106 protein-coding genes and 2 tRNA genes (2 of these 108 running past the window's edge) are annotated in these 113,532 nt (G+C 63.4%); 34 read left to right on the top strand and 74 right to left on the bottom strand.

The window, feature by feature from the left end; translation table 11 throughout:
- The 3 genes in view from ACYHH6_RS31510 to ACYHH6_RS31500 are tightly spaced (each overlapping or abutting the next) and all read right to left on the bottom strand, a layout consistent with a single transcriptional unit that may run on beyond the window.
- A protein-coding gene (locus ACYHH6_RS31510) for an acyl CoA:acetate/3-ketoacid CoA transferase (protein ID WP_352586247.1) crosses the window boundary here: on the bottom strand, positions 1–168 show its 5' end (the start). The gene continues 1,434 nt to the left of window position 1, outside the view; 168 of the gene's 1,602 nt are visible here — the first part of the coding sequence; it begins with the start codon at positions 166–168; its stop codon lies beyond the left edge, outside the window.
- A complete protein-coding gene (locus ACYHH6_RS31505) occupies positions 165–1,181 on the bottom strand; it encodes a Gfo/Idh/MocA family protein (RefSeq protein WP_352586248.1) in 1,017 nt (338 codons plus the stop codon). Before ACYHH6_RS31505 ends, ACYHH6_RS31510 begins: the two co-directional genes overlap by 4 nt.
- Positions 1,178–2,236, bottom strand: a complete 1,059-nt coding sequence (locus ACYHH6_RS31500; protein ID WP_352586249.1) for a LacI family DNA-binding transcriptional regulator — start codon at positions 2,234–2,236, stop codon at positions 1,178–1,180. The genes ACYHH6_RS31505 and ACYHH6_RS31500 overlap by 4 nt, the downstream gene beginning before the upstream one ends.
- A gap of 229 nt (positions 2,237–2,465) precedes the next feature.
- Here ACYHH6_RS31500 and ACYHH6_RS31495 point away from each other — a divergent pair, with 229 nt between their 5' ends.
- From ACYHH6_RS31495 to ACYHH6_RS31480, 4 genes are all read left to right on the top strand, one after another.
- On the top strand, positions 2,466–3,620 hold the full coding sequence (locus ACYHH6_RS31495; protein ID WP_352586250.1) for a dihydrodipicolinate synthase family protein: 1,155 nt from the start codon (positions 2,466–2,468) through the stop codon (positions 3,618–3,620).
- A gap of 105 nt (positions 3,621–3,725) precedes the next feature.
- The gene (gmd, locus tag ACYHH6_RS31490; protein WP_352586251.1) at positions 3,726–4,796 is read left to right on the top strand and encodes a GDP-mannose 4,6-dehydratase; all 1,071 of its coding nucleotides are present in this window, start codon (positions 3,726–3,728) and stop codon (positions 4,794–4,796) included.
- Positions 4,797–4,805: 9 nt separating this feature from the next.
- Positions 4,806–5,774: a GDP-L-fucose synthase gene (fcl, locus tag ACYHH6_RS31485; RefSeq protein WP_352586252.1), complete on the top strand. Its 969-nt coding sequence runs from the start codon at positions 4,806–4,808 to the stop codon at positions 5,772–5,774.
- 22 nt (positions 5,775–5,796) lie between these two features.
- Positions 5,797–7,203, top strand: a complete 1,407-nt coding sequence (locus ACYHH6_RS31480; protein ID WP_352586253.1) for a hypothetical protein — start codon at positions 5,797–5,799, stop codon at positions 7,201–7,203.
- Between the two features lie 4 nt (positions 7,204–7,207).
- Here ACYHH6_RS31480 and ACYHH6_RS31475 read toward each other — a convergent pair whose 3' ends face one another.
- The 3 genes from ACYHH6_RS31475 to cpdR form a co-directional block, all read right to left on the bottom strand.
- Positions 7,208–9,247, bottom strand: coding sequence for an alginate lyase family protein (locus ACYHH6_RS31475; RefSeq protein WP_352586254.1), 2,040 nt, complete (start codon positions 9,245–9,247; stop codon positions 7,208–7,210).
- Positions 9,248–9,481: 234 nt separating this feature from the next.
- Positions 9,482–9,556 (bottom strand) — tRNA-Val (locus ACYHH6_RS31470).
- A gap of 115 nt (positions 9,557–9,671) precedes the next feature.
- The gene (gene cpdR / locus ACYHH6_RS31465) at positions 9,672–10,034 is read right to left on the bottom strand and encodes a cell cycle two-component system response regulator CpdR (RefSeq protein ID WP_006199474.1); all 363 of its coding nucleotides are present in this window, start codon (positions 10,032–10,034) and stop codon (positions 9,672–9,674) included.
- Between the two features lie 163 nt (positions 10,035–10,197).
- Between cpdR and ACYHH6_RS31460 the strand changes: the two genes are divergently transcribed.
- A complete protein-coding gene (locus ACYHH6_RS31460; RefSeq protein WP_181057444.1) occupies positions 10,198–11,139 on the top strand; it encodes an N-formylglutamate amidohydrolase in 942 nt (313 codons plus the stop codon).
- A gap of 336 nt (positions 11,140–11,475) precedes the next feature.
- The gene (hisN, locus tag ACYHH6_RS31455; RefSeq protein ID WP_352586255.1) at positions 11,476–12,249 is read left to right on the top strand and encodes a histidinol-phosphatase; all 774 of its coding nucleotides are present in this window, start codon (positions 11,476–11,478) and stop codon (positions 12,247–12,249) included.
- Between the two features lie 14 nt (positions 12,250–12,263).
- On the opposite strand, the gene ACYHH6_RS31450 is transcribed toward hisN, so the two are convergent.
- The 4 genes from ACYHH6_RS31450 to ACYHH6_RS31435 all read right to left on the bottom strand — a co-directional run bounded on the left by ACYHH6_RS31450 (position 12,264) and on the right by ACYHH6_RS31435 (position 14,751).
- The gene (locus ACYHH6_RS31450) at positions 12,264–13,094 is read right to left on the bottom strand and encodes a helix-turn-helix transcriptional regulator (RefSeq protein ID WP_352586256.1); all 831 of its coding nucleotides are present in this window, start codon (positions 13,092–13,094) and stop codon (positions 12,264–12,266) included.
- Between the two features lie 109 nt (positions 13,095–13,203).
- On the bottom strand, positions 13,204–13,443 hold the full coding sequence (locus ACYHH6_RS31445) for a DUF1127 domain-containing protein (protein ID WP_352586257.1): 240 nt from the start codon (positions 13,441–13,443) through the stop codon (positions 13,204–13,206).
- 3 nt (positions 13,444–13,446) lie between these two features.
- On the bottom strand, positions 13,447–13,617 hold the full coding sequence (locus ACYHH6_RS31440; protein ID WP_352586258.1) for a hypothetical protein: 171 nt from the start codon (positions 13,615–13,617) through the stop codon (positions 13,447–13,449).
- A gap of 174 nt (positions 13,618–13,791) precedes the next feature.
- A complete protein-coding gene (locus tag ACYHH6_RS31435) occupies positions 13,792–14,751 on the bottom strand; it encodes an alpha/beta fold hydrolase (RefSeq protein ID WP_352586259.1) in 960 nt (319 codons plus the stop codon).
- 465 nt (positions 14,752–15,216) lie between these two features.
- On the opposite strand from ACYHH6_RS31435, the gene ACYHH6_RS31430 reads away from it, so the two are divergent.
- On the top strand, positions 15,217–15,684 hold the full coding sequence (locus ACYHH6_RS31430; RefSeq protein WP_352586260.1) for an Hsp20 family protein: 468 nt from the start codon (positions 15,217–15,219) through the stop codon (positions 15,682–15,684).
- A gap of 180 nt (positions 15,685–15,864) precedes the next feature.
- On the top strand, positions 15,865–16,617 hold the full coding sequence (locus tag ACYHH6_RS31425) for a sulfite exporter TauE/SafE family protein (protein WP_352586261.1): 753 nt from the start codon (positions 15,865–15,867) through the stop codon (positions 16,615–16,617).
- On the opposite strand, the gene ACYHH6_RS31420 is transcribed toward ACYHH6_RS31425, so the two are convergent.
- Both ACYHH6_RS31420 and ACYHH6_RS31415 read right to left on the bottom strand, forming a co-directional pair.
- A complete protein-coding gene (locus tag ACYHH6_RS31420) occupies positions 16,614–17,504 on the bottom strand; it encodes an MBL fold metallo-hydrolase (protein WP_352586262.1) in 891 nt (296 codons plus the stop codon). The two genes, ACYHH6_RS31425 and ACYHH6_RS31420, sit on opposite strands and share 4 nt — an antisense overlap.
- Positions 17,505–17,513: 9 nt before the next feature.
- A complete protein-coding gene (locus tag ACYHH6_RS31415) occupies positions 17,514–18,563 on the bottom strand; it encodes a threonine aldolase family protein (protein ID WP_352586263.1) in 1,050 nt (349 codons plus the stop codon).
- A gap of 498 nt (positions 18,564–19,061) precedes the next feature.
- Here ACYHH6_RS31415 and gltB point away from each other — a divergent pair, with 498 nt between their 5' ends.
- Together gltB and ACYHH6_RS31405 are read left to right on the top strand one after the other, a co-directional pair.
- Positions 19,062–23,810: a glutamate synthase large subunit gene (gltB, locus tag ACYHH6_RS31410; RefSeq protein WP_352586264.1), complete on the top strand. Its 4,749-nt coding sequence runs from the start codon at positions 19,062–19,064 to the stop codon at positions 23,808–23,810.
- Positions 23,811–23,953: 143 nt separating this feature from the next.
- Positions 23,954–25,408, top strand: coding sequence for a glutamate synthase subunit beta (locus tag ACYHH6_RS31405; protein WP_352586265.1), 1,455 nt, complete (start codon positions 23,954–23,956; stop codon positions 25,406–25,408).
- Here ACYHH6_RS31405 and ACYHH6_RS31400 read toward each other — a convergent pair.
- Entirely contained in the window at positions 25,405–26,610 is a 1,206-nt protein-coding gene (locus ACYHH6_RS31400; protein WP_352586266.1) for an SGNH/GDSL hydrolase family protein, read from the bottom strand. The two genes, ACYHH6_RS31405 and ACYHH6_RS31400, sit on opposite strands and share 4 nt — an antisense overlap.
- A 103-nt stretch (positions 26,611–26,713) precedes the next feature.
- The gene (locus ACYHH6_RS31395; RefSeq protein WP_352586267.1) at positions 26,714–27,937 is read right to left on the bottom strand and encodes a lytic murein transglycosylase; all 1,224 of its coding nucleotides are present in this window, start codon (positions 27,935–27,937) and stop codon (positions 26,714–26,716) included.
- A 207-nt stretch (positions 27,938–28,144) separates the two neighbouring features.
- On the opposite strand from ACYHH6_RS31395, the gene galU reads away from it, so the two are divergent.
- Positions 28,145–29,050, top strand: coding sequence for a UTP--glucose-1-phosphate uridylyltransferase GalU (gene galU, locus ACYHH6_RS31390; RefSeq protein WP_192254541.1), 906 nt, complete (start codon positions 28,145–28,147; stop codon positions 29,048–29,050).
- Here the strand turns inward: galU and ACYHH6_RS31385 are convergent, their stop codons facing one another.
- Complete coding sequence (locus tag ACYHH6_RS31385) at positions 29,051–30,829, bottom strand: outer membrane beta-barrel protein (RefSeq protein ID WP_352586268.1); 1,779 nt, start codon at positions 30,827–30,829, stop codon at positions 29,051–29,053.
- Between the two features lie 150 nt (positions 30,830–30,979).
- Here ACYHH6_RS31385 and ACYHH6_RS31380 point away from each other — a divergent pair, with 150 nt between their 5' ends.
- On the top strand, positions 30,980–31,981 hold the full coding sequence (locus tag ACYHH6_RS31380) for a KpsF/GutQ family sugar-phosphate isomerase (protein ID WP_352586269.1): 1,002 nt from the start codon (positions 30,980–30,982) through the stop codon (positions 31,979–31,981).
- Positions 31,982–32,068: 87 nt separating this feature from the next.
- On the opposite strand, the gene ACYHH6_RS31375 is transcribed toward ACYHH6_RS31380, so the two are convergent.
- The 11 genes from ACYHH6_RS31375 to ACYHH6_RS31325 form a co-directional block, all read right to left on the bottom strand.
- The gene (locus ACYHH6_RS31375) at positions 32,069–32,533 is read right to left on the bottom strand and encodes an NfeD family protein (RefSeq protein ID WP_352586270.1); all 465 of its coding nucleotides are present in this window, start codon (positions 32,531–32,533) and stop codon (positions 32,069–32,071) included.
- A 101-nt stretch (positions 32,534–32,634) separates the two neighbouring features.
- Positions 32,635–33,585 carry an SPFH domain-containing protein gene (locus ACYHH6_RS31370; protein WP_352586271.1) on the bottom strand — a complete coding sequence of 317 codons (951 nt, stop codon included), beginning with the start codon at positions 33,583–33,585 and terminating at the stop codon, positions 32,635–32,637.
- A gap of 158 nt (positions 33,586–33,743) precedes the next feature.
- A complete protein-coding gene (gene hemH, locus ACYHH6_RS31365; protein WP_352586272.1) occupies positions 33,744–34,796 on the bottom strand; it encodes a ferrochelatase in 1,053 nt (350 codons plus the stop codon).
- 130 nt (positions 34,797–34,926) lie between these two features.
- Positions 34,927–36,957, bottom strand: coding sequence for a 5'-nucleotidase C-terminal domain-containing protein (locus ACYHH6_RS31360; RefSeq protein WP_352586273.1), 2,031 nt, complete (start codon positions 36,955–36,957; stop codon positions 34,927–34,929).
- Positions 36,958–37,155: 198 nt separating this feature from the next.
- Positions 37,156–37,533, bottom strand: coding sequence for an Omp10 family outer membrane lipoprotein (locus ACYHH6_RS31355; protein ID WP_352586274.1), 378 nt, complete (start codon positions 37,531–37,533; stop codon positions 37,156–37,158).
- A 187-nt stretch (positions 37,534–37,720) separates the two neighbouring features.
- Positions 37,721–39,166 carry a homospermidine synthase gene (locus ACYHH6_RS31350; RefSeq protein ID WP_352586275.1) on the bottom strand — a complete coding sequence of 482 codons (1,446 nt, stop codon included), beginning with the start codon at positions 39,164–39,166 and terminating at the stop codon, positions 37,721–37,723.
- A 131-nt stretch (positions 39,167–39,297) separates the two neighbouring features.
- Positions 39,298–40,224: a heme-dependent oxidative N-demethylase family protein gene (locus ACYHH6_RS31345; protein ID WP_352586276.1), complete on the bottom strand. Its 927-nt coding sequence runs from the start codon at positions 40,222–40,224 to the stop codon at positions 39,298–39,300.
- 52 nt (positions 40,225–40,276) lie between these two features.
- Positions 40,277–40,939 (bottom strand): aminotransferase class IV family protein, encoded by a 663-nt coding sequence (locus ACYHH6_RS31340; RefSeq protein WP_352586277.1) that lies wholly within the window; start codon positions 40,937–40,939, stop codon positions 40,277–40,279.
- Entirely contained in the window at positions 40,888–42,030 is a 1,143-nt protein-coding gene (locus ACYHH6_RS31335; RefSeq protein ID WP_352586278.1) for an aminodeoxychorismate synthase component I, read from the bottom strand. Before ACYHH6_RS31335 ends, ACYHH6_RS31340 begins: the two co-directional genes overlap by 52 nt.
- Positions 42,031–42,195: 165 nt before the next feature.
- Positions 42,196–42,921: a proton-conducting membrane transporter gene (locus ACYHH6_RS31330; protein ID WP_352586279.1), complete on the bottom strand. Its 726-nt coding sequence runs from the start codon at positions 42,919–42,921 to the stop codon at positions 42,196–42,198.
- A gap of 419 nt (positions 42,922–43,340) precedes the next feature.
- Positions 43,341–45,179, bottom strand: coding sequence for a M3 family oligoendopeptidase (locus ACYHH6_RS31325; protein ID WP_352586280.1), 1,839 nt, complete (start codon positions 45,177–45,179; stop codon positions 43,341–43,343).
- 145 nt (positions 45,180–45,324) lie between these two features.
- Here ACYHH6_RS31325 and ACYHH6_RS31320 point away from each other — a divergent pair, with 145 nt between their 5' ends.
- The 3 genes from ACYHH6_RS31320 (at position 45,325) to ACYHH6_RS31310 (ending at position 49,370) form a co-directional block, all read left to right on the top strand.
- Positions 45,325–46,863, top strand: a complete 1,539-nt coding sequence (locus tag ACYHH6_RS31320) for a sigma-54-dependent transcriptional regulator (protein WP_352586281.1) — start codon at positions 45,325–45,327, stop codon at positions 46,861–46,863.
- 490 nt (positions 46,864–47,353) lie between these two features.
- Positions 47,354–49,180, top strand: coding sequence for a peptidoglycan L,D-endopeptidase MepK (mepK, locus tag ACYHH6_RS31315; protein WP_352586402.1), 1,827 nt, complete (start codon positions 47,354–47,356; stop codon positions 49,178–49,180).
- Positions 49,181–49,296: 116 nt separating this feature from the next.
- Positions 49,297–49,370: transfer RNA gene (locus ACYHH6_RS31310), tRNA-Gln, on the top strand.
- 117 nt (positions 49,371–49,487) lie between these two features.
- Here the strand turns inward: ACYHH6_RS31310 and ACYHH6_RS31305 are convergent.
- On the bottom strand, positions 49,488–50,126 hold the full coding sequence (locus tag ACYHH6_RS31305; protein ID WP_352586282.1) for a 2-dehydro-3-deoxy-phosphogluconate aldolase: 639 nt from the start codon (positions 50,124–50,126) through the stop codon (positions 49,488–49,490).
- Between the two features lie 169 nt (positions 50,127–50,295).
- Here ACYHH6_RS31305 and trhO point away from each other — a divergent pair, with 169 nt between their 5' ends.
- Complete coding sequence (gene trhO, locus ACYHH6_RS31300; RefSeq protein WP_352586283.1) at positions 50,296–51,222, top strand: oxygen-dependent tRNA uridine(34) hydroxylase TrhO; 927 nt, start codon at positions 50,296–50,298, stop codon at positions 51,220–51,222.
- A gap of 34 nt (positions 51,223–51,256) precedes the next feature.
- Here trhO and ACYHH6_RS31295 read toward each other — a convergent pair whose 3' ends face one another.
- Positions 51,257–51,619, bottom strand: coding sequence for a YybH family protein (locus ACYHH6_RS31295; protein WP_352586284.1), 363 nt, complete (start codon positions 51,617–51,619; stop codon positions 51,257–51,259).
- 200 nt (positions 51,620–51,819) lie between these two features.
- On the opposite strand from ACYHH6_RS31295, the gene ACYHH6_RS31290 reads away from it, so the two are divergent.
- Positions 51,820–52,557: a tellurite resistance TerB family protein gene (locus ACYHH6_RS31290; protein WP_352586285.1), complete on the top strand. Its 738-nt coding sequence runs from the start codon at positions 51,820–51,822 to the stop codon at positions 52,555–52,557.
- A 248-nt stretch (positions 52,558–52,805) separates the two neighbouring features.
- On the top strand, positions 52,806–53,567 hold the full coding sequence (locus ACYHH6_RS31285) for an SDR family oxidoreductase (protein WP_352586286.1): 762 nt from the start codon (positions 52,806–52,808) through the stop codon (positions 53,565–53,567).
- A gap of 217 nt (positions 53,568–53,784) precedes the next feature.
- Here the strand turns inward: ACYHH6_RS31285 and ACYHH6_RS31280 are convergent, their stop codons facing one another.
- Positions 53,785–54,969, bottom strand: a complete 1,185-nt coding sequence (locus ACYHH6_RS31280) for a pyridoxal phosphate-dependent aminotransferase (RefSeq protein ID WP_352586287.1) — start codon at positions 54,967–54,969, stop codon at positions 53,785–53,787.
- Positions 54,970–55,052: 83 nt separating this feature from the next.
- Between ACYHH6_RS31280 and ACYHH6_RS31275 the strand changes: the two genes are divergently transcribed.
- The 4 genes from ACYHH6_RS31275 to denD are packed head-to-tail and all read left to right on the top strand — an operon-like array spanning position 55,053 to position 58,000.
- On the top strand, positions 55,053–55,739 hold the full coding sequence (locus ACYHH6_RS31275) for a GNAT family N-acetyltransferase (protein ID WP_352586288.1): 687 nt from the start codon (positions 55,053–55,055) through the stop codon (positions 55,737–55,739).
- A gap of 14 nt (positions 55,740–55,753) precedes the next feature.
- Entirely contained in the window at positions 55,754–56,737 is a 984-nt protein-coding gene (locus ACYHH6_RS31270) for a cation diffusion facilitator family transporter (RefSeq protein ID WP_352586289.1), read from the top strand.
- A gap of 59 nt (positions 56,738–56,796) precedes the next feature.
- Positions 56,797–57,003: a hypothetical protein gene (locus tag ACYHH6_RS31265; RefSeq protein ID WP_352586290.1), complete on the top strand. Its 207-nt coding sequence runs from the start codon at positions 56,797–56,799 to the stop codon at positions 57,001–57,003.
- A gap of 13 nt (positions 57,004–57,016) precedes the next feature.
- Entirely contained in the window at positions 57,017–58,000 is a 984-nt protein-coding gene (gene denD, locus ACYHH6_RS31260; protein WP_352586291.1) for a D-erythronate dehydrogenase, read from the top strand.
- A 10-nt stretch (positions 58,001–58,010) separates the two neighbouring features.
- Here the strand turns inward: denD and ACYHH6_RS31255 are convergent, their stop codons facing one another.
- The 4 genes from ACYHH6_RS31255 to ACYHH6_RS31240 form a co-directional block, all read right to left on the bottom strand.
- Complete coding sequence (locus ACYHH6_RS31255) at positions 58,011–59,192, bottom strand: nickel/cobalt transporter (RefSeq protein ID WP_435053319.1); 1,182 nt, start codon at positions 59,190–59,192, stop codon at positions 58,011–58,013.
- A gap of 8 nt (positions 59,193–59,200) precedes the next feature.
- Complete coding sequence (locus tag ACYHH6_RS31250; protein WP_352586292.1) at positions 59,201–59,869, bottom strand: DUF1007 family protein; 669 nt, start codon at positions 59,867–59,869, stop codon at positions 59,201–59,203.
- An 89-nt stretch (positions 59,870–59,958) separates the two neighbouring features.
- The gene (locus ACYHH6_RS31245; RefSeq protein ID WP_112559302.1) at positions 59,959–60,858 is read right to left on the bottom strand and encodes a LysR family transcriptional regulator; all 900 of its coding nucleotides are present in this window, start codon (positions 60,856–60,858) and stop codon (positions 59,959–59,961) included.
- Between the two features lie 3 nt (positions 60,859–60,861).
- Complete coding sequence (locus ACYHH6_RS31240) at positions 60,862–62,061, bottom strand: amidase (protein ID WP_352586293.1); 1,200 nt, start codon at positions 62,059–62,061, stop codon at positions 60,862–60,864.
- 539 nt (positions 62,062–62,600) lie between these two features.
- On the opposite strand from ACYHH6_RS31240, the gene odc2 reads away from it, so the two are divergent.
- Both odc2 and ACYHH6_RS31230 read left to right on the top strand, forming a co-directional pair.
- Positions 62,601–63,734 (top strand): ornithine/lysine decarboxylase, encoded by a 1,134-nt coding sequence (odc2, locus tag ACYHH6_RS31235; protein ID WP_352586294.1) that lies wholly within the window; start codon positions 62,601–62,603, stop codon positions 63,732–63,734.
- A 258-nt stretch (positions 63,735–63,992) separates the two neighbouring features.
- Positions 63,993–64,556: a GNAT family N-acetyltransferase gene (locus ACYHH6_RS31230; RefSeq protein WP_352586404.1), complete on the top strand. Its 564-nt coding sequence runs from the start codon at positions 63,993–63,995 to the stop codon at positions 64,554–64,556.
- Between the two features lie 86 nt (positions 64,557–64,642).
- On the opposite strand, the gene ACYHH6_RS31225 is transcribed toward ACYHH6_RS31230, so the two are convergent.
- The 4 genes from ACYHH6_RS31225 to ACYHH6_RS31210 all read right to left on the bottom strand — a co-directional run bounded on the left by ACYHH6_RS31225 (position 64,643) and on the right by ACYHH6_RS31210 (position 66,700).
- Complete coding sequence (locus ACYHH6_RS31225; protein WP_192254487.1) at positions 64,643–64,927, bottom strand: SCP2 sterol-binding domain-containing protein; 285 nt, start codon at positions 64,925–64,927, stop codon at positions 64,643–64,645.
- 193 nt (positions 64,928–65,120) lie between these two features.
- Positions 65,121–65,669 carry a hypothetical protein gene (locus ACYHH6_RS31220; RefSeq protein WP_352586296.1) on the bottom strand — a complete coding sequence of 183 codons (549 nt, stop codon included), beginning with the start codon at positions 65,667–65,669 and terminating at the stop codon, positions 65,121–65,123.
- Between the two features lie 28 nt (positions 65,670–65,697).
- Entirely contained in the window at positions 65,698–66,114 is a 417-nt protein-coding gene (locus tag ACYHH6_RS31215; RefSeq protein WP_352586297.1) for a hypothetical protein, read from the bottom strand.
- A 13-nt stretch (positions 66,115–66,127) separates the two neighbouring features.
- Positions 66,128–66,700 (bottom strand): rod-binding protein, encoded by a 573-nt coding sequence (locus ACYHH6_RS31210; protein WP_352586298.1) that lies wholly within the window; start codon positions 66,698–66,700, stop codon positions 66,128–66,130.
- Positions 66,701–66,946: 246 nt separating this feature from the next.
- Between ACYHH6_RS31210 and ACYHH6_RS31205 the strand changes: the two genes are divergently transcribed.
- From ACYHH6_RS31205 to ACYHH6_RS31195, 3 genes are all read left to right on the top strand, one after another.
- On the top strand, positions 66,947–67,525 hold the full coding sequence (locus tag ACYHH6_RS31205) for a TetR/AcrR family transcriptional regulator (RefSeq protein ID WP_352586405.1): 579 nt from the start codon (positions 66,947–66,949) through the stop codon (positions 67,523–67,525).
- 46 nt (positions 67,526–67,571) lie between these two features.
- Entirely contained in the window at positions 67,572–68,849 is a 1,278-nt protein-coding gene (fabF, locus tag ACYHH6_RS31200) for a beta-ketoacyl-ACP synthase II (RefSeq protein WP_352586299.1), read from the top strand.
- A gap of 94 nt (positions 68,850–68,943) precedes the next feature.
- The gene (locus ACYHH6_RS31195; RefSeq protein ID WP_352586300.1) at positions 68,944–69,759 is read left to right on the top strand and encodes an oxidoreductase; all 816 of its coding nucleotides are present in this window, start codon (positions 68,944–68,946) and stop codon (positions 69,757–69,759) included.
- Between the two features lie 94 nt (positions 69,760–69,853).
- Here the strand turns inward: ACYHH6_RS31195 and ACYHH6_RS31190 are convergent, their stop codons facing one another.
- The 3 genes from ACYHH6_RS31190 to flhA are packed head-to-tail and all read right to left on the bottom strand — an operon-like array spanning position 69,854 to position 73,075.
- Positions 69,854–70,237, bottom strand: a complete 384-nt coding sequence (locus ACYHH6_RS31190; RefSeq protein ID WP_112559309.1) for a hypothetical protein — start codon at positions 70,235–70,237, stop codon at positions 69,854–69,856.
- Position 70,238: 1 nt separating this feature from the next.
- Positions 70,239–70,991 (bottom strand): flagellar biosynthetic protein FliR, encoded by a 753-nt coding sequence (fliR, locus tag ACYHH6_RS31185; protein WP_203278554.1) that lies wholly within the window; start codon positions 70,989–70,991, stop codon positions 70,239–70,241.
- On the bottom strand, positions 70,988–73,075 hold the full coding sequence (gene flhA, locus ACYHH6_RS31180; protein ID WP_192254471.1) for a flagellar biosynthesis protein FlhA: 2,088 nt from the start codon (positions 73,073–73,075) through the stop codon (positions 70,988–70,990). The genes fliR and flhA overlap by 4 nt, the downstream gene beginning before the upstream one ends.
- Positions 73,076–73,198: 123 nt before the next feature.
- On the opposite strand from flhA, the gene ACYHH6_RS31175 reads away from it, so the two are divergent.
- Entirely contained in the window at positions 73,199–73,498 is a 300-nt protein-coding gene (locus tag ACYHH6_RS31175) for a putative quinol monooxygenase (RefSeq protein WP_352586301.1), read from the top strand.
- Between the two features lie 681 nt (positions 73,499–74,179).
- Positions 74,180–75,913, top strand: a complete 1,734-nt coding sequence (locus ACYHH6_RS31170) for a chloride channel protein (RefSeq protein WP_435053322.1) — start codon at positions 74,180–74,182, stop codon at positions 75,911–75,913.
- A 104-nt stretch (positions 75,914–76,017) separates the two neighbouring features.
- On the opposite strand, the gene ACYHH6_RS31165 is transcribed toward ACYHH6_RS31170, so the two are convergent.
- Together ACYHH6_RS31165 and ACYHH6_RS31160 are read right to left on the bottom strand one after the other, a co-directional pair.
- Positions 76,018–78,051 carry a putative bifunctional diguanylate cyclase/phosphodiesterase gene (locus ACYHH6_RS31165; RefSeq protein ID WP_352586303.1) on the bottom strand — a complete coding sequence of 678 codons (2,034 nt, stop codon included), beginning with the start codon at positions 78,049–78,051 and terminating at the stop codon, positions 76,018–76,020.
- Between the two features lie 16 nt (positions 78,052–78,067).
- The gene (locus ACYHH6_RS31160) at positions 78,068–78,598 is read right to left on the bottom strand and encodes a putative pterin-binding protein (protein ID WP_352586304.1); all 531 of its coding nucleotides are present in this window, start codon (positions 78,596–78,598) and stop codon (positions 78,068–78,070) included.
- A gap of 164 nt (positions 78,599–78,762) precedes the next feature.
- Between ACYHH6_RS31160 and ACYHH6_RS31155 the strand changes: the two genes are divergently transcribed.
- Positions 78,763–78,987 carry a hypothetical protein gene (locus tag ACYHH6_RS31155; RefSeq protein ID WP_435053313.1) on the top strand — a complete coding sequence of 75 codons (225 nt, stop codon included), beginning with the start codon at positions 78,763–78,765 and terminating at the stop codon, positions 78,985–78,987.
- A 152-nt stretch (positions 78,988–79,139) separates the two neighbouring features.
- Here ACYHH6_RS31155 and ACYHH6_RS31150 read toward each other — a convergent pair whose 3' ends face one another.
- The 32 genes from ACYHH6_RS31150 to ACYHH6_RS30995 all read right to left on the bottom strand — a co-directional run bounded on the left by ACYHH6_RS31150 (position 79,140) and on the right by ACYHH6_RS30995 (position 110,298).
- The gene (locus ACYHH6_RS31150) at positions 79,140–80,783 is read right to left on the bottom strand and encodes an MFS transporter (protein ID WP_352586305.1); all 1,644 of its coding nucleotides are present in this window, start codon (positions 80,781–80,783) and stop codon (positions 79,140–79,142) included.
- A gap of 222 nt (positions 80,784–81,005) precedes the next feature.
- Positions 81,006–82,874 (bottom strand): asparagine synthase (glutamine-hydrolyzing), encoded by a 1,869-nt coding sequence (asnB, locus tag ACYHH6_RS31145; RefSeq protein ID WP_352586306.1) that lies wholly within the window; start codon positions 82,872–82,874, stop codon positions 81,006–81,008.
- Between the two features lie 70 nt (positions 82,875–82,944).
- Positions 82,945–83,211, bottom strand: coding sequence for a flagellar biosynthesis protein FliQ (gene fliQ / locus ACYHH6_RS31140; RefSeq protein ID WP_127853917.1), 267 nt, complete (start codon positions 83,209–83,211; stop codon positions 82,945–82,947).
- Positions 83,212–83,236: 25 nt separating this feature from the next.
- The gene (gene flgD / locus ACYHH6_RS31135) at positions 83,237–83,644 is read right to left on the bottom strand and encodes a flagellar hook assembly protein FlgD (RefSeq protein WP_352586307.1); all 408 of its coding nucleotides are present in this window, start codon (positions 83,642–83,644) and stop codon (positions 83,237–83,239) included.
- A complete protein-coding gene (flbT, locus tag ACYHH6_RS31130; RefSeq protein WP_352586308.1) occupies positions 83,644–84,087 on the bottom strand; it encodes a flagellar biosynthesis repressor FlbT in 444 nt (147 codons plus the stop codon). The genes flgD and flbT overlap by 1 nt, the downstream gene beginning before the upstream one ends.
- Complete coding sequence (gene flaF / locus ACYHH6_RS31125) at positions 84,084–84,431, bottom strand: flagellar biosynthesis regulator FlaF (RefSeq protein WP_192254454.1); 348 nt, start codon at positions 84,429–84,431, stop codon at positions 84,084–84,086. The genes flbT and flaF overlap by 4 nt, the downstream gene beginning before the upstream one ends.
- A gap of 30 nt (positions 84,432–84,461) precedes the next feature.
- Positions 84,462–85,505 (bottom strand): flagellar hook-associated family protein, encoded by a 1,044-nt coding sequence (locus ACYHH6_RS31120; RefSeq protein WP_192254452.1) that lies wholly within the window; start codon positions 85,503–85,505, stop codon positions 84,462–84,464.
- Positions 85,506–85,508: 3 nt separating this feature from the next.
- Positions 85,509–86,963, bottom strand: coding sequence for a flagellar hook-associated protein FlgK (flgK, locus tag ACYHH6_RS31115; protein ID WP_352586309.1), 1,455 nt, complete (start codon positions 86,961–86,963; stop codon positions 85,509–85,511).
- 176 nt (positions 86,964–87,139) lie between these two features.
- Positions 87,140–88,393 carry a flagellar hook protein FlgE gene (locus ACYHH6_RS31110; RefSeq protein ID WP_352586310.1) on the bottom strand — a complete coding sequence of 418 codons (1,254 nt, stop codon included), beginning with the start codon at positions 88,391–88,393 and terminating at the stop codon, positions 87,140–87,142.
- A gap of 79 nt (positions 88,394–88,472) precedes the next feature.
- Positions 88,473–89,141, bottom strand: a complete 669-nt coding sequence (locus ACYHH6_RS31105) for a response regulator transcription factor (RefSeq protein ID WP_112559323.1) — start codon at positions 89,139–89,141, stop codon at positions 88,473–88,475.
- 222 nt (positions 89,142–89,363) lie between these two features.
- On the bottom strand, positions 89,364–89,951 hold the full coding sequence (locus ACYHH6_RS31100; protein WP_435053324.1) for a transglycosylase SLT domain-containing protein: 588 nt from the start codon (positions 89,949–89,951) through the stop codon (positions 89,364–89,366).
- Positions 89,884–91,281: a flagellar hook-length control protein FliK gene (gene fliK / locus ACYHH6_RS31095; protein ID WP_352586312.1), complete on the bottom strand. Its 1,398-nt coding sequence runs from the start codon at positions 91,279–91,281 to the stop codon at positions 89,884–89,886. The genes ACYHH6_RS31100 and fliK overlap by 68 nt, the downstream gene beginning before the upstream one ends.
- Positions 91,278–92,705 carry a chemotaxis protein MotC gene (locus ACYHH6_RS31090; protein WP_352586313.1) on the bottom strand — a complete coding sequence of 476 codons (1,428 nt, stop codon included), beginning with the start codon at positions 92,703–92,705 and terminating at the stop codon, positions 91,278–91,280. The genes fliK and ACYHH6_RS31090 overlap by 4 nt, the downstream gene beginning before the upstream one ends.
- The gene (locus ACYHH6_RS31085) at positions 92,702–94,057 is read right to left on the bottom strand and encodes a MotB family protein (RefSeq protein WP_352586314.1); all 1,356 of its coding nucleotides are present in this window, start codon (positions 94,055–94,057) and stop codon (positions 92,702–92,704) included. The genes ACYHH6_RS31090 and ACYHH6_RS31085 overlap by 4 nt, the downstream gene beginning before the upstream one ends.
- 13 nt (positions 94,058–94,070) lie before the next feature.
- On the bottom strand, positions 94,071–94,697 hold the full coding sequence (locus tag ACYHH6_RS31080; protein WP_352586315.1) for a hypothetical protein: 627 nt from the start codon (positions 94,695–94,697) through the stop codon (positions 94,071–94,073).
- 3 nt (positions 94,698–94,700) lie between these two features.
- Positions 94,701–96,344 carry a flagellar basal-body MS-ring/collar protein FliF gene (fliF, locus tag ACYHH6_RS31075; protein ID WP_352586316.1) on the bottom strand — a complete coding sequence of 548 codons (1,644 nt, stop codon included), beginning with the start codon at positions 96,342–96,344 and terminating at the stop codon, positions 94,701–94,703.
- A gap of 195 nt (positions 96,345–96,539) precedes the next feature.
- The gene (locus ACYHH6_RS31070; RefSeq protein WP_352586317.1) at positions 96,540–97,424 is read right to left on the bottom strand and encodes a flagellin N-terminal helical domain-containing protein; all 885 of its coding nucleotides are present in this window, start codon (positions 97,422–97,424) and stop codon (positions 96,540–96,542) included.
- A gap of 281 nt (positions 97,425–97,705) precedes the next feature.
- Positions 97,706–98,590 (bottom strand): flagellin N-terminal helical domain-containing protein, encoded by an 885-nt coding sequence (locus tag ACYHH6_RS31065; protein ID WP_352586318.1) that lies wholly within the window; start codon positions 98,588–98,590, stop codon positions 97,706–97,708.
- A 216-nt stretch (positions 98,591–98,806) separates the two neighbouring features.
- A complete protein-coding gene (fliP, locus tag ACYHH6_RS31060) occupies positions 98,807–99,538 on the bottom strand; it encodes a flagellar type III secretion system pore protein FliP (RefSeq protein ID WP_352556202.1) in 732 nt (243 codons plus the stop codon).
- Positions 99,535–100,035: a flagellar basal body-associated FliL family protein gene (locus ACYHH6_RS31055; RefSeq protein WP_352586319.1), complete on the bottom strand. Its 501-nt coding sequence runs from the start codon at positions 100,033–100,035 to the stop codon at positions 99,535–99,537. The genes fliP and ACYHH6_RS31055 overlap by 4 nt, the downstream gene beginning before the upstream one ends.
- 17 nt (positions 100,036–100,052) lie before the next feature.
- Complete coding sequence (gene flgH, locus ACYHH6_RS31050; RefSeq protein WP_112559332.1) at positions 100,053–100,757, bottom strand: flagellar basal body L-ring protein FlgH; 705 nt, start codon at positions 100,755–100,757, stop codon at positions 100,053–100,055.
- Positions 100,754–101,329, bottom strand: a complete 576-nt coding sequence (locus tag ACYHH6_RS31045; RefSeq protein WP_352586320.1) for a MotE family protein — start codon at positions 101,327–101,329, stop codon at positions 100,754–100,756. Before ACYHH6_RS31045 ends, flgH begins: the two co-directional genes overlap by 4 nt.
- Before the next feature lie 3 nt (positions 101,330–101,332).
- Entirely contained in the window at positions 101,333–102,574 is a 1,242-nt protein-coding gene (locus ACYHH6_RS31040) for a flagellar basal body P-ring protein FlgI (protein WP_352586321.1), read from the bottom strand.
- Positions 102,571–103,095 (bottom strand): flagellar basal body P-ring formation chaperone FlgA, encoded by a 525-nt coding sequence (gene flgA, locus ACYHH6_RS31035; RefSeq protein WP_352586322.1) that lies wholly within the window; start codon positions 103,093–103,095, stop codon positions 102,571–102,573. Before flgA ends, ACYHH6_RS31040 begins: the two co-directional genes overlap by 4 nt.
- 6 nt (positions 103,096–103,101) lie before the next feature.
- Positions 103,102–103,890: a flagellar basal-body rod protein FlgG gene (gene flgG, locus ACYHH6_RS31030; RefSeq protein WP_112559336.1), complete on the bottom strand. Its 789-nt coding sequence runs from the start codon at positions 103,888–103,890 to the stop codon at positions 103,102–103,104.
- A gap of 11 nt (positions 103,891–103,901) precedes the next feature.
- Positions 103,902–104,237: a flagellar hook-basal body complex protein FliE gene (gene fliE, locus ACYHH6_RS31025; protein ID WP_203278535.1), complete on the bottom strand. Its 336-nt coding sequence runs from the start codon at positions 104,235–104,237 to the stop codon at positions 103,902–103,904.
- Entirely contained in the window at positions 104,237–104,653 is a 417-nt protein-coding gene (gene flgC / locus ACYHH6_RS31020) for a flagellar basal body rod protein FlgC (RefSeq protein WP_142865957.1), read from the bottom strand. The genes fliE and flgC overlap by 1 nt, the downstream gene beginning before the upstream one ends.
- A gap of 2 nt (positions 104,654–104,655) precedes the next feature.
- Entirely contained in the window at positions 104,656–105,036 is a 381-nt protein-coding gene (gene flgB / locus ACYHH6_RS31015; RefSeq protein WP_112559338.1) for a flagellar basal body rod protein FlgB, read from the bottom strand.
- Positions 105,037–105,127: 91 nt separating this feature from the next.
- The gene (locus tag ACYHH6_RS31010; protein ID WP_352586323.1) at positions 105,128–106,342 is read right to left on the bottom strand and encodes a hypothetical protein; all 1,215 of its coding nucleotides are present in this window, start codon (positions 106,340–106,342) and stop codon (positions 105,128–105,130) included.
- Positions 106,329–107,750: a flagellar protein export ATPase FliI gene (gene fliI, locus ACYHH6_RS31005; RefSeq protein ID WP_488500505.1), complete on the bottom strand. Its 1,422-nt coding sequence runs from the start codon at positions 107,748–107,750 to the stop codon at positions 106,329–106,331. Before fliI ends, ACYHH6_RS31010 begins: the two co-directional genes overlap by 14 nt.
- A gap of 3 nt (positions 107,751–107,753) precedes the next feature.
- A complete protein-coding gene (gene flgF, locus ACYHH6_RS31000) occupies positions 107,754–108,479 on the bottom strand; it encodes a flagellar basal-body rod protein FlgF (RefSeq protein WP_112559340.1) in 726 nt (241 codons plus the stop codon).
- 7 nt (positions 108,480–108,486) lie between these two features.
- Positions 108,487–110,298 (bottom strand): DUF1217 domain-containing protein, encoded by a 1,812-nt coding sequence (locus ACYHH6_RS30995; RefSeq protein ID WP_352586325.1) that lies wholly within the window; start codon positions 110,296–110,298, stop codon positions 108,487–108,489.
- Between the two features lie 143 nt (positions 110,299–110,441).
- Here ACYHH6_RS30995 and motA point away from each other — a divergent pair, with 143 nt between their 5' ends.
- The 4 genes from motA to ACYHH6_RS30975 form a co-directional block, all read left to right on the top strand.
- Positions 110,442–111,317 (top strand): flagellar motor stator protein MotA, encoded by an 876-nt coding sequence (gene motA, locus ACYHH6_RS30990; RefSeq protein ID WP_112559342.1) that lies wholly within the window; start codon positions 110,442–110,444, stop codon positions 111,315–111,317.
- Between the two features lie 35 nt (positions 111,318–111,352).
- Positions 111,353–112,285 (top strand): FliM/FliN family flagellar motor switch protein, encoded by a 933-nt coding sequence (locus tag ACYHH6_RS30985; protein ID WP_352586326.1) that lies wholly within the window; start codon positions 111,353–111,355, stop codon positions 112,283–112,285.
- 33 nt (positions 112,286–112,318) lie between these two features.
- Positions 112,319–112,708, top strand: a complete 390-nt coding sequence (gene fliN, locus ACYHH6_RS30980) for a flagellar motor switch protein FliN (RefSeq protein WP_112559344.1) — start codon at positions 112,319–112,321, stop codon at positions 112,706–112,708.
- 108 nt (positions 112,709–112,816) lie between these two features.
- Positions 112,817–113,532: the 5' portion of a flagellar motor switch protein FliG gene (locus ACYHH6_RS30975; protein WP_352586327.1), read on the top strand. Its footprint extends 304 nt past the window's final position; the window shows 716 of its 1,020 coding nt (coding positions 1–716); its start codon is at positions 112,817–112,819; its stop codon lies off the right edge, out of view.

The following is a 113,532-nucleotide window of genomic DNA, read 5'->3' as shown; positions in this document are numbered from 1 at the left end:
CGGGTGCAGCGTGGTGATACCCTTGGGATGGCCTTCGGTGTCGAAGCGCTCGCCGATGGCGGCCAGCACCGCGTCCGGGCAGCCGAGGCCGCTCGATGACGAGACGGATACGGTCATGCCGTCCTTGATCAGGCCGGCGGCTTCCGCGGCGGAAACGAGTTTGCTCACTTGGCGCTCCCGAGCTTGGGATCGATTGCGACCGCCTTGCCGGATTTCTCCGACTGCAACGCCGCTTCGGCTGACGCAAGCGACCAGACGCCGTCCTCGCCGGTGGCGGAGGGCTGGCCTTTGCCGCTGATGGCGGCGTGGAATTGGCGCAGCGACCGGACGTAGAGGTCTTCGTGGTCGAAACTCAGTTCCTCCTCGCCCTTGGCTGTGCGCAGCAGCACCGTGCCGACCGGCTTTTGCGTCATCACATTTTTGCCGATCAACGAGCCTTCCGAACCATGCACCTCGAAGCCGGTGTCGGCGAACTTTGTGGTGAAGCCTTCATGCGACTGGGCAATGACGCCGGACTTGAAGCGCCAGATGCACATGGCGCCGTCTTCCAGCCCACTGCCGGCCATGCCGGCCGACTGGGTGAAGGCGGAAATCTCGATCGGGTCGTCGCCAAGCACGAAACGCAGCGTGTCGGCATCGTGCACGGTGATGTCGAGCACCACCCCGCCGCCGGCCTCAGGTTTGGTGATGCGCCAACCCTGCAGGTTCTCCGGCAGGTAGACGGAATGGAAGACACGCGCGGCGATCGGCTTGCCGATGCGGCCGGCTGATATAGCATCGCGCATGGTGCGGTGGGCGCCGGCATTGCGCAGATGATGGTTGGTGCCAAGCACGATTCCGGCTGCCTTGGCGGCGGCGACCATGGTGCGCGCATCGGCGCTGGTCAGCGCCAGCGGCTTTTCGCACAGAACATGCTTTCCCGCCTTGATCGCGGCCTGCGCCTGTTCGAGATGCAGTTCATTGGTGGTCGAGATGTAGACGGCGTCGATGCCGGCGCCGAGCAGGTCGTCGAGTGTCGAGACGGCGAGCGGAACGCTGTTTTCCGCGGCATAGGCCTTGGCCCGCTCCGGGCTGGAGCTCATCACCGCTGATATCTCGCCACCCTCTTGCGCACGGATGGCGTTGATCATGAACTGTTTGGCGATCGTGCTGGCGCCGATCAATCCCCATCTGACGCTCATGCGGCGTCTCCCATTCCTGCAGTCGTGTTCCGGGCACGGCGATCGGGACCGCAGCTTTCCCTGACGACCAGATTGACGGCGCCGATATGGTCCTCGGCACGCGTGGTGCGCGACTGGATCATCTTCAGCATGACATGCGCGGCGCGCTCGCCAAGGCCTGCCGTGTCCACCGAGACGCTTGTCAGCGCCGGCATGTAGTGCTCGGCCTCGACCACGTCGTCGAAACCGACAACGGCGAAATCCGCGCCGGGCTCCAGCCCGCGCTTGCGCAGCGCCAGCATAACGCCGAAGGCAACGGCGTCGTTGAAACACAGCGCCGCCGTCGGCGGCTCGGGCATGGCAAGGGCGGTTTCCAGGCAGGCGATGCCGCCCCTGCGGCTGGTCTCGCCTTCGACGACGAGCACGTCGCGCCTGGCAATGCCAAGCGCTTCGCATGCCTGGCGAAAACCGCCCAGGCGCTCCTGATAGACGACCAGATCGGAGGTGCCGCCGAAGAAAGCCAGCCGGCGATGGCCCTTGCCGATCAGATGGGCGGCGGCGAGATACGCGCCGCGATGATTGTCGGGCGCGATCACAGGGATGCGGCTGTCCGGCAGGCGGCGCATCGCGAAGACCACCGGCACGCCGGCCGTCTCGATGCGGCGGAAGGCGCCCGGCGTCGTGCCGCGCGCCGGCGAGACGATCAGGCCTGCGACGCCCTGTTCCATCAGCGACTTCAGCACTTCCTCCTGGCGCACCGGATTCTCCGCCGTATTCGCGATGAACGGCACGATGCCGGCTGACTGGAAGACACGCTCCATGCCGACCGCCAGCTCGGCGAAAAAGGGGTTGGTGAGATCGTTGATGACCATGCCGATGACGTTGGAGTGGGCCTTGCGCAGATTGGCGGCGCCGCGGTTGTAGACATAGCCGACATCCTCGATCGCCTTGCGAACCTTGAGCGCGGTTTCAGGCCGGATCAGCCCTGAGCCTTGCAGCACGAGCGACACCGTCGATTTGGACACACCGGCCTCGCGGGCGATGTCCAGGATCGTTGCCTTGGGCCGGCTGGCCATACGGGTGGGTTTCTCCGTTTGAATTGGAAAATCTATTGGAACGTTCTAATCGCTATGCCAAACGAAAGTCAATCGGGATTCTGGGGAAGATCGAAAAATTGATGGATGTGCTGCACAGCAAGGCTCTTAGTCTTTTTTTGGCAGTTGTACCGGTTCAACCTCCGGAATCATAACGGTTCTTGATTTATTGGAACGTTCCATTTATAGGATGCCGGAAACGGAGGTTGCCATGGACATCACCCTGCCTGCGGAGAATGGCGGCCGCGTCAGCTACAAGCTGGTGGGCGACCCGGTGGAGCCCAGAATAGGTGCTGCTTTCCCGCGCATCGCCTATGCCGCGGCGCATGTCGTCGCCGATCCTTTCGCCATGACCAATCCGTGGTCGAAGCCTGCGGTCGACTGGGACAGGACGATGGCGTTTCGCCACCATCTGTGGCGACTCGGCTTCCGCATCGCCGAAGCGATGGACACCTCGCAGCGCGGCATGGGGTTCGACTGGACAAATGCGCAGGAATTGATCCGGCGCTCGATCGCCGAGGCGCGCAGCGTCGAAGGCGCCGATTTGGCATCGGGCGCTGGCACCGATCATCTGATGCCGGCGGCTGCCAGGACGCTCGATGACGTGATCGCCGCCTATGAGGAACAGTTCACCTTCATCGAAGGGCAGGGTGGCAAGGCGATCATGATGGCCAGCCGGGCGCTGGCGGCGGTCGCCAAAGGCCCGGACGACTATATCAGGGTTTACGATCGCATCCTCAGCCAGGCCGCCGGCAAGGTCATCCTGCACTGGCTGGGCGACATGTTCGATCCGTCGTTGAAGGGCTATTGGGGCAACGGCAATTTCGAGGCTGCCCTCGACACCGTCGTTGCCATCATCGAGCGCCATGCCGGCAAGGTCGAGGGGATAAAGATTTCCCTGCTCGATGCCGGCAAGGAAGTCGCCCTGCGCAACCGGCTGCCTGACGGCGTCGTCATGTTCACCGGCGACGACTTCAACTACCCTGAACTGATCGCAGGCGACGGGAAACGTCACTCGCATGCCTTGCTCGGCATATTCGACGCCATCGCCCCGGTCGCCAATGCCGCCCTGTCGAAACTGGCTGACGGTGACCGCACCGGCTATGACGCGCTGATGGCGCCGACGGTGCCATTGTCGCGCAAAATCTTCGAGGCGCCGACCGAGTACTACAAGGCCGGCATTGTCTTCATGGCCTGGCTCAACGGCCATCAGGATCATTTCACAATGGTCGGCGGCATGCAGTCGGCGCGCGGCATCCTGCACTATGCCGATGTCTTCCGCCTTGCCGACCAGGCAGGCTTGCTCGCCGATCCCGTGCTTGCGTTGGCCAGGATGAAGCATTTCTGCGCGGTCGCGGGTGCCTGAGCACAACGCAATCATTGGCTGAAAAGTATCCCCCGTGTGGGGGATTTGCGTTCTCGCGTCAAATCTGTATTCCGTTGCCGGGATTAGATGCGGACGAATGCGGCAATGACGGAAAAAGTGGCGCTCATCACCGGTGTAACTGGGCAGGACGGGGCCTATCTTGCAGATTTGCTTCTGCGGAAGGGCTATATTGTCCATGGCGTCAAACGCCGCTCGTCCTCGTTCAACACCGAGCGCGTCGATGACATCTATGTCGATCCGCACGAGCGCGGTGCGCGCTTTTTCCTGCATTATGGCGACCTGACCGACGCAACCAATCTTATTCGCCTCGTGCAGGAGACGCGGCCGAGCGAGATCTACAATCTCGGCGCCCAGAGCCATGTCCAGGTGAGTTTCGAGACGCCCGAATACACCAGCAATGCCGATGCGTTGGGCACGCTCAGGCTGCTGGAGGCGATCCGCATCCTCGGCATGGAAAAATCGGTGCGTTTCTACCAGGCCTCGACCTCGGAGCTTTACGGCAAGGCGCGCGAGGTCCCGCAAAGCGAGACGACGCCGTTCCATCCGCGCTCGCCCTATGCCGCGGCCAAGCTCTACGCCTACTGGATCACGGTCAATTACCGCGAAGCCTACGGCATGTTCGCCGCCAATGGCATCCTGTTCAACCACGAAAGCCCGACGCGCGGCGAAACCTTCGTCACCCGCAAGATCACGCGAGCCGTCGCCTCGATCCAACACGGCCTGCAGGACACGCTCTATCTCGGCAATCTCGACGCCAGGCGTGACTGGGGCCATGCGCGCGACTACGTAGAAGGCATGTGGCGCATTCTGCAGCACAGCGAAGCCGACGATTTCGTGCTGGCGACCGGCGAGGCGCATTCGGTGCGCGAATTTGTCGAACTGGCCTTTGCCGAGACCGGACGGAGCATCCGCTGGCAAGGCGAGGGTGTCGACGAAGTTGGTGTCGATGCCGGCTCGGGCACGGTCCTGGTGCGTATCGATCCGCGCTATTTTCGGCCCACCGAGGTCGACTTTTTGCTCGGCGACCCCGCCAAGGCCAAGGCGAGACTTGGCTGGTCGCACACGACCGGGTTCAGGGATCTTGTGGCGGAAATGGTGCAGGCCGATCTGGCGCGCGCGGCCGGCGGCACGCGGCAGAACAGCCGCTCCGCGTGAGGCAGGCCGATGGACGTGACATTTGAGCTGAAAGGCAAGCGTGTCTTCGTCGCGGGGCATCGCGGCATGGTCGGTTCGGCCGTCGTGCGACGGCTGGCGGGCGAGGATTGCGAGGTGCTCACCGTATCGCGCGACAGGCTCGACCTGCTCGACCAGGCCGGCGTGCGGCGCTGGATGGCCGAGCACCGGCCGGACGCCGTGGTGATGGCGGCCGCCAAGGTTGGCGGCATCCTGGCCAATGACCGGTTCCCGGTCGATTTCCTGCAGGACAACCTGGTCATGCAGAGCAATGTCATCGACAGCGCCTTTCGCAGCGAGGTCGGCAAGCTTTTGTTTCTCGGCTCGTCCTGCATCTATCCCAAGCTCGCGCCACAGCCGATTCCGGAAGATGCACTGCTGACCGGCCCGCTCGAGCCCACCAATGAATGGTATGCGATCGCCAAGATCGCAGGGCTTAAACTGTGCCAGGCCTATCGGCGCCAGTATGGCGTCGATTACATCTCGGCGATGCCGGCCAACCTTTACGGCCCAGGCGACAATTTCGACCTTCAGAGCAGCCATGTGGTGCCGGCTCTGATGCGAAAGGCGCATGCGCTGGCGCTGAGCGGCGCCACCAGCCTCGAGGTTTGGGGCTCGGGCACGCCGAGGCGCGAATTCCTGCATGTCGACGACGCTGCCGATGCGCTGGTCTGGCTGTTGAAGAATTATGCCGGCGACGGCCACGTCAATGTCGGTTCGGGGGAGGATGTCACCATTGCCGAGCTTGCCCAAACCGTCGCATCCGTCGCCGGCGTCGAGGCTACGATCACCTTTGATACGACCAGGCCGGATGGCACGCCGCGCAAGCTGATGGATGTGTCGCGGCTGTTTGCAACGGGGTGGCGCCCGCGCTACGTGCTTCGCAGTGGATTGGAACAGACATATGCGTGGTTTCTCAGCCATGTTGAGAAGGGTGACGTCCGCCTCGGCGTGGCCTGATCCCAATCCTCAGCATGCAAAGTTGATTGCCGCGACCAGGGATGACGGGCTGGGCGGCCGGCTTCTGGCCATGGTCAATGCAAAGGCGCTTGCCGATGCGACAGGCCACCGCTTCGGATTCACCTGGAAGAGAGCCGTCTCGGACAAGACGTTTCACATTGTCGATACGGTCGACAAAATATTTAATCCTGAATTCATCGAGAAACACTGGCTGGGCGAAAAGATCAGAGAGACGGATCTCGAGGTTCTCAAGAAAGGGAAATTCACCCGCGCAAGCCTGAATGCGTCAGCCGGCCGAAGCTTCTTTCGGGGCTGGCTCTGCAACGATTTCAACGTTCTGGAGTCTTTTCGCGACAAGGGAAAGCGGATCGCGACATCCGAAACGATCAGGACTCTCGGCTTTGCCGAGCCGGTGAACCATGCGCTGCACGCGGCCCAGTCCTGTCAATTTCCGGGGCAAATGGCCGGGCTGCATCTTCGCAGCGGCGATATCGTTCGCGGCAAATACCGTTCGATGCTGAATTTCAACGGCAAGGTAATCCCTTCCGCGCTGGCCAAGGCGATTGTGGCCGAGCTCGCGTCACAGGATATTGCGACTCTGTTGGTCGGCCAGGATCGTGCGACGCTCGACTATCTGAGGTCGGAAACCGGCGCGTTGCTGACCGACGATTTCGGCGCCAACGAATTCGAGGATGAGACGCTTAGGGCATTTTTCGAGATGGGCCTTCTGGCGCGTTGCCAGCGGATCTACGCCGGCAGCAGCGTGTTCGCATCCGTGTCGTCGGTGATGAGCGGCATTCCACGCACCAGGACCACGGCGCTGTTCAGCCCGCCCCTGGCGGCGCAACTCATGCTCGAAGAGCTGGAGCGGCATCAGTCCGACTACCATCCATTCGAAGCGGCGTTCGGCTATCTGTCGGCGTTCCTGAACATTGAGGACGACATCAGCCCGGCGCAGGCAAGGGACATTCTCGGCAAAGGCTATGCGCTCGATCCTGAAAACGACGCGTATGCGCTGAAGATCGTGGCCTCCTATTTTCGCGAGAAGGACTACGCTTCAGGCGAAGCCATTTTGAAATCGCGCATGACGGCGCAATTCGAGGCGCGTCCCAAGGTACCGCTGCCAATGCTTTTGGCCTTGTCGCGCAAGACAGTGCACGGCCACGCCATGGGCAACGATTTCGCGTCCTATTTTGCCGCGGCGAAGGCCGGTCATCCCTATGCCACGGCCTGTGTCGCCCATATTCTGCATGACGGCTTTGGCGAACTGAAACAGGCGCTTGAGATGATCGCCAGATCGCAGGCTGCCGAACCGGCCAATGCATTGTTCAGGACGATCAGGCGTTACATCCGGCCGATCGCGACCCGTGAATCCAGCCCGCTGTTGAAAGCGAGGCTGCGGCTCTGGAAAGCCGGGATCAGGATCTAGTCTATCACTGCCTTCGCCAGACCCAGAACGGTGCGATGCCCTGGTCGGGATGGAAAAGCGATCTCCCCGGGCTGACATCAAGCGCTGGCGTCGCGGGGTCGTGGCATGCGAGATCCAACAGCAGTGGCCGAGCCAGATCCCGATCGATGGTCTCAATATCTTGCCTGCCGATATCGGCTGCAAACCGGCGCAGCGCCGTGACCAGGCCCTGTCCCTCGGCAGCCTGGTGCCGCCACAAATCGTCGTCCACCGCGGACAAGACCCGCGCCAGGGCTGTCCAGCCCTGCAAGGCGAACATGGCGTCGTGCCGGCTGGACGTTTCGTTCAAAAACGAGCCGCCGGGTGCGATCTCGGCTGCCAGCCTTTCGCGGGCGTGGAGGCGGACCCTGGCCAGCGTTGCGCCGTCGTTCAGAAACATTGCGATCGATGTACGCTGAAGATCACTGAGGACACCGTGCTTGCCAAACTCTGTCGCCGGTACGGTGGCCAGCCATTTGCCGTAGCCGCCAAGCCAGGTCCGGAAGTCCTCCCGGTCCCGCCCGGTCAGCGCCCCGGCCCGCTCGACAAGGCGGACGGCATCGAGAAAGAAGTGGAGACCACCGAGCTCGAAGACACCTTGCTTTGCGCGAGACGGGTTCATCCTTGTGTCGATGAAGCATGTGCGTATCCATTGCGCGGCATCGGCGGCAAAGCGCTGATCACCGAGCACGGCCGCCGCCAGCGCCAGCACGGTGACGTCGTGCAGGACATGGCGCAGGCGGGCAGGATCGCCCGCTTGATGGAGATCGGTGTGACGAGCGCGGGCGAGCACCTCGCTCGCGGCAGTTTCGAGATGGCGGCGAAGCTCGACGTCATTGCCTTGGGATACTGCTGCAAGAACAGCGTCGTCGTAAAAAACCAGGCGCGACGGGTCGAGTCTGGCGGCGGTCGCCAGGGCATCGCAGCGGTCGATCATATCGACGATGGCTTCGTCGCGGCTGCTCCAGCGGGCGACGAAACCGGCCTTGCCGATTTCCAGATGCGAGCGCCCGGAATCCAGGCGCGCCACCCAGCCGGCCTTGTGGAAAAGCCCGGCATCGGGGGCCAGCGACGGGCGTGGGAAATCCCACGGGTCGTCGCGGAAACGGTCCCATGGTCCGGGAACGCCGAGCCGCCACAGCATTTCGACCTTGGGCCGGCGGCCATAGGCATAATCTTCGTCGAACAGTTCGGTCGTATCGGCGCGAAAGATGATCTGGGGCTCTTCTCTGGCCGGCGGTTTGAAATTCTCGTCGAGCAGAGCCAGATTTTCGACAATGCGCGCCATCGGCACGATGACATAGGGCAGATACGGCCTTGCCTCGATTGCCCCGCGTATCTGCCGGAATGCCTGCTCGGTCAGATAGCAGTTTCCGTCCCACGGCATCAGCCACTTCGCCCGCGTGCGGGCGATCTCAAGCGCCTTGTTGCGGGCGCCGTTGTTGTTCATCAGGTAGCGGTTCTTGCTGTGCCTGATGAGCGTTTCGTAGCGCGCCGGCGTGAGTTCAGCTGATTGGCCGCTCTTGCCGGAAAACCGGAGTTGCTTTGCCGCCAGCCTGTCGATGTCCCACGCAATCCGGCCATAGGCCTCGAGGTCGAAAGGGATGCGCACAAAGCTCTGGCCGCGGCCCTCCAGCAGCCTGACGATGCGGGCCTCCTCATCCCGATCGGCTATCCGATTGACGATCCAGAACTTGTCGCAGTCAGGAAAGGCAGGCTCATTGTCGAGGATGAAGCTGGCATTGTCGAAGGACTGGCCTTTGCGGTGCCGCGGCTCGAGATCGTTGCCAATGATGCGGACGAGCATGAAGCTGTCCTTCGCCGGCGCAATCGGCAAGGCAGGGTATGCGTGACGCGCCGCCCTGATGCGAAGCCTGACATCGCGCCTGTGTTCGAGCGTTCGCTTTGCCGCAACCAGCACGCCGCCAAGGCTTGAACCTGGCGATTGGAGATATTTCCTCGCCCGTTTGAGCTCGAGGTAGATGCGTAGCCAGGTCGCCTTCTGCTGCACCCGAGTTGACGTCATGGCCACCCGCCGAAGCGAGCGCGCCCGTGGTCGGAGATCATCGATGTCGTCATTCGCATTGTTCCCCCCGAACATCGCGTCTGTCCCAAGCCTTAAAGCCATCGCGCCCGGGCGTCACGACTGAAAATTTGTCCCAGGCATTGTTGTGCCCGCTTGCCAGCCTGCGCCGCAAAGGGCGACGCGGCGGCAACAGCCGTTGGAGCTCGATCAGCTATGATGCGGCTTTGGTCTGGATGGTGGGCGTGACAGGGATTGAACCTGTGACCCCTGCAATGTCAATGCAGTGCTCTCCCGCTGAGCTACACGCCCATCCGAAGCCGCGCATACACCATTTTTGATCCAGCGCGTCAATAGCCGGAAAAGGGAAAGAAAGGCTCGTTTTGTCGCGCCGCCAGGCGAGCGGCGGCATCGCCCCCGAAATGCTTCAGGCGGCCTGCAGCATTTTTTCGACCTCGTTGACGAGATCGCGCAGATGGAACGGCTTCGACAGCACCTTGGCGTCTTTCGGCGCCTTGGAATCCGGGTTGAGCGCGACGGCCGCGAAACCGGTGATGAACATCACCTTGAGGTCGGGATCGATCTCGGTGGCGCGGCGGGCGAGCTCGATGCCGTCCATCTCCGGCATGACGATGTCGGTCAGCAGCAGGGAGAACGGTTCTTCTCGCAGCCGCTCATAGGCGCTGGCGCCATTGTCGAAGTCGCTGACTTGGTAGCCGGCCCGCTCCAGTGCCTTGACCAGGAACCGGCGCATGTCGTCGTCGTCTTCCGCCAGCAGAATGCGTGCCATCTTGTCCCGTCCGAATCACCCACCCAAGCCTGCCGTCCGGCAAACCCGTTAACCATCCTGTATATGAGGAGGTGACGGTAAACATCAAGTGAACACTGGCGGCATTAATCCTGATTTGACGGGGGTCCTGACATGCCGAAATGCTGGACATGCGGCCGATGAGGTGGCAGTTTCCCATCATGATGCATTGCTGTTTCCGGGTTCGTTCAAATTGACGACGGCAGCCGAGGATTTTTCGGTCGTTCCACCCTTCGAAATCCGATCGGGCGCCGAGCAGCGCGTTCCCTTCGTCTTCAACTCACCACATAGCGGCCGCTATTATCCCGACCGCTTCCTGGCCATGGCCAGGCTCGACCGCAACGCCATCCGCCGTTCCGAGGATTGCTATGTCGACGAGTTGTTCGGTGGCGCGGTGGCGCTCGGCGCGCCGATGCTGGCGGCGAATTTTCCGCGCGCCTATCTCGACGTCAATCGCGAACCGTGGGAACTCGACCCGCGCATGTTCGCCGAGCCGGTGCCGTCCTTCTGCAACATCCGCTCGGCCCGCGTCGCCGGCGGGCTCGGCACAGTGCCCAAGCTGGTGGGCGAGGGGCTCGACATCTATTCCGGCCGCCTGCCGCTGGCGGAGGCCGTGCAGCGCATCGAGGCCGTCTACAAACCCTATCACGAGACGCTGAAGCGGCTATTGACCAGGACCCATGCCAGGTTCGGCTATGCCGTGCTGATCGACTGCCATTCGATGCCGGCGAGCATCAGGGTGGGCGACAGCGGCCTGCGGCCGGACTTCATAGTCGGCGACCGTTTCGGCATCTCCGCCACGGCTGCATTGACCGAGACGGCGATCGGCCTGCTGATCGGCATGGGCTATACCGTCGCCCACAACAAACCCTATGCCGGCGGCTTCATCACCGAGCACTACGGCCGGCCCGCGCGCCATCTGCATGCGCTGCAGATCGAGGTCAATCGCGGGCTCTACATGAATGAGCGGACGTTCCAGAAATCGGCTGGTTTCGATGCGCTGGCCGACGATATGGCGCGCTTTTCGGCGGATCTGATGGCGATGCCCGACCACCATTTCATCGACCTGCCGCTGGCTGCCGAATGACGCCGGAGCGGCGCTATCCATGAGATCCCGCGCTAGCCATGCGGCGGCGTAAAAAAAGACCGCATCGTTTGCACGACACGGTCGAAGTCTAGGGAGGAAACGCCCAAGGAGGGCATGGACAGGAAAACCTGTCCGACAACAAAGTTATTGTGCGATGCACAAATGTCAACCGACTCCACCCTTTTTTAATTCACTCTGATGTGGAAATTGCGCTTCTGTGGCGCTTATGTGATATTTTGGCAACAGTTATCTCAGTGATAAATCGATAAACCGGCTTGTTTTGGCGCAAAAGTGCCGGCAGACCGGGTCGGGCACTCTGCAATGCGGGAGAATCAGGTGGACATCAGCATCGATTTCATGCGCCGGATCGCGCAAGCGGCGGCGGCTGAAACCTTGCCGCGGTTCCGCGCCCAGGGCGCGGTGGCCAACAAGGAAAAAGGCAGTTTCGATCCGGTCACGGAAGCCGACCGCGAGACGGAACGCGCCATCCGGGCGCTGATATCGGCCGAGTATCCCGATCACGGCATTTTGGGCGAAGAGCACGGCAGCGAGAACGTCTCCAGCCGGCATGTCTGGGTGATCGATCCCATCGACGGCACCCGCGCCTTCATTTCCGGCCTGCCGGTATGGGGGACGCTGGTCGGTCTCACGGTCGACGGTGACGCTGTCGCCGGCATGATGGCGCAGCCCTTCACCGGCGAGCTGTTCTACGCCAACGCTTCCGGCTCCCACTATGAAGGCCCGGGCGGCCCGCGCGAGCTGTCGACCCGCAAGACGACGAAGCTCGACGAGGCGACCTTGTTCACCACCACGCCGGCGCTGTTCAAGGGCGAGGCGCGTACACGTTTCGATAAATTCGAAAAAGAGGTCCAGCTCGTCCGCTATGGCGCCGATTGCTACGCCTTCGCCATGATCGCCTCGGGCAGCGTCGACATCGTCGCCGATCCCGGACTGAAGCCTTACGACATCGTGGCGCTGATCCCGATCATCGAAAAGGCAGGCGGCGTCGTCACCACATTCGAGGGTGGCCCGGCGGAAAAGGGCGGCGACATACTGGCCGCGGCGACGCCGGAACTTCACGCGGCGGCGATGGCGGCGCTGCGCGGCTGATTTTTTTTACCCTGTCAGCGCGGCTTGATCGAACGCTGGAATTCCGCTGGCGTTCGGCCATAGACCTGCCTGAACGCTGCGCTGAAATGGCTGTGGCTGGAGAAGCCGAGGTCCATGCCGAGCGTGGTCAGATTGTCGTAGCGGCCAAGCAGGTCGAGCGCGCGCGCCAGGCGCAGGCGCAGATGATAGCGGTAGAGCGGCATCGCCTCGACCTGCTGGAACACTTGCGTCAGATAAACCGGTGATACTCCGACTTCAGCGGCAATCTCCGCCAGTGTCCAGCGCCGCGACAGGTCCGAGGACAGGACGAGCTTGGCGCGGTCGACCAGCTTCTGCCGGCCGGCGCTGGCACCGGCGGCATGCGAAGTGCGCTCGCCGAGGGAGCGCCGCACCAGCGTCAGCGCCAGGGTTTCGGCCTCCAGCGTTTCGGCAATATTGCGGCTCAGGCTGTGGCGCAGCACTGCCACCAGTGCCTGAGCCCGCGGGTCGATGCGGCGGCGCTGACGGCGAAACGCCAACGCACTGCCCGAGCGCAGCTGCTCCTTCGGCGTCAGTTCCTGCAGTTGCGCCTCCTCGATGACGAGATCGAGGCAGGAATCGCCACCCTCGACGGGATGGCTGATCCGATAGGGCTCCGCCTCATTGAAGAACAGCAACTGGTTGGCTTCGGCGACGGCGTCATTGCGGCCGACATGGCGCACGAACACACCGCGATAGGGAAACACCAGATGGGTGGCGGCGGTGCATTCTTCTTCGCTCTTGTGCCGGCATTCGCCGCTGCAGACGACGTCCCGCACCCTGACGGTGCCGGTGTCCAGAAGTGTCTGTACTGCGAATTGCGACATGGCCGCTGCGTTCCCCTCTGCGCCGAAAGCTGTTCCGGCACTTTAGGCGATCGGCCTGTCCAGACCTGTCAGGAGACTTCACCTGTCAGGATCTTCGCATGGCCATGGCTCAATCCCACAAATGGCGCATGTATTCGCCATGGGCTTCGCTCCGCGACAGGCCAATGTCCTTGAGCTGCTCGTCCGTCATTTCCAGCAAGGCAAGACGGCTTCGGCGCCTCTCCAGCTGACGGCCGATCCAATTGGCGGCTGCAATGCCTTGTGTTCGTAAGGACCGCCAGAAGGTCGCGCTTTGATTTGTCGGCGCCTTTGGCAGGCATTGCGCCGTCGCTGTGTGATTTGAGCGCATCGCTCAGGCCTCCCCGTTGCTGACTATTGAGGCGCCGGCTACCGAGGCGCCGGCTTCGTTCAATGCAATCGCGCATTCCTCGCAGCAGACCTCGACGGTCTTGCCGCCGACCTTGACGCGGATCGGGTTCGCGTCCAGCTGGCAATCGCAGGCAGCGCAGGTTTTCTCGGTCATGATGTCATCTCCTTGGGGTTCAGTTCGACGCGGGGAGATGATCATTCCGGCGCGGCACCGGCTGTCAGAATCTTTAGCTCTTTGCGTGCTGCTGGCGCTGCCGGGCGGTCCTCCTGACAGAAGGCTGTCAGCAGGCGTAAGCTCTAGGCGCCACAACCTGCGGTGCTGGCGGCATCAGACCGTGGGGTCGTCGCTGCCGGGAATGAAGGCGTCGAAGGCGGCGAACAACTGCTCGCGGTAGACATCGGCCTCCTGCAGGATCTCGTGCTTGGCGCCATCGATCATCAGCAGCGAGCCGACGCGCAGACGCCTGGTGTAGGCTTCCACGGCCTTGGTCGAGACGACCTGATCGGCGCCGGCGGCGATCACGAGGAGGGGGACCTGAATCTTCGCCATGAAGTCCGGCTCGCTGATGGCTTCGCTTGCCTTGATGGCGGCCCGCAGCCAGCGGATCGTCGGGCCGCCGAGCGCCAATTGTGGATAGTCCTCGTAGATTTTCGTGTTGCGCTGATAGCGCTCAGGGTCCGATGTCACCTTGTTGACGGCAAAGGGCAGGGTCTGCCTGGGTCTAGGCCCCCAGGCGGCATAGAGCCGGCCAAGGCCGAGAAAGCACAAGAGCGAGCAGACGCGGCGCACCGTTTTTACAGACAGCGGAAAATCGGGCACCGTCAGGAATGGCGCGATCAGCACCATGCGGCGCACCCGGTTGACCATCGACGGCGCGGCGAGCAGCGCAATCACGGCTCCGGCCGAATGGGCGAGGATGTAGTACGGGCCGCGGCAGTCGGGCAGCACGATGTCCTCGAAGAACCGTTCGAGGTCGCCGGTGTAGTCGTAGAAGGAGCGGACATAGCCGCGTTGCCGGTCACGGATCAGCCGGTCCGAACCGCCCTGGCCGCGCCAGTCGAGCGTGGCGACGCCGAGGCCGCGATCGGTAAGGTCGCGGATGGTCTCGAAATATTTCTCGATGCACTCGTTGCGGCCGGGCAGCAGGACGACCGTGCCCTTCAGCGGCCGGGTGACCGCGGCAAAAAGGCCGTAGCGGATCTTCTTGCCGTCGCGCGTGGTGAAGAAGCCGCCGGCGACATTTTGCGGCGGCGGATTGCCTGGCGTGGGGTGGAAGAGGTCCGTCATTCGGCGCTTGCGTCTTCGTGGTGTCTCACCCCAGCAGGGCGTCGGCATGGTGATAGACGCCAATGGATGAAAAGCAAAGGGACGGGCGCTTAAGGGGGCGGACGAACAACGAGTAAGGCCGGAAGCAGCCTGCGGCGGCGTGCTTCCGGCCTCTGTCGATCCGGGAGGAAGGGACGTTACACCCGGTTCGGCCTCGTCGCGACGCCTTCATCCGGCGCCGCCTGGTTCTTTATCCTGGCTGCACTCTAGCGCCGGCCGGCTGAACGGGCGCCGAAGCGGCGGTTCATCTGCCGTTCATCGACACCTCGATTCACGGCTGTTCAAAAATCCTTGAAATGCGCTTTTGCGCTCCCCAAATGTCTGATGCAGCCGCCGATGTCGGGGCTGCTGGTCCACCCGAAACGCCTTTTTCAGGGTTTCGCACCGGCCACACGCAAACCATGTTGCTCAACAGGAGAACACCTCATGCGTCACGTTGATTTTTCCCCGCTCTATCGCTCGACCGTCGGCTTCGACCGCCTGTTCACCATGCTCGACTCGCTGGCCCAGCCCGAGAGCGCGCAGACCTATCCGCCCTACAACATCGAGCGCACCGGCGAGAATGCCTATCGCATCTCGATGGCGGTTGCCGGCTTCTCGGACGAAGAGATCTCGATCGAAGCCCACCGCAACGTGCTGACCGTCAAGGGTGAGCGCAAGGAAGAGGGCAATGGCGAAGGCTCCGAGCTGCTCTATCGCGGCATTGCCTCGCGCTCCTTCGAGCGCCGCTTCCAACTCGCCGACCATGTCGAGGTCGTCGGCGCCACGCTGAAGAACGGCCTGCTCTTCGTCGATCTCACGCGCAACATCCCGGAGGAGCTGAAGCCGCGCAAGATCGCGATTACCGCCAGCTCCGAGAAGGCCAAGCAGATCGAGGCCAAGAACGCCGCGTAATCAAGACGGCGGCGTGATATCGCCCAAAGGGACGTAGTAACGCCCAGAGACAAAAGCGTCTCCTCCCGAGACGAAAGCGGCGCCGCAAGGCGCCGCTTTTTTGTTGCGCCGAAGCCTCTGTCACCCAGAACCATGGGCTCTGGCTCTTTTGGTAGGGGCGCCGCCTTCCCATGAAGGGCGATGTCTGATTTCTCGCTGGCGTTGGCAGCCACCATTGCCGTCACCTTCCTGCTGGCCGGCATCGTCAAGGGCGTCACCGGCATGGGCCTGCCGACGCTGGCGATGGGCCTGCTCGGCACCGTCATGCCGCCGGTCGCGGCGGCTTCGCTGCTGATCGTGCCGTCCTTCGTCACCAACATCTGGCAGCTGTTTGCCGGACCGAGCTTTGCCTCGATCCTCAAGCGGCTGTGGCTGATGATGGTCGGCATCGTCGCCGGCACGCTGGCCGGCTCATGGCTCTTGGCCAGCGACAACGTCAAATGGACGACCGCCGGCCTTGGTGCTGCGCTGATCGTCTATGCCGTCTACACGCTGCTGGCGCGGCAATTGACGGTTCCCGCGTCAGCCGAGCGCTGGTCGTCACCTGTCGTCGGTTTTCTCACCGGCCTCGTCACCGGCGGCACCGGTGTGTTCGTCGTCCCTGCCGTGCCTTACATCCAGGCACTGGGGTTGAGCCGCGACGACCTGATCCAGGCGCTCGGCCTGTCCTTCACGGTGTCGACCATCGCGCTTGCCGCCGGCCTTGCTCCGCATGGCGCGTTCCAGGTCGAGCACATCGCCATGTCGTCGCTGGCGGTCCTGCCAGCGTTGCTCGGCATGTGGCTGGGACAATTGCTGCGGCGGCGGATCAGCCCGGCGACCTTCCGACGCTGGTTCCTGATCTTCCTGATCCTGCTTGGGCTGGAGCTTCTGCTGCGGCCATTCCTCGCCTAGGTGCCGGTCGCGAGAACGGCCTCGACGTTCTGCCGGTGAACGGGGTCGTATAGCGCGAAGTACTCGACCGCACCGGTGGCGAACATGTCGGCGCCAAAGGTTTTCAAATCCTGCTTCGCCAGATCGGGCTCATGCCGGCAACGGAGCAGTTTCTGGACATAGGCTTGCGTGGCGGCGATGAAGCTTTTGTCATAGCCGCCTCGTTCGATCGCTTCGAGCGAACCGTGATTGGGCAGGATGCGGTTGATCGGCCAGCCGGCCATGCGTTCGAGATCGACCAGATGTTCAGCCAGCCGATCCGCCTCGCTGACATAGGTGATCGGATCCTCGAGTGTGTCGCCTGCCAGAAGCAGGCTGGTTTCGGGCATGAACAGCACCGTGCCGTCATGGCTGTGGATTTCGACCTGGCGCAACTCGACGGCGATCGACCCAACCGTGAGGTCGAGGCTGCCTTCGAAGGTCCTGTTCGGCAGCACGAGCGGCTTGATCGGCGGAATGCCGCCTTCGATCTCGGCCCGGTTTTGCACCAGCGCCGAGGCGGTGAGCGTGTTGGCGATGATCTCGCAATTCTGAAACACCTCATTGCCGGCAATATGATCGTCATGCCAGTGGCTGAGCACGACCCGGATCGAGCTGACGCCCATGGCTTCGAGCGTCTGCCTGATATAGCGCGCGTGCGGTAGCGAAATATGGGTGTCGTAGACAAGCGCGTGCGGCCCGTCGACAACGGCATAGGTGCAGATGCCGAGGGCATAGGCACCGTCGTCCAGCCAGTTCGGCTCGTCCGACCAGGCGCGAACGCCGTCGATGCGACCATCGTAAAAGCCCAGCACGTTTGGCGCCGGGCGAACCAGCCGCATGGTTGAGCCGAGAGGTGGCTTGGTCATCGGAATAGCTCAGGCAATCATGTGGCCGAGGTGGTCGACCTCTTCAGCGGTCGTCGCGAAGCTGGCGACGAAGCGGTAGATCGCTTCATTGTCGCCGAGGTGGCCGTCGAAGCTTTGCGGCACGCCCCATTCGTAGAATTTGGCGCCGTCGCCTTGCATTTTTTCCGCCTTGCTGCGGTCGAGAATGGCGAACACTTCATTGGCCTGCGGCAGCCAGGCCAGCCGGCCGGACGGCGCGTCCTCGATCGCCGCGGCCAGCCTTGCGGCCATCGCATTGGCGTGGCGCGCCATCCTCAGCCACAGATCGTCGGCAAAATAGGCCTCGAACTGGGCCGAGATGAAGCGCGCCTTGGAGAAGGTTTGCCCGGCGCGCTGGCGAAGCAGGCGCAGGTCGCGCGCCACGTCGGGGTTGAGGACGACGACCGCGTCGGCCATCCAGCAGCCATTCTTGGTGCCACCGAAGGAGATGATGTCGACACCGCTCTTCCAGGTCATTTCGGCAGGGCTGATCTCTGTCGCCGCAACGGCGTTGGCGAAGCGCGCGCCGTCCATGTGCAGCGGCAGCTTGTGACGGCGAGCCACCTCCGAGACAGCTTTGACGTCGTCGACGGTGTAAACGGTGCCTACTTCGGTCGCCTGGGTGATTGTCACCGCCATCGGCTGGCCGGCAGGGACGAGATCCTGCGAATAGCGCTTGATGGCCCGGTCGAGCGCCTGCGGATTGATGCGCCCCAGAGGTCCCGGGACGGGCGACATACGCGCGCCGCCGGTGTAAAAACCCGCGGCGCCGAATTCATCGACATTCATATGCGCTTCCGCATGGCAGAAGGCGACGCCGCCGATCCGGTTCAACGACGCCATGGACAGCGCGTTGGCCGCCGTGCCGGTGGCAACGAAGAAGACCGCGACCTCGCGCTCGAAAATCTCGTTGAAGCGCTTGTAGAGGGCGCGGTCGAGGTCGCCATCGCCATAGGCGGTGGCGATGCCGGCAGCATGGCGGGTCAGGTTGGCCGAGATATCGGGATGGACGCCCGCCCAGTTGTCGGATGCAAAGAACATTCGGAAAGTCCATGTCTGATTGCGAAAAGGAGGGCGACCATGGCCGCTTCGGGGTTTGACGCGCAAGGGCCAAGGGCTGAAAAAGCGGTAAAGCCAGCGGCTGATCACGAAGGCGTGCGGGGGACCGAAGTTTTCGTTTCGACTGCGCGTCGCGTAATTTTCTGTCGCCAAACGTCCAAGATTTTTGTGAATCGGTCTTGTGTGTGCCCGGGATTTCTGTCATAAAAATTTAGGACAGTAGTGCTGTCTTATTTTGTCGCACAAGTCAGGCTGGATTGGCGTATCATTTGGGCCACTCCGGCCGTTGCCGCGAGCGACGGGTAGACGGCTCGGCTGTGGCCTGTACGATACCGGATACGAACCGGCGGCGCATCGCTCGGTTCGCCAAGGATTTCGCAAGACGTGCCGCAAGAATGAGAGCGGAAGCCAGTCGCTTCCCAAGGTAGACCAGCGCCCCAAACGCAAGAAGTGCCAGGGGCCGGAACGGAGGACAGGACGATGACGGAACTGACGCCATCTGCGATTACCGGCCAGGCCGCGCAGACGAAAGCGGCAGCCGTTAAAAATCCATCCATTACCACTGGCCTGACCAATGGCGGCCGAACCACCAACGGTATGGCCGCGCAGGGTCTCTATGATCCGCGCAACGAGCATGACGCCTGCGGCGTCGGCTTCATCGTCAACATGAAGAACGTCAAGTCGCACCAGATCGTCAAGGACGGGCTGTTCGTGCTCGAAAACCTGACGCATCGCGGCGCCGTCGGCGCCGATCCGCTGATGGGCGACGGCGCCGGCGTGCTGGTGCAGATCCCGGACCGTTTCTTCCGTGAGGAGATGGCGGCCCAGGGCGTTGAACTGCCGGCGGCCGGCCAATACGGCGTCGGCCACTGGTTCATGCCGCAGGACGCGGCGCTGCGCGCTCATGTCGAAGACATCATCGCCGAATCGGCGCAGTCCGAAGGGCTGCCTCTGCTCGGTTTCCGTGACGTGCCGGTCGACAATTCATCGCTGTCGAAGGCGCCCGATATCGCGGCCTCCGAACCGTTCCATCGCCAGGTCTTCATCGGCCGCACGGCCGACATTACCGACGACGAGGAATATGAGGCCAGGCTGTACCTGCTGCGCAAGGTCATTTCCGGCCGTATCTACGCCGAGAACGACAACAGGGATATCGGCGCCTACTGCGTGTCGCTGTCGGCGCGCACCATCGTCTACAAGGGCATGTTCCTGGCCTATCAGGTCGGCGCCTACTACAAGGATCTGTCGGATCCGCGTTTCGAGACGGCGCTGATCCTCGTCCACCAGCGCTTCTCGACCAACACCTTCCCGTCGTGGAAGCTGGCGCATCCCTACCGCATGGTCGCCCACAATGGCGAGATCAACACGGTGCGCGGCAACAACAACTGGATGGCGGCGCGCCAGGCCTCGGTCGATTCCGAGCTGTTCGGCAACAACATCTCGAAGCTGTGGCCGATCTCCTATGACGGCCAGTCCGACACTGCGTGCTTCGACAATGCGCTCGAATTCCTGTTCCAGGGCGGCTACAGCCTCAGCCACGCCATGATGATGCTGATCCCGGAAGCCTGGGCTGGCAACAAGCTCATGGATGCTGACCGCAAGGCTTTCTACGAATACCATGCAGCGCTGATGGAGCCGTGGGATGGGCCGGCCGCGGTCGCCTTTACCGATGGCCGCCAGATCGGCGCCACGCTCGACCGCAACGGCCTGCGCCCGGCGCGCTACATCGTCACCGACGACGACCGCGTCATCATGGCCTCGGAAGCCGGCGTGCTGCCGGTGCCGGAGGAGAAGATCGTCAAGAAGTGGCGGCTGCAGCCCGGCCGCATGCTCCTGATCGACCTCGCCAAGGGCCGCATCATTTCCGACGAGGAGATCAAGTCGGAGATCGCGACCAGGCACCCCTACAAGACCTGGCTCAACAACACGCAGCTGATCCTGGAGGATCTGAAGCCGGTTGAACCGCGCGCGCTGCGCAAGGATGTCAGCCTGCTCGATCGCCAGCAGGCGTTCGGCTACAGCCAGGAAGACACCAAGCTGTTGATGTCGCCGATGGCGACCACCGGCCAGGAAGCCGTGGGTTCGATGGGCACCGACACGCCGATCTCGGCGATGTCGGACAAGTCCAAGCTGCTCTACACCTATTTCAAGCAGAACTTCGCCCAGGTCACCAACCCGCCGATCGACCCGATCCGCGAGGAGTTGGTGATGAGCCTGGTGTCGTTCATCGGTCCGCGGCCGAACATCTTCGATCTGGTCGGCAATTCGCGCCGCAAGCGGCTCGAAGTGCGCCAGCCGATCCTGACCAATGGCGATCTGGAAAAGATCCGCTCCATCGGCCACACCGAGGACCGTTTCGACACCAAGACGATCGATATCACCTATGGGTCGAGCGAGGGCGCGGCCGGCATGCAGGGCGCCGTCGAACGTCTGTGCGAGCGGGCGGAAGCAGCTGTCGCCGGCGGCTACAACATCATCATCCTGTCCGACCGCCAGGTCGGTCCGGACCGCATCGCCATCCCGGCGCTGCTGGCGACGGCGGCGGTGCATCACCACCTGATCCGCAAGGGCCTGCGCACCGCGGTCGGTCTGGTCGTCGAATCCGGCGAGCCGCGCGAAGTGCATCATTTCTGCTGCCTCGCCGGCTATGGTGCCGAGGCGATCAATCCTTACCTCGCCTTCGACACGCTGCTCGACATGCACAAGCGCGGCGAACTGCCGGCGGAGGTCGACGCCTACGAAGTCGTCTCGCGCTACATCAAGTCGATCGGCAAGGGCATCCTCAAGGTGATGTCCAAGATGGGCATCTCGACCTACCAGTCCTATTGCGGCGCGCAGATCTTCGACGCCATCGGGCTTAAGTCGGATTTCGTGCAGCAGTATTTTACCGGCACCGCGACGCTGATCGAAGGCGTGGGCCTGGACGAGGTTGCGGCCGAGACGCTCAGCCGCCACACCGATGGTTTCGGCAACGACCCGGTGCTGCGCAACAGTCTTGAGGTCGGCGGCGAGTACATGTACCGCATGCGCGGCGAAGCCCATATGTGGTCGCCCGACGCCGTCGCCACCTTGCAGCACGCCGTGCGTCAGGGCTCGTGGGAGACGTTCAAGGAGTATTCGGCGCAGATCGACAGCGAGACGGCCCGTGCCCAGACCATTCGCGGCCTGTTCAGGATCAAGCTGGCGGAAGAGACCGGCCGCAAGAAAGTCGCGATAGAGGACGTGATGTCGGCGGCCGACATCGTCAAGCGCTTCTCGACCGGGGCTATGTCGTTCGGCTCCATCTCACGCGAAGCGCACACCACGCTGGCGCGCGCCATGAATCAGATCGGCGGCAAGTCGAACACCGGCGAGGGCGGCGAGGAAGCCGACCGTTATCTGCCGTTGCCCGGCGGCGGCAAGAACCCGGAACGCTCGGCGATCAAGCAGGTCGCCTCGGGGCGGTTCGGCGTGACGGCCGAATATCTCGTCAATTCCGATGTCATGCAGATCAAGGTCGCGCAGGGCGCGAAGCCAGGCGAGGGTGGTCAGTTGCCCGGCCACAAGGTCGACGCGACCATCGCCAAGGTCCGGCATTCGACGCCCGGCGTCGGCCTGATCTCGCCGCCGCCGCATCACGACATCTATTCGATCGAGGATCTGGCGCAGCTGATCTACGACCTGAAGAACGTCAACCCGGCGGCCGACGTCTCGGTCAAGCTGGTGTCGGAAGTCGGCGTCGGCACGGTTGCGGCCGGCGTCGCCAAGGCGCGCGCCGACCACATCACCATCTCGGGCTATGATGGCGGCACTGGTGCATCGCCGCTGACCTCGCTCAAGCACGCCGGCAGCCCGTGGGAAATGGGCCTTGCCGAGACGCACCAGACGCTGGTGCTGAACGGGCTGCGCTCGCGCGTTGCGCTGCAGGTTGACGGCGGCTTGCGTACCGGGCTCGACGTCATCATCGGTGCGCTGCTCGGCGCCGACGAGTTCGGCTTCTCGACCGCGCCGCTGATCGCGGCCGGCTGCATCATGATGCGAAAGTGCCATCTTAACACCTGCCCGGTCGGCGTCGCGACGCAGGACCCGGTGCTGCGCAAGCGCTTCAAGGGCACGCCCGAGCATGTCATCAACTTCTTCTTCTATGTGGCGGAAGAGGTGAGAGGGCTGCTCGCCGAGATGGGCTACACCCATATCGACCAGATCATCGGCGACAGCGACCTTCTGGAAAAGCGCGAGATGATCCAGCACTGGAAGGCGCGCGGGCTCGATTTCGGCAAGATGTTCTTCAAGCCGGACGCGCCGCATGAAGCGGTGCACTGGACCGAGCGGCAGAAGCACCCGATCGACGATGTGCTCGACCGCAAGCTGATCGAACTGGCCAAGCCCGCGCTCGAGGCCAAGCAGCCGGTCAAGATCGAGGTCGACATTCGCAATGTCGACCGTTCGACCGGTGCCATGCTGTCGGGCGAAGTGGCCAAGCGTTTCAGGCACAAGGGCCTGCGCGAAGACACGATCCAGGTGAAGCTGACCGGCACTGCCGGCCAATCCTTCGGCGCCTTCCTGGCGCGCGGCATCTCGTTCGATCTCGTCGGCGCCGCCAACGACTATGTCGGCAAGGGCCTGTCGGGCGGACGCATCGTCATCCGGCCGCCGGAAGAATCCAAGATCGTCGCGGCTGAATCGATCATCGTCGGCAATACGGTGCTCTATGGCGCCACCGAGGGCGAGGCCTATTTCGCCGGTGTCGCCGGCGAACGCTTCGCGGTGCGCAACTCGGGTGTGGCCGCCGTCGTCGAAGGTGTCGGCGACCATGGCTGCGAGTACATGACCGGCGGCATCGTCGTCGTCATCGGCCAGACCGGCCGCAACTTCGCCGCCGGCATGTCGGGCGGCGTCGCCTATGTGCTGGACGAAGCCGGCGATTTCGCCGCGCGCTGCAACATGGCGATGGTCGAGCTGGAGCCGGTGCCGGAAGAAGACGATTTGATGGAAAGGCTGCTGCATCATGGCGGCGACCTCGACCACAAGGGCCGCGTCGACGTCTCCGGCGACATGACCAGCCATGACGAGGAGCGGCTCTACCAGCTGATCTCGAACCACGTCCATTTCACGGGTTCGGTGCGCGGCCGCGAGATCCTCGACGACTGGACGACATTCCGGCCGAAATTCCGCAAGATCATGCCGGTCGAATACCGCCGTGCGCTGATCGAGATGGAACGCATGCGCATGGGCGTGGCGGCGGAATAGGCTTTTGAGACTTGCCGGGGAGCCCAGGCTTCCCGGCGGAACTTTCAGCGACAGTTTGACCTCCGACGCAAGGTTGCCATGGCTGCCTCAAGGGGTTAACGGGTGCGGCGAACCCGCACCATCTGGACAGCAGGAACTGGACTATGGGCAAGGTAACAGGCTTTCTCGAAATCGACCGGCAGGTGCACAAGTACCAGCCGGCCTCCGACCGCATCCGGCATTTCCGCGAGTTCACGCTGCCGATGTCGGACAAGGAGGTCGAGAAACAGGCCGCGCGCTGCATGGATTGCGGCATCCCGTTCTGCCACGGGCCGACCGGTTGCCCGATCCACAACCAGATCCCGGACTGGAACGATCTAGTCTACAATGGCGACTGGGACAATGCGATCCGCAACCTGCATTCGACCAACAATTTCCCCGAATTCACCGGCCGCATCTGCCCCGCGCCTTGCGAGGAAGCCTGCACGCTGAACCTCGAGGACATTCCGGTCGCTATCAAGACGGTCGAGCAGGCAATCGCCGACAAGGCTTACGAGACCGGCCATATCCGGCCCTATCCGCCAGAGAAGAAGACCGGCAAGCGGGTCGCCGTCATCGGCTCCGGCCCGGCCGGCATGGCCGCGGCGCAGCAACTCGGCCGCGCCGGGCACGAGGTCAGTGTCTACGAGCGTGAGAGCCGCCCCGGCGGGCTGATGCGTTATGGCATTCCCGACTTCAAGATCGAGAAGCACTATATCGACCGCCGCATCGAGCAGATGCAGGGCGAGGGCGTGACCTTCCATTGCGGCGTCAATGTCGGTGTTGACAAGCCCGTCGCCGAGTTGCTTACCGAGTATGACGCGGTGCTCTATTGCGGCGGTTCGGAATCGCCGCGTCCGGCCAACATTCCGGGCGACGATCTCGGCGGCGTCTATGATGCCATGCCCTATCTGGTGCAGCAGAACCGCCGGGTCGGCGGCGAGCCGATCCAGTCGGTGGCGTGGCCGTCGCATCCGATCATCGCCGGCGGCCAGCATGTCGTCGTCGTCGGCGGCGGTGATACCGCGTCCGACTGTGTCGGCACGGCCTTCCGCCAGGGCGCGGTGCGCGTCACCCAGCTCGACATCCGCCCGCAGCCGCCGGAAAAGGAAGACAAGCTCGCGGTCTGGCCCTATTGGGCGACGAAGATGCGGACGTCGTCGTCGCAGGCCGAAGGTGCGGAGCGCGAATTCCAGGTGGCTACGCTCGAATTCATCGGCGAAGACGGCCAGCTGACCGGTGTGAAGTGCTGCGAGGTTGACGAGAAGCGCAAGCCGATCGCCGGCACCGAATTCGTCATCCGCGCCGATCTCGCCTTCATCGCCATCGGCTTTGCCGGACCGGCTGCCGTGGGCGTTGCGAAGGAGCTGGACGGTCAGATGAAGATCACGACCGACAGCCGGCGTTCCAGGAATGTCGAAGCCAACGATCGCGACTACAAGACCAGCGTCGACAAGCTTTTTGCCGCCGGTGATGTGCGCCGGGGCCAGTCATTGGTGGTGTGGGCGATCCGGGAGGGCCGCCAGGCGGCGCGCTCGATCGACGAAGCGCTGATGGGGACGACGGTGTTGCCTCGCTAACGGTTGATCGCCGTCGTCGTATCAGTCGCGGCAGCGGCCTTCGGCGGCCAGGAGAAATCGTCGGCGCGGCCGGGTGACGCTTCGGGGGCCTTGCCTTCGAGGATCAACTTTTCGCCAGGCAGCTGCGGATTGGCCTTCGGCGTCGCCGCGGCGCCGAGAAGTTCGGTGCCGCCGTCGAGCGCCGGATCGTTGAGCAGCATCGGCACCGTGCGGTCGACCACGATGGGGGCGGCGGGCAGCGACGGTGCCTCGACCGGGGCACCGGCGGGTGCGGCAGCCGTCACCACGCTTCCCGGCGCTGCCAGGCCGAGGATCTTGGCCAGCGGCTTTTCGGTGTAGAAGGCGAGCTTGCGCTTGCCGGCTTTCGAGACGTTGATGCCGTCGTCGGAGCGCAGCCGCACGGCCTGGCCGTTAATATCGGGGCCGGTCGTGACGAAGGCGCCGTTCTCGTCGACGAACCCGTCCCAGACATCGACGAATTCGCCGCCGTTCTTCTCGGCGGCCGAGTGGTAGATGTCGTTGAAGGCCAGCATGTCGGAGGTCATCTTCGGCGCCTTGAAGGCCGGCATGCCGACCCACAGATACGGCACTTTGGTCGACGCCAGCGCCTTGCCGAATGCCTCGGTCCGGCGCTCGTATTCCTTGGTCCAGTTCTCGGAACGCGGCTGTTCGCGCACGTCGTTGACGCGCATCTGCTGACGGTCGTTGGAGCCCAGCATGACGACGACCGCTGCCGGTTTCTCCGTCTCGATCAGCGATTTGACCTGTTCGGGCCAGTTGTAGACGTCATCACGCACGAAGCCTGACGAGCCGTTGGCGCGCTCGACGATCCTGATGGCGGGGTTGGCGGCAAAGGCGGTGTCGAGGCCCTCGGCAAGGCCGCTCGCCATGAAATCGCCGATCACCAGGATGACGCGGGAATCCGGCGCCTTCTCGACAATCGGAACGGCAGGTTCAACGGGCGCACGGGGCTTTTTCTTGACCTTCGGCTTTGGCTTTTGGATGTCGAGCGGCGGCTCGATGCGTTCGCTGCGGCGCGGGAACAACAGGTCGCGCAGCGACCAGCCGCGGTCCTGCGGTTGTTCCTGCGCCAAAGCCGGTGTGTGGAAAGTGCCGGCGACTCCCGTCGCCAGGACAACGATGGCCAGAACGAGGATCGGCAAGCGGAAAACGATCACACGGATACGCGCTGCCGAAACCAAGCTCCCTCTCCATCCCTTTGTGCATGACCCTCGCAGGGATCATGCGCAGATCGATGCTACAGCGTCCCTTGCGCGTCGCAAATGCGCTGCACTGCAGCTGGCCCTATTTCTTTCTGAGCCATTTGAGCACTTCCATGCTCGGATACCCGTCCTGGGTCAAGCCGACCTTTGCCTGATAGGTCATGATGGCGGTTTTCGTGCCGTCACCGATCTTGCCGTCGAACTTGCCGTCGTAAAGCCCGTGCTGCGAAAGCCGCTTCTGCAACTCCTGCCTTTCCTCGAAGGACAGCTTGGTGAAAGGCCGCTTCCAGTCCTGCACCAGACCACTAGAGCCGGCGATTTCGTCGGCAAGAAGGCCGACGGCGAGGGCATATTTGTCGGCGTTGTTGTAGGCCTTGATGACGGAGAAGTTCTTGATCATCAGGAAGGCCGGTCCGCCGCGGCCGTCCGGCACTTTCAGAGTCGCCTTGTCGGTTGCGTTCCTGAACGGCTTGCCATTGGCCCTGGCGACGCCGAGCGCCTGCCACTGCGCCAGCGTCTTCGAGCCAGCGGGCAGTTTGCCGGCCGGAATGGTGACCTCGTAGCCCCAGGTCTTGCCGCCCTGCCAGCCATTCTTCTTCAACAGATTGGCTGATGTCGCCAGCGCATCGGGGATCGAATTCCAGATGTCGCGCTTGCCGTTGCCGTCCATGTCGACGGCATAATGCTGATAGCTGGTCGGGATGAACTGGGTCTGGCCCATGGCGCCGGCCCAGGAGCCCATCAGGTGGCTTTCGTCAATGTCGCCGGTCTGCAGGATCTTCAGCGCGGCGACTAATTGGGTGCGGGCGAATTTCGACCGCTTCGGGTCGCCATAGGCGAGCGTCGCCAGCGAGCGGATGACATTGCGCATGATGTCGTCGCGCTTGAGGATCTCGCCATAGTTCGATTCCATCGACCAGATGGCGAGCAGGATGTAGCGGTCGACGCCGAACCGCGCCTCGATGCGGTCCAGCCACGGCTTCCATTTCTTCGCCATCTGCTGGCCGACGGCAACCGACTGGTCGTGGACGCGGTTGTCGAAATAATCCCAGGCGGGTGCGGTGAACTCAGGCTGCGTTCGTGCCTTTTCCAGCACCACCGGGTCGGGTTCGTTGATGCCGCGGAAAGCCTGGTCGTAGACCGCGCCGGAAACACCGCCCGCCACCGCGGTGGCGCGGAAACCGGCGACCCATTGCCGGAAACCGGCATCGGCAAAGGCCGGCCCGGCAGGCATCAGCAAGGCGAGCGAGAGGCTGGCTGCCGTCATGACGCTGGTAAAACGTTTTGCGGCATTGCGAACGGACATCTTTTCCCCCTTCTTTATCTCAGGAAGAACCATTCATCGCCGAACCGGGTTAGGAATTAGTTTACCATAGGTGCCGTCGGGAACGAAAAGACACGTCGATGCTTTAGGCACTGGAAGTTCTCACCAGCAGCTCGTAATCCTCGATTTCGGCGTGAAAATGTCTCGAAACGGGATTGCGGAGCAGGCAATCAAACGGATAATTGACGCATGAAGCGAGTTCGCAAGGCAGTTTTCCCGGTCGCCGGTCTCGGCACGCGGTTCCTCCCGGCCACCAAGGCCATCCCCAAGGAAATGCTGACCGTCGTCGACCGGCCGGTCATCCAGTATGTCGTCGATGAGGCGCGCGAGGCCGGCATCGAACATTTCATCTTCGTCACCGGCCGCAACAAGGCGGTCATCGAGGACCATTTCGATATCCAGTTCGAGCTCTACGACACACTCGCCCAGCGCGGCAAGGACGAGCAGCTGGCCCGCCTGCAGCGGCTGCAGCCGGCACCAGGGCAGACCTCGTTCACCCGCCAGCAGGTGCCGATGGGCCTCGGCCACGCCGTCTGGTGCGCGCGCGAACTGGTCGGCGATGAGCCGTTCGCGCTCTTGCTGCCCGATATGATCATGCAGTCGGAAAAGAGCTGCATGAAGGCCATGGTCGAACTCTATGAGGAGACCGGCAACAACATCATCGCCGTGCAGGAATGCGATCCGGCCGAAACCCACAAATATGGCATTGTCGGGCGCGGCGAGGACACGCATCACGGCTTCCGCATCACCGAGATGGTCGAAAAGCCGAAGACCGGCACCGCGCCGTCCAATCTCTACATCAACGGCCGCTACATCCTGCAGCCCGAGATCTTCACGATCCTCGAAAGCCAGGAAAAGGGCGCCGGCAACGAGATCCAGCTTACCGACGCGATGCTGAAGCTGGAAAAGCAGCAGCCTTTCTTTGGCTACCACTATCAGGGCCGCACCTTCGACTGCGGGTCGCCGGAAGGATTCGTCGAGGCCAATGTCGCCTTCGCGCTGTGGCGCAGCGACATGAATGAGAACATGGCCGGCGTCATCCGCACGCTGCTCGACGAGATGAAGCCGTCCGAGCGCCGCGGCGCTGCCTTCTAGCTACCGCTGCAGCTTCAGCCCCAAATAGATGCTGTTGGCGGTGTAGTTGCGCCCGGGCAGATTGCTGGTCAGCTTTTCGGTGCGGGCGCGGCTGGTGAGGCCGACATAGCGGTTCAGCCACCATGTCAGCCCGGCCTCGGCGCTCAGCGTCAGGTCATGCCCGTCGGAGCCGGTGTAGTCGCGCCAGTCGAGGCCAAGGGCGGCGTTGCCGGTCAGGTCGGCGCGGATCTGCCGTTCGCCGGTGAGGCGGCCTGAATAGAGGAGGTCGCCGCTCTCATTGGCGGTCGTCGTGCCTTCGATCATGGTCTGCGCGGTCAGGCCGATGATGGTGCCGCGTTCGGGCGACCATTTAAGGTCGGCATTCACCGACGCCCCCGAATTCGCCTCCAGCCGGTTGTCGTCGATCGCTTCCCGGAGCCAGCCGGCCGAGAATTCGCCGGCCAGTTTCTCGCCCATGTCCACTTCGACACCGGCGCGCGCGCCAAGCCGCGTCGACGACCGTTCAAAGCCGCTTGAATCGACGCGCAGATCATAGGCGCGTCGGCCGACTTCGACTTCGGCGAAAGGCGTGATGGCGGGCGAGATCTCGTAACCGGTGCGCAAGGTCGCGGTGTAGAGGGTGGAATCGCGATCCTTCTGCGACAACACGGTGCCGTCGGTCAGCTTCGCGTCGCCATAGATATCGTGGGAGACCGCGCCGGTCAGCGCGAAGCGGAGCTTGCCGACATCCTTCTTGACGGCGAGGCTGCCGTCGACGGTCTGGCGTATCGGCTGCGAGGTGACGCCGGCAATGGCGTCGGGCGAGGACGCCGATTCCGGCGCAATCTCGTAGCCGAGTTTGGCGATGGCGCGCAGTTCATTGTCGAGGTCGACATTGAGCGTGCCTTCGATACGACCGCGCCCCTCGTTGATCTTCTGGCCCGAAATGGTGTTGCGGAAGTTGCCGTAGCCGTCGATGACAGCCGAATTCTCGCGCCAGTCGGAGGCGGCAGAGAAACGCAGCGCCGTTTCGGACAGCACCGCCGACTTGCCGCCGCTGCTGGAATCGGCGTTCGATGTGACGGTAACGCCTTGCTCCAGCGTCGGCCGCAGCAGGAAGGAGCCAACCTTGATGCCGGTTGCCGCGTAGGGGTCGTCCTCGGGCTTCTTCTTCTGGCCTTCGATGGCATCGGTACGCTCGGCGCCAGGGTCGAGCTTCTGCCGGTCGACACTATCGACGGTGAGGGCGCGGCGGTTGGCCGTATCCTGCTCGGTGTCGTCTGTCGTGTCGGTCGGCGTTGTTCCGGTCGTGGTCGAGTCCGTGGCCTGGCCAGGCTTCTTCTTGTCGGCAGCCTTGGTTTTGTTTTTGGTCTTGTCCGCAGCGACGGCGCGCTGTTTTGTCGTCGACGGCCGGCGTGGCTGGACGGTTGGCGGCTGGTCGGCGAACGAATCGTCGGTGGCTTGCGGCGGGTCGAAAATGCTGTTTGCGCCGGCTTGTGACGGGTCGGTGTCGTCCGGCAAGGCGCCATCGCTGGCCGGCACATAGGCGGTTGGCGTGTTCTCCGTGGGGGCGGTGTCGGCAGGCGCCGGCTTGACCTGCGTGTTGGCCTTGCTCAATTGCCTGGCCCGGCGCTGCTGATCGGACAGGATCGCCGATTCCGAGACTTCGCCGCGCAACTCGGTTTCCTGGGCATAAAGCGCAGTTGGCCGCTGCAATGCGAGCACGCTCGTCGCCACAAGCAGAGCGCAAAAGGCTCCGCCCGTTCGACCTTTTTTCTTTTCAGGCTGGGCCCGCGACATCGTCACCACTGCTTGCGCGGCGCAAGCGCGCCATACTTACCGAACCGTAAACGGGGATGGTTAACGGAGGGTTGAAGGGGTGCCTGTCAGACCTGGCCGGACGGCAATTCTGTTGGACAGGCGAACGGCAACGCGCTAATCGCATCAGCCATGCATGCGAGATCCCCAGAAAAGAAGCCTTTGGACAGTCAGGCTTCGATCGCCTCGGCGCTGAGAACGGTAGCCACGGAACAGGCCGGCGTGGCGGCATTGGCTGCCGCGCTGGAAAACGGACTGGCCGAACCCTTCGCGCACGCTGTCGACATTATCTCGCGCATCGATGGCCGGGTCATCGTCACCGGCGTCGGCAAAAGCGGCCATATCGGCACCAAGATCGCGGCGAGTCTGGCTTCGACCGGCACGCCTGCCTTCTTCGTCCATCCGGCGGAGGCCAATCACGGCGACCTCGGTATGATTGCCAGGGACGATGCCATCATCGCCATGTCATGGTCCGGCGAGAGCAAGGAATTGACGGGCATCGTCGCCTATTCCAGGCGCTTTTCGATTCCGCTGATTGCGATTACCGCAGGCGCGACTTCGGCGCTGGCGCGCGCGGCCGACGTGGTGCTGCTCCTGCCATCGGTGCCGGAAGCCTGCCCGCATGGCCTGGCGCCGACGACGTCAACGCTGCTGCAACTGGTCGTCGGCGATGCGCTGGCCATCGCGTTGCTCGAAGCGCGCGGCTTCACGCCCGACCATTTCCGCACCTTCCATCCCGGTGGCCAGCTCGGCGCCAATCTGACTCTCGTTTCCGAGATCATGCGGGTCGGCGATCAGATTCCGCTAGCCGTGCTTGGCACCAAGATGCCGGAAGCAGTCATGACGCTGTCGAACAAGAAAGTCGGCTGTGTCTGCGTCGTCGACGGGAAGGGCGAACTGGTCGGGATCATCACCGACGGCGATGTCGCGCGCAATTTGCATCGCAACCTGGCCGATATCGCCGTGGACGACATCATGACCCGCACACCGAAGACGGTCGACCCTCAGACTCTGGCCGGCACGGCGATCGCGCTTCTCAACGAATACAATATCGGTGCGCTGGTGGTGACCGAAAACAGGATGCCCGTGGGGGTGATTCACTTCCACGATTTGCTGCGCATCGGCGCCGCCTGAGGAAGCTCAAAGCGCGTCGCATTGGGGTGACCTATACGCGACGCGCTTCGATTTTTTGCCAAGAATGCGCAGCGCGCTTTTGGGTGCTCAGACAGCCTCGACCGTCAGTTCCAGATCGGTCTCGGCGGAACTGACGACGCGCACCTGTGTACCAGCCGGCAGGTCAGGACCGGAGACGCGCCACAGCGTGTCGCCGAGTTTTATGCGACCGCGACCATCCTTGATCGGTTCGGCAAGGGTAGCCATCTTGCCGACCATCTGTGCGCCGCGGCGGTTGAGCAGCGGCTGGTCGGTCGCGTCATGACGCCCGCCAACCAGCTTCTTGCCGGCGAAGGCCGAGACCAGCGACAGCGCCAGGAAGGCGAGGACCTGGACTTCCCAGGTCCAGAAGCTTGCGTCCCAGATCAGCAGGGAAACCACGCCGATCAACAGCGCGGCGATGCCGATCCACAGCATGAAGATGCCAGGCGCAACGACCTCCATCACCAGGAGGACGAGGCCCAGAACCATCCAGTTCCACGGACCAAGTTCGGAAATGATGCGGTCGAACATGGGAGTATGCTCCTAGTTCTTGTTTGAGAGCATGATCTTGTCCGAAAACCGGTTCCCACTTTTCGGGATCATGCTCCTATGATCTCAGTTCTCGCTTGATCTCAATTCTCGCTCGGGCGAACCACCGGAGGGCGGGCAGCCTGCCGCGCGGCGCCGGCGGTGCCTTCGCTACGAAACACCTCTTTGGCGATCTCGCTTATGCCGCCGAGCGTGCCGATCAACGCCGAGGCTTCCATTGGCATCAGCACGACCTTGCTGTTGTTGGCGGTACCGATCTTGCCCATCGCTTCGGTGTATTTCAGCGCCACGAAGTAGTTGAGCGCCTGCACGTCGCCCTTGGAGATGGCTTCCGACACAACCTGGGTGGCGCGGGCTTCGGCTTCGGCTGAGCGTTCGCGCGCCTCGGCGTCGCGGAAGGCGGCTTCCTTGCGGCCTTCGGCCTCGAGGATCTGAGACTGCTTGAGGCCTTCGGCGGCAAGGATCTGCGCACGCTTGTTACGTTCGGCCGTCATCTGCCGGCCCATCGATTCGATGAGGTTGGCCGGCGGATTGATGTCCTTGATCTCGACGCGGGTGATCTTGATGCCCCATGGGTGCGCCGCTTCGTCTACGACGCGCAGCAGCCGCTCGTTGATGGCGTCGCGGTTGGACAAGAGTTCGTCGAGGTCCATAGAGCCCATCACGGTACGGATGTTGGTCATCGTCAGGTTGAGGATGGCGTTCTCCAGGCCGGCGACCTGATAGGCGGCCTGCGCGGCATTGAGGATCTGGTAGAAGGCGATGCCGTCGACACCGACTATGGCGTTGTCGCGGGTGATGATTTCCTGGCTCGGAACGTCGAGCACCTGCTCCATCATGTTCATCTTGGCGCCGATACGGTCGACGAACGGCACGATGAGGTTGAGGCCGGGGCTTAGTGTTTTGGTGTAACGACCAAAGCGCTCCACCGTATAATTGTAGCCTTGCGGGATTGTCCGGATGCCTTTGATAAGAAGCACCAACACCAGAAAGGCAAGCGCACCAATCGCAATACCGAAAACACTGAAGTCCATTTAAATCTCCCTCAGATGCCGGCCATGGCGTTGATTCCATGCAACCGACTTCACCAAACACTTAGGTGTGTTTCAATAATGTTACAATCAGGTGATCGCTGATTATTAGTGCGTAGAATACCGCAACAGTGGCGATCGATCGCTACAACGTAGCGGGCTCAGGCCCAGCCCGACAGTTCGCGCCGCACCATCGCCTCGATCACCGCCATGCCTTCTGCGCTGTCGTTGAGGCATGGGATGTGGGCGAATTTCGCGCCGCCGGCGTGGTGGAAAGTCTCGGCCGCCTCGCGGCCGATTTCGTCCAGCGTCTCGATGCAGTCGACGGAAAAGCCGGGATTGACGATGGCGATCGATTTCACGCCGTCCCTGGCCAGTTTCTCGACCGTCTTGTCGGTGTAGGGCTGCAGCCATTCCTGCGCGCCGAAGCGCGACTGGAAGGTGATGATCAGTTTCTTTTCATCCCACCCCAGTCGTTCGCGCAGCAGACGCGTCGTCTTCTGGCAGTGGCAGTGATAGGGATCGCCCTTCTCGAAATAAGGCTTCGGGATGCCGTGATAGGAGGTGATGACAACCTCCGGTTCGAAGTCTAGCGTCTCCAGATGCCGCTCGATCGAAAGGGCGAGCGCCTCGATGTAGACCGGCTCGTCATAGTAGGGCGGAACACTGCGCACGGCAGGCGCGCGGCGCATCTTCATCAGCGCGCGAAACAGCTGGTCGTTGGCGGTCGCTGTCGTGGTCGCCGAATATTGCGGATAAAGCGGGAAAGACAGGATGCGGTCGCAGCCCTGCTCGACCAGCCTTTGCGCGACGCTCGCCGTCGACGGGTTGCCGTAGCGCATCGCCCAGTCGACGACGACATCGGGCAGGTCGCGGAGCGTCGCAGCCAGCTCCTCGCTCTGGGCTCGGGTGTAGGTGCGCAGCGGCGACTCGTTCTTCTCGCGGTTCCAGATCCTGGCATAGTTGGCGCCGGACTTCTTCGGCCTCGTCGTCAGCACCAGGCCGTAGAGGATCGGATACCAGATCGCCTTGTTGAGCTCGATGACGCGCGGATCAGACAGGAATTCACGGAGATAGCGCCACATCGGCTTGAAATCGGTGCCGTCGGGCGTGCCGAGATTGACCAGCATGACGCCGATTTTGCCTGCCTTTACCGGCGGATGTCCGGCCGGCAGCGGGCCGAGCGCTTTCGCGGCTTTGGGATCAATCGTCATAGTGGTTCTCCGGACACGGCGCGAAACTAACGGCGCCGCGCCGGTTTTCAATGCCACGTCTGGCCGCACCTGTCCGGAAAAGCAACACCCGCCCGATTGACCGGACGGGTGTTGCGGATTTCCACCGGCTCTAGTTGGCCGCCGGCGGGATGGTCAGGGTCGCGCCGACCGGCAGCCGGCGTGGCTCGTAGCCCTTGTTGGCCTCGGAGATCACCTTCCATTTGGTGCCGTCGCCATAGGCCTTCTTGGCCAGATCCCAATAGGTATCGCCGGCGACGATGACGTGGCTGGCCTCGGCCGGCTTTGCCGGCTCGGCGGGGGCGGGCGTGGCGGGGGCAGGGGCTGCCTCAGCCGGTTTGGCCGGTTCGGTGGCCGGCGCCGCCGGTGCGGTTTCCGCGGGGACAGTCGGAGGCGTGGTGGTGATGTCGCCGGAGCCTGCCGGCAATGCGGGCATCGCCGGCTCCGCCTCGGCCGGCTTTGCCGGCTCGGCTGGAGCAGGTGCCGGTTCGGCAGGTTTCGCCGGTTCGGCGGCCGGGGCAGCCGCTACGGTTGCCGCGACTTCGGTGATGCGGCCGTCGAGCTTCGGCGTATAGGGCCGGTGCGCGGCGAGATAGTCGGCGACCACCTGTTCCAGGCCGGGGCCGTAATCATAGGCGTTCTTGGCCTTTTCGGCGAAGACCTTGTAGCCGTCGCCGCCCTGGCGGACGTAGTTGTTGGTGGCGACCAGATAGTCCTTGTCCGGATTGATCGGCGCCCAGGCGCCGCCTTCCATCACCTCGACCGACTTGACGCGGCCGGCATTGGGCGCGACCGACTTGTCGAAGGCGTATTTGAGACCTGCCACCTGCGGGAAGCGGCCGGCGCCGTCCTCGACTTGGCTGACGCCGTTTTCCAGCCCGGCAACCAGATCCTTGCCGGAAATCTGGAAGGTCGCCAGCGTGTTCTGGAACGGCAGCACGGTCAGCACCTCGCCCATGGTCACGGTGCCCTTGTCGATCGAGGCACGCAGGCCGCCGCCATTGGAGACGACGATCTCGACGCCCTGTCCCTTGACGCGGTCGAGAATGGCGTCGGAAACGAGGTTGCCCATCGCACATTCCTTGGTGCGGCAATTCTCGCGGCTGCCGTCGATGGCCTCGGTGGTCTCGGCTACTTCCTTGTTCTTCAGTGCCTCGATCGGCGCGCCGAGTTCCTTGATGCGGGCAAGCACGGCGGGATCAGGCGTGATCGATTTGTCGAGGAAGATCGGGTCGCCGCTGGCTTCCTTGACGACGCCATTGTCGTCGAACACGACCTTGAACTCGCCGAGATATTTCGAATAGGAGGCCGCCTGCACCACCGGCACCTTGGAGCCGTCGGGGTTGTCGACCATGGTCGGGTAGGGGCCTTCCGCCTTCGGATCGGTGTTGGACAGAAGCGAATGGCTGTGGCCACCGACGACCACGTCGATGCCGGGGATCTTGGCGATGACATCGCGCTCGCGCCTGTAGCCGATATGGGTGACGGCGATGATCTTGTTGACGCCTTGCGCCTTCAGCTTCTCGACCTCTGCCGTGATCGACTTGACGTCGTCCGCGATGGCGATGTTGGGGCCGGGCGAGGCGAGTTCCGGCGTGTCGTTGGTCACGGCGCCGATGATGCCGATCTTCTGGCCGCCGACCTCGACGACGATCGACGGCTTGATCTTGCCCGCGGCGCCGGACTTGTCGTTGGGCAGGACATTGGCGCTGACGACCGGGAACTGTGCCTTGTCGAGGTAAGGCACCAGCGCGCTCTCGCCATCGTCAAATTCGTGGTTGCCGAGCGTCACCGCGTCGGGCTTGATCTGATTGAGGAATTCCTCCTCTGCAGTGCCCTTGTAGGTGATGTAGAACAGCGATCCCTGGAAGCTGTCACCTGCATTGAGCAGCAGCACGTTCTGGCCTTCGAGCTTCTTGCGCTCCTGCGCGATCGCGGTGACCAGACGGCCGGCGCCGCCGATGCATTCACCCTTGGTCTCCTCCTCGGCCGAGCAGGTCGACTCATATTTGTTGTTGCCTTCGATGCGGCTGTGCCAATCGTTGAAATGCAGGATGTTCAGCGTGTAGTCGGCAAAGGATGGTGCGGCCGACAGGCCAAGCGTCGAGGCAGAAAGGGCGGCAATGGCAGCGAGCTTCTTCATCTTCGTCTCCCGGATGTGGTCGAGCCGTTTAACGCCCAGTGTGAACGGGGCATAACAGCCAGCTTTTCCGGCATGTTCACATCGCGGTTGTGGCGATGCAAGAAGAATCAGGGTGGACGAAATCGGCATCGGTTTGCCGGCATAAAAAAGGCGGCGGCATCGCGCCGCCGCCTTTTCGCAAGGCCGTATGAGATGGGCTCAGCTGCGCCTGGTCAGCACGAAGTTCTGGCCGGCGGAGCTGGTGCAATTCAGCTGGTTGATCGACACCAGCAGGCAGTTGAAAGCGATCGGCTGCTGTCGGATCAGCGAGGTGCCGTTGATCTCAACCGACGTGGCGCCGGTCTTGGTATAGCTGCCATCAGCGAATTTCTCGCCGGTCTCTGCCGAAACGGTGGTGAAGACGCCGCCGTTCAATGTCGAGACCGCCTTGCCCTCGGCGTTCAGCCAGGAGCCCTCGACGCCTCTTGGCTGCGATCCGATCGGTGGCCCGTCGGGGCCGCCGGTGGTGCAGGCGGCAATCATCGTCGCAAGAGCGCCCGCCGCGCCCGACGAAAGAATTTTGCGCGCAATCGTCATATGAAATCCTCTCCTGACGCATCGGCCCAATCGCCAAACGACGTTTGGGAAACACGATGTGCGTGGCCTCAAGTTTCCAGAGCGGTCCCTCGTGCGCCCAAATGGATGCACACTGCTCTCGTCCGCATCCCTTCAATCGCCCGATTTCCGGGCGATTGCAAGGCGGTGAGGCAGGGGTATGGAACCGCTATCGGACGAGGATGTTGCGGAATTGCCACGGGTCGTTTTTGTCGAGGTCCTCCGGGAACAGACCCGGACGGTTATCGAGCGGCGTCCAGTCGGTGTAGTAGCCCTTGACCGGCCCAAGATACGGGGACTGCACTTCCAGGCAGCGCTTGTAGTCCATCTCGTCGGCCTCGACGATACCGGCCTCCGGGTTTGCCAGCGCCCAGACCATGCCGGCGAGAACGGCCGAGGTGACCTGCATGCCAGTGGCATTCTGGTAGGGGGCCAGCTTGCGGGCTTCGGCCAGTGACAGCTGCGAACCGTACCAGTAGGCGTTCTTGTCATGGCCGTAGAGCAGCACGCCGAGTTCGTCGACACCATCGACCAGCTCGTTTTCGTCAAGCACATGGTGGACCGGCTGCGGCTTGCCGGCGGCGCCGAACATTTCGTCCAACGACAACAGCGCGTCATTGCAGGGATGATAGGCATAGTGGCAGGTCGGGCGGTAATGCACCTTGCCCTTCTTGCCGCGCATGGTGAAGAAGTCGGCGATCGAGATCGCCTCGTTGTGGGTCACCAGCAAGCCGTATTGCGCGCCCGGCGTCGGGCACCATGAACGCACGCGGGTGTTGGCGCCGGGCTGTTCAAGATAGATCGCCGCCTTGGAGCCATGTTTGTGCTCCTTGCCGTTCTTTGGCATCCATTTCTCATGCGTGCCCCAGCCGAGCTCGGCCGGCTGCAGGCCTTCCGAGATGAAGCCTTCGACCGACCAGGTGTTCCAGAACACGTTCATCGGCTTCGGCTTCTTGGTGCGCTGGGTGTCGCGCTCGGCGATGTGAATGCCCTTGACGCCGGCCTTTTTCATAAGCTTGGCCCAGCCTTCGCGGTCGTCCTGCGCCGGTTCGGAAAATTCGAGGCCGAGATCGCCGGCGAGGTTCAGCAGCGCCTGCTTGACGAACCAAGAGACCATGCCCGGATTGGCGCCGCAGGTCGAAACCGCCGTCGCGCCGCCGGGCTTGTCGTGCTTTTCCTTGATCATGGCTTCGCGCAGCGCGTAGTTGGTGCGGCTGGCATTGTCGGCCGTGGTGTCGAAGTAGAAGCCGAGCCACGGCTCGACGACGGTGTCGATGTAGAGCACGCCGAGCTTGCGGCAGAGCCGCATCAGGTCGACCGAGCCGGTGTCGACCGACAGATTGACGCAAAAGCCCTGGCCGCCACCATTGGTCAGAAGCGGGGTCAACAGCTTCTTGTAGTTCTTCTCTGTGACGTGCTCCTGGACGAAGGCGATGCCGCGCTCGTCGAGCAGCTTGCGATCGGTATCGAGCGGGTCGACGACCGTCATGCGCGACTTGTCGAACTTGAAATGGCGCTCGATCAGAGGCAGCGTTCCCCGTCCGATCGAACCGAAGCCGATCATCACGACAGGGCCGGTGATTTCACCGTAAACGGGCCAGTTTTCATTCGCCATTTTATCGAGCACTCCTTCAAAAAAACCCACAAAAGCCGGGAAAACACGCACAAAACCGGGCTTATTGCCCGGTGCTCATGCGCTACATCACAGATCATTGTCACAAACCAGCAAAAAGCGCCAACCGTCCGCTACGCAGCATTGGCCATGTGGTTAAGGAGGACGATCAGGCGGTCGCGGTCAGCGGTCATGCCCTTGTAGTCGAGTTGAGCCTCATCCAGCGCCAGCAATTGCTCCGCGAAAGATGCTGCAAGCGTTGCCCGGTCGGGATGCAGCGCCAGCACTTTCAGCGGGTCGAGATGGATGCGGATGGTGAACAGGATGTCGCGCGAGATGGGCAGCTTGCGCAGCGTCTGGCGCTCGACGCGGATGAAGGCGTGCGCGTTGATGTCGCCGTCCGGGAAGCGCGAGGGACGGTTGGTCGCACGGTCGATGCGCTCGACATTGGAGAGCGGATGATAGAGCGCGTCGTCGGCCTGGATCGACCAGTTGAAGCGCTCGACGGCCTGACCCTGCAGACCGTCGAACATGCGGTTGATGAGCTCGGCCGGCCTGGTGCCCGGACCGAAGCCAGGCACCGGTGCGTGGATCTCCTGCAGCGGCCGCCCGAATTTTTCGAGCAGTGACCAGGATGATGGGAAGCACAGTGATCCGGCGGCGAGCCGCCAGCCGCTGTCATCGCGGCGCATCAGGATCAGGTCTTCTTGGACGAGCAGCGAGGCTGCGACCAGAGGGGCGTTGCTGAAGACATCGGCTCTGTTGCCTTCGGCGCCGATAACCTCGATCCCGACGCTCGTGCGCCTGTAGATTTCGGGAAATGCTGTCAGCAGATGGGCTTCGATGAGGTCGCGCACTTCGCGCTGGGCGTCGCGCGTGCCGTTCTCCTCGACGAACACCTTGCCGGGAATTTCGGCATAGAGTCGACGCTTTTCGGCGAGATGGTCGATGAGGTGCCCGTCGACCTCGATCCATTTGTCGAGCTCAAGCGGCTTCAGCCCGATGGTGAAGAGCTTTGAGGAGCCATCATAGGGCTTGTGAGTGGGCTGACGAGAATTCATGCTTTGCTAAAAAGTGTCCAATACCGGCGGTCATTCTCGCAGCCGCTTCGTATCAGGCCAATGTTGCCGGGATCAAGCCGCGCAGCGAATTGCCGACGAAGATCGCCTTCGCCGACTTTAACTCGTCATAGCTGTAGATCGCTTCCTGGACGCGCCCTTCATCCAGAAGCTCGGCGCGCAATACGCCAGGCAGCAGGCCGCAATCCAGCCGGGGCGTCATCAGCACGCCGTCACCGAAATCGGCGAAGACATTGGTGATCGTGCCTTCGCATATTTCGCCGCGCTCATTGGCGAGCAACACCTCGTCGGCCTGGGTGACAAGATATTCAGACCGAGCATGGGTGTAGAGCTGACGCCGGCTGGTCTTGTGGCGCAGCAGCGTGTCGGTGGAGGAGAGCCGCACCCGCGCCAGCTGCAGCCGCCAGACCTTGTCGGCCGCGAGCGGCTCGTAAGGCTGAGCTGCAGCCGTGACCTCGCCATTGCGCTGCAGGACGAGACGGGTGCGCAGCGCCGTCTGCTGCACCCCGACAGTGTTCGCCAATACCTCGCCGACCCGCTGCGGATCGCAGGCAAAGCCCAGTTCTTCCGCCGAGCTGTAGAGGCGCGCGAGGTGGCGCTCGAAACGCAGGAAGCCCTGGCCGGGCTCCCAGCGCATGGTCTCGATCAGGTCGAAGTCGGCGGTGTTCCCGTCGCGAAGCGCGCCTTCAGCAGACACTCCTGATACTCCTCCTCGGCCGTCGAATCGAAGACGACGCCGCCGCCGACATTGTAGACGGCTTCGCCGCTGGAAAAGAGCGAGATGGTGCGGATCGCCACCGAAAAGCGCATCGTGCCGCCGGGCGCGATCCAGCCGATGGCGCCACAATAGACGTCGCGCGGCGTGGCTTCCAGATCGTGCAGAATTTCCATGGCACGGATCTTTGGCGCCCCGGTGATCGAGCCGCAGGGGAACAGAGCGGCAAAGATCTGGCGGATGCCGAGATCAGGCAAAAGCTTTGCCCTGACGCGGCTCACCATCTGGTGGACGGTCGGGTAGCTCTCGATGCGGAACAGTTCCGGCACCTCCAGCGTGCCGACCTCGCTGATCAGCGAAATGTCGTTGCGCAGGAGATCGACGATCATCCGGTTTTCGGCCTGGTTCTTTTCGTCATTGCGCAGGAATGCCTTCAGCCGCGCGTCCTCGGCCTTGGTCGCGCCGCGCGGCGCGGTGCCCTTCATCGGATGGGTTTCTATCATGCCCTCGGTATCGATCTCGAAGAACAGTTCGGGCGAGCGCGACAAGACGATGGGATCACTGAGCGAAATCAGCGCCCCATACTTTACCGGCTGGCGTCCGGTCAGCGCGTCGAAGGCGGCGAGCGGGTCGCCGGACCACTGCGCATGGACTGGAAAGGTCAGATTGCCCTGGTAGCAATCGCCCTTGCGGATGTGCTCGTGAAGGCGCGCGAAACGGTCAGCGTATTGCTCCTGCGACCATGACGCTCTTGCATCGAAGATCGGACCATTGGTCGCCGCGCTGCTCTGCGGCACGGCCTGCTCCAGCGGAGCATCGAAGACACCCAGACAGACCAGCGGCGCGCGCCGGCCCTCGGGCAGCAGCGGCACCAGCTTCGGCTCAAGCAAATAACCCGCTTCATAGGAGAAATAGCCGGCCAGCCATTTGCCGGCGTCCGATGCCTCCTGCGCAGCCGCCAGAGCCGGCAGAAAATCCTTGGCCTCATAGGCGACGATGATGTCGGCCGGGCGGTCGAAGACCAGCTGACGGCCGCTTTCATCGTTGCGGAAAATGGCAGAGGGCAGGGGCATGGGGCTCGGATGCTGCGGTCGATGACGCCAGAACCGCTCTATATGGGGGCCGGGCGGCGTGCAATCGAGGGAGCGGCGTCGCAGGGCGCAAAGACGGTGGCACTTGCGAAAACAAAGGCGGCGCCCGAAGGCGCCGCTTTGTCGGGCTTATTGCCGATGATCAGATCAGGTGTTGTTGGCGGTCCCGGCGGTCGGGAACTGGCGCGCGAATTCCTTCTCGTCGCCGGCGGCAAGCAGCTTGGCCTGTTCGATCCACTTTTCGCGCGCGATGCGGCCGTCGAAATTCAGCGTGTCCTCGATGCGCTTGACGTCGGCCGCCGTCCAGGCGGCGATCTGGGCGTAGGTCGTGACGCCAAGGCCCTTGAGCAGTTTGTCGTTGACCGGTCCGATGCCGATCAGGCGGCGAAGATTGTCGGCCTTCGCAGCTGTCGGTGCAGCCTTCTTCGGGGCTGCAGCCGGCTTTGAAGCGGCGGGCTTCGGAGCGGCGCTCGCCTTGGCAGCCGCAGGTTTGCTGGCAGCCGGTTTGGCGGCGGATTTGGCCGCAACTGGCTTGGCGGCGGCAGGCTTTGCCGCGGCGGGTTTCGCGGGCGCGGCCGGCTTCGCGGCCGCCGTTGCGGGTGTCGAGACCAATGCGGCCGGCGCCGAGCTGGAAGGTTTGGCCGATGGAGTAGACGTTTCACGCAGCCGGCGTTCGAGATCGGCGCGGGTCTTGCCGCAGGCGTCGAGTTCGCCGGTCAGACGATCGGAATCGGCGCGCAGCCTATCGCGCTCGCTGCGGGTGCGGTTGAGGTCGCCGCGCAGGCTGTCAAGCTCACCGCGCAGCCGGCCCCAGATAAACCAGCCAACCAACACACCTACAAGGAACGCCAGGACAATGTAGAAGAAGGTCATCGTCTCTCTCCAGTCGGATCCGTCCGCCGCCGTCTCAAGTCATGACCTTGGCAGATCGGATCATCCATTGGTGGTTCGGCGGTTCAGGGAACAGCCGGTCTGTCGTCGATTGCCGGCTTTCGGCTTTCCCGCCCATTGCCAACCGTCGCTGTCGCATTCACCGGACCGCTGCCATGGGCCGGGATGCTGTCCGGCCTAAGCCGCGTGCCCGGCTGAGCTTCAGCCGGAAAGGCTATCATACGGATTCTGGAAAGCTAACGGAAAATTTGGCCCGAGAGTTCTTCAAGAACAGATATTTAGAACAAGAACAGAGCTGCCGTCACATGCATTCCGGCTAAACTGTTCTGCGATTTCGCAAAGTCGAGACCGGCGCCGCCTAACCTGTTGCTCTGCGCTACCGGTTCAACGGCTCCGTAGCATCAACTGTCGAGCGCTTCCAACTCGTCTATCAGGCCGCCGATCACGCCGAGGCCGATCTGCCAGAAGGCGGGGTCGGTGGCGTCGAGGCCGAAGGGAGCGAGGAGTTCGGAGTGATGCTTGGTGCCACCGGCACGCAGCATCTCGAAATACTTGTCCTGGAAGCCGTGTTCGGCATTCTGGTAGACCGCGTAGAGCGAGTTCACCAGGCAGTCGCCGAAGGCATAGGCGTAGACGTAGAAGGGCGAATGGATGAAGTGCGGGATGTAGGTCCAGAAGACCTCATAGCCCTCGCGCAGCTTGATCGCCGGCCCCAGGCTCTCGGCCTGTACCTCGAGCCAGAACTGGCCAAGCTTGTCGGAAGTCAGTTCGCCGTTCTTGCGCTCGGCATGCACCTTGCGCTCGAACTCATAGAAGGCGATCTGGCGCACGACCGTGTTGATCATGTCCTCGACCTTCTGGGCGAGCATGGCCTTGCGCTCGCGCTTGTCGGTGGTCTGATCGAGCAGCGAACGGAAGGTCAGCATCTCGCCGAAGACAGATGCCGTTTCGGCCAAAGTCAGCGGCGTCGAGGCCATCAGAGCGCCCTGGCCGCCGGCCAGCACCTGGTGCACGCCGTGGCCGAGCTCATGCGCCAGCGTCATCACATCGCGCGGCTTGCCCATGTAGTTGAGCAGCACGTAAGGGTGCGCCGAAGGCACGGTCGGATGGGCAAAGGCGCCGGGCGACTTGCCGGGCCGCACCGGCGCGTCGATCCAGTTGCGGTCGAAGAAGACGCGGGCGATCTCCGCCATGTCGGGGGAAAAGCGCTGATAGGCCGACAGCACCGTGTTCCTGGCATCGTCCCAGCGGATCACCGCTTGCGGCGTTTCTGGCAAGGGGGCGTTGCGGTCCCAGTGGTTCATCACCTCCATGCCGAGCCAGCGCGCTTTCATGGCGTAGTAGCGGTGCGACAAGCGCGGATAGGCCTCGCGCACAGCGGACGCCAGTGCATCGACCACGCTGCGCTCGACACGGTTGGCGAGGTGGCGTGAATCGGCGATGTCCTCGAAGCCGCGCCAGCGGTCGGAAATCTCCTTGTCCTTGGCCAGCGTGTTGGTGATGAGCGTGAAGGTGCGCAGGCTCTTGCGGAACGTGGCGGCCAGCGCCTCGGCGGCGCGGCGGCGGACTTCGCCATCGGCGTCCTGCAGGCGGTTCAGCGCCGGCTCCAGCGTCAACTCCTCGCCGTCTATGTCGAAGCGCAGATCGGTCATCGTCTCGTCGAACAGGCGGTTCCAGGCGCCGCGCCCGGTGATCGACTTTTCATGGAAAAGCTGCTCGACCCGGTCCTCGAGCTGGTATGGCTTGTCCATTCTGAGATCGAGCACCCAGGGCCGGTAGTGGGCAAAGCCGGCATCGGCGGCAAGGGCTGCTTCGAGCGCCTTGTCGTCGATCAGGTTCAGCTCCAGCGCAAAAAACAACAGATGCGCGCTGGCGTCGGTCATCTTCTCCTGGATGTCGCCATAGAGCTTGGCGCGCTGCGGATCGGCGGTGTTGCCGGCATAGATCAGGCCGGCATAGGAGACGATGCGGCCGATCAGCTCCTCCAGCGCCTCATAGGCGCTCAGCGCCTCGCCGAGCTTGCCGGCGCTGCCGCGCTCGGCCTCCGCGGCCAGAGTGCCCTTCCAGCGGTTCTCGAAGGCGACGGCATCGGCCGCTGCCTTGGCGATGTCGCGCTTCAGCTCGGGCGCTTCCATGCCGGAATAGAGATCGGCGAGATTCCATTCCGGCAGGTCGCCGAGCTCCGCCGCGCCCTGACCGGACGCTGCCGCCGCAAGCTGCCGACCGAGAATCCTGCGCATCAACAATTACCTTCTGGAATCAAGGGGAAAGGGCAAGCCGGTCAAATCCTAAGGAATTCATTCACCGGGTTTTTTGAAACCTTGTTTAGAACCCTGTGCCAGGATGATCCATGGGGATTTCCCAGGCAGGCAACTCAAATCAGTCATGACAGGTTCCATTCTCATAGTCGATGACGATCCCGTGCAGCGCAGGCTGCTCGAGGCGGCGGTGACGAAATTCGGCCACAGCGCCATCGTCGCCGATGGCGGCGAGGCAGGCCTCGAAGCTCTCGACGGATCCGGCGCGCGCGATGTGTCGGCGGTCATCCTTGACCTTGTCATGCCCGGCCTCGACGGCATCGGCGTGCTGAAGGCGATGCGCGAACGCGGCATCACGGTTCCCGTCATCGTGCAGACCGCACAGGGCGGCATCGAGACCGTGGTTTCGGCGATGCGCCACGGCGCTTTCGATTTTGTCGTCAAGCCGGCATCCCCCGACCGGCTGCAGACCGCGATCGGCAACGCGCTCAAGGTCGAGGCGGTCGAGGATGAGGTCAAGCGCACATCGCGGCGGCGTGGCGGCCACCTGACCTTCAAGGACATGATCACGCACAGCCCGGCGATGGACCGGGTGATCCGCCTCGGCCAGAAGGCGGCTGCCTCCAACATCCCGATCCTGATCGAGGGCGAATCGGGCGTCGGCAAGGAACTTGTGGCGCGCGCCATCCAGGGCACCGGTGATCGTCGTTCAAAACCCTTCGTCACCGTCAATTGCGGCGCCATCCCCGACAATCTGGTCGAATCGATCCTGTTCGGCCACGAGAAGGGCTCGTTCACCGGCGCCACCGACAAACACACCGGCAAGTTCGTCGAGGCGCATTCGGGCACGCTGTTCCTGGACGAAATCGGCGACCTGCCGCTCGACGTGCAGGTCAAGCTGTTGCGCGCGGTGCAGGATGGCGAGGTCGATCCGGTCGGCGGTCGCGCCACGGTCAGGGTCGACATCAGGTTGATCTCGGCCACGCACCGCAACCTTCTGCAGCAGGTCAAGGACGGCAAGTTCCGCGAGGATTTGTTCTATCGGCTGAACGTCTACCCGATCTTCGTGCCGCCGCTGCGCGACCGGCGCGACGACATCCCCTATCTGGTCAAGCATTTCATGGACAAGGTGGCGCCTGCGGGCCATCGCCTGCACGGCATTTCGGAAGCCGCATTGGCCATGCTGCAGGCCTATGACTGGCCGGGAAACATCAGGCAGCTGGAAAACGCCGTGTTCCGGGCCTCGGTGCTTGCCGAGGGCGACGTGCTGACAGCAGACGAATTCCCGCAGATCCGGGCACAAGTCGAGGGCACCGTCAATCTCGATACCGACGCGTCCCTGTCGGACCCCGTCATGATCTGGAGCAGCGAATCGCAAGGCAATAGCGCCCAGACTGATGGCGTCGGTCCCGTCGCGGCGGAGATCGAACCTCCGGCCAGGCTGCTTCAGCGTTTCGGCACGCTGAGGGCGTTGGACGAGCGCGGCAATGTGCGCGCGCTGGCCGATGTCGAGCTCGAAATGATCAAGCTCGCCATCGACCACTATAACGGCCAGATGAGCGAAGTCGCCCGCCGACTCGGCATCGGCCGCTCGACGCTCTACCGCAAGCTTAAAGAATACGGCATCGACCCGGAAACCGGCCGCCTCGACCGTCTTGCATCCTAAAGCGCGTCGCGCTTGAACGGAATCAGGCGACGCGCTTTAGGTCTTATTATGCATGTCGTTGTCTCAAAACCGGACCACTTTTGAGCGACATGCATTGGAAACCCGAATTCCACAGCTTGTTGGCGCAAGGCCGGGACCAGCTTGCAAGGCCATATCTAGCGCTGCATAAGGGGTTGGGGGCGGGAATATGGCGATGCGGAACGGCGCTGTTCACGCATTAAGGCTAACAGTAACAGATCGTGTAGCGGGAAAAGGCTGAATCTTGATCTAAACCAGCAGTTTACCAAGAAATCCTGTGTATTATTTTTGACGGGATATCGCCACGGTGTTACCGCATTTCGGCTTCAATAAGCGATGATTAACCATTAGGATCGATATTCGGATGTGAGAACCACGCATCCGTTTGGGCAAATCCGGGGACAAACGGCAGCCTGCAAGGCCTTTTGATTTGAACAAAGTCGAACGACACAGCAACGGGCGGCACTATCACATTGGCGTCTGGCCGAGATGGCTGGCAGCGGTGATTGTTGCGTTTGGTTTCCTTGCCGCAACTGCTGCCGGCGCAAGCGCCGAAACGCGTTCGCTGAAACTCTATCACCTCCATACGCACGAAAAGGCCGAGATCGTCTACAAGCGCAATGGCCGCTACGATCCGGAAGGTCTCAGGAAGATCAACATCATTCTGCGCGACTGGCGTCGCAACGAACCGACCAAGATGGACCCGCGCCTGCTCGACCTGGTGTGGGAAGCCTACCGGCAGGCCGGCGCCACCGACTACATCCAGGTCGTCTGCGGCTATCGCTCGCCGGCGACCAATTCGATGCTGCGCAGCCGCAGCCGAGGCGTCGCCAAGGAAAGCCAGCACATGCTGGGCAAGGCGATGGATTTCTACATTCCCGGCGTTCCGCTGAAGAAGCTGCGCAACATCGGCCTCAAGATGCAGGGCGGCGGCGTCGGCTATTATCCGTCGTCCGGCTCGCCCTTCGTTCATATGGACGTCGGCAATGTGCGCCATTGGCCCGGCATCAGCCGCCAGGAACTGGTCAGCCTGTTCCCCAATGGCAAGACGCTGCATGTGCCGAGCGACGGCAAGCCGCTGCCGGGCTATGACCAGGCACTCGCCGCCTACAAGGCGCGCAAGGGCGCCGGTTCCCCGGCCATCATGATGGCCAGCGCTGGCGGCAGCACCAAGAAATCCGGTGGCTTCCTGTCCGCTTTCTTTGGCGGTGGCGGCGAAGACGAAGCCGACGACAGCGCCGATGTCGCGACCGCCGCGCCGTCGCCGAGAAGCGTGAAGCCGGTCCTGGCTGCCAGGAGCAACAACAACAGCAACCTGCCCGGCATCGCGATCGTGTCGCCGCAGAATGCGAAGCGCGCCAATGTTCCGCAGCTTGCCGACGACAGCGCGGACGATTCCGAGCCGCAGCAGGATACACCAGAGACGATCATCGCGGCGCTGCCGGCCAAGGAAGTGCCGCTGCCAGATTTCGCGCCGCGGCCGAAAGCCGATGTCGGCGCGCAGCAGCCTGAGACGGTACCGTTCGGCATGGCCGACGCCACCACCGAACAGACAGTGGCGACGGCGCAGGCGCCTGCCAATGTGCCGTTCGGCATGGCCGATGTGAGCAGTGCCGACCAAGCGGCTGCCGCTCCGGCGCAGGTTGCCGTGAACGTCAACGTCCCGTTGCCGACCTGGCGTCCCGACCGCTCTTCGCCGCCGGCTGAGCTTTCGCCGCAGGATAAGGGCGTGCTGCTGGCGCTGGCCGATACGGCCGCGCACAAGCAGACCGCAACGGATGCCTTCTCGGTGCTGCCGTCGCAGCGTCCGGATGAGGTCAAGGCCGTTCTCGAACAGGCCAGTGCCGCCGATGCCGCCGGTGTTACTGACGACTATCAGGTTGCCTCGCTCGAGCCGCGCTCGGCGTTCAACGATCCGTCAGGCGTCGATGCCGCAACGCCGCGCGGCGCGATTGCTGCCCGTCCCGCCGGTACCGATCCCGCCTCCGTGATCGGCGCCGGCGTGAAGACCACGCGCAAGGAGGCCCGGGCTTCGGCCCGCGACCTGAAGCCCGGCCCGAAGACCGTGGTGGTGGCGGCCGAACCGCAGGCGGCGCGCTGGGCACTGAGCAGCGGCGACAACATCGCCACCGTTTCCAGCCCGACGACTGCGCCGCGCTATGCCTACAACATCGTGCATACGCCGCCGAGCGAGGTCTACACCGCAGGCTTCCAGGCGGACAACCAGATGGCCGATGCCAACCGCTTCACGGGCAATGCCGTGAAATTCCTTTCGGTCGCCCGCTTCCAGACGAAGTAAGGTCCTCGACCGGATAAACATCGAAGCCGCGCTGGGAAGCCCGCGCGGTTTTTTGTTTTTGGCGAATCTTCAGCACTGGCTTCCAACGTCCCGGAATGCTAACCACCAGCCTGCATTCCCGCTTCGTCTAATGGTAGGACAGCGCCCTTTGAAGGCGTGAATCGTGGTTCGAGCCCATGAGCGGGAACCAACTCTCTCGATCTACGATCACAGGCAGTCATGCCAGGTCAGCCCGGCCGATCACGCGCGGCTGAACTTCTTGTGAGGGGGCCGGCGCAAGCCGGCCGGGTTTTTGTGCTTGCGGAGGCTACTTGCCGAGCTTGCTGGCGGCCCGTGCGAGCGCCTCGATCTCATCCCACTTGCCGGCCTTGACCAGCTCGTCCGGCGCCACCCAGGAACCACCGACGCAGATGACATTTGGCAGGCTGAGATAGTCGGCGGCGTTCTTGGCCGAGATGCCGCCGGTCGGGCAGAACTTCACATCGGCCAGTGGCGAGGCGAAAGCCTTCAGCGAGGCGATGCCGCCGGACTGTTCGGCCGGGAAGAATTTCAGGAAGCGCAGGCCGGCCTCGCGGGCGGCCATGATCTCGCCGGGCGTGATGGCGCCAGGCAGCAGGGGAACGTCGCTGTCCTTGGCTGCCGCGAGCAGTTCGCGCGTGATGCCGGGGCTGACGATGAATTTCGAGCCGGCTGCAGCCGCCTCGTCGAATTGCTTGGCATCGAGAATGGTGCCGGAGCCGACAATGGCGCCCTCGACCTCACCGGCCACGCGGCGGATCGCTTCCAGGGCGTCGGCGGTTCTCAGCGTGATCTCGATCGCCGGCAGGCCGCCGGCGGCGAGCGCCCGGGCCAGCGGCACGGCGTCTGCGACATCGGCGATCTTCAACACCGGGATGACCGGCTGGCCGTTGAGCAGCGACAGGAGCTTTTCGGTCTTGCTGGGCATTGGCTTATCTCTCCTGGGGATGATTTCAACCGATTAGCAGAAGGCAGATTCCGAGTCCACGAAACCCGGCCTGCCGCGATGTCACATCTGCCGGCTACCCCGCTGAAGGGAGGACGGCTTCTTCAGCACTGCCTTGAATCCGCTTTGACCACGGTTTAGTGGCTTGGCGATGACCAACCATGAACCTGTGCGCGTCGCCGCGCTCTACAAATTTGCGAGGCTGGGAGACTTCGAGGTGCTGCGGGAATTGCGGACGCCGCTCGCCGCCTTCTGCTGCGGCCGCGGCATCAAGGGCACGCTGCTCCTGGCGCGGGAAGGCATCAACGGCACAGTCGCCGGCTCGGAGGCCGATATCGCCGACCTGATCGCTTATCTCGAGTCCATCGAAGGCCTTGCCGATCTCGAGGTTAAATACAGCAGCGCCGCCGAAATGCCGTTCCATCGCATGAAGGTGCGGCTGAAGCGCGAGATCGTCACCATGGGCGTCGAGGATCTCGACCCGGTGACGGGTGCGGGCACCTATGTCGCGCCGGCCGACTGGAACGCGCTGATCTCGGATGCCGGCACCATCGTCATCGACACGCGCAACACGTACGAGGTCTCGATCGGCACCTTCGAGGGCGCCATAGATCCGCGCACGTCGAGCTTTCGCGAATTCCCGGCCTGGATCGAAAAACATCGCGACCAGCTCGACGGTCGCAAGGTCGCGATGTTCTGCACCGGCGGCATACGCTGCGAGAAGGCGACGGCCTATGTGAAGTCGCTCGGCTTCGAGGATGTCTTCCATCTCAAGGGCGGCATCCTGAGATATCTCGAAGAGGTGCCGGCCGAAGAGAGCCTGTGGCAAGGCGAATGCTTCGTCTTCGACGAGCGGGTCTCGGTGTCGCATGGGCTTAGCGAAGGCGAGGCCGAACTCTGCCGTGCCTGCCGGCATCCGCTGACGCCGGAGGACCGGCTGTCGCCGCACTATACCACCGGCGTGTCATGCCCGCATTGCTATGATGCCCGTTCGGACGAGGACCGCGCCCGCTACGCCGAGCGCCAGCGCCAGGTCGAACTGGCGCAAGCGCAGGGCAGGGAGCATATCGGCAGCTAGCGCCGCGCCAAGCGGGTGTTTGTTGCTGGTTGCATCACCACGCGACGGAATAGCGGTCAATCACCCACAGCCATGTGCCGTCGCTCTGTCGGCGTGCGACCTCTGAAGTCACGGTGCCGTCGGGAAGCCGGGTCGAGGTCAGCGCCAAATCGCCGTTGATCGCAGCGGGGCGCTGTTCGCCGCGCTGGAATTTTCGCCCGCTCGCGGTAAACGCGGCAAACAGCGCCCGGATCGCCTCGCGGCCACGGATTAGTTCTGCCTCGCTGCTGTCGATGACGGCGTCGTGTTCGAACAGCGCCACCATGCCGTCAATGTCTCCTACCCATTGCCGGTCAATCAGTAGGCGCTCGAGATCCTGCGGATCGCGCGCCGGCTCACGCTCTGATCCTTCCGTCACGACAGTTCCTCCTCGTCAGAAGGCGGGGACACTAACGCAAGCCCCCGTCCATTTCGACACACCGCAATCCGATTTTTCGAAAGGCTGCATCGCTGGCAAAGCGCCCGTCCGTCATTGTAATGTCAACAAGCGGGACCTACGTCTGCAACATCCAAAACCCGCCCGTCCCCGTGTGGTACGGGCCCTTTTCTGGAGGCACTATGTTCGACCCCAAGAAGCTTCTCGACGACCTCCTCGGCTCTCAGGTTCCCGGCACCACCGGCACCGTCCGCGACAAAGCAGGACAGGCCGTGCAGATGGCCAAGGACAATCCGCTGGCCGCCGGTGCGCTGGCCGCGGTGTTGCTTGGGACCGGAACGGGGCGCCAGGTGACGGGCACCGCCATCAAGCTCGGTGGACTGGCCGCGATCGGCGGTCTCGCCTACAAGGCCTACCAGAACTACAAGGCCGGCAATGCCCCCGAGCAGGCGCCGGCCGCCGGCCAGCCGGAATTGCTGCCGCCGCCCGCCGACACCGGCTTCCATCCTTCGCAGGCGCCGCAGGGCGAGGATGAGTTCACGCTGACGCTGGTGCGGGCGATGATCTCGGCGGCGAAGGCCGACGGCCATATCGACGACGAGGAGCGCGAAAAGATCGCCGGCAAGCTCAAGCTCGCCGGCGTCGGTTCCGATGCCGAAAAATTCCTGTTGGCCGAGCTGGACAGCCCGCTCGATCTCGACACGCTGGTCGCCGGCGCCAAGACCGATGAGCAGAGGCTTGAGCTCTACACGGCGTCGCGGCTGACCATCGATCCCGATACGCGCGCCGAACGCGGCTATCTCGACCTGCTCGCCGGCCGGCTCGGCCTGCCGGATGCACTGGTCGACCATGTCGAGGCGACCGTGTCGGCGGCCAAGGTGCCGGCCCCGGCCGGGACCGCGCCGAACCCGCGCTGGTAGGAAGCGCGGCCGGGCTGGAAAATGCGTTAACGTCTCGTTTACCGAGGAAGCGCATGATTCTAGCAGTCGGATCGGCTTTTCCTCCTCCCAAGCCCGGTTAGATCAGGGCGGTCGCCAATGACCGCCCTTTTTGTTCAGCCGATCACAGGTTGTTCGGCTTGCCATGATCCCCGTCATTTGCGATGCCTCGGTGCATTCGGATGCATCCCGATCTGTGCCGGGGATGCGCGGTGCGCAGGAGCAAAATCATGACAGCCCTCACAGAGAAAACCGCCATCGTCACCGGCGCCGGCACCGGCATCGGCAAGAGCGTCGCCACGGCGCTGCTCAAGGCGGGCTGGAACACCGTGTTCTGCGGCCGCCGCAAACAGGTGCTCGATGCCGCGATCGCCGAAGCCGGCAAGACGGACGCCAAGGCGCTGGCGGTCGCCTGCGACATCAGCAAGGCCGGCCAGGTCGACGACCTGTTCGAGACCGTGGCGGCGGCTTTCGCGCGCGTCGACCTGCTCTTCAACAATGCCGGCATGAGCTACAAGTCGACACCGATCGACGAGATCCCGGTCGAGGTCTGGAACGACATTGTCGGCGTCAATCTCACCGGATCGTTCCTGTGCGCGCGCGCCGCCTTCGGCGCCATGCGCAGACAGAAGCCGATGGGTGGCCGCATCATCAACAACGGCTCGGTCTCAGCCTATGCGCCGCGGCCGGGTTCAGTGCCCTACACCGCGACCAAGCATGCCATAACAGGGCTGACCAAGACGCTGGCGCTCGACGGCCGGCCCTACGACATCGCCTGCGGCCAGATCGACATCGGCAATGCGCTGACCGACATGGCGCAAGCGATGACGGTCGGCGTGCCGCAGGCCAACGGCTCGATCGCCGCCGAAGCGGTGATGGACGTCCAGCGCGTCGCCGACGCCGTCGTCCACATGGCCAGCCTGCCGCTCGACGCCAATGTGCTGTTCATGACGGTGATGGCGACCAAGATGCCGTTTGTGGGACGCGGATAAAAAACTGAGCGTCGGCGCCGCCCCTCATTGCCCTGCCGGGGCATTTCTCCCCGTATTGTGACGGGGAGAAAGGGCTGACCGCGACCTCGGCGCCATTCCTGCAAACATTGGAGATTGGCGAAATCATCGATGAGAGCGCCCCTCTCCCGGTCACTATACGGGGAGAGGATGCCGGCAGGCAGGTGAGGGGCAGCGCGAACCTTTGTAATTGGCCGCCTTACTTCTTCAAAAACGCCTCGATCCGCTCCAGCGCGCGCAAGATGTTCTCTTCGGAATTGGCGTAGGAGAGCCTGATGTAGCCTTCGCCGAGAATGCCGAAATCGGGGCCGCCGATCAGCGCCACACCGGCATCCTCGAGCAGGGCGGAGGCGAGCTTCTTCGCTTTCCAGCCGGTCTTTGAGACATTGGGGAACGCATAGAAGGCGCCCTTTGGCGTGATGCAGGAAACGCCCGGCAGCGCATTCAGCCCCTCGACGACGATCTTCCTGCGGTTGTCGAAGGCGCGCATCATCTTGTCGACATCGTCCTGCGGGCCGTCTATTGCCGCGATGCCGGCGAACTGGCTGGGGGCGTTGACGCAGGACCAGCAATTGACCGCCAGCTTGCGCACCTTGTCGTAGAGATGGGCGCCCTTGTCGCCGTTCGGCCAGATCGACCAGCCCATGCGCCAGCCTGTCATCGCCCAGGTCTTCGACCAGCCATTGAGCACGATCAACCGGTCGCGGATTTCGGGGAAATTGAGCAGCGAAAAATGCGTCTCGCCGTCATAGGTCATGACGTCGTAGATCTCGTCGGAGAGGATGGCGACCTGCGGGTGCTTCTCCAGTCCCTTGACCAGCTTCTCGATCTCGGCGCGCGGTGTGACGCCGCCAGTCGGGTTGGCTGGCGAGTTGAGGATCAAGAGCCTGGTCTTCGACGTGATCAGCGCCAGCGTCTCCTCAGCCGAGAAGGCAAAGCCGTTCTCCTCGCGGATCGGCACGGGAATGGGTGCAGCGCCGGTGAATTCGATCATCGAGCGGTAGATCGGAAAGCCGGGATCGGGATAGAGGATTTCGGCGCCGGGTTCGCCGAACATCAGGATGGCCGCGAACATGGTCGGCTTGCCGCCGGGCAGGATCATCACATTCTCGGCCGAGACCTCGACGCCGATGGTGGTCAGCGTGCGCCGCACCACCGCCTCGCGCGTCGCCAACAGGCCGTTGGCAGGGGTATAGCCGTGGTGGCCGTCGCGCAGTGCCTTGATCGCTGCTTCGACAATGTGCTGCGGCGTTTTGAAGTCGGGCTGGCCAATGCCGAGGTTGACGATGTCGCGGCCTTGTTGCGCCAGCGCCGTCGCCCTCGCGAGCACCGCAAAGGCGTTTTCCTCGCCGAGACGGTCGAAGGCCGAAATCGTGTGGAGCATTTTTCCCGTCCGTGTGGTTCTTACTGTTGGGTCGCGTTTTTGTGAGCGTCCAACCGCAAATGTCAAACGGATTGGAGTCTTTGGTGTCGGAAAATCTTGCGAATTGGCAGCCCCGCCCGCGTCCGGAACGAAAAGTTCTGGACGGACGCTATGTCCGTCTTGAGCCGTTGAGTGCTGAAAAGCATGGCGACGGCCTCTACGAGGCGTCATCCGTGCCCGACATCGACGGCCGCTTTGCCTGGCTGCCCGACTATCCGCCGCAGACCCGCGCCGATTTCCAGCCATGGCTGGACAAGGTCGAGGCAAGTGAGGATCCGCTGTTCTTCACGGTCATCGACAAGGCCAGCGGCAAGGTCGCCGGGCGGCAGACCCTGATGCGCATCGATCCCGCCTATGGCGTCATCGAGATCGGCAACATCTATTGGGGCCCGCTGATCTCACGCAAGCCGGCGGCAACCGAAGCGCAGTTCCTGTTCATGAAATACATTTTCGACGGGCTCGGCTATCGCCGCTACGAGTGGAAATGCAACAACCGCAACGAACCCTCGAAGCGCGCGGCGGAGCGGTTCGGCTTCAAGTTCGAGGGCATTTTCCGCCAGCATCTTGTGGTCAAGGGTGAAAACCGCGATACCGCGTGGTACTCGATCATCGACAAGGAATGGCCGGCGCTGCGCAAAGCCTATGAGGCCTGGCTCGATCCGGCCAATTTCGATGGCGAAGGCCGGCAGAAGCGGCGGCTCGAGGATTTCCGCGCCGAGTTCGGCGCGTAGCAGGAGTTTAGGCGATGGCGCACAGCCATGATCACGGTTCGCACGCTGGCCACAGCCACGGCGCCGGTCACCTACATGGCTCGACCGACAAGAAGCGCGTGCTGATCGCAGCCTGCCTGACCGCCGGCTTCATGGTTGCCGAAGTGCTGGGCGGCCTTTTGACCGGATCGCTGGCGCTGCTGGCCGACGCCGGCCACATGCTTGCCGATTCGATCGCGCTCGGCCTTGCCTGGTATGCCTTCCACCTTGGTGGACGGCCGGCGACGGTGCGCCTCACCTACGGCTTCGGCCGGGTCAAGACGCTGGTCGCCTACACCAACGGCATCGCCATCTTCGCCATCGCGCTGTGGATCGTCTACGAGGCCTGGGGCCGCCTGATGACGCCAGCGCCGGTGCTGGGCGGGCCGATGCTGGTGGTGGCGATCGCCGGACTTCTGGTCAACATCGCTTCGTTCTTCGTGCTGCATGGCGGCGACCGCGACAGCCTCAACATGCGCGGCGCCATCCTGCACGTGCTGGGCGACCTGCTCGGCTCGGCGGCGGCGATCGTGGCGGCGCTGGTCATCCTGACGACCGGCTGGACGCCGATCGATCCGATCCTGTCGGTGCTGGTCTCGGTGCTGATCCTGTCCACCGCCTGGTCGCTGATGCGTGAAGCCGCCCACGTCCTGCTCGAGGGCGTGCCGGCGAGCCTCGACCGCGACCTCATTGCCAAGGACATCGCCGGCACCGTCAAGGGCGTGCGCGAAGTGCATCATATGCATGTCTGGTCGCTCGACGGCTCCAGCAACATGGCGACGTTGCATGCCTGCCTCAACGATGGCGTCGATGCGCATCAGGCGGTCAGCGCCATCAAGAAGCGGCTCGCCGCCGAGCACGGCATCAGCCACGCCACCGTCGAGTCGGAATTCGGCCAATGCGCCGACAGCCATGACGAACACGACCACGATCATGACCACGACCATGGTGCGCGGCCGCATCACGGCCATTACCACTGACAGGGAATTTTCATGGCATTGGCATCCCAGTTGACGAGTTCCCGCGACGGCGGGACGGCATGATGGATCGCGACAACAGAAACGCGCTGATTGCCGCAGCCTGGATCATGCTGCTGTTCGGCATCGCGGCGTTCTACCTGCCGACGGTGATGCTGGCGCTCGGCAATGTCTCGACCGTTCTTGCCGGCATCGTCGGCATCGGCTTCGTGCTGGCATTCTTTCTGGTGTTCTGGCTGCGCAGCCGCAGCCAGAACAAGGGCAAATAAGAGGCGTTTACAAATGCGCATCCTGATTACTGGCGCGGCCGGCATGGTCGGCCGCAAACTCATCGCCCGGCTGGCCAAGGACGGCACGCTCAACGGCCGCAAGATCACGGCGCTCGACCTGCACGACATCGTGCCGCCGCAGGCGCCGGCGATGGAGGGTGTGAGCATCGCCACGCATACCGGCGACCTTGCCGACGCCGGTGCCGCCGTGAGCCTTGGCGCTTCACGCCCCGACGTGATCTTCCATCTCGCCGGCATCGTGTCGGGCGAGGCGGAAGCCAATTTCGATCTCGGCTACCGCGTCAACCTCGATGGCACCAGGGCGCTGTTCGACGCCGTGCGGCTGGCAGGCTTTGCGCCGCGCCTCGTCTTCACCTCGTCGATCGCGGTGTTCGGCGCGCCGTTCCCGGATGTCATCCCGGATGACTTCCACCCGACGCCGCTGACCTCCTATGGCACCCAGAAGCAGATGAGCGAGGCGCTGCTGGCCGACTATTCCAGGCGCGGCTTCTTCGACGGCATCGGCATCCGGCTGCCGACCATCTGCGTGCGACCCGGCAAGCCGAACAAGGCGGCTTCGGGCTTCTTCTCCGGCATCATCCGCGAGCCGCTCAGCGGCCAGGAGGCGATCCTGCCGGTGCCGCGTTCGGTGCTCCACACCCATGCCAGCCCGCGCTCGGCGGTCGGCTTCCTGATCCATGCGGCGGGGATTGACGGGGCCGCTGTCGGGCCGCGCCGCAATCTGACCATGCCCGGCGTTGCCGTCACCGTCGGCGAGCAGATCGAGGCGCTGGAGCGCATCGCGGGAGCGGAGGTAGTGAAGCTGATCCGTGAGGAGCCGGACGAAACGATCTGGGCGATCGTCAAGGGCTGGCCGACGCGCTTCGAGGCGCGGCGCGCAAGAGACCTCGGCTTCAGCGCTGAAAAGAGCTTTGATGAAATCATCCAAGCGCATATCGAGGATGAGCTGGGTAGCAAGATAGCGCGTCAGGGCTGACCCGCAGGCATCAGACGCTGCCGCTCAGGCTCGCCGACAAGAGTAGCAATCCGAACAGGAAGACGAAGGCGGCGCCGCCGATCTCGACGAACGTGTGAATGCGATTACCCATGCGGCCGTCGCCGGCGAAATAGACCGCCCAGTTCTTGGCGGTCACCGCGATCGTCGCCAGCGCCGAGACGGTGATGGCGGTGCCGAGCGACATTGCCAGCACCGACAGCAGGCCGCCGAGCCACAGGCCGTTGAGCAAAGCGAAGCTGAGCACAATCAGCGCGCCGGAGCAGGGGCGGATGCCGACGGCGGCCACCGCCGACCAGGCGGTGCGCCAGTCGAAGCGGTCGCCAGACAGCAGCGCCGGATCGGGCGCATGCGAATGGCCACACGTGTTGCAGACCTCGCCCGCCGCGTGATCATGATGGGCGTGGTCGTGATGGGAATGATCGTGTGTGGCGTGATCGTGCGCAGCGTGATCATGATGGTCGTGGTCATGGTCCTCATGCACATGCAGGGCATGCGAATGCGCATGCGCCGTATGGCTGGGAGGCGCATGCGAGTGACCGGCGTGAGAATGGCCGGCATGGCCGCCATGGGAATGACCGGCATGGGCGGCCGACAGGCTGTAGGCGGGCGCCTTGCCGAACCAGCGCAGGACCGTTGGGCCGAGCTTGCGCCACAGCAGCCAGGCGCCGAACAGGGTGACGAAGACATAGCTCATGATCTCCATGAACCAGGCCGCGTCGGTCATCGAAATGGTGGTGCCGCGCAGGACGAAATAGGCAAGCAGCATCACCACCACCGCGGTCAGGCCTTGCAGCAGCGCCGAGACGAAGGACAACAGGATGCCGCGCCTGAGCGCCACTTCATTGGCGACCATGTAGGACGAGATCACCGCCTTGCCGTGGCCGGGGCCGGCGGCGTGGAAAATGCCGTAGGCGAAGGACAGGCCGATCAGCAGCCACATCTTGCTGCCGTCCTCGCGCATCGCTTTCATCGCCGTGGCCAGCGCACGATAAAATTCCTGCTGGCGCAGATTGATCCACATCAGGATGTGGGCGAACGGGCCGGTGGTCGGCGCCATGCCGTCATTGACGCCGATGCCGAGCGAACTCTGGGCGTGGGCCTGCCCGAGAAAGTGCGTCATCACCAGGGCAGCGGCCACGAGGCCGAACGCCAAACGCAGGGACGGTTTCATCACCGGATCTATCCTTCTGGCGGGCAGTTCAGTTCGAGCTTGGTGGCGAAGATCTTGCTCATGTCGGTGCCTGTCGGGTCGTTGAAGAAAGCTTCCGTCAGGGTCTTCTGGTTTTCCTTGATAGCCTCGTCCGGATCGGGCCGGATGACCTTGCTGGTGCAGTTCGAGGGCAGGCCTTCGACGGTGATGTTGGAATCCTCGGTGAAATCGATGGCCGTGTAGAAGGTCGGATCGTAGACACCGAAATCGATCTTGCCGGCGAGCTTGATCGGCTCTTTCGGTTCGGATTCGAACAGGATGATCAGCTGGTCATTGTCGAAATTGGCCATCAGATGCGGCGGCGGCGTCATCGGCACGTCCTTGCCGTCGACGGTGACGAGCTGGAAATAGTTGAACTCGGCCAGCGAGGCATGAACGGTGTCGGCGACATCCTTCAGCTCCTTGTCGTCAAGCTTCAGGTCGGAGTTCTTGTCGAACTCCATCATCACCGTACTCGAAAACAGATCGTCGAAGCGCCAGAGATGGCGCAGCGCTTTCACACTTTGGTGATCCGGCGACAGGATCACGTCGAGGCGGGCCTCGGCGAAGACGTGAGGATGCGCGCCAGCCGTTCCAACGGCGGCAAAAGGCGCCGCCAAGGCCGAAGCCAGCATGATTGCGTGGCATTTCCAGTGCATTCTCGGTCGCTGTTCCATCGGCCTCGGAGAGATTTCGAGAGGTTACCAGAAAGCGGGCGAAATTGGGACCGCGACACAGCTAAGGCAGGTCAGGCGCCTTCGCGGTTCTTGAACCACTGCACCAGAAAATCGACAAAAACGCGGACCTTGGCCGGCAGATAGCGGCGGTGGGGGTAGACAGCAAAAATGCCGCTGCCCGACTGGATGCGGTCGTCGAGCAAAGAAACCAGCCGGCCGGACGCGAGGTCAGGGGCGGCGATGAAATCGGGCAGGATGGTGAAGCCCAGGCCTGACACGGCGGCAGCACGTGCGGCCATCGGACTGTTGACCTCGATCGGCCCCGACACATTGACGCTGACGGACTCTTCGCCCTCGCCCTTGAAGCGCCAGTTGGCGAGCGAACGGCCATTGGTGTCGACGATGCAGGGCATGTTGGCAAGATCCTGCGGGCGCGTCGGCTTGCCGTGCTTGGCGATCAGCTCCGGCGATGCGCACAGCCTGACGGAGAATGGCCCGAGGCGCCGGGCGATCAGCGAGGAGTTTTCGAGCCGCGAGATGCGCACCGCAAGGTCGAAACCTTCTTCGACCAGATCGACAAAACGGTCGTCGAGATGGATGTCGAGCACGATGTCGGGATGCTGCTTGGCGAAATCGATCAGCGACTGGCCGATCGGCGCATCGGCAAAGGTGCGCGCCGCCGATAGCTTGATCCTGCCGCGCACATCGCCGGAGGATTCGCGCACCGCGTCGGCTAGGCTATCGACCTCGCGCACGATTTCCGAAGCGCGGCTGTAGTAGGTATGGCCGGCCTCGGTCATCGAGAACTGCCGCGTGGTGCGGTTGAGCAGCAGCGCGCCGAGTTCGTCCTCGAGTTCGCGCACATATTTCGACAGCAGCGCCTTGGAGCGGCCGATCTTGCGCGCAGCGGCGGAAAAACCTTCGGCCTCGACGACGTCGATGAAGGCGCGCATGCGGGTCAGTGTGTCCATGGATCAGGCCTTTCGTGCCGTATCGAGAAGCCGCCGGCCGAGCCGTATCAGGGCAATGTCGCTGCCGGGAGGGCCGAGAAGCGAGAGGCCGAAAGGGGCGCCGTCGACCGAGCCCAGCGGCAGGGTGATTTGCGGAAAGCCTGAAAGACCCGAAAGACACAAAAGATGCAAGGCCCTTTCGCGGTAGGCCTGAAGCTGCTGCGGCTCGCTTTTGACCAGAGGCGCGGGGCCTGGAACCGTCGGCAGGACCAGAAATCCGTCCTGGCCGAGCAGGGCGGCAAGCTCGGAGCTGAAGGTCAGGCGGCGCACCGCTTCGGCCTGCGCCGTCTTGGCGTCGATCGTCCGGCCAAAGCCAAAGCGTTCCTCGACGCCCGGCCCGAGATGGCGCTCGCCCGACACGATCCAGGCGCCGTGCTGCTGCCAGGCTTCGGCGGCCTGCAGCCGGCGAAAGCACCAGTAGAGCTCGTCGGGGAAGGAAGCGAAGACGTATTCCACCGGCTTTGGTTCGCCGACCACAGTGGCCGCCAGCGCTCTCATCCTGGCATACTCGGCTGCCTCGGCCGGGCCTGCCACGAAGGTGTCCAGCCAGCGGATCGAAAGCGGCCGGTTGAGCGGGTGCTGGTGCGGGTCGCGGCCGAGCAGCAATTTGCCGATCGTCTCATAGGTTTCGATGTCGTCGGCGAACCAGCCGAACGTGTCGAAGCTCGGCGCCAGCTTCATCGTGCCTTCGAGCGAAATGCGGCCATGCGTGGTGCGCAGCCCGATCAGCCCGCAAAAGCTCGCCGGCGCGCGGATCGAGCCGCCGGTGTCGGAGCCGGTGGCGATGTCGGCAAGCTTGCCCGCCACTGCCGCCGCCGAGCCAGACGATGATCCGCCGGTGACGCGATCGGGTGCTGCCGGGTTCACCGGGAACGGAAAATGCGCGTTCTGGCCCATCAGCGAGAATGCGAGTTCGTCGGTCTGCGTCTTGCCGATGAAGCGCGCGCCGGCATCGAGAATCATCTGCACGGCCGGTGCGGTGCTGGAGGCTGCGTGCGCCTCGTCGAACTTCGCCAGATTGCCGCAACCGGTACGGTAGCCGGCGACGTCGTAAATGTCCTTCACGGCCAGCCTGAGCCCGGCCAGCGGCCCCTGTTCCGCATTGGCGACCGGCATTCGACGCAGATTGAGGAAAGCGTTGAGCGGGCCGTGCGTGCCTGTCATCGTTCGATATCCGGATACGGTTGGCGCAGCATTGTTCGATGCCAGAAATTTTACAACCTGGGATACGATTTTTATTGATTGTGAAATCTTTCGATCTTATATCGCGCTTGCCCAAAGTCGCACGTGCCTGTGGGTGTCCGCCGATCCTCGAATGGTGAGGGAAATCGGTAAGGTAACTGGAGCCAACCCCTCCAGTCGGTCTAGCGGCCAACCGCCAGCCCGAGGACACCTTGAAGCAACGACGGTGCGGGCCTTTCTGGTTCTCTTCCGGTTGTCCAAAGACCGGGGTTACTAAAGAGGCACACCTTCATTGCCGGCAGTGCGGACGGGTCTCCCATCCAAGCCAAGGCAGACAAAGCGAACCGAGGCCGGGCAAGGCCAAGGTTCATCGCCGCGAGACGGCGTTTCATGGTTCCGGGGTCTCCACCGGCTGGTTCCATGAATTCGACGTCCCGCCTTTGTTTGACCGCGTGTTCGCGAGGCCGACAGCCCGCGTCCGCACCCTTGTGCGCGCCGAAAGGCGCGATGGAGAGACCCCGATGGCCACCCAGCGCATCCTTGACTTCCTCGCCACCCGACGTCCGTCCGGCCCCTGCCTCGTCGTCGACCTCGATGTCGTGCGCGACAATTTCCGCGCCTTCGAGAAGGCGCTGCCCGATTCCAGGATCTACTATGCGGTGAAAGCAAACCCGTCGCCGGAAATCCTGCGCCTCCTTGCTGCGATGGGCTCGTCCTTCGACACCGCTTCCGTTGCCGAAGTCGAGATGGCGATGGACGCCGGTGCGCCGGCGGACCGCATCTCCTTCGGCAACACCATCAAGAAGGAGCGTGACATTGCACGCGCCTACCAGCTCGGCATCCGGCTGTTCGCGGTCGATTGCGTCGAGGAGGTCGACAAGATCGCTCGCGTCGCTCCCGGCGCGCGCGTGTTCTGCCGCGTCCTGACCGATGGCGAAGGCGCCGAATGGCCGCTGTCGCGCAAGTTCGGCTGCGTGCCGGCGATGGCCGTCGACGTGCTGCGCCACGCCAAGGCGCTCGGCCTCGACGCATATGGCGTGTCGTTCCATGTCGGCTCGCAGCAGACCGACCTGACGGCCTGGGACCGTGCGCTGGCCGACGCCAAGAAGGTGTTCGCCACGCTTGCCGATGAAGGCATCGTGTTGAAGATGGTCAATATGGGCGGCGGTTTCCCGACGCGCTATCTGCGTGACGTGCCGGCCGCCCAGGCCTATGGCCAGGCGATCTTCTCGGCCCTGCGCAAGCATTTCGGCAACGCCATCCCGGAGACCATCATCGAGCCGGGCCGCGGCATGGTCGGCAATGCCGGCGTCATCAAGTCGGAAGTCGTGCTGATCTCCAAGAAGGCCGACAACGACAATGTGCGCTGGGTGTTCCTCGACATCGGCAAGTTCGGCGGTCTGGCCGAGACGATGGACGAGGCGATCCGCTACCCGCTCGTCACCCGCCATGACGGTTCGGAGACGGCGCCTTGCGTGCTCGCCGGCCCGACCTGCGATTCGGCCGACGTGATGTACGAGAAGACGCCGTATCCGCTGCCCTTGTCGCTGACCATCGGCGACGAGGTGCTGATCGAAGGCACCGGCGCCTACACGACCACCTACTCGGCGGTCGCCTTCAACGGCTTCGAGCCTCTCCGATCCTACGTGATCTGACGGTTCGAAAGGACCGATCAGATCATCCCAAGTGGGCGTTTACCGCCCACTTGGGTTCGCCTGTGGAACAAGCTCCGCTCGTGAAGGATCGCGGAAATGGACGTTGCAAATTACATTGACGGTGCCGTGGGGATCTCCCCCCTTGAGGGGGAGATGGCCGGCAGGCCAGAGGGGGTCGCCTCGGCTGCCTCGACTTCTTTTGCGATAAGGGGCGTTGGCGCTTCACGCGCGGCGACCCCCTCTGTCGCCTTCGGCGACATCTCCCCCTCGAGGGGGGAGAGTGTCCGCGCCATTGTCATCGTCGCTGAAACTGCGGCCGACATTGCATCGCGCGAAGCACTGCTTGACGATGCCATGGGCCCGATGCGGCGCAAGAAATCGTCGGAGAAGCTGCGGCGCGGCCGCCGGCCTTCCGAAGGCCTCGCCTTTGTCGTGCGCGATGCGGCGGGCGCGGTTGTCGGCACCGTGCGGCTGTGGGATGTGAGGGTGGGAGAGGGCGGTCCGGCAGCGCTGCTGCTCGGCCCGCTCGCTGTCGACCCGGCGCTGAAGAACGCCGGCATTGGCTCGGCGCTGATGCGCCATGCGCTGGCCGAGGCCGCGCGTCTCGGCCATGCTGCGATTCTGCTGGTCGGCGATGCGCCTTACTATGGTCGCTTCGGCTTCTCAGCTGACAAGACGGGCGCGCTGGCGATGCCCGGCCCGTACGAGCGGCACCGCCTGCTGGCACTGGAACTGGTCGAGGGCGCGCTCGACGGCGCGCATGGCACGGTGAAGGCGGCCGGGCGCAAGCTGAAGGCGCTGCCGCTGACCTTCGCGGCGTAAAGCCTTCGGCTTTCTAGGGCGCAAAAGCCTGGGTCGACAAAAGCAAAACGCCGCCTGATGGGCGGCGTTTTGCTTTTGCGACGGGATTAGCCAAGCAACTGGCTGAGCGCCATGGCGACTGTCATGTCGCCTTCGACCTTTATCTTGCCGGACATGAACGCCATGGTCGGGTTGAGGTCGCCGGCGATCAGCGAATCCAGATCGTCGAGCGACAGCTTGACGGTGCAGTCGGTCGGTGCGTCGGTGGTCGAAATGGTTGCGCCGTCGATGACGATGACGCCGTCGCTGCCGGTATCGAACTTCACCGAGTGTTCAAAACCGGCGCTCGCCACGCGCGACTTGATCTTCTCGGCAATCTCCTGAACGCCCATGCTGTTCTCCTCGTCTCGTTGCGTTTTGCCACGCGTCAGTGCCGGCCTCTTCCGAAGTCGCTGTCTCGCGCGTGCCGCGATCCTGGTCGCTTGGCGCATATAGCTTCGAGTTGACGTAAACGTCAACGCGGTGCGTCATCTCGTTTCAGTCGGAAGGGACAAAGGCGAAGGGAACATCCCTCCTGCGGCGGGGTCAGTGCTCCGCGACCGGTTTGGCCGGCTCGCCCTGGGCCGATTCCGCCGCGGCCGGTTCGGTCGGCGTGGCCGGGTCCTTGCGGCGGCGCATGGCGTTGTCGCGGATCTCGTCCTTGGTCAGGAAGTTGACCTGGTCGATCAGCACTTCGTGCACTAGGTCGGCGCCGACGCGGGCATTGACGGTGTCGCGTATGGCCTTGCGGAAGGCGTCGAGATCGATGGTTTCCTTCTTGGTGAAGTCGATCTGCGGATTGGAATAGAGATAGGAATAGACCTGATCGGTCATCAGCGCTTCGGCCGGGATCGACATCTTCTTTATCTCCGCCGGCTCGACCGTGTAGACGAGCTTGGTGAGGAAATAGCCGTCGATCTTGGAATTGCGGATCAGCGGCACCGAGATGATGTCGGTCTTGACGTAGTCGAGACCGCCCAGCATCGGCTTCGGCGTTTCGCCGACGCCGCGCTCGCCGGCCGCCTGGAACGAATAGAACACGGCGCCCAGCGTGGCGGCGCAAATCCAGATCGCGGCGGCGATGAATTTGATCACCGGCTGTTCCCGCCTGTTGCCGAGATCATCAGCTCGCCCATCCGAATTCGCCGGCCGAGTAGGTGCCGTCGGCTTCTGCGCGCTGGATGGCGTTCTTCAGGAGCGTCGCGACCTCGTTGACCGCGTTGAGGTGGGCGAGGATCGCGGCCTCGTTCTTCGCCAGCTTCTGGCGCAGCCGCGCCAGGCTGTCGCGGTGCTCTTCCAGGAACTCGAGCTCGTTGGCGCCCTTCATGGCGCGGGTCAGCTCGTAGAGGTAGCGGCTCTTGCGGGCGTTCGAGGCCTTGAGGTCATAGCTCGTGTCGTTCTTCAGACCCGCCGTCTCTTCCTCGACCGCCTCCTCGATGCGGCCGATGATGGCGGCAAGGTTGCCCGGCCGTGCAAAGGGGATCGGCGCCTCGGAAGTACGTGCCGGCAGGTTGGCAGAGAATTTTGAAAAATCGGCCATTGAAAATCCTGGTCTAGATCCTGATGTCGGTTTTGATGGTCGTCTCGTCGCCGGTCATCGACCGTGCGGCCTTGCGTTGCAATTCCTCGACCAGCGAGGTGGAGAGCCGGGTCTGCTGGTCGATCTCGGTCTTGTGCGGCCCGGTTGACACCGGCCCTATAGGCACGGTGCGCTTGCCGTCCTTGTAGTGGTCGGCCAGCAGCGATTTGGCGATGCCGATGCCGCCGCGCTCGGCCATGACGTCGGCGACGCGCTCGGCCAGCTGCGATTTCCACATGTCGCCGGCCAGCCCCTTGCCGTAAACGCCCTCGGTGTCCTTGGGCAGCATGTTCTGGATGAAGGTCTGCAGGACCATCGCCTCGAACTTCTTGAACTTGTTGGCGGGATCGGCGCCTGCAGCGGCCTTGCCGGCCGTGGCGCGCGACAGGATCGAGCCGGCGTCGACGGAAGCCGCCATGTCAACAGAGAAGGCGCCGCTAACGCCGTTGGCCCGCTTGGTGAGCGCGGCACGGGCAGCCTCGATGTCCGTCGGGTCGACGGCTCGGGCAACATCGAGAACGATGTCACTGGGTGGAGAAATCGCCAAGAAAGTCCGCCTCTTTGCCGGGTTTCCTGGAAGGACCATGCCGCAACAAGCTTGTGGCAGGCTTGCGCGGGAGAGGGCGGAATGCAGGCGTGTTGGGCAGCCTAAACTGGTCGTCGTTCCAGTTCCTCCGTCGAAACCTCATAGATCTCATCTGCAGTCGGCTTAATCGCTCGAGCCGCAATAGATTGCGTTCACACTCTATATGAGATATAGATTATGAACGTAATCTAAAAACCGGAGATGACGATGCGCGTGAGTCGGACCCAAGCTGCGGAAAACCGCCAAGCCGTGATCAATGTGGCAAGCCGTCTTTTTCGGGAGCGAGGCTTTGACGGCATCGGCCTCAAGGATCTGATGAAGGGTGCCGGACTGACCCAAGGCGCCTTTTACAAGCAATTCGCGTCAAAGGATGACTTGGCTGCGCAGGCATCCAGGCGGGCGATGGAGAGCGCCACCCACCGGTGGTCGGCCGCAACAGCAGCAAACCCCGAGAATCCGCTCGACGCAGTGATCTCGTTCTATCTCAGCATGGATCATCGCGAAGAAAAGATGGACGGCTGCCCGGTCGTTGCACTCGGCTCGGATGCTGCCAGACAGAGTGCCGACGTGAAGGCGTCATTCGAAGCCGGGATCAAGAACTACCTTGAGATGCTCGGCAGTTGGGTTGGCGAGGCCGACGGCGACGAGGCCGGCAGCAAGGCCATGGCCATTCTCTCGACAATGGTCGGCGCGGTGCTGCTCTCGCGGGTCGTCAACGACCCGGGCCTCGCGCAGGCTTTTCTGGATGCGGCGACCGACCAGGTTCGCGAAGCAGTCACCGCTTGAACGGCGTGGACAGCGCTGTCGGCGCACCCAAGTGATAGGAGAATAGATGCGACGGATTGTGGTTACAGGCATGGGGGCGGTCACGCCCCTTGCTGCGGATGTTGAAGCGTCCTGGTCGCGTCTCCTGGCCGGCCGCTCGGGCATCCGGAGGCTTCCGGACGATATGGTGGGCGACCTGCCCGCGAAGGTCGGCGGGGTGGTGCCCTCCATAGAAGAAGATCCGGAAGCTGGTTTCGATCCCGATGCCGTCCTGCCGCCCAAGGATCAGCGCAAGGTAGATCGGTTCATTCTCTTTGCGCTGGCGGCGGCGGAAGAGGCGCTTGTGCAGGCAAAATGGAAGCCGGGCTCGGAAACGGACCGCCTGCGCACGGCCACAATCATCGCTTCAGGGATCGGCGGATTTCCCGCCATCACCGAGGCGGTGCGCACCGTCGACCTGCGTGGCGTCCGCCGCCTGTCGCCCTTTACGGTGCCGTCCTTCCTGGTGAATCTTGCTGCAGGCCACATCTCGATCCGCCATGGCTTCAAAGGCCCACTCGGCGCGCCGGTGACGGCGTGCGCGGCCGGCATCCAGGCGATAGGAGATGCGGCTCGTCTTATTCGCGCCAATGAAGCCGATATTGCCGTATGCGGCGGGACGGAAGCATGCATGAATATCGTCAGCCTCGGTGGGTTTGCCGCGGCACGCTCTCTTTCGACCTCCTTCAATCACCGTCCTGATGAGGCCTCCCGACCGTTCGACAAGTCGCGCGACGGCTTCGTCATGGGCGAAGGAGCCGGCATGCTGGTCATCGAGGAATTGAGGCATGCGCTGGCGCGGGGCGCAAAACCGCTCGCCGAGTTCGTCGGCTACGGGACGACCGCGGATGCTCACCACGTCACTTCTGGTCCTGAGGACGGCGACGGTGCGCGCCGAGCCATGGAGATCGCAATTGCGCAAGCAGGGATTTCGCCGCGCGAGGTTCGTCATCTCAATGCGCATGCGACCTCCACGCCAGTAGGCGACCTGGGCGAGATCGAGGCAATCAAGAGCGTGTTCGGGCGCGATTACGCGATAGCTGTCAGCGCAACGAAATCGGCGACCGGACACCTGCTGGGCGCGGCTGGCGGGCTTGGTGCCATCTTCGCGATCCGGGCGCTCAGGGATCAGGTCGCCCCGCCGACCCTCAATCTGGGCGCGGCCGATCCGGCCGGCGACGGAATCGACTTCGTCGCAAACGAGCCGCGGCCAGTGGAGATGGAGTACGCAATCTCCAATGGATTCGGCTTTGGCGGCGTGAATGCCAGCGCCTTGTTCAGGCGCTGGAACCACCCGGTGGCCTGACGCGAGCGCCAGAGGCAGTCATGACTGACGCCCTTTGCTCCGACCTTTCATGCTTCTCCAACTCCGATCCAACGCAATGAAGGAAATGATTTCCATGAACAAGACCAATCCTGGCGTCGCCCTCGTCACAGGGGCATCCTCCGGCATCGGGCGCGCAACCGCCAACACCCTACGGAACGCGGGCTATCGCGTATTCGGAACCAGCCGTCGCACGGCCTCCAAACAATCCGACGGCGTTACCATGCTGACCTGCGACGTGACCGACGACGCGTCCGTTGCGAAAATGGTCGATGACGTTCTGGCCAAGGCCGGACGCATCGACCTGCTTGTCAACAATGCCGGCATGGGTCTGTTTGGCGGCGCGGAGGAGTCCTCGACCGCACAGGCTCAGGCGCTGTTCGACGTCAACGTCTTCGGCGTTTTCCGCGTGACCAACGCGGTGTTGCCGGCAATGCGACGCCAAGGGAAGGGCAGAATCGTTAATTTGAGTTCGGTACAGGGGTTTATCCCCGCCCCCTATTTCGCGCTTTATTCGTCGACCAAACATGCCGTTGAAGGCTATTCCGAATCGCTCGATCACGAATTGCGCCCGTTCGGTATTCGCGTGTCGTTGGTGGAGCCCGCCTATACCCGCACGTCATTCGAGGACAATCTCGCCGCCCCCGATCAGTTGCTTGATATTTATGATTCCGCCCGCGCTGGCATGACTGTAGCCGTGCGGAAAGCGATGGAAAAAGGCGATGCGCCCGAAGTGGTAGCCCAGACCGTTTTGGCCGCTGCGATCGATCCCACTCCGAAGAAACGCTACGCGGCGGGAAAAATGGCGCGCCAGGTCAGTTTCCTGCGCCGTTTCGTCCCCGCGTCCGCATTCGACAAAAGCCTGCGAAAGCAGCTCGGGCTGCCGGTCTGACGAAAGGACATCAAGATCGCGGGGCCCAAAGGATATCGAGCGGCCAGTCGGCGTGGTAAAGGCTGGTTTCGGGTCAAAGCAAAAACTCTCGCCGCTACTCCTGCCCCCGCTTCTGGGCGATCAGATCGAGCCGGTCGCGGTCGGAGCGTTCGCGCTCGTCCTGGCGGCGCACATCCTTGTAGGCGCGCTCGACCATGTTGGTGCGCGCCGTCGCCGTGGCAATCAGCCCGACCTCTTGCCTGGCGCTTTCCAGGCTCGCTTCCTGCCGGATCAGCGCGTTGGCGATGCGGCGATGGTAAAGGTCTGGAAACAGGACCGCCATCGACTGGTCGGCGTCGAAATGCTGGACCAGTTCCTTGGCCTCGGTCTCTGCGGATGCCGCCGCAGCCACGAAGCTCGCATGGCGGGTCTCGTGCAGGGCCTTCAACTGCTCCTGTACCTTGACCAGTTTCTTCAGCCGTTCCTTGCGCGTTGTCATCTCACCTCGCCAGCGTCAGGTCGACGAAGCCGTCGACGAAAAGCGACAGCATGGTGCCGATGGCGAAGTAGAAGATGATCATGCCGCCGGCAATGACGAAGGGCAGCGAGATGAAATAGACCGGGATCTGCGGCGTCAGCTTGTTGACGAAGCCGATGGTCAGGTTGACCAGAATGGCATAGGCGACGAACGGGCTGCCGAGCCTGAGGACCAGGAAGAAGGCGTCCGACACCGTGTCGGTGAGATCGACCAGGGCGGCCTGCGGGTTGAAGAAGACGTTGACCGGCGCCACCGTGTAGGAGGCAACCAGCGCGCGGATGATCTCGTGATCGAAATCGAAGACGAAGAGCAGCAGCAGCGCCGAAAACGAGATGATGGCGGCAAGGGCCGCCTGCGGTTCCGGTTCCTCGATGGCGGGGCCGCCGGTGCCGCCATAGCCGATCAGCATGGCGATGGCCGAGCCCATGAAGCGCAGCGCCTCCATGTAGAGCCTGGTCATGGCGCCGATCAGCCCGCCGACCAGTAGTTCCGAAATGATCATCGGCGCCAGCACCTGCGGACGCGCATCGACGAAGGGAAAGATCTTGTCCCACAGGAAGGCGAGCAGGCCACCGGTGGCGGCGATCGACACGAACAGCCGGACCTGGACCGGTACGCGGGCGCTGGACAGGCCCGGCATCAGCATGAAGCAAGCGCCGATGCGGCAGAAGGCGAGGAAGGCGGCGATGACGACGCCTTGCGACAGTATGTTCACGAGATCGTCCCGAGCACCTTGATCTCGACGCCCTTGGCGATTTCGACATGGGAGAGCACCGGCAGGGTGGTGAACAGGCGCTCGATGATCATGCGCACGTAGGGCCGGGCATCGGGCGCGGTGACGAGAACGAAACGCTCGCCGGCCTCGAGATGTTTGCGGATCGCCTTGGTGGCGTCCTGGCCGAATTCTTCCAGCTGGCGAGGGTCGATGTCGAATTCGCGCACCTCGCCCTTGGCGTCGCGCTTGAGGCTTTGGTGGAAGGCGAGGTCCCAGCGGTTGCCGAGCCGCAGCACCTTGAGCATGCCGCCTTCAGAGAGATCGCCACAGATCTGCTGCGCCATGCGGATGCGGACATGCTCGACGATCTGCTCGGTGCGGCGCACATGCGGCGCGATCTCGGCGATGGCCTCGATGATCAGGTGCAGATTGCGGATCGAGACGCGCTCGGCGAGCAGCAGTTTCAGCACCGCCTGCAGGCCGGGATAGGAGATGTGCGAGGTGCAGATCTCGTCGGCGAGCTTGCGGTATTCCGGATCCTGGCGTTCGAGCAGCGCCTTCATGTCCTTGTAGGACAGAAGCTGCGGCAGGTTGTTACGGATCACCTCGGACAGATGGGTGAGCAGCACCGACATGTTGTCGGCAAAAGTGTAGTTCTCGCGCTTCAGATCCTCGGCAAAGGTTTCGAGCACCGAGAAGGCGCGCATGCCGAAGGCCGGCTCGCGGATTTCCTCGCCGGGAACGTCGGGCAGGTCGCGGGTGCCGAGCAGCACCATGATCTCGCCGACACGCATCTGGTATTCGGCAACGACGGTGCCATGGACCTTGATCTGGTAGCTCTTCGGCGGAATGCCGAAGTCGTCGGCGACGCGCACTTCCGGCACGACGAAGCCGTATTGCGTGGCGAACTTCTTGCGCATCTTGGCCATGCGGAAGACCAGTTCCTGGTGCGACACCAGCAGCCGCGTCGACAGCTGCTTGCCGATCAAAAGTTCGATCTCGGCGGTGGTGAGCGAAGCCTTGACCGAGTTCTTCTCCTCCTCGACCTTGTTGGCCTTCTCCTGGTCCTTGAGCGCCTCGACGGCGGCAGCCTCACGGTTGGCGCGCATCGGGATGACGTAGCCGAGGCCGGCCATGCCGGCGGCCAGCGTGAAGAACGGGAAGAACGGCAGGCCGGGCATCAGGCCGAGCAGCACGAGCAGCGAGGCCGCGACGTAGAGCGCGCGCGGATGGGCGCCGAGCTGGCCGAACACCGCCTGGTTAGTCGAGCCGCGCGTGCCGCCCTTGGAGACCAGCAGGCCGGCGGCGAGCGAGACGATCAGCGCCGGAATCTGGGTGACGAGGCCGTCGCCGACCGACAGCTTGATGAACACGTCGGCGGCTTCGCCCATGCCCATACCGTGCCTGATATAGCCGATGGCGATGCCGCCGACGATGTTGATGGCGGTGATGATGAGGCCGGCGATGGCATCGCCGCGTACGAATTTCGAGGCGCCGTCCATCGAGCCGAAGAAGGACGATTCTTCCTCCAGTTCTCTGCGGCGCAACTGCGCGGTCTTGTCGTCGATCATGCCGGCGGACAAATCGGCGTCGATCGACATCTGCTTGCCGGGGATGGCGTCGAGGGTGAAGCGGGCGCCGACTTCGGCGATACGCGTGGCGCCCTTGGTGATGACGATGAAGTTGACCACGATCAGGATCATGAAGACGATCAAGCCGATGACGAAGTCGCTGGCCATCACCAGTTTGGAAAAACCGGCGATGACATAGCCGGCGGCATGCGTACCCTCATTGCCATGCGACAGGATCATGCGCGTGGTGGCGATGTTGAGGGATAGCCGCAGCATGGTGGCGATGAGCAGCACGGTCGGGAAGGACGAGAAATCGAGTGGCCGCTGGATCCACAGCGCCACCATCAGGATCAGCACCGACAGCGCGATCGAGAAAGCGAGTCCGATGTCGATGAGGAAGGCCGGGATCGGCAGGAACAGCACGGCCAGGATGATGACGATGCCGATGGCGAAGAAGACATCGCGGCCGTTCTTGGCCACTGTTCCCGTCGCTAAGCTTTCGCTGATCGCCATATCGTCCCCGAGCCATGGACTGCCCGAACATGAGGGCAGCCCTTCAAGCCTAACCGGCCAAGCTTGCGCGAGGGTGGGAGGACTGGTTACTTCCCAGGAAGACAGAGGACTTGAGGAAAGATCATGCTGGTGATCATCGGTACCATCCGTCTGCCGGCGGAAAGGCTCGACGAGGCAAGGCCGGCCATGCAGCGCATGATCTTGGGCAGCCGCACTGTACCCGGCTGCATCGACTATTCATACGCGCAGGACGTGCTCGACGCCGGGCTCATCCATGTCACGGAGGTGTGGAGCGACAGGGAAGCGCTCGACGCGCATTTCCGCTCGCCGCACATCGCCGACCGGCGGGCGAGCTGGGCAGCGCTCGGCATCGGCGAGCGCAATCTCATGCTTTATGAGGCCGGCGAGCCCAAGCCGACTTAAGGACCAGGCTATGGCTAAGAAGGTCTGGAGCTAAGGTTTAGCAGGCATTGATCTGTCTGCAGGACCAACCGCCGCCATCGGTATCGTGGCAATCTTCATAGCTGCCGTAGCAGGTGTTTGTCGAATTGCGATACCAAGGGTAGCCGCCAGGACAGCAAACGTCTTGTTGTGCAGTCTGGATAAATTCCTTTGCCGGTCGGCTTTGGTTTTCCGGATTGCCTCCCGACAAAAGAGACGTCGGGTGTGACACAGACCTAACCGGCATATCCACGCTTGAATTGCTTACGGCAGACGAGCTCAAAAAATCATGCCAACAGCTAATGAAAAAAATCCCCGCGCACTCATGTTCTCCTCCCTGAGGAAATAGAGACGGGCAAAAAATGCCATAGTTGCGTCGATTGCGTAAGCGATCGCTCATATAGCCCGCAAGGGATTGAAGCGGGGCGGCGAGCCTGACTGATCGGCAGGACGGTCAAGGTCGGCCGGCTTGCCCGCCTGAGCGAAGGATCTGCCGTCTTTCGCGGCTCGCTGCAACGTCAAAATGGCGCCACAAGCAGTCGGCATTGCGATTGCCACGCAATGCCGCCGGGCGTATCAGCCACGACAGCTTTCATCCCTCGCACCCGGCGAGCCGCTCCGTTGCCTAATGAACCCCAGGTCTATGCCCGTCGCCTGCGCGCGGTGCTGATCCGATCGATCCCTCTGCTTGAAGCGCGCGGCATTGTCATCGTTGCCCTGGCCGGTGTCGTCGGCGTGATCTCGGCGGTGCTGGTCACCGGCATGAGCGAGGCGGTGCAAGGCCTGCATTTCCTGTTGTTCGGCGTCCAGCCCGGCGGGCGTCTCTCCGGGATGTTTTCGCTGCAAAGCCCGTTCCAGGCGCTGATTCCAGCGATCGGCGGCATCCTGCTCGGCCTGACGGTGATCTGGCTGCGGAAGCGGAAATTCCGCACCCCGGTCGACCCGATCGAGGCCAATGCGCTGTACGGCGGACGCATGTCGCTTACCGACACCTTCATCATCGCCGGGCAGACGATGATCTCCAGCGGCTTCGGTGCTTCGGTCGGCCTGGAGGCCGGCTACACGCAGGTCGGCTCCGGCCTGTCGTCGCGGCTAGCGCGTGCGCTGCGGCTGCGCCGCAACGATGTGCGCATCCTGGTCGGCTGTGGCGCGGCCGGCGCCATCGCCGCTGCCTTCGATGCGCCGCTGACCGGCGCCTTTTACGGCTTCGAGCTGATCATCGGCATCTATTCGGTCGCCAATGTCGCTCCGGTGATGACTGCCGCGATCTGCGCGTCGCTGACCGCCGAGATGTTCGGCGTCGTGCCGTTTCCGATGGAACTCTCCGGCCTGCCGGAGCTGACCGCCAGCCAGTATCTGCCGTTCCTGCTGCTCGGATTGCTGGGCGGTGCGGCCTCCATCGCCATCATGCACCTGGTCAGCCTGGTCGAGCGTGGCTTCGCGCGTCTGGCAATCGACGGTTCGCTTCGCCCGGTCATCGGCGGCGTCGCCGTCGGGCTGCTCGGGCTGATCACGCCGCAGGTTCTGTCCTCAGGCCATGGTGCGCTGCATCGCGAATTCGCGATGAATTACGGCCTCGCCGTCGTCGCCAGCATCTTTGTGCTCAAGCTAGCGGCGTCGGCGATCTCGCTCGGCTCCGGCTTTCGCGGCGGTCTGTTCTTTGCCTCGCTGTTCCTCGGCGCGCTGCTCGGCAAGGCCTTTGCGGGCGTGATGGCCATCATTTCGCCGGCGACCGGCATCGACCCTTCCGTCGCCGCCGTTGTCGGCATGACGTCGCTTGCCGTGGGCGTCGTCGGCGGGCCACTGACCATGACCTTCCTGGCGCTGGAATCGACCCGCGACCTGACGTTGACCGGCGTCGTGCTGGCGGCCTCGCTGATGGCGGCGATCCTGGTGCGCGAAACCTTCGGCTACTCCTTCTCTACCTGGCGTTTTCACCTGCGCGGCGAGACCATCCGCAGCGCTCATGATGTCGGCTGGATGCGCAATCTGACGGTTGGGAAAATGATGCGCCAGGATGTTCGCACCGTCGATGCCGCAAAGACGCTTGCCGCGTTCCGCAAGGATGTGCCGCTGGGCTCGGCGCAGCGCGTCATCGCCGTCGATGAGGACCAGCATTATGTCGGCGTGCTGATCGTCGCCGAACTGCATAGCGACCCGTCCGACGGCGAGACGCCGGTGTTGGCGCTGGCCAAATTCACGGATGCGGTGCTGGTGCCGACCATGAACGTCCAGTCCGCCGCCGAAACCTTTCAGCGCGCCGGCGCCGAGGAACTGGCCGTGGTCGAGGATTTCGACAACCGCGTCGTGCTCGGTCTGCTCACCGAAAGCCATCTGATGCGGCGCTATGCCGAAGAACTCGACAAGGCGCGGCGCGATCTGTCGGGTGAGGGCTGAGGGCTGGAGCAATTCCAGGAAAAGTGTGAGCGGTTTTCCGTCCGCAATTGCGTCAAAACAAGAAGATTGAGCGGTTCTCCGTTTCCGTCAAACGGTGAAACGCTCTAATTGGCGGTCTTCCGGCTTTGCTTGGCGACAACATTGGCTTTCCGCAGCAGAGTTGGGGCCGGCGCGAAGGGACTCAGCCTGAATTTTTCGATATGTTTGGCGCGGCCTTGCCTTGCGATGAGATAGTTTGTCATCAGTCTCTCCTCAACGGGCTCCGACATAAAGAACCCTTGAGCGCCGTGGCAGTGTTCGTGGATCAGAAAGTCGAGTTGAGCTTCGTTCTCCACCCCTTCCGCGACAACGGTCAGACCTAGCGAATTGGCCAGCGCGATGATCCCTCGAACCACATTCTGTTTCCTGGTGGAGGAAGCCAGATCGCCCAGGAACGAGCGATCGATTTTCAGTTGGTTCAAGTTGAAATCGGCAAGATATCCGAAGCTCGCATAGCCCGACCCAAAATCGTCGAGTGCCAGGCTGACTCCGATTTCTCGAATTTTGCCGATACTCTCCAGGGCATTGCGGCTGTCCTGGATAAATATACCTTCCGTGATCTCCAATTGCAGGCGCGATGGCGGCAATCCGGTCTGCTGCAGCATTTCGGTGAGGTGCGTCAGATAGGCATAGGCCTGGAGGCTTTTTCCAGAGACGTTGACTGAACAGATGAACTCCTCGGCGGAAATAGGCATCCATTTGGCGGCTTGCATGCAAGCCTTGCCCAGAACCACCTTGTCGAGTTCCAATATCAAATCACTCCGCTCCGCGATTGGAATGAACGATGCCGGCGGACGAACCGCCCCCGAGACAGCATCGCGCCAGCGGACCAGTGCCTCGGCGCCGGTCATGCGGCCGGTCGCCAGTTCGAACTGGGGTTGCCAAACCAGGAAGAACTCGTCGCAATTAAGCGCCCGTTTGATGGCTGCTTCTTCACCAAGCTGCATGTCGATCTGACTTAGGATCGAGGGCGAAAACGTCACGAAACCGGACCGTCCTTCGGCCTTCGCCTTGTAGAGAGCACTGTCTGCGTTGTGCAGCAACATGGAGATGTCGGAACCATGTTGGGGGAAACACGCCATGCCGATGCTGGCGCCAATGCGCACCTGGTGGCCCTCCAACTCGGCAAACCTGTTCAACTGCTCGCGCAAACATTCTCCCAAATCGTCACCAACGTTCCGCTCGGCAATAGCCATGATCGCAAATTCGTCTCCGCCCAATCGCACGGCGGCTACGTCGTCGGGCTGCTCGACCGACTCAAGGATTTCGGCAACCGCTTTCAGTAGCAGATCTCCGACGTGATGACCGAAGGTGTCGTTCACGCTCTTGAAGTGGTCGAGATCGATCAGCAGCAACTGAAGCTGTTTGCCGGTCTCCCTCGCCCGGTCCAGCATGGCGTCCCGGTTGGCTGCCATCCAGGCACGATTCTTCAACCCCGTCGTCGCGTCGCGCCAGGCAAGAAATTCCAGCTGCTTTATCGTTTCCCGGCGCCCGATGAACAGAACCGCCGTTCCCATCGCCAGCAGCGACAGGATCGTCAAGGCAAAGGCTATCTGATAGTTGAACCTCCTCAAGCTGACTTCCGACGAATAGAGATCGGCGTTAACTTCCTCGCCGTATTTGTAGTACTCGTCGTTCATCCGACCGACGATCTGCTCAAGCTCCAAACCCAGTTCCGTCAGGCTTTTTTGATCGAGCGGCAGCCCCGCCGCAATCACGACATCAAGTCGCTTCACCGCATCGTCGACGCGCGGCACGATGCCTGCATAAGCTGGAATTGCGCTGATCGTCTCTCTGCCGTCGATCCGATCGAAGCGTATGTAAACCAGGTCGTTTGCCGCCGACAGTTGATCGAGGCTCTCCTGGGAATTGGGAGCGCCTTCGGCGAGTGAGATCATATCCCTCAGGTGGGTCACGTCGCGTATCGCGATATGGAATTCGCGGATGGCGAAGAACCCGAACCTAGGCAGCGATGACTCGATCTTGCTGATACTGACAAACAGCATGCCGATGAGGATCGCGGAACCGATCGCCGCCAGCCCTATGGCGCTGCCGTAGGTAAGCGGAATTTGCCAGCCTCTCAGTCGAGTACCTACCATTGAGGCCTACAGCCGATCAGTTGCCGGACTCGATCGTCTTGATCAGCCAGATCCATCGCGGCTTACGGATCGGCGTGTCGAAGGCGGGGTGGTCCTTGAGAGGGTAGATCAGGCGGGTCGGTCCCTGCGTCCGTCGGGTGAGCAACTCTCCGTCCTGGCGGGTTGCTAGAAGCAGAGGCCCTTCCGTCCAATCTTCGTGCGGAATTACCTGCACGTATTCGTCCACTGCCCGCAGGGTAACGGAATCCCTATCTTCCAACCCCACGGATTTGAGCACGTCTCGGAACAGAACGCCTTGAAAGATCAGTTGCCCGTTCTCGAAAGGACTTGTGGTGACGACCTTGTAGAGGCCAAGCTTTTCCAACTGCCGCAGCGTGATCGGGATCGACTTGCCGTCCTTCTGAACGTTGAAAGCCACAGTCTCTGGTGGCTCCGGAAAGCTGGCCGGTTCTAGCGCCCAAACGGGCAACACGCCGATCGCCAGGACAGCCAGCATCAGCAGGCTGCGCACAAGCATAAACCGGCCCTTCTTTAGCAAGGACAACATATCACTATCCTTCCCGCCCAGCGGAGCCGCTACGGATCTTGGCCGCAGGATCTCGCTGGCTAACAGTCGATACTGCCGTTCAAAGCTTAATTTTTTGGTCGGTTTCGTCTCGAAACTGGCGCCATCGCCGACAGCCTCACAGGCCACTGACTATGGAGCCCGACTTGATCGACCTTTCGACCTTCCACGATCTCGCCAAGGCCGAGATCGGCGCGTTCTCGCCCAAGCCGACCTCCATTGAGGGCGATCAGCTCGAGGCCGTGCGCTCGTTCTTCCAGTCGCCGGACGGAACCGTCGACATCGGCATCTGGGAATGCACGCCCGGCCGCTTCACCGCCGATCGTTCGGACTCGAAATCTGCCACATCATCTCGGGGCACGTGGAACTGAGCCGCATCGACGGCGAGGTGCGCGAAGTGGTCCGGGCGACCTGCTAGTTCTGCCGCAAGGCTGGAAGGGCGAGTGGCGGATACGCGAGACCACACGCAAGCTCTACATGATCCAGAGCGTGGGCTGAGGGGCGTCGCCCGGTTCAAACGAAATCAGTGGTCGATCGGGCCCTTTGGCGAGACCAGCGCGGTGCCGGCGGTCGTCGGGCGCTCGATCAGGCGGCGCACGCGCGGCGGTTCGTCGCCGCTGTGCAGCGCCCGCACCCGCTCGGTGACGACGGCGTCGGCATGGGTGGCGCGCCGGTTGTGGCGGATATATTCCAGCCAGGTCGGCGTGTGGTAGTGCTCGATCCAGACTGCGGGATTTTCGAGGTCGCGCGCCAGCGTCCAGTTGCGGGCGCCGTCGCGGCGGCGGATGCGGCCGCGCTCGGCCATGGTGGCGAGGAATTCGGGCACGTCCTCGTCGCGAATGACATACTCGATCATGATGGCGATCGGGCCGCTGCGTGGCTTGAGGTCGAGGCCGAGATGCGGCTCCTTGAAGCGGTTGAGCGGGTCGAGGTTGAGCGCGGTCTGCTGCGGCAAGGGCAGGAGCAGGCCGATGGCGCCGCCGACGAGCATTGCGATGCTTGCTGCAATGAGCGCGGTTTCGGCGCCATGCGCATCGGCAACGACACCCCAGATCCAGCTGCCCAGCGCGATGCCGCCGAAGGTCGCCGTCTGGTAGACCGACAGCACCCGGCCGACGACCCAGCGCGGCGTCGACATCTGCACGGTGACGTTGAAGTGCGACAGGGCGATCACCCAACAGGCGCCGCCAATGAGGAGGCCCGCTGATGTCTGCCAGGCATTGTGGCTGATTGCGGCGTTGAGGGCGCAGAAGGCGAAGCCGGCGAAGGCCATGCGCACCATCGTCTCGCTGGACAGCAATTGCCGCAGACGCACGCTGATCAGCGCACCGCCGACGGCGCCGATGCCGAAGGCGCCGAGCATGATGCCGTAGGTCAAGGCATCGCCCTTGACGACGTCGCGCGCCACCAGCGGCAGCAGCGCCAGAACCGCGCCGGCGCTGAAGCCGAAGGCGGAGCCCCTGACCAGCACCTTGCCGATGTTGGGCGACATGGCGACATAGCGCAGGCCGGCGCCCATGGCCGCACCCAGCGTCTCGCGCGGCAGCGTCGAGACCGGCAGCTCCGGTTTCCAGCGGAAGAGCACGACGATGAGGCCGATATAGCTCAGCGCATTGGCGGCAAAGGCAGCGGCCGCACCGGCGGCGGCAACGATGATGCCGCCGATCGCCGGACCGACGCTGCGGGTCAGGTTGAAGCCGAGGGAATTCAGCGCAACAGCCGCCGGCAGCTTGTTGCGCGGCACCATGTCGCCGACCGATGCCTGCCAGGACGGATTGTTGAGCGCCGTGCCGCTGTCGATCAGGAAGGTGAAGGCAAGCAGCGTCCACGGCGTCATCCAGCCGTTCCAGGTGAACAGCGTTAGAAGTGCAGAGACGACCAGCATGAAGACCTGGGCGATCAGCATCACCTTGCGCCGGTTGAAGCTGTCGGCAATGGCGCCGGCGACGAGCGCAAACAGCATGATCGGCAGAGTGGTCGAGGCCTGGACCAGCGCCACCTGATAGGGCGAGGTGGCGATGGTGGTCATCATCCAGGCGGCGCCGACGCCCTGGATCAGGCCACCGAAATTCGACACCAGGCTGGCCGACCAGAGGGCGCGAAAAATACCATGCCGGAACGGCGCCAGCGCCGAGACGCGTTCGCTGTCCGGCTCGTCATCGATCATCAGACCTGTCCCACCTTCATGCGCTGGTTTCGTCCGCCGGGACGACAATCATGGCATCCGTTTGAAATAGAGCACGACATCCAAAAGGGCGAACGCCCCTTCGAAAAAGATCATGGTCCAACAACAGGGTAGCAAGGCGAAAATACGTCAGCCGGCAAGGGTTCGCTGCCCAGGGCGATGTTCTCGTTGGTCCACCGCGCCGGGGGATCGGCCAGGGCGAAGTCAGCTTCTGTCGCGGGCGGCGGCATGCAGAGCTTCGGTCAGCGTACCCGTCGTCTCGCCGCCGGCGTGAAGGCGCAGGAAAAGCTCCATGCCGACAAGCCGCAGCCTGGAAGGTTCCTCGCGCCGCGCGAACTGGATCATGTCCTCCACGCTGGCGGTGGGCCACTTCATGGCATCGCGCAGGAAACCGCCGCGCAGCAAAGTCTCGGTGCCGGCCGAAAATTCGGACGATATCTCGAAGCCGATCTTGCGCGCCTGGACGTTCTGGCGCGGAATATGCTTTTGCGCGACCTTCCGCAAAAGCCATTTTCCTGTTTTGTCGCGGTATTTATGCCGCCTCGGCAAATGTATCGCGAAATCGATCAGCCGGTTCGCCAGGAACGGGACCCGCAGCTCCACGGACGCCGCCATGCTCAGCCGGTCGTGCCGGTGCAGGATGTCCTGCAGATGTGAATAGAGGTCATAGAGGCAATGTCCGAGGAAGGCACGATCGGCGGGCGGCGCTACCGGCTGCAAGCGGTCGAAAATCTCGGTCTGGAGGAAGTTCAGCTCCGGCGACAGGGCGCGCAGGACCATTTTGCGCTCCATTTGTGAGTGGCTTCCAGCCGAGACCTTGTAGGGCGCACGGCGCTGATGCTCGAATCTTCGGTCGAGCGAGCGCTTCGAATGCAACAGACGCCGGGGCCACGACCAGGGACGCCACATCTTCAGGCTCAAGGCCTGTAGTGGGTAACCGCCAAACAATTCGTCAGCGCCTTCACCGGTCAGCAACACCTTGACGCCGTCCACCCGGCATTGTTCGGCAAGCGCCAGCAGCCCGACATGGCTGGCGTGCCAGCCATCGCTTTCCAGATGCCAGATTACCCTTGGCCAAAGGTCGAAAAAACGGTCCCTGTCGACTGGCACCCGGCGCAAGGGCACACCGACATGGCGGCCGGTGCGCTCGGCGTCTTCGGCCTCGCTGCGGCCGAGCTGCGGGTCGACGACATAACCATGGACCTCTGGCCTGAACCGCCTTGCCAGCGCCGTTATCAGGCCGGAATCGACGCCGCTGCTGCAGGCCGTGGCGACGCCGGTATCGGCGATGCAGTGAAGCTCGACGCTGTCCTTGAGCAGCGCCTCGAGCGTCGCCATGTGCTCAGCGTCAGAGGACACGTCGCCAGTGATGCGCGCGGTCTCCAGCACGTCCAGCACATGCCAGAAGCGGCGCTTTTCGATACCGCCGTCGGTGATCTTCCACAGGCCGGCGGGCGGCAAGCGCTCGATGCGGTCGAACAGGCTGTAGCTGGAATCGCGGCTCTGCCAGGCCAGCCGCAAGGTCATCTCGCGGCTGTCGATGTCGCGCGGAAAACCATCGCAAGTGAGGATCGCCTTGTCCTCGGAGGCAAACAGGAATCGATCCGGCATGTCGGCCACCGACATCGGCTTGATGCCGAGACGGTCACGAGCAAGCCACAGCGCACTGTTGCGGGCGTCGAAATAGGCGAAGGAAAACATGCCGTCGAACAGCGGCACGGCCTTTTCGGGACCCCAGTGATGCAGGGCTTCGAGGACCACTTCGGCATCGCTGATGGTTCGAAAGATCAGGCCTTGCGCCTGCAGTGTTTCGCGCAGCGAGCGGTAGTTGTAGACCTCGCCATTGTAGACGAGGACGCCCTGGCCGGATGCGGTCAGCATCGGTTCGCGGGCGGCGGGCGAGGGGTCGATGATGGTCAGCCGGCGATGGCCGAGGGCCAGCCGGTTGTTGCTCCAGCTGTCGTGATCATCGGGGCCGCGATGCACCAGCGCCTGCATCATGCGGATGACATCCGACAGGTCGTTGGCGTCGATCGGGTTTCGCTTGCGCCAGACGCCGGCTATTCCGCACATGGCATGCCGGTCGATGTTGCCTGGGTCATGACTCGCAATTTAGCGGGAACGAGGCAGGCCGCAAGCGTGCCTAGAATCCGTTTTCGATGCGCTCGAAGATGACGTTGGTGAAGGCCGAAATCTGGCTGCCGATGAACGGGCCGGTCAGCGCCACGACCAGCATGATGGCGACGATCTTGGGCACAAAGGTCAGGGTGATTTCCTGAATCTGGGTCAGGGCCTGGATCAGCGCGATGCCGATGCCGACCGCCATGGCGACCAGCACAACCGGCGCGGAAGCGGTGAGCACCGTCCACACCGCGTACTGGACGATGTCGAGTGCGTCGGCCTCGTTCATGTGAGCGCGCCTCTACGGAACCGGTCTAGCTGGCCGGCTTTATCGAAACGCCCGCGCCGACCGGCACTTCGGTGCCGTTCTGCAGCACTGCGATCAGGCCGTTGCTGGCAAGCTTGACGGAGGCGACGACGCCCGTCGTCTTGCCGTCGGCGGAGGTGATCGAGCGGCCGATCAGGGCGTCCGCCTGCGACAGCGCCGAAGACTGCATGATCTGATCGAGCTTGGTGTTGGTCTGCACCGATTGCTCGACCTGCGAGAAGGTGGCCAACTGGGCGACATACTGCGTCGAATCCATCGGCTTCGTCGGATCCTGGTTCTTCATCTCGGCGATCAGCAGCTTCAGGAACGACTGGTAGTCGACCGCTGTCTTCGACGTCTGCTGGGTGCCCTGGTTGGCGCCCATCGGTACTGTCGTCGTCATGTCCACATTCATCAGTATTGTGCTCCCACGGCCAGCGGGCGTTGCGCGCCCTGAACATCGTCATTGCCGCCAAGCGCGCGGCGTTCGAGCGGATAAAGCGCACGGATCGCCTTCAGCGCTTCATAGATATGGTCTTCGCCGACCATGCGGTCGATCTGCTTCAGCGCGCCGTTGATCTGCTCGTCCTCGAAGCTTGCCAAAAGCAGAGGCAGCGAGCGGCGAAACATTGCGCGTGCCTCGATGGCGCCGGCCGGGTTCATCAGCATGACCTGCAGGATGAAGTAGAGCTGCTTCAGCGGTGTCGAGGCCTCTTCGGCCTGGATGACATGGTTCTCGAGCAGGAACTGGACATCGTTCATCAGCTCGACCGTGACCTTGCGGTCGACGCGGATGACGGCGCCGTTGATGTAGATCTTCTCGTTCGGCTTCAGCGATATCTTCAGCGTGTTGGTCATTGAATGCCGTCCCGGATGATCTGGGACACTTCGATCAGGCCTTCGAAATTGTCGGTACGGCCCTGGCGGATGTCCTCCGCCTCGCGCAGCAGCCACAGGCCGATGGAGATGAGGTTGGCGCGCAGTTCCTTGGGCAGGACATTGTCGCTGGAGCCGAGATCCTCGACGAAGGTGGTCCAGACCCGGTTGGTGAAGTGCAGCGCCTCGACCGCTTCCATCGAAGTGTGGCCGACCGCCGCCGCCGCCGACAGCATTTCGATCGAGCGGGTCAAAAGCTGCCGCTCGCGATCCTTGGCGTCGGTGACGGAGTCGGTCTGGATGTCGGCGTAGGAGAATTGGTACATCGTTTGGCTCTACCGTTGCGGTTGAGATTGTCAGGTCAGGTAGTTCAGCAGGCTCATCTGCTGCAGGCGCGCAGTCAGCGCGAAGGACGTTTCAATATGCTGCGTCAGATCCGCGACGCGGGTGGCGGCCTCGGCCGGATCGACGCCTTCCAGATCGAGGATATGCCGTTCGAAGAGATCGACCTGCGTCTTCATGCGATCGCTGGCGTCGGACACACGTTTTTCGGCAAGGCCGGTCTCGGCTTGCAACTGGCCGAGCCCGCCGAGCGCCTCGCCGACCATCGCCTGGGCGCGGCCGACAACGGTGGTCTTCGCGGCCTGGCTGATGTTGCCGGAGAGCAGGCTTGTGACCATGGCGGAAGCCATGGCGAGTTTGCGGATGCTGTCGTCATTGGCGCTGGCCGAGGTCTGCGTGGTTTCGCCGAGCGAAATGCGGCTGACGATCTGCTGGTCGGTGGCATTCGACCAGTTGGCCTGCCAACCCGCGCCCATGAACTGCGGCACGACATTGGTGGTGATGAAGCTGTCCATCTGGGCGGCGGTGATGTTGGCGGCGAGCGGATCGTTCTGCGTGAAGCCGAAATAGGACGAGAAGGAAGCGTCGAACGCAGCCTTGGCCGGTGAGCCGGTGGCGGTGAAGTCGTCGATCGGCTTGACGTCGGTGTTGGTGCCGGCAAACAGATATTCGCCGTTGACGCTGGCGTTGAGGATCGAGGTCATCTGCTGCACGGCGGCCTTGCCGGCTTGCTGTGTGATGGTGCTCGAGGAATTGCCGGCGGCGGTCAACGCGGTCAGCAAATTCTGTGCCGTGTCGGAAAGCTGGCCAAGCGCATCCTGCGTCGAGGAAAGCCGGGCGGTGACCAGCGAATTGGAATCGATGATGACGTTCAGCCGGTCGAGATCACGCGAGAAGGTCACCGCCTGCGAGGTGCGCGCGCCAAGCGCCAGACCGACATCGGCGACTGTGCCTGTCGTCGATTCCTTGGTGGCTTTGACCAGTTCGGCCTGCATTCGCATCTGCTGATAGCGCGCGGCGTTGGAGAGGGCGGCTGAGGAGACGGATGTGGCTTTCATGGCTTATCCCACGGCATCGAGCAGAGACGACAGCATGTCGTCGACGGTTTTCATCATGCGCGCCGAGGCCTGATAGGTGTGTTCGAGGTCGAGCAGCAGCGACATCTCCTGGTCGACATTGACGCCGGTGTCGTTGGACAGCGCCTCGGCGGTGCGCGATGCCAGCGCTTCCTTGGCATCGGCGTTGGTCGAGGCCTGCTGGCGCTGGCCTTCGAACCAGCCAATGGCATTGGCGGCGTAGTCGGACACGCTGGAGGTGACGGTGATGCCGGCCGAAGGGTCGAAAGGCATCGGCTTGTCGAGCTTGTCGCCATAGCCGATCAAAAGCTGCGAATAGGAGGCATTGCCGTCGGTGTTGGCGATATAGGCGGCGCCATTGGCGCCGCCGTCGCGCAACAGAACCGGATTGCCGCCGACGCTCGGATCCATTGCGGCGTTGACTTTGATCGAGCCGGCAAGGCCGTCGATCAGCGTGCCGGCGGCTGGAATGGCGGGCGCGCCAGACCAGGTGAACAGGCCGGTTCGGTCGGGCTGCGAAGGTGCTGTCTCGGCAAAGGCGGTGATGAGGCCGCGCGCGACCTCGTCGAGCTGGCTCTGCATGGTCGCGGCGACGCCGTCACGCAAGGTGATCAACCCGGCCAGCTTGCCGTCGGCGCTGGCGTTGCCGCCGGTGCCGGCGCGGACCGGCACATTGTCGATATAGATGGTGTTGCCGGGCGTGCCGGCGGTGTAGCCCGCCGACGGCGTGAAGCTGACCGAGCGCGGAATGGTCTCGAACAGCGTCGTGCCGTCCTTGGTGGTGATGACCATGTCGTTGTCGCCGCGCGTGAAGGTCGACACCGGTACATAGTCGGCGATCTTCTTCAAAAGGGCGTCGCGCTGGTCGAGCGCGTCGGACGCGTCCGTGCCCGAACGGGTTGCGGAGATGACCGCCTTGTTGGCGTCCTGGAATTGGCTGAGCAGCGATTTGAGATCGTCGACGGCCGTCGATATCTCGCCATCGGCCTGGGTGCGGAAATCCTGGATCGCGTCGGTGCCGTCGTTCAGCGCGCGCACTACCTGCTGGGCCGCGTCGATGACGCTGGAACCGAGGTTCTGGTTGGATGGCGTGGAGGCGTAAAGCTGCAGCGCGTTCTGCAGATTGCCGATCGCGGTCGAGGCAGAGGAGGCGTTGTCGACGCCGTTGACGGCAACGGCGAGGCGGTCAATGCCGCTATAAAGCGTGCTCTGGCCGCTCCAGGCCGATTGCGCGCTGAGGTTCTGGCGAAACAGCAGGGCGTTGGCGGCGCGCTGGATCTCCACGGAGCGGGCGCCGGGCGCGGCGCTGATAACGACCGCCGTGCGGCGGGCGTAGTCGGGATTGCTAGCGTCGGCAATATTACGGGAAAGGACGCTGGTCTGCTTCGATGTGGTCTGAAGCGACTGCTGGGCTATGGTCAATGCGGAAGTCAGCGACATGCGGGTCTTTCACGAGGCCAGTGAGAGGGGGATGACGTTTCTGCCCTGTCGGCGGCGTCAGCATTCGGAAACCTCCAATCCCAAACCACACCAGCCGGTTTGCCGGTGTGGCCTTGAATTCGAAATCCGCGCACCGCGCCGCTCCGGTTTGGGTTCATCCCACTAGCGCCCGTCGTTTATCTCTTCAGGTTGACAAGGACGTCCATGAGGTCGGAACCGGTCTGGAATACTTTCGAGTTTGCGGTGTAGCTGCGCTGCGCCGCGATCATGTTGGTCAGTTCCTCGGCGATATCGACGTTGGAGTTTTCGAGCGCGCCGGAGATGATGCTGCCGAGCTTGCCTTCATTGGCAAAGCCGATGCGCACGGTGCCGGAGTCGGTGGATTGCGCATAGACATTGCCAGGCAGTGCGGTGAGGTTGTCGGCGCTCTGGACGTCGGCCAACGGGATCTTGAACAGCGGCTTGGTCGAACCGTCCTGATACTGGGCGTAGATGACGCCGTCCTCGCCGATCTGAATCTTTTCGATCGTGCTGGGAGCGTTGCCGTTGACCTTCGCTTCGGAGACGGTGAAGCCGGTGCCGAGCTGGGTCAGCTTGGACAGATCGAGATCGAGCGACGCACCGCCCGGTACGGGTATCGTAATTGAGTCGACGGCGCCGGTGAGCTTGCCGGTGGTGGTGTCGAAGGTCAGATTGGCCGAAGCCAGCGCGCCGCCCGTATAGGGGAAGGATGTGCCGGGCGTAGCCTTGGATTGGTCGAACACCGAAACCGACCAGGTGCCGGTGCCGGTGTTGGTGAAATAGACGTCGAGCAGCTTTTTGTTGCCGAGATTGTCGTAGGTGACGATCGAAGATTTCGACGTGTACTCTGCCGTCGCGCTGTTGGTGGACGGCAGCGGACCGGCGGGCGGGGTGGCGCCCGCGGGCAGATTGGCGTTGAAGTTGCCCGAGGTGCTAGGCGTCGCCGTCATTTCCTGATCGGAAATCTCGACAGGAACCAGGCCTTCGAAACCGTTGGCGGTGGCGGCAGGTGTGCCGTTGGCGTAGCTGTAGGCCATCAACTGGTAGCCGGCGGCGTTGACCAGCCTGCCCTGGGCGTCGGGAACGAAAGCGCCGGCGCGGGTGAGGAAAGGCGTTCCGCTTGGGTCCTGGACGACGAAGAAACCGTTGCCGTTGACCGCCAGGTCGGAGACCGAGGTTGTGTACTGAAGCACGCCTTGGGCGCTGATGGCCGAGCGGATGGTGGTGTTGACGCCGCCAGAATTATAGGCGCCACCGACCTGCGGCATGATCAGCGTCGAAAACTCGGCCGAGGATCGCTTGTAGCCGGTGGTGTCGGAATTGGCGATGTTGTCGGCTGTCGTCGACAGGCGATTGGCCTGTGCGTTCATCCCGGAAACGCCGGTCCGCATCATTCCGTAAAGGCTCATCGAAACGTCTCCTCAATGCCCATGTCTGTGGTCGCGAGGGTATAATTTCTGTCTTGCGTGAAGCTGGCGCAGACCGCCATCAGAACACCAGCCGGTAGCCGAGGAAGCGCTTGGAATCGATCGGGTCCTGGCCGAGCTTCTCGCGCAGCTTCTTGCGCAATTTGCTGATGTGGCTCTCGACCACGTTCTCCTCGACCTCTTCGTCGAAGATGCCGTAGATGGCGTTGAAGACCTGGGTCTTGGTGACACGGCGTCCGCGGTTGCTCGCCAGATATTCGAGGATGCGGCGTTCGCGGCGCGGCAGTGGCAGCGGCTGGCCATCGATCTCGGGATCGCGGCCGTCCATGAAGATGCGCATGGCGCCAATCTCGGTGTAGCTGACGTCCTCATGGGCGCGGCGGCGGATGGCGGTGATGCGGGCCAGGATCTCTCTGATATGAACCGGCTTGCGGATGACGTCGTCGACGCCGCTCTCGAACAGCCGCAGCGTATTTTCAAGCGAGTGCTGTTCGCTGAGCGCGATGACCGGAGCGCCGGTGCGGTCGCGGATCTGGCGTGGCGAGATGGCGCCTTCGCGGCAGTCGCCGATGAGGAAGGCGCGGACCGACTTCAAATCGGTGTCGGCAGCCGATGTCACCCACTCGCCGAATTCGCCAGGTGCGAAGCCCGCACAGGCGACCCCCTCGCGATCGAAAAGGGAGTTATACCCCTCAGTTACGAGCTCACGCTCGTCAACGATTACAATCATCGGCCCCGCCTCCGAATCAGATCATCTGCCCCGTGGGAAGAGGCGTAACCGGTGGCGGGAATCCTGAACAACCATCATTTCTTGTAGCTATTTTCTTGGGAGTTATTTCGGGTTTCGAAATAACAGCAGTCACGAATTTGTATCGTTGGCCGCCGATGCCGGGACGTGCCGGGGCACCGGCAGGGGTCGCGGCTTGCGCACATCTGCGAAAGGCGGATGCATCTATGGGTTGCAGAAGGCGCGAGCGTTCGGCGTCCATTTGCCGAAGCCGGTGGCGACCATGTTGGCTATGACGCGGCAGACATAGTATTTCTGCGCGGGATCATTGTCAGGGCCGGCGTGGTAGCGGGCGACGGCCATCGACCAACTGACATGACGGGCATGCAGGCTGGCCAGGAAGCGCGCCGCGTAGTCGACATTCTGGCGCGGGTCGAGCATGTCGTCGACGCTGCGAAAATGCGATGCGTGATAGTGATGGTTGATCTGCATGCAGCCGAGGTCGATGAGCGTCTTGCCCTCGCGCCGAGCCGCTTCGAAGGCCACCAAGGCCTCGGCGCGGCTCCTTGGAAAAACAGCTTTTCCTTCTATATTCAAGGCATTAGGCTGAAGACTGCCCTTCTTGCCGGTCTCGGTAAGCCCGACGGCATAGAGGATGCCGGCCGGCACGCCATAGCGATCGGCGGCGCGCAGGATCTCGGGCTCGCAAGGGTTGGTGGCGGCGTTGGCCGATCCAGTGCCGAGGCTAGATAAACATATCGTCGCCAGCACGCTCGCGAACAGGCGCTGCAGGGCGACCGAATTCCTGTGCATCGTCATTGCGGTTTCTTCCCGACTGCTGGCCGCCCGAACCCGCATTGTTGCCGCTCGAGTTCCCGGGCTGAAAGGCTGACTGATCGCGGCCTTGCGGCATCGCCTGAGAGCTTGCTGCATCACTGCGCGCCGGAGCGTGGACTGCTATCGAGGGTTGCAGAATGGTGACCTTGTCGACATCGAAGCCGAGCCCGCGCAACGACTTCACTATAGCGTCGCTATCGGTGGTGAGGCGGCGGTAAGCCTCGTGGGTTTCGGGCTTCAATTCTATCGAAAGCTGTTCCCCGGCGAGCCTGAGACTGGCGGTGACCATGCCGAGTTCGGCCGGGTGAAGCTCGATCTTCAATATATGTGTCGGAACAGCAACAGAACCGGCCGTCTGGGCGGTCGTCGACGGCGTCGAAACCGCTTGCCGCAGGCCGTTGTCCGAAGCGAGAGCGTCGATCAGAGCCGACGTCGTCTGGTTCATCGGGCTTTGCGCCGGCGGCGGGAAACTCTGCTCGGCGACAATGTCGACGCGCCCGGCGGACGGCGCCTGTTTTTCGGATGTGGACGTAGCGGCGGAATGGGCTCCATCGACGGCCTTCGTCGACGGCGCAGACCGTTTTGCGGCGGGCGCGGAACTCTCGTTTGCCGTCTGGTCCGCCGGCAGAAGAGGTGTCGCGCCATCTTGGTTTGGCAGCTTGCCTGACTGGGGTTCGATCATGGCCAGCTTTTGCCGCTGGTCCTGTGCGGAAACGTCAGCGCCGCCCTTGGCCCGTTCGGGCCGCGGCGGTGTGTCGAGGCTGTTGTCGGGGCCGGATGCCGCGCGGAATTTCTTCAACGACAGAGGCGGCGTCTGCGCAGAAACGGTCTCGCCGTCGAGCACCGGTTGCTCAGTCTGTTGATTCGTAGCAGGCCCGTTTCCGCTCGCTCTGGCCGCCGAGAAACGGCTGATATCATGCAACGCTATCAGCAATGGCAGATGGTCCTGCAGCGGTGCCGAGCCTGCCTCTTGTCCATCCGCCTCAGCGTCAGCGGATGTCTTGTCCGGACCGCTGTCGACATGGTCCTTTGTGGCTTTCCCGACAACCGGTTTGGAGGCAGGCTTGCCCGTCTCTGCGTGCGCAGTCTCGCCCTTGACGGGATCGGCCGCGCTGCGCCGGGTCCAGCGTGGCTCGTGCGGCGCGGCCTCGGTTGCTCCCTGGCCTTTCTGCGTCGGCGCATTGTCGTCGCCGCGCACGAGCTCACCGAAGCTCTTGTCGTCGCCCTTGACGTTCGGCGCCGACTGCTTCGATCCGGCGTGCACGGGCGCAAATCCCGGCAGGGCCTGGCCAACATTGGTGGTCATTTCGGGGCTGCTCCAAGCATCTGGTCGATCAAATCGAGCTGGCGACGCGTCTTGGCCATGGCGGCGTCGGTGGGATCGGCGGGCTCGGCGCCGGCTGCAGGCGCCGATGCCGGCACGACAGGCGCTGCATCGCTGGTGGTGGCGACAGAAGGCGCTTGCGGCGCCTTTGTCTGAGGCGTGCTCTGTGCCTGCGCGGCTGGCTCGCCTGGCGCCTTCGGCTGGTCGGTTGCGGCCGGTCCGCCCGATGCGCCAGCTGCTGGCTGCTCCGGCATTGCGCCTTCGACCGGCGGTAGTTCGGGCTCATCGGGGTTGGTCGCGGCCGCGGTCTTGACCGGCTCCTGTTTGGCCGCGGCAGGCGCGGGCTTGTCGACGGGCAGCGGCGCCGGCGGCGCGATCACTTCGCCGGCCACGGCCTGCGCGGCGGCGAGCAGGTCGCGGTCGCTTTGCGAAAGCTGGCTGCGATCGATCTTGTCGAGCTTGGCGCGGACCTCGTCGATGGTGCCCGACGTCACCGTGGACAGGCTGGAATAGAGCTGGGCGCGCGGGTCGTCCTGATTGTGGATGCCGTCGCGGCCCTGTTCGGCCCTGGCCGAGGCAAAGGCGGAGAGGTCGGCGAGGCCGTCGATCGCGGCACGGCGGGCAATGCGCAGGTAGATCACTTTCTCGCGCTCGGGATCCATCATTGCGGTGATGTCGGCGAGCTTGTCCTGGCTGATCGCCATATGGAGCGTGATGACGCCGGACACGAAGGCATCGGCAAACTGGCTGGCATAGGGCGAATAGAGATAGTCCTCGACATACTGCGTCGAGGCGAGCGCGAAGCGCGCGCCATCGCCTTGCGCGGCGGCGATACCGACCGAGCGGCGCAGCGCTGCTTCCCCGACCAGCGTGCCGGGGCTGAGCAGGCGGGCATCGTCGAGCAGCGCAAGTGCTGCGGCCGGTTGCTCGGTGGCGAGCAGTGAGCCTTTGACCAGCGCCAGGAAGGCGCCGAGATCGGCGGGCAGCATCATCGGATCGATCGGCTTCAGCGCCTCGATCGCGGCCGCCGGGCGGCCGTTCAGATAATCGATAATGCCCTTGGCGATGGCCAGGCTTTGTGGGTCGGTCTTGGCGCGCGACATCGCCACCTCGACGGTGACGGGGTTGCCGCCGCTCATGCCATAGACCAGCAAGGCGCGAAAATTCTTCGGGTCGCTGAAGTCCTGCGCTTCCGCCGCGCGAAGCCTTGTGTCGGTCATTTCGAGCAGCTTGGCCTGCATCGGCAGCGCGGCGTGGTCGCCGGCGGCGATGCGGTCCTGCACCAGCTGCAGCGAGCGCACCAGCTGATAGGGCTGCAAGCCGTCCTCGGCAAAAGCTGCGGGCGAATGGACAGCGCTCAGCAGCAGCAGGCCGATGGCGCGGCCGATGATGGCTGAGCGCCTCATCCGTCGGTCGCCATCAGGATCTCGATGCGGCGGTTGGCGGCAGCCATCGGGTCGGCCGCAATTTTCGGCTCACGGTCGGCGAAACCGGCGACCTCGGTGATGCGGCGCTCGTCGACGCCGCCGCGCACCAGCATGTAATAGGCGGAATGGGCGCGCGCCGTGGACAGCCGCCAGTTGTCGTAAGTGTCGCTGCGGAACGGCCGCGCATCGGTGTGGCCGTTGATGCTGATCGTGCCTTTCTGTTCGTTGACGATGCGGCCGATCTTTTCCATCGCCAGCACCAGTTCACGCCTCGGCACCGCCGATCCGATCTCGAACATGCCGAAATCGAATTGGTCGGTGATCGAGATGACGACGCCTTTGTCGGTGGCCTCAACGGAGACGCCGTCGTGCAATTTGTCGCCTGGCTTGAAGGCCTCGGCCAGTTCCTGCTTGACCTGTGCCGCGGCCTTGACGGCGGCGGCACTCGGCGCCTTTTCCGCGGCTTCGGGCTTGGGTGCGGTTTGTGCGGCGGCTTCGGCCTTTGCCTCCTCCGCCTTTTCGGCTTCAGCCTTGGCCTCTGCTTTGGCTTCCGCCTTTGCTTCTGCCTTGGTCAGCGGCTTGTCGGGTGCAGGCTTTGCCAGCGGCTCGAGCGGGGCCGCGGTCACTGGCGGCGCCGGCGGCACGGCCTTCACTTCAGCCACTTGCGTCTGTGCGGCCTTGTCGCCGGGCTTGAGCGGATCGCCGTCGATCTTGCTGCGTTCGGCGGTGGCTTCGGCACCGGGTGCCGCCACCTGCTGCGACCAGAAATCCGGTGCGAACGGGTCGCGGTAGGATTGGCCGCCCGATGCGCCGGTGGCCGGGCCGGACGCCTGCGCGCCGCCATCGCCCTTCTCGCTGACATTCTGCATGACGCCGGTATCGGTGGCGATTTCCGACAGCACCGCATAGGGATCGGCAAACAGATGCTCGTCGGAAAGATCGGTCTTTGGCGCCGATTCCTTTGGCTGCTTCTTATTCGAGGTGCCGGCGCCGCCGATGCCGTCCTGTCCGGCCTTGCTGGTCTTGTCCTTCGGATCGTCAGCCGTCAGCCCGACCTTGCTCGGGCCATCGCCGAGGTCTTCGAGGCCCTTGCGGCTGGCGTTGCGGTCGACCAGCTTGACCGGGTTGAAATAGCTGGCGACGGCGGCCTTGGTCTGCTCGTTGGCGGCATTGATCAGCCACATGACGAGGAAGAAGCACATCATGGCGGTCATGAAATCGGCAAAGGCGATCTTCCAGACGCCGCCATGATGGGCGTCGTCATGGTCGTCGTGATTGCGCCGCACGATGATGATTTCGTGCCTGGGCTCAGTGGCGTCGGCAACGCTCATGACAAGTCCCCGTTCATGAGAAGGCCTCGGACAAGGCAGCAGACCATTCGGCGATACGGGTCTCGAACACCGCCTCGTCAATGGCAACGGTGAGGTCGAAGCCGGGCGCCTCGACGAAGTCGAGGTTGGCTGCGCGTGGGCCAAGCGAAGCCTTCAGCGTCTCGAATAGCGACAGCGGTCCGCGCACGGCGATGCGCACCGCTTCGCTGTCGCCGACGGCTTCGCGGATCGTGCCCGCAAGGGCTTCCAGCGAGCGCTTCTGCAGATCGTCGCTGACGATGCCGCCAATGATGCGGGCAACGGTGGCGCCGACAAGTTCGCTGACCTTTGCCTCCATGGCGTCGATACGGGCAGTGACGGCGGCGCCAAGGTCACCGCCGAAGCCTTCCAGGAAAACCCTCGCTTCGTCGGCGCTTGCCTGACGCTCCGCTTCGAGCGCGGCCTGATGAGCCACGGCAAGGCGCGCCTCAAGGGCCGCTTCGGCATCGATGACCGCTTCGGCGATCAGCGCGCCAATGTCGGCCTGCGGCGCCGGCGTCTCCGGCTTTGGCTCGGCCTTGGTCGCGAGCGGCGGCTGGCCGGCGCGCGGGCTGCGTGCGCCGAAATCCGGCAAAAGGTCGAAAAGCGCTGCCGAAGCCATGGTCTACACCGTTGCTTCCTGAGCGGCCCATTTGCGCAGGATCTGCGCTGTGCGCTCCTCGTTGAGATCGACCATGCGGGCAAGCCGTTCCTGTGGCGCCGGCCTGATCTTCTGACGAAGATCGTCGAGCGGGGTCGGGCCTGGGCGGCCGCTCGGCAATGCCGCCGGCGGAGGTTCGGCAGTGGCGGTGGTTTCAGGTGTCGGCAGCGAACGCTGGACATCGTCGAAGCTCGGACCGGCAAGTGCGGGCGTCGGCCGCGTGGTCAGCGCGGTGGCCATCGGCCTCAGGCCGAAGAAGGCGACCAGGAACACCACGACGATGAAGGCGCCGGCATTGATCATCGTGCCGGCATGGGTTCCGATCGATGCCATTATGCCCGGCTGTTCGATCGGCTCGCCGTCCAGCCCGTCGATGAACTCGACCGCCGAGACATCGATGATGTCGCCGCGCTTGTCGTCGAAGCCGGTGGCCGAGGCCACCATCTTCTGGATGTCGGCGACGCGCTTGGCGATCTGCTCGGGCGTGGCGTCCTTGCCGAGGATGGTCATCAGTCGCTGCTGGTTGACGACGACGGCGATCGACATTTTGGTGACGGAATAACCGTTGGAGACGGTGGCGATCTTCTTGGAGTTGATCTCGTAGTTGGTGATCTCCTCCTTGCGATCGTTCGCCGATGTCGTCTGCGGGCCGTCGGTGCTGGTCGCCTGGGTCTCGGGCAGGTTCTGCTCGACGCTGGCCGGGGTCGAGGCCTGCCTCTGGTTGCTGTTTTCGTTGGCGCGCACCGACTGCACCGAACGCTCGACGCGCGACTCCGGATCGAAGATCGTCTCTTCGGTCTGGCGGGTGTCGGTGTTGACATCCGCCTTGACGCTGGCGCGGAAATTTTCTGGTCCGAGATAGGGCGTCAGTGCGCGGCGGATGTTGTCGCCGATCTGTGCCTCGACGGTCTGCTCGACGCCGAGCGTGCGGGCGGCACTGGTGTTGGAGGGGTCGTCGCCGGCGGCGAGAAGGTTGCCGTTGGAATCGAGCACGGTGACCTTGTCCGCCGACAGGCCGGGCACGGCGGCGGCGACGAGATGGCGGATCGACATGGCGCTCTTTTCGGCGTCGATGCCGGAATAACGGATGACCACCGAGGCCGAAGGCTGCTGTTCGTCGCGGCGGAAATTGGCGCGCTCGGACATGACGATGTGGACGCGGGCGGCCTTGATGCCGGCGATCGACTGTATGGTGCGGGCGATCTCGCCCTCGAGCGCGCGCACGCGGGTGATCTGCTGCATGAAGGAGGTCAGGCCGAGCGACCCGACATTGTCGAAGAGTTCGTAGCCGGCATTGGCGCTGGTCGGCAGCCCCTTTTCGGCAAGCAGCATGCGCGCCTGCGCGGTGGTGCCGGCCGGCACCAGCACGGAGGTACCGTCGGAGCCGACGTCGAAGCCGATGCCGGCCTCGCCGAGCACCAGGCCGATCTGGTTCACGTCGGAGCGGTCGAGCCCGACATAGAGCGTCTCATAGGCGGGGCGGTTGAGATAGACCGAGCCGATGCCGATGACGGCCATCACCAGCGCGGCAATGCCGGCCAGCATGACGAGGCGCCTGACGCCAAATGCCCTGAGATTCGAGATGATGCTCTGGATCTGTTGCGGCACGATTCAAGCGCTCCCAGCATGATATTCCGTGGGAACACTAGACCGCGAAGCTTGTGCGAAGATGATAGAGCATGTCGCCCAGAAGTGTGTAGCGGTTCCGGGCCAACGACATGCTTCAAAACACGGCCACAAAGCGAAAGGGCCGCGCTGTTGGCGCGGCCCTTCAATCCGAAGGCGGCGAAAGCCGGGTACGGCCTATTGCTTGAACAGCGCCAGGATCGACTGCGAGTTGCCGTTGGCGATCGACAGCGACTGGATGCCGAGCTGCTGCTGGACCTGAAGGGCCTGCAGCCGCGTCGATTCCTTGTTCATGTCGGCGTCGACCAGAGCGCCGACGCCCTTGTCGATGGAGTCCGACAGGTTCGACAGGAAGCTCTTCTGGGTGTCGATGCGCGACTTGGCGGCGCCGAGATAGGCGGCACCCGTGGACAGTTTGGCCAGCGCCGTTTCAACGGCGCCGAGTGCGGTGTCGATGGCAGCCGGGAGGACCTGGGTGGTGCTCGGATCGAAGAAGGTCGTAGCCAGCAGGCCGCCGACGATGCCGCCCGTGCCGGCAATGTCGAGAACCTGCGTATCGGCAGCCTTGACGTCGATGGTGTCGATGGCGACGGTCGTGCCGGTGCGGTTGTAGGAAGCGACGATCTTCAGGTCGGAGGCTGCGGTAGCATCGTTCTGCAGCAGGTTCGAGCCGGCATAGGAAGCGTTGGTGACCGACGACTTGATCTGGTCCTGGATGGCCTTGATTTCGGTCGCGATCTTCTGCTGGTCGTCCTTCGAGGCGCTGCGCGCGGTAACCAGCTTGGCCTTGATCAGATCGACCTGGTCCTTGATGTCGGTGATGGCGGTGTAGGCGGTGTCGACCTTGCCGGCGCCGAGGCCGAGGGCGTCCTGAACAGCCGAAAGCGCCTTGTTGTCGGACTTCATTGTGGTGGCGATCGACCAGTAGGCAGCGTTGTCGCTGGCGGTGGCGACGCGGTACCCCGTCGAAATGCGCGACTGGGTCATTTCGAGCTGCTTGTTGGTGTTGTTCAAGCTCTGAAGCGCGGTCAGCGCCGAAGCGTTCGTCATGATGCTTGCCAAGATCTTTACCCCTTCTCAAAAACTGGCGTGTCACGCACACGCCGGATCAACTTCATCAGGGGGTAGGCATAAGCCCATCGACCGTCTGGTCTGCCCGCCATGGTATCGTTAACCATGACTACCGGGATATGGTTAATGGCCTGTTAAAACAAGCCAATCCGGGCGCTGGCCAAAAGCAAAATCGGCCGCCATTTAAAGAGAAAATCAACAGCCACAAAAAGAAATCGGGCCGCGCTGTTGGCGCGACCCGATCGGATATTGTCAGTCGTAAAGTCGAGAGATCAGCCGCGGAAGAGCGACAGGATCGACTGCGAGTTGCCGTTGGCGATCGACAGCGCCTGGATGCCGAGCTGCTGCTGGACCTGGAGGGCCTGCAGACGGGTCGATTCCTTGTTCATGTCGGCGTCGACCAGAGCGCCGACGCCCTTGTCGATGGAGTCCGACAGGTTCGACAGGAAGCTCTTCTGGGTGTCGATGCGCGACTTGGCGGCGCCGAGCGAGGCAGCGCCGGTGGACAACTTGGCAAGCGCCGTTTCAACGGAGCCGAGCGCGGTGTCGATGGCAGCGGCGGTAACCGCCGTGGTGCTTGGATCGAAGAAGGTCGCAGCAAGCAGGCCGCCGACGATGCCGCCCGTGCCGGCGACATCGAGAACCTGCGTGTCGGCAGCCTTGACGTCGATGGTGTCGATGGTGACGGTCGCGCCGGTACGGTTGTAGGAAGCGACGATCTTCAGGTCGGAGGCGGCGGCGCCGTCGGTCTGCAGCAGGTTCGAGCCGGCGAAGTTGGCGTTGGTCACCGACGACTTGATCTGCGCCTGGATGGCGTTGATTTCGGTCGCGATCTTCTGCTGGTCTTCCTTCGAGGCGCCGCGAGCGGTGACGAGCTTGGACTTGATCAGGTCGACCTGGTCCTTGATGTCGTTGATGGCGGTGTAGGCGGTGTCAACCTTGCCGGCGCCGAGGCCGAGCGAATCCTGAACCGACGAAAGCGCCTTGTTGTCGGACTTCATCGAGGTCGCGATCGACCAGTAGGCGGCGTTGTCGGAAGCGGTGGCGACGCGGTAGCCGGTCGAAATGCGGGCCTGCGTCTGCTCGAGGGATTTGTTGGTGCTGTTCAGGCTCTGCAGCGCGGTCAGCGCCGCGGCGTTCGTCATGATACTGGACATGGCTACTCGTACCTTGGTTTTTACAGGGTGTTTTTTTGCATACCGGCTTTTCCGGTATGACGGAGCGGCATCATGCCAATGATCGTGAGATCCGATCACCCGCCATCTGCGAGCAATATGCGGGCAAGTCCCTACCAAAGGGCTAAACGGGACGGTTAACCGGAAATATAATGCATAAAATTTTTGGCCAGGCGCGCCCCGCAGCGTCGCGGGCGGTCAGGTGAAGGATCGCACCAGGCTGCCGACCAGCAGGTTCCAGCCGTCGATGAGGACGAAGAACAGGATCTTGAAGGGTAGCGACACGACGGTCGGCGGCAGCATCATCATGCCCATGGCCATGGTGATGGTGGCGACGATCAGATCGATGACGAGGAACGGCAGCACGATCAGGAAACCGATCTCGAAACCGCGGCGGATTTCGGAGATCATGAAGGCCGGCACCAGAATGCGCAGGTCGACGGTTTCCTTGGCAACCACCTGGCCGCGTTCGCGGGCGAGATCGGCGAACAGGTCGAAATCCTTGTCGCGGACATTGTGCAGCATGAAGGTGCGGAACGGGTCCGAGATCTTCTCGAACGCCTCGGTCTGGCTGATCTGGTTGTCCATCAGTGGCTTGACGCCGGTGTTCCAGGCCTGGTCGAAGGTCGGCGCCATGACATAGAAGGTCATGAACAGCGACAGCGAGATCAGGATGAGATTGGCCGGTGTCGACTGCAGGCCGATGCCGGCGCGCAGGATCGAGAAGGCGATGACGAAGCGGGTGAAGCTCGTCACCATGATCAACAGGCCCGGCGCCACCGACAGCACGGTGAGCAGGCCGAACATCTGAATGATGTAGCCGACGGTGGCGCCGTCGGCCTTGCCGATGCCGCCGAGATCCAGCTGCTGGGCAGCGGCGACAGAAGTGGCGCCGACGACGATCGCGGCGGCGAGGATGAGTTTTCTCATTCGAGCAGCAATGTCCTGATCAGAACCTGTTTGGCATGGCCACCGCTGCGGATCGCGGCGCGCTCCTCGAGGTCGGCTTTCAAATGCTGGTAGCCGCTGGCGCCTTCGATCTGATGCATCTTCAGGGTGCGGACCATGGCCAGCAGGTCCTGGTGAATGCTCTCGGTGAGCTCCGGCGGTTGCGGCGCATCGTAGACCACCGACGCTTCCAGCCTTATCCAGATATCGGCAGGCGCGGCCAGATTGGTGGTGATCGGCGCCAGCTGCACGAGCGTCGGCCCGATGCCCGGCGCATGTTCTGCGGCCGGGCTCGGCTGCTCGGCGTTGGACTGGTTCTCGGGTGCAGCCGGCACCGGTACCGGTCCGCCGACGCCCTTCAGATAGTCGCCGGAGACCCAGCCCATACCGATGGCAGCGCCCGTCACCGCCAAAAGCATCGCGAGCTGGATGACAAGCGATGGGCCCTTTTTGGGCTGGACCTGTTCGACATTTGCCACGGCGCCGTTCTCCGGACCTAGAAGGGGAGGACTTGGTCGAGGATCTGCTGACCGTAAGCGGGCTGCTGGACTTCGCTGACGCGGCCGCGGCCGCCATAGGAGATGCGCGCCTCGGCGATGCGTTCGTAGGAGATTGTGTTTTCGGCGCCGATATCTGAGGGGCGCACCATGCCGGCAATGGTCAGCACCCTGAGCTCGTAGTTGACGCGCACTTCCTGAGAGCCCCGGATCATCAGATTGCCGTTGGGCAGCACTTCGGTGACGACTGCGGCGACATTGAGCTCGAGGTTTTCCGAACGCTTGATCTCGCCGTCGGCATTGGTTTCGGTGCTGGAACTCAAGCCGGCGTCGCCCTTGCCGCTGGTGCTGGCATCTTCCCATCCGAGTTTGACGTCATAGCCGAGCTTGCGCGCGGCGGTGCGGCTCCTGTCGTTCTGGTTCTTGAAGTTGGCCTTGTCATTGAGCTTGATCCTGACGGTCAGGATGTCGCCATCGCGCAGCGCGCGCGGATCGGTGAACAATCGGCTCTGGCGATCGTCCCACAGCGAGAATTTCTTCACCGGGGCCCGCGGCTCTTCCGGGTATGAATAGGGCGCATTGACGCTGCCGGTGATACCGGTGCCGACCGGCGACAGCGCCGGCTCCCTGCCGATCTCCTTCGGGTCGACGGCGCAGCCAGACAGTGCTGCGGCGGCGACCAGGACGAGCAACTGCAACTTCATGACGGATCTACCCTTCGGGCCGCGCTGGCCATGATGCCGGTGAGCGTGGCCGCCGCCTTCTGGTCCATTTCGTTGAGAATGACGCCGGCCTTGCGCGAATCGAGCTTCATCAGGATGGCGGCGGCGAGATCGGGGGTGACCATGGCCAGGCGCTCGGCCGCGGCGTCCGGCTTCATGCCGGCATAAATCTTGACGACGCCGTCCTCGGCGCGGGCCAGGAACACTTCGCGCCGCTTAAGCCATTGCTCGTATTCGGCGCGCTTCTCGTCCAGCGCCTTCATGCGCTGGTCGATGCCGGCCTGCAGCTGCTTCAGCTCTTCGGCCTGCAGTGAGTAGCGGCGGTCGCGGGCGGCGTCGGCGATGTTGGAGCAGAAGCGCTGGATTTCGCTTTCGTCTGGGGCTTTCTCGCGGACCAGCTGCTGAGGTGCAGCGGGCGCCTGTGCGCCGGGCAAAACCTGCCGCACCGCTTCTTCCGCGCGAACCGGCATCACTGAGACGAGCGTGGCGAAGGCACAAGCTGCCAGGGCTGCGTTGCGGCGGTGTTTTGGAGAAAGGCGATCGATCATCTTCATGGCCTATTGAAGAACCAGATCGGCCTGCAAAGCGCCGGCCGACTTGATGCCTTGCAGGATGGCAATGATGCCGTCCGGCTTGACGCCGAGACGGTTGAGGCCGGACACCAGCGTTTCGAGGTTGGGTCCATCGAGCACGGCGACGCGCGCATCGGGCCGCGTGGCTTCGATGGTGGTGAAGGGTTCCTCAGCGGTCACGCCCTTGGAGAAAGGTTCGGGCTGGACGATTTTCGGCTGCTCGGTGATGCGCACGGTAAGCGTGCCGTGGCTGATCGCCACGCGCGAGATCTTGACCTCGTTGCCGATGACGATGGTGCCGGTGCGCTCGTCGATGACGACCCGCGCCGGCGTGTCGGATTCGACCACCAGGTTTTCGATCTCGGCATAGAAGCGCGCCGCCGAAACATTCTTCGGCCGTCTGATCTGCACGGTGCGCGCATCGCGCTCCGCCGCAACGCGCATGCCGAAGCGCTGCGAGGTGTAGCCGTTGATGGCGTCGGCGATGCGGACGGCGGTCGAGAAATCGGGATTGCGCAGCTGCAAGGTGAGCAGCGACTGGTCCTCGAACTCGGCGCGCACGGTGCGCTCGACAATGGCGCCGTTGGGCACGCGTCCGGCCGTCGGCACGCCCTGCGTCAGCTTTTCTGCGTCGCCCTGGGCGGTGAAGCCGGAAACGATCACCGAGCCTTGCCCGACAGCGTAGATTTCGCCGTCGGCCGCCTTCAGTGGCGTCATCACCAGCGTGCCGCCGGCCAGCGAGGTGGCGTCGCCCATGGAGGAGACGTCGATATCGATGCGGGCGCCGGACTGCACATAGGGCGGCATGTTGGCAGTGACGATGACGGCGGCGACGTTCTTGGCCCGCGCGCTGCCGCCTTCCGTGGCGATGCCGAGATTTTCGAGCATGGCGCGGATCGACTGTTCGGTGAAGGGCGAATTGCGCAGGCTGTCGCCCGATCCGGCGAGGCCGATAACGAGGCCGTATCCGACGAGCTGGTTGTCGCGCGAGGCCTGCAGTTGCGCGATGTCCTTGATGCGCGAGGCGACCTGGCCGGGCGGCAGCGAGCTTGGGCCGTTGGAGACCCTGAACATGCGGCTGGTGGTGGCCGGGTCGTATTCGGGATCGACAAAGGCGCCGCCATTCTGGCCGGCAAGATCGCGCTTTTGCTTGGGCGTCAGACCGTCGGCCAGTGCCGGCTGCAGGCTGAGAACGACCGCGAGCAGAAGGGCAGGTCCGCGCCTCATGAAGCGCTGACCCGGATGGTGCCGTCAGCCATCACCGTGCCGGAAAAGATCTTGCCGCTGTCGGTGTTGCGGACCTTGATCAGATCGCCCGCGGCGCCCGGCTGCAGCGATACTGCTGTGGCCGAAATGGTGAGATCGCCGGCGATGAAATAGACCTGCACGGCGGCGCCCTGTTCGACCAGCCAGGCATCGCGGATGGCGGCGACTGGGATGTAGCGGCCGGGCAGCAGCGTGCGCTTGGCGACCTTGCCCTTGAGTTCCTCGGCCTGCGTGGCGACCGCATCCGGCCTGTGCTTGCCGGGCAGCAGCGTCACCGGTTTCAGCGCGCCTGTATCGATCATCTCGCCGGGGTAAATAACCCGATTGGGGATCAACACGACCTCGCCAGCCGCCTGGTTGCTGGCGACCTGCGTTGCCTGTTGGTCTGCACTCTCCTGGGCAAAAGCCGGCACGCCGCCGGCCACCAGCGCCAGGATCAGCGCGGTGCGGCAAAGCGCGGAGCGGGAGGCCGGAGAGACCATCAAACCTTACCTGATGTTCTTGGACACGACCGAGGCCATGTCGTCGGCGGCCTGGATGACCTTGGAATTCATCTCATAGGCACGCTGCGCCGAGATCAGCTCGGTGATTTCCTTGACCGGATCGACGTTGGAGGCCTCGAGATAGCCCTGCTCGACCGTGGCGAAGCCGGGATCGCCGGGTACACCGACATTGGCCGGGCCGGAAGCCGGCGTTTCCTGGAACAAGTTGTCGCCGAGCGGCGCGAGGCCCGCTTCGTTGGCGAAGTTGGCGAGCTGCAGCTGGCCAAGCAGCTGGAGATCGGTCTGGCCGTCGATGCGGGCAAAAACCTGCCCGGTCTTGTTGACGACGACCTCGATGGCATCGACCGGCACGGTGATCGCCGGGATGACATTGGCGCCGTCGACGGTCACCAGCTGGCCGGTGGCGTTGGTGTTGAAGGCGCCGGCGCGGCTGTAGAGCGTGCCGCCGTCGGCGCCCTCGATCTGGAACCAGCCGCGGCCGGTCAGCGCCATATCGAAACTGTTGCCGGTTGAGGTAAGCTCGCCCTGTGTATGGACGTTGCGCACCGCCGTCGTCTTGACGCCGAGGCCGATCGAGACGCCTTCCGGCACCAGCGAGGAATTGGACCGGTTGGGCACGCCTTGCGTACGATCGACCTGGTAGAGCAGGTCGGAGAATTCGGCGCGCGCGCGCTTGTAGCCGGTGGTGTTGATGTTGGCGATGTTGTTGGCGATGACTTCCAGATTGGTCTGCTGGGCGTTCATGCCGGTCGCTGCAATGGCGAGTGCTTTCACGGCAAGTCTCCTCAGATGCCCATACGGCTGATTTCGAGATAGGCGGAGACGACCTTGTCGCGGATGGCGATCGTGGTCTGCAGGGCCTGCTGGGCGCTCATGACGGCGTCGACGACCTGGCGGGTATCGGCGTCGCCCTTGAGCGCCTGGATCGAGACCTGCTCGGCATTCTGCAAGGTGTTGACGGTCTTTGAAGCGGCCTGGCTCAGCGCCTCGGCGAAGGTACCGCCGATCTCGCCGCCGGCCATGGGCGCCGTGGTGCCCTGAAACAGGTCGGTCGCGGCGTCAGTGCCGCCGATCTCCGGCTTCAGTGGAAGCGATCCGATACCGCCAATGCCGCTGATCATTACTGGTTCCTCATCAGGTCGATGGTCATGGAGATCAGATCACGCGCCTGCTTGATGACCTGAAGGTTGGCTTCGTAGGAGCGGTTGGCTTCGCTCATGTCGGCCATCTCGACCAGCACGTTGACGTTGGGCATCTTGACGTAGCCCTTGTCGTCGGCGGCCTCGTTGCCGGGCTGGAACTCGACGGGAAAGTCGCTGGGATCGCGGTCGATGGAGTTGACCTCCACCATCGTGCCGCCCGAGGCACGGTCGAGCTCGGAGACGAAGCTGATGGTCTTGCGGCGATAAGGGTCGGCGCCCGGAGTGTTGCCGGTCGACTGCGCGTTGGCAAGGTTTTCCGAGACCACGCGCAAACGATCCGACTGGGCGCCGAGGCCGGATGCGGCGATCTTGAGGGCTGCGGTGAGCGCGTCCATGGTCAGGTCTTAACCGCCATCATCATCATCGAATGGAAGGCCTTGACGATCGCCGTGTTGAGCTCGAAGGAGCGGCGGACCTCGCCAGCCTTCATCAGCTCGTTCTCGACCACCACGGTGTTCTTCGACGGCATGATGGCGCCGGTGGTCTCTTCGGGCTTGACCGTGAAGCCGGCATTGGTGGCGGCGGTGCCGAGATGGCCGGCCTGGGTGGCGGTCAGCGACACAGCGGTGCGGTCGAGCACCTTCTCGAACGGCTCGACATCGCCGGCGGTGTAGCCCGGCGTGTTGACGTTGGCGATGTTGCCGGCAATGGCGGACTGACGCACGGACAGCCATTGCGACTGCTTGGCTGCAAGATCGAAAAGGTTGACGGGCTCCATGGGGATCTCCAGGCTGGTACGCACCAGACTAGGCCGCCAGTCTTGCGCGGACCTTGCGCGGGCCGGCCCGTGCCGCAGCTGGAGCGTGCGATTATTTGGAGAGTTCGATCACCTGGTCGGTGCTGGTGACCATGACCCATTTGCCGCCGTGCTGCTCGATCGATGAGACCACGCTGGAGTCGGGCAGCTTCGAGCCGCGCTGAACGATCCACAGGCCGGCATCGTCCTCGATCATGGCGCGGCCATTGGCGACATGAACCATGCGGAATTTGGGATCCGCCGGAAAGGGCTGCTCGTCGACGCCGGGAGCCTGGGTCTTGTCCTCGGGGTCCTGCAGCGTGCCGGTTGCGAACAGGTCGACATCGGGAACATCGTTCGCCGTCAGTGGCTGGCCGGAATTTTCCATCTGCGAGCCACCGCTGACGCGACCGGCATTGGTGCCGCTGCCGCCGAACTTGATCGCCTGAACGCCGAACTGGTCCTGATTGAAGAAGATATACCAGGGGAACAGCGCGCAGATCAGGCCGAGCGTGATGCCAAGCGCGGCAAAGACGATATCGCTGCGGCGGTCATCGTTCTTTTTCACCTTGGGAAACTGCGCCCTTGGCGGCTGCGGCCAGTCGACGTCGGGAAAGAGCCCGTCGAGCAGGGAGTCACGACTGGCAGCGATCGCCTCGTCGAGTTCGGTATGCGGAGCCTTGGGCAGTGGGGGCTTGGCGAAAGCGGGCGGAGCAGGTCTGGCCACCTCGGGGAAGGCAGGCTTGCTGACATCGCGCAATGCAGGTTCGACTGTTCTGATCGATACGGGCTTGGTCTCGCCGGTTGCAGCAGGCTTGGCCATTTTGCGCGAGGCAGACTTGGCTGCTTTGCGCGCCGCTACTCTGGCCGCCTTGCGCGACGCCGCCTTGGACGCGCTGCCCGATATAAGTTTCGCGCTGCCCAATGCAAGCTTGGACACACTGCGCAAGGCAGCTTTGGGTGCACCGACCAAGGCAAGCCTGAACGCGCCGGGTGTGGATGGCTCGCCCATGCCGGGCAAGGCTAGGTCGGCTACGCTCGGCAAGGCAGCCTCAGGCGAGCCGAGCAAGGCAGGTTCGGGCACGCTGCGCAACGCGGGCTGGACCAGTCTTGGCAAGGGTGGCTTGGCCGCCCTGGCCAATGCGGCCTCGGTTTTGGCTGCCTTGGCGCGATCAGCTTTCGCCTTGGCAGCCCTTGCTTCGTCAGCCCTGGCTTCCTCGGCGGCGGTGGCCTCGGCCAGCATCTCGCGCAAAAGCCGCTCGGTGTATTGGCGCTCAGTCTCCGGCATCGACACTTTGCTTGCCTTTCAGATGACGGGCGAGGTCGGAGAACGCGTCGCTCGAGGCGCGATCCTTCGGCGACTGCGTCAGCGCTTCGTAGATCAGCGGCACCTGGCGCACCGCAATGTCGAGTTCGGCATCGGCGCCGCCCTGGTAGGCGCCGAGCAGGCGGATGTCGCGCGTGTCCTCGAAGCGCGAGATCATCGACTTAAGCCTCGTCACCAGCATGCGCTGCTCGGGGCTCCATGCCTTGTCGGCGAGGCGCGAGATCGACGACAGCGGATTGACCGGTGGATAGCGGCCCTGTTCGGCAATGGCGCGGTCGAGCACGACATGGCCGTCGAGAATGCCGCGCACCGAATCGGCGACCGGGTCGTTGTGGTCGTCGCCGTCGACCAGCACCGATATGATGGCGGTGATGGACCCTTGGCCTTTGACACCTGGGCCTTCAGCGCCCGGTCCGGCACGCTCGAGCAGCTTCGGCAGGTCGGTGAAGACGGAAGCAGGATAGCCGCGGGCGACCGGCGGCTCGCCGGTGCCGGTTGCCACTTCGCGCAGCGCATGGGCAAAGCGGGTGATCGAATCCAGCACCAGAAGCACGCGGTGGCCCTGGTCGCGGAAATGTTCGGCAACGCGCATGGCGGTGTCGGGCGCGCGCCGCCGAATCATGGCGCTCTCATCGCTGGTGGCGACGACGGCCACCGTCTTGGCCATGCTTTGCGCACCGATCGTGTCTTCGAGGAATTCGCGCACCTCGCGGCCGCGTTCGCCGATCAGCGCCACGACCACCGTATCGAAAGCGTCGGCGCCGGCCAGCATGGCAAGCAGTGTCGACTTGCCGACGCCGGATCCGGCAAAGACGCCGAGGCGCTGGCCGAAGCAGAGCGGCGTGAAGATGTCGATGACCTTGACCCCGGTCGTGAAGGCGGTGCCGACGCGCTGCCGCGCCATGGCGCCGGGCGTGGTGCCGTCGCCGCTTGCCGCTTCGCCGTTCCTGATCAGCGGCGGACCGCCGTCGATGACGCGGGTCAGCGCGTCGATGGCGCGGCCGCGCCACGAGGCGTGCGGCGTTACCACCAGCGGACCGCGGCGAAACACGGCGTCGCCGATGCCGGCATCGGCGCTGCGTTCGAAAGGCGCGATGACGACCTCGTCGCGGCCGATCCTGACGATCTCGCCGCGGCGCGTGCCAGCGTTGCCGCGCTGCTCGACGAGGTCGCCCAGCCTGGCGACTTCGGACAGGCCGCGCACCTTGTAGTGCGTCGGCGAAACCTCGGCGACGCGACCGCCGCGCCGCAGCAGAATTTCGGTATCGTCGAACCGGCGCCAGATCCGCTCCAGCGCAGCCAGCCGGTTTTCCGGTGCTGCTTCTGGCTGCCGTTCAAGCGCACGTATCGATGATTGCGGGCTCGACATGCGCTACGACTTGGAGCCGAGCGTCTTGATGGCGTCGTCGGTCGAGGCGTCGGTCTGGCGCATCAGCGCCGCCGTGTTCTCGAAGGCGCGCTGAACCATGATCAGGCGCGTCATCTCGAGCACCGGATTGACGTTGGATTCCTCGACAAAGCCTTGCGCGACGCCGAGATCGGAGCGGTCGGTGACCGGCTCCGGCGCGCGTGAGGGAACGATGCCCGAATTGCCGTAGCGGACGAAATTCGGGCCTGGGTCGAAATTGAACAGGCCAATGGCACCGACGAGCTTGTCGCCCTGGCGCAGCGAACCGTCGGCGCCCGCCTTGGGTGGCCCGTCGCGCGGGTCGAGCTGGATCGGCGCACCGCCGGCATCGAGCACCGGATGGCCCTCGAGCGACATCAACTCGCCGTTCTCGTTCATCGAAAAACGTCCGTCGCGCGTCATCACGGTGCCGGCCGGCGTGTCGATACCGAACCAGGCATCGCCCTGGACGGCGAAGTCGAACGGATTGCCGGTCTGCGTCATCGCGCCATGCGCGCCGGACAAATAGGTTTTGCCGGAGGAGGCAAACGACACCGATTTGGGGCCGCTGCCGGAGACGACATCCTCGAACTTCACGCCGGTGGCGCGAAAGCCGATGGTCGAGGCGTTGGCGACATTGTCGGCGATGGTGTCGAGACGGCGCTCGAGCGCGATCTGCGAGGAAAGGGCGACGTAAAGGCTGTCCTGCATGGTGCTCTCAGAATTTCAGTTTCTGCATGGCCATCATCAGATCGGTCGAGATGCCGACGGTGGTCGGTTGGGCAAACAGCACACCGACCGATGTCGATGCCGTCGAGGTCGGATGATTGATTTCCCACAGGCTGGTGAAGCGGGTCAGGAATTTGTCGAGCTTGGCCGGGTCGGTGAAATCGGTGAGGTCGAGCTTTGCCTCGAAGGCCTGCGCCTGCTTGTCGATATCGGCGGTGGCGAAGGAGTCGGGCAGGCCGATCGCGGTGCGCACGACGCTGGCGAGCGCGGTGTCGGCCAGCACGTCGTACCAGTTGGTGATGGTCGGCGCCTTGCGTTCGAAATAGAGCGCCAGCCGCACACCCTCATTGGTCTTGCCGGCATCCTCTTCCAGCGTCTGGCGCATGTATTTGTCGACGACCGGCTGCTGCGACGGGCTGCGGGTCGTTGCGGCTTCGCCGTAAGCCTCGAAATTCAGGGAGGTGGCGAGCCTGGCGTAGGCCTTGTTGGACAGCTTGTTGGCGATGCTGGCGGGGTCGCGTACGCCGCCCTCCAGGACATCGCGGACAAGATCCTTGTTGGTGGTTGCCGGATCGAGCCCGCTGGCCGATAGCGCATAGTTGTAGAGCCTGCTGTCGGCCATCAGGTCGTCGATCGATTTCACCTTGGTGATGTTGGCAAGGTAGTAGCTGGTCTCGGCCTGGACGGCGTCCGCATTCGGCTTGATGAGGCCAAGACTGGACTCGGTCGTGTAGAGCTTCGGCGTGGTCTTCAGCACGGCGTCGCGCATGGTCGTCTGGTCGCCATATTGGGCGAAGTCGAAGGCGCTGACGAAGTTGGCGTAGCTCTTGTCGGTCAACTGGTTGGCGGGGCTGAACGGATCGGTGACGCCTCCGTTGACCATCGTACGGATCTGCCTTGCCGTCTGGGTCGATGCGTCCAGCCCATACGCAGCCATGGCGAAGGTCAGCAGGCGCTTGTCCTTCAAGAGGTCCTCGATCGATTTCACCTTGGAGATGTTGGCCGCGTAGTAGTCGGCCTCGCCCTTGATGTATTGCGCGGTCGGCTTGACCAGCACCAGCCCGGTTCCGGCCATGACGGCTTTGGGAACCGCCTGCTGGACGGCGTCGCGTGCTGTCGCCTGGTCGCCATACTGGGCGAAGTCGAAGGCGGCGACGAAAGCTGCGTAGCCCTTGTTGGTCGACGTGTTCGCGGGGCTGTTCGGGTCGGTGACGCCGCCTTCCAGCATCGCCCGGACGGTCGCAGGCGCCTCGGCGTCGGCATCGAGGCCGAATGCAGCCATTGCATAGGTAAGCAGGCGATCGTTGCCCATCAAATCGTCGATCGATTTAACGTTGGAGATGTTGGAGAGATAGTACGAGGTCTCGCCCTTGTAGTAACTGAAGCCGTTCTGAGCGACGCCGGCCGAGACCTGAACGCTATAATTGTTGGTCACACCCTGCTGCGCCGGATTGTAGCTCGTGGCATTCTCGCCCAGCGCTGCGAAATTGAAGGCCGAGACGAACTCGGCGTAGCGCTTGTCGGTCAGTTTGTTGGCGAAGCTGTCGGAGTCGGAGACACCTTCCTTCAGGGCTTTGACCATGAAGGCCTTGGCGTAGGCCATGTCACCAAGGCCAAAGGCCTTCATGGCATAGGTGAACAGACGGGTGTTCTTGACGAAATCGTCGATCGATTTCACGCTGCCGATGTTGGCGAGATAGTAGTCGGTGTCGCGCTTATTGATCGGGTCCGCCTCGATGCGGTCGATCGCCTTGGGAATATCCCTGGCGATGAGCTGGTAGCTGGTAAAAGTGCTCAACACGACATGCCTCCGGTCGCAGCTTCAGAGTCAGAGTATGCGGACTTGCTTGCGCGAGGCTGAATCGGTTCGCCATGCGTGATTCAAGCCTCACACAAGGCACGGAGGCTATCGGTTAGGTCTGACGTGATGCGGAAGGATCTGGCGTGGGCATTCTGATCGGACTTGTGGTGACGCTCGGCTGTGTTCTCGGCGGCTTCATGGCCATGGGCGGCCATCTGCATGTGCTGATGCAGCCCTGGGAAGCGGTGGTCATCTGCGGCGCCGCGCTCGGCACCTTCCTCGTCGCCAACCCGATGAAGACGGTCAAGGACACCGGCAAGGGCATTCTCGAAGCCTTCAAGCAGGCGGTGCCGAAGGAGCGCGACTATCTAGAGACGCTAGGCGTCCTGCACAGCCTGATGCGCGAACTGCGCTCGAAATCCCGCAGCGAGGTCGAGGCGCATATCGACAATCCGGAGGAGTCAGCGATCTTCCAGGCGTTCCCGACCGTGCTCAAGAATCACGACCTGACGCATTTCATCTGCGACTATTGCCGCATCATAATCATCGGCAACGCGCGCTCGCATGAGATCGAGGCGCTGATGGACGAGGAAATCCAGACCATCAAGTCCGACAAGATGAAGGCCTATCACGCGCTGGTGGCGGTGGGCGACGGTCTGCCGGCGCTCGGCATCGTCGCCGCCGTGCTCGGCGTCGTCAAGGCGATGGGCGCGCTCGACCAGTCGCCGGAAATCCTTGGCGGTCTGATCGGCGCCGCCCTTGTCGGAACCTTTCTCGGCATCTTCCTGTCCTACGCCGTGGTCGGGCCGGTCGCCACCAAGATCAAGACCGTGCGCGAGAAGAAGAACCGCCTCTACATCATCGTCAAGCAGACGCTGCTCGCCTACATGAACGGCGCCCTGCCGCAGGTGGCGATCGAGTTCGGCCGCAAGACCATCTCGTCCTATGAGCGGCCGACCATCGACGCCGTCGAGCAGAGCACGATGAACACAGCCTCCGCCGAGAAGAAAGCGGCCTGACCCATGCATGACGACAGACAGGACCGCGCGCCGTCATGACAAGTCCTGGCAGCCCCTCGCAAGCCCGCTCGCTGATCATCGAGCGCCTGGTCGGTGACAGCGGTGAGGCCGCTCATGTCATCGGCGCCGGGCGCTCGATGGGCGAGCGCGCGCTGCCGCTGTTGCAGAAGAGCCTGGCCGGCGAGCTCGGCGCTCCGGTAACCGTCGACCTGCGCGCGGTCGAGATCAGCCGCGTGCCGGATGCGCGCGCGCATGCCGGCGATGCCTTTGCCATGACCATCATAGCATCGCCGACATCCTCGGATGCGATGACCCTGGTGGCCGATGCGCCGGCCATCGCGGTGATGGTCTGCGCGCTGTTTGGCGGTGATCCGGATCAGCCGGTTTCGCCGATCGAGCGCGCTCTGTCGCAGATCGAAACCGATGTGGCGACCACGGTGTTCCAGGAGGTTGCGCAGGCGCTGAACGGTTCCGGGCGGCGTTCGCTCGAACTGCGACTGCCGGTGCCGCGGGCGCTTTCGGGCAGCGAAGCCAAACGCCGTGTGCTGCGCGATGGCGCTGCGGTGCGCATCGCCTTCGGCATCTCGACGCCGACCGACAGCGGTACGGTCACGGTGATGATCCCGCAGCGCATCCTGCTGGCGACCCGCGGCATCGCCGATGTCCATGACAGCGAAGGCACGACCTCCGACTGGCGGGCCCGCTTTTCGGAAGAGGTGATGCGCTCGACGGTGACACTCGAAGCGACCATGCCGTTGGCACGCCTGACGCTGGGCGATCTCGCCGGCTTCGAGCCGGGCCAGGTCATCGAATTCGAGGAAACGGCGCAGTCGCACGCAAAGCTGAGCGCGCGCGACAAGACGCTGTTTGTGTGCGAGTTCGGCAAACTCGGGCAGAATTACACCGTCCGGATCAGGCATCCTTACGATGCCGGTCAGGATTTTATCGATGGGCTCATGCCGGGCTGACGCCGAGCAAAGCCAAGCATTTGGAGACGACGTATGGCCAAGACCAAGGTGGAAGCCAATATCGACCAGCCGGACGAACAGCTCGACCGCGCCATCGAGGAATTGCGCGGCGTCCTCCAGGAGGAGGAAAAGCGCCCCGACGCCGCCTTGCGGGCCGCCATGTCCGGCAGCAATTCGAACATCATCATGAGCATTCCGGTCGATGTGCAGATCATCCTCGGCAGCACGGAAATGCCGGTGTCGGACCTGATGGCGCTGCAGAAGGGCTCGACGGTGGCGCTGAACCGGCGCATCGGCGAACCCGTCGATGTGGTGGTCAACGGCCGCAAGATCGCGCGTGGCGAGATCACCGTGCTGGAAAGCGATCCGTCGCGCTTCGGCATCAGGCTGACCGAAATCATCGCTGCCACCAAGAGCGCATAGAGTATTTGTTTTTACGCAATTCCGGACGGAAAACCGCACACACTTTTCCTGGAATTGCTTCAAAGGGATAGACGATATGCGGTCTCAGCAGCGATCGGAGCATATGCCATGACGACGCCGGTCACGCTCACGCGCCCGCAAAAGGCCGCCGCCATCCTGGTGGCGATGGGCAAGCCGTCGGCCAGCCGGCTTTTGAAGTTCTTCAAGCAGGAAGAGCTGAAGGCGCTGATCGAAGGGGCGCGTCTGTTGCGCACCATTCCGCAGAGCGATCTCGAACGCATCGTCGCCGAATTCGAGGCCGAATTCACCGAGGGCGCTGGCCTGCTCGATTCCGCCGACCGGATGGACACCATCCTCAATGAATCGCTGTCGCCCGAAGAGATGAGCGCCATCATGGGCGACAAGCGCTTCGAGGTCGCGCCGGAAGGACCGCCGCCGATCTGGCCGGAGCTGGAAAAGCTCGAACCGACGCGGCTCGGCACATTCCTTGCCGCCGAACATCCGCAGACCGCGGCGATGGTGCTGTCGAAGCTTGCGCCGCAGGCTGCCGCCAACATCCTGCTGACCATGGAAAAGCCGATGCGCAGCGAGATCATCAAGCGCATGGTGACGATGGCGACCATTCCCGACGCGGCCACCAGGATCATCGAGAACCAGCTGCGCGCCAGCGTGCTGGCGCAGACCGCGACCAAGGACATCTCGGCGGGACAGGCGCGCGTTGCCAGTGTGCTCAACGAAATGGACAAGCCGCAGCTGGAAGAGGTCATGCAGGATCTGGAAGAGGCCGGCACGCCGGACCTCGGCGGCGTCCGCTCCAGGCTGTT

The sequence above is a fragment of the Mesorhizobium sp. P171375 genome, from assembly GCF_057786075.1.
This window is presented reverse-complemented; position numbering and strand designations above follow the sequence as displayed.

Coding starts and splice junctions, on each gene's coding strand:
- ACYHH6_RS31505 (WP_352586248.1), bottom strand. CDS start 1,181: ATGAGCGTCAGATGGGGATTGATCGGCGCCAGCACGATCGCCAAACAG.
- ACYHH6_RS31500 (WP_352586249.1), bottom strand. CDS start 2,236: ATGGCCAGCCGGCCCAAGGCAACGATCCTGGACATCGCCCGCGAGGCC.
- ACYHH6_RS31495 (WP_352586250.1), top strand. CDS start 2,466: ATGGACATCACCCTGCCTGCGGAGAATGGCGGCCGCGTCAGCTACAAG.
- gmd (WP_352586251.1), top strand. CDS start 3,726: ATGACGGAAAAAGTGGCGCTCATCACCGGTGTAACTGGGCAGGACGGG.
- fcl (WP_352586252.1), top strand. CDS start 4,806: ATGGACGTGACATTTGAGCTGAAAGGCAAGCGTGTCTTCGTCGCGGGG.
- ACYHH6_RS31475 (WP_352586254.1), bottom strand. CDS start 9,247: ATGACGTCAACTCGGGTGCAGCAGAAGGCGACCTGGCTACGCATCTAC.
- cpdR (WP_006199474.1), bottom strand. CDS start 10,034: ATGGCACGCATTCTGCTGGCGGAAGACGACGACGACATGCGCCGGTTC.
- ACYHH6_RS31450 (WP_352586256.1), bottom strand. CDS start 13,094: ATGTCGCAATTCGCAGTACAGACACTTCTGGACACCGGCACCGTCAGG.
- ACYHH6_RS31445 (WP_352586257.1), bottom strand. CDS start 13,443: ATGCGCTCAAATCACACAGCGACGGCGCAATGCCTGCCAAAGGCGCCG.
- ACYHH6_RS31440 (WP_352586258.1), bottom strand. CDS start 13,617: ATGACCGAGAAAACCTGCGCTGCCTGCGATTGCCAGCTGGACGCGAAC.
- ACYHH6_RS31435 (WP_352586259.1), bottom strand. CDS start 14,751: ATGACGGACCTCTTCCACCCCACGCCAGGCAATCCGCCGCCGCAAAAT.
- ACYHH6_RS31430 (WP_352586260.1), top strand. CDS start 15,217: ATGCGTCACGTTGATTTTTCCCCGCTCTATCGCTCGACCGTCGGCTTC.
- ACYHH6_RS31425 (WP_352586261.1), top strand. CDS start 15,865: ATGTCTGATTTCTCGCTGGCGTTGGCAGCCACCATTGCCGTCACCTTC.
- ACYHH6_RS31420 (WP_352586262.1), bottom strand. CDS start 17,504: ATGACCAAGCCACCTCTCGGCTCAACCATGCGGCTGGTTCGCCCGGCG.
- ACYHH6_RS31415 (WP_352586263.1), bottom strand. CDS start 18,563: ATGTTCTTTGCATCCGACAACTGGGCGGGCGTCCATCCCGATATCTCG.
- gltB (WP_352586264.1), top strand. CDS start 19,062: ATGACGGAACTGACGCCATCTGCGATTACCGGCCAGGCCGCGCAGACG.
- ACYHH6_RS31405 (WP_352586265.1), top strand. CDS start 23,954: ATGGGCAAGGTAACAGGCTTTCTCGAAATCGACCGGCAGGTGCACAAG.
- ACYHH6_RS31395 (WP_352586267.1), bottom strand. CDS start 27,937: ATGTCCGTTCGCAATGCCGCAAAACGTTTTACCAGCGTCATGACGGCA.
- galU (WP_192254541.1), top strand. CDS start 28,145: ATGAAGCGAGTTCGCAAGGCAGTTTTCCCGGTCGCCGGTCTCGGCACG.
- ACYHH6_RS31385 (WP_352586268.1), bottom strand. CDS start 30,829: ATGTCGCGGGCCCAGCCTGAAAAGAAAAAAGGTCGAACGGGCGGAGCC.
- ACYHH6_RS31380 (WP_352586269.1), top strand. CDS start 30,980: ATGCATGCGAGATCCCCAGAAAAGAAGCCTTTGGACAGTCAGGCTTCG.
- ACYHH6_RS31375 (WP_352586270.1), bottom strand. CDS start 32,533: ATGTTCGACCGCATCATTTCCGAACTTGGTCCGTGGAACTGGATGGTT.
- ACYHH6_RS31370 (WP_352586271.1), bottom strand. CDS start 33,585: ATGGACTTCAGTGTTTTCGGTATTGCGATTGGTGCGCTTGCCTTTCTG.
- hemH (WP_352586272.1), bottom strand. CDS start 34,796: ATGACGATTGATCCCAAAGCCGCGAAAGCGCTCGGCCCGCTGCCGGCC.
- ACYHH6_RS31360 (WP_352586273.1), bottom strand. CDS start 36,957: ATGAAGAAGCTCGCTGCCATTGCCGCCCTTTCTGCCTCGACGCTTGGC.
- ACYHH6_RS31355 (WP_352586274.1), bottom strand. CDS start 37,533: ATGACGATTGCGCGCAAAATTCTTTCGTCGGGCGCGGCGGGCGCTCTT.
- ACYHH6_RS31350 (WP_352586275.1), bottom strand. CDS start 39,166: ATGGCGAATGAAAACTGGCCCGTTTACGGTGAAATCACCGGCCCTGTC.
- ACYHH6_RS31345 (WP_352586276.1), bottom strand. CDS start 40,224: ATGAATTCTCGTCAGCCCACTCACAAGCCCTATGATGGCTCCTCAAAG.
- ACYHH6_RS31335 (WP_352586278.1), bottom strand. CDS start 42,030: ATGCCCCTGCCCTCTGCCATTTTCCGCAACGATGAAAGCGGCCGTCAG.
- ACYHH6_RS31330 (WP_352586279.1), bottom strand. CDS start 42,921: ATGACCTTCTTCTACATTGTCCTGGCGTTCCTTGTAGGTGTGTTGGTT.
- ACYHH6_RS31325 (WP_352586280.1), bottom strand. CDS start 45,179: ATGCGCAGGATTCTCGGTCGGCAGCTTGCGGCGGCAGCGTCCGGTCAG.
- ACYHH6_RS31320 (WP_352586281.1), top strand. CDS start 45,325: ATGACAGGTTCCATTCTCATAGTCGATGACGATCCCGTGCAGCGCAGG.
- ACYHH6_RS31305 (WP_352586282.1), bottom strand. CDS start 50,126: ATGCCCAGCAAGACCGAAAAGCTCCTGTCGCTGCTCAACGGCCAGCCG.
- trhO (WP_352586283.1), top strand. CDS start 50,296: ATGACCAACCATGAACCTGTGCGCGTCGCCGCGCTCTACAAATTTGCG.
- ACYHH6_RS31290 (WP_352586285.1), top strand. CDS start 51,820: ATGTTCGACCCCAAGAAGCTTCTCGACGACCTCCTCGGCTCTCAGGTT.
- ACYHH6_RS31285 (WP_352586286.1), top strand. CDS start 52,806: ATGACAGCCCTCACAGAGAAAACCGCCATCGTCACCGGCGCCGGCACC.
- ACYHH6_RS31280 (WP_352586287.1), bottom strand. CDS start 54,969: ATGCTCCACACGATTTCGGCCTTCGACCGTCTCGGCGAGGAAAACGCC.
- ACYHH6_RS31270 (WP_352586289.1), top strand. CDS start 55,754: ATGGCGCACAGCCATGATCACGGTTCGCACGCTGGCCACAGCCACGGC.
- ACYHH6_RS31265 (WP_352586290.1), top strand. CDS start 56,797: ATGATGGATCGCGACAACAGAAACGCGCTGATTGCCGCAGCCTGGATC.
- denD (WP_352586291.1), top strand. CDS start 57,017: ATGCGCATCCTGATTACTGGCGCGGCCGGCATGGTCGGCCGCAAACTC.
- ACYHH6_RS31255 (WP_435053319.1), bottom strand. CDS start 59,192: ATGAAACCGTCCCTGCGTTTGGCGTTCGGCCTCGTGGCCGCTGCCCTG.
- ACYHH6_RS31250 (WP_352586292.1), bottom strand. CDS start 59,869: ATGCACTGGAAATGCCACGCAATCATGCTGGCTTCGGCCTTGGCGGCG.
- ACYHH6_RS31245 (WP_112559302.1), bottom strand. CDS start 60,858: ATGGACACACTGACCCGCATGCGCGCCTTCATCGACGTCGTCGAGGCC.
- ACYHH6_RS31240 (WP_352586293.1), bottom strand. CDS start 62,061: ATGACAGGCACGCACGGCCCGCTCAACGCTTTCCTCAATCTGCGTCGA.
- odc2 (WP_352586294.1), top strand. CDS start 62,601: ATGGCCACCCAGCGCATCCTTGACTTCCTCGCCACCCGACGTCCGTCC.
- ACYHH6_RS31225 (WP_192254487.1), bottom strand. CDS start 64,927: ATGGGCGTTCAGGAGATTGCCGAGAAGATCAAGTCGCGCGTGGCGAGC.
- ACYHH6_RS31215 (WP_352586297.1), bottom strand. CDS start 66,114: ATGGCCGATTTTTCAAAATTCTCTGCCAACCTGCCGGCACGTACTTCC.
- ACYHH6_RS31205 (WP_352586405.1), top strand. CDS start 66,947: ATGCGCGTGAGTCGGACCCAAGCTGCGGAAAACCGCCAAGCCGTGATC.
- fabF (WP_352586299.1), top strand. CDS start 67,572: ATGCGACGGATTGTGGTTACAGGCATGGGGGCGGTCACGCCCCTTGCT.
- ACYHH6_RS31195 (WP_352586300.1), top strand. CDS start 68,944: ATGAACAAGACCAATCCTGGCGTCGCCCTCGTCACAGGGGCATCCTCC.
- ACYHH6_RS31190 (WP_112559309.1), bottom strand. CDS start 70,237: ATGACAACGCGCAAGGAACGGCTGAAGAAACTGGTCAAGGTACAGGAG.
- flhA (WP_192254471.1), bottom strand. CDS start 73,075: ATGGCGATCAGCGAAAGCTTAGCGACGGGAACAGTGGCCAAGAACGGC.
- ACYHH6_RS31175 (WP_352586301.1), top strand. CDS start 73,199: ATGCTGGTGATCATCGGTACCATCCGTCTGCCGGCGGAAAGGCTCGAC.
- ACYHH6_RS31165 (WP_352586303.1), bottom strand. CDS start 78,051: ATGGTAGGTACTCGACTGAGAGGCTGGCAAATTCCGCTTACCTACGGC.
- ACYHH6_RS31160 (WP_352586304.1), bottom strand. CDS start 78,598: ATGTTGTCCTTGCTAAAGAAGGGCCGGTTTATGCTTGTGCGCAGCCTG.
- ACYHH6_RS31150 (WP_352586305.1), bottom strand. CDS start 80,783: ATGATCGATGACGAGCCGGACAGCGAACGCGTCTCGGCGCTGGCGCCG.
- asnB (WP_352586306.1), bottom strand. CDS start 82,874: ATGTGCGGAATAGCCGGCGTCTGGCGCAAGCGAAACCCGATCGACGCC.
- fliQ (WP_127853917.1), bottom strand. CDS start 83,211: ATGAACGAGGCCGACGCACTCGACATCGTCCAGTACGCGGTGTGGACG.
- flgD (WP_352586307.1), bottom strand. CDS start 83,644: ATGAATGTGGACATGACGACGACAGTACCGATGGGCGCCAACCAGGGC.
- flbT (WP_352586308.1), bottom strand. CDS start 84,087: ATGACCAACACGCTGAAGATATCGCTGAAGCCGAACGAGAAGATCTAC.
- flaF (WP_192254454.1), bottom strand. CDS start 84,431: ATGTACCAATTCTCCTACGCCGACATCCAGACCGACTCCGTCACCGAC.
- ACYHH6_RS31120 (WP_192254452.1), bottom strand. CDS start 85,505: ATGAAAGCCACATCCGTCTCCTCAGCCGCCCTCTCCAACGCCGCGCGC.
- flgK (WP_352586309.1), bottom strand. CDS start 86,963: ATGTCGCTGACTTCCGCATTGACCATAGCCCAGCAGTCGCTTCAGACC.
- ACYHH6_RS31110 (WP_352586310.1), bottom strand. CDS start 88,393: ATGAGCCTTTACGGAATGATGCGGACCGGCGTTTCCGGGATGAACGCA.
- ACYHH6_RS31105 (WP_112559323.1), bottom strand. CDS start 89,141: ATGATTGTAATCGTTGACGAGCGTGAGCTCGTAACTGAGGGGTATAAC.
- ACYHH6_RS31100 (WP_435053324.1), bottom strand. CDS start 89,951: ATGCACAGGAATTCGGTCGCCCTGCAGCGCCTGTTCGCGAGCGTGCTG.
- fliK (WP_352586312.1), bottom strand. CDS start 91,281: ATGACCACCAATGTTGGCCAGGCCCTGCCGGGATTTGCGCCCGTGCAC.
- ACYHH6_RS31090 (WP_352586313.1), bottom strand. CDS start 92,705: ATGAGGCGCTCAGCCATCATCGGCCGCGCCATCGGCCTGCTGCTGCTG.
- ACYHH6_RS31085 (WP_352586314.1), bottom strand. CDS start 94,057: ATGAGCGTTGCCGACGCCACTGAGCCCAGGCACGAAATCATCATCGTG.
- ACYHH6_RS31080 (WP_352586315.1), bottom strand. CDS start 94,697: ATGGCTTCGGCAGCGCTTTTCGACCTTTTGCCGGATTTCGGCGCACGC.
- ACYHH6_RS31065 (WP_352586318.1), bottom strand. CDS start 98,590: ATGTCCAGTATCATGACGAACGCCGCGGCGCTGACCGCGCTGCAGAGC.
- fliP (WP_352556202.1), bottom strand. CDS start 99,538: ATGAGAAAACTCATCCTCGCCGCCGCGATCGTCGTCGGCGCCACTTCT.
- flgH (WP_112559332.1), bottom strand. CDS start 100,757: ATGAAGTTGCAGTTGCTCGTCCTGGTCGCCGCCGCAGCACTGTCTGGC.
- ACYHH6_RS31045 (WP_352586320.1), bottom strand. CDS start 101,329: ATGAAGATGATCGATCGCCTTTCTCCAAAACACCGCCGCAACGCAGCC.
- ACYHH6_RS31040 (WP_352586321.1), bottom strand. CDS start 102,574: ATGAGGCGCGGACCTGCCCTTCTGCTCGCGGTCGTTCTCAGCCTGCAG.
- flgA (WP_352586322.1), bottom strand. CDS start 103,095: ATGGTCTCTCCGGCCTCCCGCTCCGCGCTTTGCCGCACCGCGCTGATC.
- fliE (WP_203278535.1), bottom strand. CDS start 104,237: ATGATCAGCGGCATTGGCGGTATCGGATCGCTTCCACTGAAGCCGGAG.
- flgC (WP_142865957.1), bottom strand. CDS start 104,653: ATGGACGCGCTCACCGCAGCCCTCAAGATCGCCGCATCCGGCCTCGGC.
- flgB (WP_112559338.1), bottom strand. CDS start 105,036: ATGGAGCCCGTCAACCTTTTCGATCTTGCAGCCAAGCAGTCGCAATGG.
- ACYHH6_RS31010 (WP_352586323.1), bottom strand. CDS start 106,342: ATGCCGGAGACTGAGCGCCAATACACCGAGCGGCTTTTGCGCGAGATG.
- fliI (WP_488500505.1), bottom strand. CDS start 107,750: ATGTCGAGCCCGCAATCATCGATACGTGCGCTTGAACGGCAGCCAGAA.
- flgF (WP_112559340.1), bottom strand. CDS start 108,479: ATGCAGGACAGCCTTTACGTCGCCCTTTCCTCGCAGATCGCGCTCGAG.
- ACYHH6_RS30985 (WP_352586326.1), top strand. CDS start 111,353: ATGACAAGTCCTGGCAGCCCCTCGCAAGCCCGCTCGCTGATCATCGAG.
- fliN (WP_112559344.1), top strand. CDS start 112,319: ATGGCCAAGACCAAGGTGGAAGCCAATATCGACCAGCCGGACGAACAG.